The sequence below is a fragment of the Bacteroides galacturonicus genome, assembly GCF_003096855.1.
Lineage (GTDB): Bacteria > Bacillota > Clostridia > Lachnospirales > Lachnospiraceae > Lachnospira > Lachnospira rogosae.
In genome coordinates this window covers 230,686-346,028 of record NZ_QEOA01000002.1, presented here as the reverse complement: position 1 = coordinate 346,028, position 115,343 = coordinate 230,686, and the positions used below count along the sequence as shown (strand labels likewise).

General features: G+C 37.1%; 112 protein-coding genes (2 of these 112 only partly in view). 102 read left to right on the top strand and 10 right to left on the bottom strand.

Going from position 1 to position 115,343, the window contains the following annotated elements:
• The 6 genes from C7390_RS01665 to rpsA form a co-directional block, all read left to right on the top strand.
• On the top strand, positions 1-773 hold the 3' portion of the coding sequence (locus C7390_RS01665; protein ID WP_022502008.1) for a diaminopimelate dehydrogenase. The gene continues 208 nt to the left of window position 1, outside the view; 773 of the gene's 981 nt are visible here — the last part of the coding sequence; the start codon falls outside the window, past its left edge; its stop codon occupies positions 771-773.
• Positions 774-1,025: 252 nt separating this feature from the next.
• Entirely contained in the window at positions 1,026-1,640 is a 615-nt protein-coding gene (locus C7390_RS01660) for a hypothetical protein (protein ID WP_055174525.1), read from the top strand.
• A gap of 20 nt (positions 1,641-1,660) precedes the next feature.
• Positions 1,661-3,079 (top strand): BaiN/RdsA family NAD(P)/FAD-dependent oxidoreductase, encoded by a 1,419-nt coding sequence (locus C7390_RS01655; RefSeq protein ID WP_318295485.1) that lies wholly within the window; start codon positions 1,661-1,663, stop codon positions 3,077-3,079.
• Positions 3,080-3,124: 45 nt separating this feature from the next.
• Complete coding sequence (cmk, locus tag C7390_RS01650) at positions 3,125-3,790, top strand: (d)CMP kinase (protein WP_090140646.1); 666 nt, start codon at positions 3,125-3,127, stop codon at positions 3,788-3,790.
• Positions 3,791-3,805: 15 nt separating this feature from the next.
• Positions 3,806-4,672 carry a 4-hydroxy-3-methylbut-2-enyl diphosphate reductase gene (gene ispH / locus C7390_RS01645; RefSeq protein WP_090140644.1) on the top strand — a complete coding sequence of 289 codons (867 nt, stop codon included), beginning with the start codon at positions 3,806-3,808 and terminating at the stop codon, positions 4,670-4,672.
• On the top strand, positions 4,641-5,726 hold the full coding sequence (gene rpsA, locus C7390_RS01640; protein ID WP_022502003.1) for a 30S ribosomal protein S1: 1,086 nt from the start codon (positions 4,641-4,643) through the stop codon (positions 5,724-5,726). The genes ispH and rpsA overlap by 32 nt, the downstream gene beginning before the upstream one ends.
• A 206-nt stretch (positions 5,727-5,932) precedes the next feature.
• Here the strand turns inward: rpsA and C7390_RS01635 are convergent, their stop codons facing one another.
• Positions 5,933-6,688, bottom strand: coding sequence for a YlmH/Sll1252 family protein (locus tag C7390_RS01635; protein WP_022502002.1), 756 nt, complete (start codon positions 6,686-6,688; stop codon positions 5,933-5,935).
• Positions 6,689-7,047: 359 nt separating this feature from the next.
• On the opposite strand from C7390_RS01635, the gene C7390_RS01630 reads away from it, so the two are divergent.
• Positions 7,048-7,827 carry a CheR family methyltransferase gene (locus C7390_RS01630; protein WP_022502001.1) on the top strand — a complete coding sequence of 260 codons (780 nt, stop codon included), beginning with the start codon at positions 7,048-7,050 and terminating at the stop codon, positions 7,825-7,827.
• Here the strand turns inward: C7390_RS01630 and C7390_RS01625 are convergent.
• The gene (locus C7390_RS01625) at positions 7,796-8,950 is read right to left on the bottom strand and encodes a ribonuclease H-like domain-containing protein (RefSeq protein WP_055306553.1); all 1,155 of its coding nucleotides are present in this window, start codon (positions 8,948-8,950) and stop codon (positions 7,796-7,798) included. The genes C7390_RS01630 and C7390_RS01625 overlap by 32 nt on opposite strands.
• 252 nt (positions 8,951-9,202) lie before the next feature.
• Here C7390_RS01625 and rsxC point away from each other — a divergent pair, with 252 nt between their 5' ends.
• The 61 genes from rsxC (at position 9,203) to C7390_RS01325 (ending at position 70,591) form a co-directional block, all read left to right on the top strand.
• The gene (gene rsxC / locus C7390_RS01620; RefSeq protein ID WP_022501999.1) at positions 9,203-10,522 is read left to right on the top strand and encodes an electron transport complex subunit RsxC; all 1,320 of its coding nucleotides are present in this window, start codon (positions 9,203-9,205) and stop codon (positions 10,520-10,522) included.
• A gap of 13 nt (positions 10,523-10,535) precedes the next feature.
• Entirely contained in the window at positions 10,536-11,507 is a 972-nt protein-coding gene (locus C7390_RS01615) for an RnfABCDGE type electron transport complex subunit D (protein WP_055174533.1), read from the top strand.
• Position 11,508: 1 nt separating this feature from the next.
• Entirely contained in the window at positions 11,509-12,171 is a 663-nt protein-coding gene (locus tag C7390_RS01610; RefSeq protein WP_022501997.1) for an RnfABCDGE type electron transport complex subunit G, read from the top strand.
• Complete coding sequence (gene rsxE, locus C7390_RS01605; RefSeq protein ID WP_022203742.1) at positions 12,164-12,829, top strand: electron transport complex subunit RsxE; 666 nt, start codon at positions 12,164-12,166, stop codon at positions 12,827-12,829. Before C7390_RS01610 ends, rsxE begins: the two co-directional genes overlap by 8 nt.
• A gap of 16 nt (positions 12,830-12,845) precedes the next feature.
• Positions 12,846-13,418: an electron transport complex subunit RsxA gene (gene rsxA / locus C7390_RS01600; RefSeq protein WP_022203743.1), complete on the top strand. Its 573-nt coding sequence runs from the start codon at positions 12,846-12,848 to the stop codon at positions 13,416-13,418.
• A gap of 15 nt (positions 13,419-13,433) precedes the next feature.
• A complete protein-coding gene (locus C7390_RS01595) occupies positions 13,434-14,228 on the top strand; it encodes an RnfABCDGE type electron transport complex subunit B (RefSeq protein ID WP_022203744.1) in 795 nt (264 codons plus the stop codon).
• A 403-nt stretch (positions 14,229-14,631) separates the two neighbouring features.
• Positions 14,632-15,579 (top strand): HNH endonuclease, encoded by a 948-nt coding sequence (locus C7390_RS01590; protein WP_116443490.1) that lies wholly within the window; start codon positions 14,632-14,634, stop codon positions 15,577-15,579.
• A 313-nt stretch (positions 15,580-15,892) separates the two neighbouring features.
• Entirely contained in the window at positions 15,893-17,419 is a 1,527-nt protein-coding gene (locus tag C7390_RS01585; protein WP_318295483.1) for an McrB family protein, read from the top strand.
• Positions 17,416-18,753, top strand: coding sequence for an McrC family protein (locus tag C7390_RS01580; RefSeq protein ID WP_318295481.1), 1,338 nt, complete (start codon positions 17,416-17,418; stop codon positions 18,751-18,753). The genes C7390_RS01585 and C7390_RS01580 overlap by 4 nt, the downstream gene beginning before the upstream one ends.
• A gap of 272 nt (positions 18,754-19,025) precedes the next feature.
• Positions 19,026-19,247 carry a Lar family restriction alleviation protein gene (locus C7390_RS01575; RefSeq protein ID WP_022501655.1) on the top strand — a complete coding sequence of 74 codons (222 nt, stop codon included), beginning with the start codon at positions 19,026-19,028 and terminating at the stop codon, positions 19,245-19,247.
• Between the two features lie 127 nt (positions 19,248-19,374).
• A complete protein-coding gene (locus C7390_RS01570; protein WP_022203749.1) occupies positions 19,375-19,584 on the top strand; it encodes a hypothetical protein in 210 nt (69 codons plus the stop codon).
• Positions 19,585-19,646: 62 nt separating this feature from the next.
• The gene (locus C7390_RS01565) at positions 19,647-20,147 is read left to right on the top strand and encodes a pyridoxamine 5'-phosphate oxidase family protein (protein WP_055306557.1); all 501 of its coding nucleotides are present in this window, start codon (positions 19,647-19,649) and stop codon (positions 20,145-20,147) included.
• 30 nt (positions 20,148-20,177) lie between these two features.
• A complete protein-coding gene (locus tag C7390_RS13535) occupies positions 20,178-20,396 on the top strand; it encodes a hypothetical protein (RefSeq protein ID WP_318295478.1) in 219 nt (72 codons plus the stop codon).
• Entirely contained in the window at positions 20,297-20,620 is a 324-nt protein-coding gene (locus tag C7390_RS01560) for an alpha/beta hydrolase family protein (RefSeq protein WP_456362870.1), read from the top strand. Before C7390_RS13535 ends, C7390_RS01560 begins: the two co-directional genes overlap by 100 nt.
• An 83-nt stretch (positions 20,621-20,703) precedes the next feature.
• Positions 20,704-21,435: an AlkZ-related protein gene (locus C7390_RS01555; protein WP_116443488.1), complete on the top strand. Its 732-nt coding sequence runs from the start codon at positions 20,704-20,706 to the stop codon at positions 21,433-21,435.
• 206 nt (positions 21,436-21,641) lie between these two features.
• Positions 21,642-22,181, top strand: a complete 540-nt coding sequence (locus C7390_RS01550; RefSeq protein WP_055306560.1) for a nitroreductase family protein — start codon at positions 21,642-21,644, stop codon at positions 22,179-22,181.
• Positions 22,182-22,225: 44 nt separating this feature from the next.
• The gene (locus C7390_RS01545) at positions 22,226-22,444 is read left to right on the top strand and encodes a hypothetical protein (protein ID WP_055306670.1); all 219 of its coding nucleotides are present in this window, start codon (positions 22,226-22,228) and stop codon (positions 22,442-22,444) included.
• Positions 22,445-22,476: 32 nt separating this feature from the next.
• Positions 22,477-22,884 (top strand): peptide deformylase, encoded by a 408-nt coding sequence (locus C7390_RS01540; RefSeq protein ID WP_116443487.1) that lies wholly within the window; start codon positions 22,477-22,479, stop codon positions 22,882-22,884.
• A 332-nt stretch (positions 22,885-23,216) separates the two neighbouring features.
• Complete coding sequence (locus C7390_RS01530) at positions 23,217-23,378, top strand: adenine phosphoribosyltransferase (RefSeq protein WP_116443485.1); 162 nt, start codon at positions 23,217-23,219, stop codon at positions 23,376-23,378.
• A 40-nt stretch (positions 23,379-23,418) separates the two neighbouring features.
• Positions 23,419-24,339 (top strand): ParM/StbA family protein, encoded by a 921-nt coding sequence (locus C7390_RS01525; RefSeq protein WP_318295474.1) that lies wholly within the window; start codon positions 23,419-23,421, stop codon positions 24,337-24,339.
• 11 nt (positions 24,340-24,350) lie between these two features.
• The gene (locus tag C7390_RS01520; protein ID WP_116443484.1) at positions 24,351-24,791 is read left to right on the top strand and encodes an ATP-binding protein; all 441 of its coding nucleotides are present in this window, start codon (positions 24,351-24,353) and stop codon (positions 24,789-24,791) included.
• A gap of 5 nt (positions 24,792-24,796) precedes the next feature.
• On the top strand, positions 24,797-24,970 hold the full coding sequence (locus C7390_RS13530; RefSeq protein ID WP_318295472.1) for a hypothetical protein: 174 nt from the start codon (positions 24,797-24,799) through the stop codon (positions 24,968-24,970).
• Between the two features lie 235 nt (positions 24,971-25,205).
• Positions 25,206-25,991, top strand: coding sequence for a hypothetical protein (locus C7390_RS01515; protein ID WP_116443483.1), 786 nt, complete (start codon positions 25,206-25,208; stop codon positions 25,989-25,991).
• A gap of 91 nt (positions 25,992-26,082) precedes the next feature.
• Positions 26,083-31,461 (top strand): SpaA isopeptide-forming pilin-related protein, encoded by a 5,379-nt coding sequence (locus C7390_RS01510; RefSeq protein ID WP_116443482.1) that lies wholly within the window; start codon positions 26,083-26,085, stop codon positions 31,459-31,461.
• Between the two features lie 78 nt (positions 31,462-31,539).
• A complete protein-coding gene (locus C7390_RS01505; RefSeq protein ID WP_116443481.1) occupies positions 31,540-32,538 on the top strand; it encodes a DUF5688 family protein in 999 nt (332 codons plus the stop codon).
• 9 nt (positions 32,539-32,547) lie between these two features.
• Positions 32,548-32,676, top strand: coding sequence for a hypothetical protein (locus tag C7390_RS13525; RefSeq protein ID WP_318295471.1), 129 nt, complete (start codon positions 32,548-32,550; stop codon positions 32,674-32,676).
• Positions 32,648-33,187 carry a JAB domain-containing protein gene (locus C7390_RS01500; protein ID WP_116443480.1) on the top strand — a complete coding sequence of 180 codons (540 nt, stop codon included), beginning with the start codon at positions 32,648-32,650 and terminating at the stop codon, positions 33,185-33,187. The genes C7390_RS13525 and C7390_RS01500 overlap by 29 nt, the downstream gene beginning before the upstream one ends.
• A gap of 4 nt (positions 33,188-33,191) precedes the next feature.
• A complete protein-coding gene (locus tag C7390_RS01495) occupies positions 33,192-34,175 on the top strand; it encodes a DUF3991 and TOPRIM domain-containing protein (protein WP_116443479.1) in 984 nt (327 codons plus the stop codon).
• Positions 34,176-34,545: 370 nt separating this feature from the next.
• The gene (locus C7390_RS01485) at positions 34,546-35,076 is read left to right on the top strand and encodes a multidrug transporter (protein WP_116443477.1); all 531 of its coding nucleotides are present in this window, start codon (positions 34,546-34,548) and stop codon (positions 35,074-35,076) included.
• Between the two features lie 4 nt (positions 35,077-35,080).
• Entirely contained in the window at positions 35,081-35,413 is a 333-nt protein-coding gene (locus C7390_RS01480) for a plasmid mobilization protein (RefSeq protein ID WP_116443476.1), read from the top strand.
• Positions 35,400-36,848 (top strand): relaxase/mobilization nuclease domain-containing protein, encoded by a 1,449-nt coding sequence (locus C7390_RS01475; protein ID WP_318295470.1) that lies wholly within the window; start codon positions 35,400-35,402, stop codon positions 36,846-36,848. The genes C7390_RS01480 and C7390_RS01475 overlap by 14 nt, the downstream gene beginning before the upstream one ends.
• Before the next feature lie 30 nt (positions 36,849-36,878).
• Positions 36,879-38,075 (top strand): hypothetical protein, encoded by a 1,197-nt coding sequence (locus tag C7390_RS01470; RefSeq protein WP_116443475.1) that lies wholly within the window; start codon positions 36,879-36,881, stop codon positions 38,073-38,075.
• A 9-nt stretch (positions 38,076-38,084) separates the two neighbouring features.
• Complete coding sequence (locus tag C7390_RS01465) at positions 38,085-38,489, top strand: hypothetical protein (protein ID WP_116443474.1); 405 nt, start codon at positions 38,085-38,087, stop codon at positions 38,487-38,489.
• Positions 38,489-39,607, top strand: a complete 1,119-nt coding sequence (locus C7390_RS01460; protein ID WP_116443473.1) for a PcfB family protein — start codon at positions 38,489-38,491, stop codon at positions 39,605-39,607. Before C7390_RS01465 ends, C7390_RS01460 begins: the two co-directional genes overlap by 1 nt.
• A 6-nt stretch (positions 39,608-39,613) precedes the next feature.
• Complete coding sequence (locus C7390_RS01455) at positions 39,614-41,791, top strand: VirD4-like conjugal transfer protein, CD1115 family (protein WP_116443472.1); 2,178 nt, start codon at positions 39,614-39,616, stop codon at positions 41,789-41,791.
• A gap of 95 nt (positions 41,792-41,886) precedes the next feature.
• On the top strand, positions 41,887-42,804 hold the full coding sequence (locus C7390_RS01450) for a DUF4062 domain-containing protein (RefSeq protein WP_116443471.1): 918 nt from the start codon (positions 41,887-41,889) through the stop codon (positions 42,802-42,804).
• Positions 42,805-42,896: 92 nt separating this feature from the next.
• Positions 42,897-43,637 carry a hypothetical protein gene (locus C7390_RS01445; RefSeq protein WP_116443470.1) on the top strand — a complete coding sequence of 247 codons (741 nt, stop codon included), beginning with the start codon at positions 42,897-42,899 and terminating at the stop codon, positions 43,635-43,637.
• Positions 43,638-43,866: 229 nt separating this feature from the next.
• The gene (locus C7390_RS01440; protein ID WP_116443469.1) at positions 43,867-44,244 is read left to right on the top strand and encodes an electron transporter RnfA; all 378 of its coding nucleotides are present in this window, start codon (positions 43,867-43,869) and stop codon (positions 44,242-44,244) included.
• Positions 44,245-44,259: 15 nt separating this feature from the next.
• Positions 44,260-44,832 carry an MT-A70 family methyltransferase gene (locus C7390_RS01435; RefSeq protein ID WP_116443468.1) on the top strand — a complete coding sequence of 191 codons (573 nt, stop codon included), beginning with the start codon at positions 44,260-44,262 and terminating at the stop codon, positions 44,830-44,832.
• A gap of 5 nt (positions 44,833-44,837) precedes the next feature.
• On the top strand, positions 44,838-45,680 hold the full coding sequence (locus C7390_RS01430) for a hypothetical protein (RefSeq protein ID WP_116443467.1): 843 nt from the start codon (positions 44,838-44,840) through the stop codon (positions 45,678-45,680).
• A gap of 12 nt (positions 45,681-45,692) precedes the next feature.
• Entirely contained in the window at positions 45,693-46,103 is a 411-nt protein-coding gene (locus tag C7390_RS01425; protein WP_116443466.1) for a DUF4313 domain-containing protein, read from the top strand.
• A gap of 13 nt (positions 46,104-46,116) precedes the next feature.
• Positions 46,117-46,629, top strand: coding sequence for a PrgI family protein (locus C7390_RS01420; protein ID WP_116443465.1), 513 nt, complete (start codon positions 46,117-46,119; stop codon positions 46,627-46,629).
• Between the two features lie 96 nt (positions 46,630-46,725).
• Positions 46,726-49,104 carry a VirB4-like conjugal transfer ATPase, CD1110 family gene (locus C7390_RS01415; RefSeq protein WP_116443464.1) on the top strand — a complete coding sequence of 793 codons (2,379 nt, stop codon included), beginning with the start codon at positions 46,726-46,728 and terminating at the stop codon, positions 49,102-49,104.
• A gap of 55 nt (positions 49,105-49,159) precedes the next feature.
• Positions 49,160-49,351: a hypothetical protein gene (locus tag C7390_RS01410; protein ID WP_116443463.1), complete on the top strand. Its 192-nt coding sequence runs from the start codon at positions 49,160-49,162 to the stop codon at positions 49,349-49,351.
• An 88-nt stretch (positions 49,352-49,439) separates the two neighbouring features.
• Positions 49,440-51,350, top strand: coding sequence for a C40 family peptidase (locus tag C7390_RS01405; protein WP_318295469.1), 1,911 nt, complete (start codon positions 49,440-49,442; stop codon positions 51,348-51,350).
• A 43-nt stretch (positions 51,351-51,393) separates the two neighbouring features.
• Positions 51,394-52,293, top strand: a complete 900-nt coding sequence (locus tag C7390_RS01400) for a hypothetical protein (protein ID WP_116443462.1) — start codon at positions 51,394-51,396, stop codon at positions 52,291-52,293.
• Positions 52,294-52,314: 21 nt separating this feature from the next.
• Positions 52,315-52,533, top strand: coding sequence for a DpnD/PcfM family protein (locus C7390_RS01395; protein WP_116443461.1), 219 nt, complete (start codon positions 52,315-52,317; stop codon positions 52,531-52,533).
• Positions 52,530-52,898: a hypothetical protein gene (locus C7390_RS01390; protein ID WP_116443460.1), complete on the top strand. Its 369-nt coding sequence runs from the start codon at positions 52,530-52,532 to the stop codon at positions 52,896-52,898. The genes C7390_RS01395 and C7390_RS01390 overlap by 4 nt, the downstream gene beginning before the upstream one ends.
• 13 nt (positions 52,899-52,911) lie before the next feature.
• Complete coding sequence (locus C7390_RS01385; RefSeq protein WP_116443459.1) at positions 52,912-53,472, top strand: MT-A70 family methyltransferase; 561 nt, start codon at positions 52,912-52,914, stop codon at positions 53,470-53,472.
• A 3-nt stretch (positions 53,473-53,475) separates the two neighbouring features.
• Entirely contained in the window at positions 53,476-60,918 is a 7,443-nt protein-coding gene (locus C7390_RS01380) for a helicase-related protein (RefSeq protein ID WP_116443458.1), read from the top strand.
• Positions 60,919-60,930: 12 nt separating this feature from the next.
• Positions 60,931-61,545 carry a class D sortase gene (locus C7390_RS01375; protein ID WP_116443457.1) on the top strand — a complete coding sequence of 205 codons (615 nt, stop codon included), beginning with the start codon at positions 60,931-60,933 and terminating at the stop codon, positions 61,543-61,545.
• Positions 61,538-61,924, top strand: coding sequence for a hypothetical protein (locus tag C7390_RS01370; protein ID WP_116443456.1), 387 nt, complete (start codon positions 61,538-61,540; stop codon positions 61,922-61,924). The genes C7390_RS01375 and C7390_RS01370 overlap by 8 nt, the downstream gene beginning before the upstream one ends.
• Before the next feature lie 18 nt (positions 61,925-61,942).
• On the top strand, positions 61,943-62,626 hold the full coding sequence (locus C7390_RS01365) for a SpoVG family protein (protein ID WP_116443455.1): 684 nt from the start codon (positions 61,943-61,945) through the stop codon (positions 62,624-62,626).
• Between the two features lie 51 nt (positions 62,627-62,677).
• A complete protein-coding gene (locus C7390_RS01360) occupies positions 62,678-63,583 on the top strand; it encodes a DUF6674 family protein (protein WP_116443454.1) in 906 nt (301 codons plus the stop codon).
• A 306-nt stretch (positions 63,584-63,889) separates the two neighbouring features.
• Entirely contained in the window at positions 63,890-65,026 is a 1,137-nt protein-coding gene (locus C7390_RS01355) for an aminoacyl--tRNA ligase-related protein (protein WP_116443453.1), read from the top strand.
• A 78-nt stretch (positions 65,027-65,104) separates the two neighbouring features.
• On the top strand, positions 65,105-65,359 hold the full coding sequence (locus tag C7390_RS01350; RefSeq protein ID WP_116443452.1) for an acyl carrier protein: 255 nt from the start codon (positions 65,105-65,107) through the stop codon (positions 65,357-65,359).
• Between the two features lie 16 nt (positions 65,360-65,375).
• Complete coding sequence (locus tag C7390_RS01345; protein WP_318295464.1) at positions 65,376-65,933, top strand: CYTH domain-containing protein; 558 nt, start codon at positions 65,376-65,378, stop codon at positions 65,931-65,933.
• Positions 65,934-65,969: 36 nt separating this feature from the next.
• The gene (gene aroB / locus C7390_RS01340) at positions 65,970-67,100 is read left to right on the top strand and encodes a 3-dehydroquinate synthase (protein WP_116443450.1); all 1,131 of its coding nucleotides are present in this window, start codon (positions 65,970-65,972) and stop codon (positions 67,098-67,100) included.
• Between the two features lie 27 nt (positions 67,101-67,127).
• Positions 67,128-68,318 (top strand): aminotransferase class V-fold PLP-dependent enzyme, encoded by a 1,191-nt coding sequence (locus C7390_RS01335; RefSeq protein ID WP_116443449.1) that lies wholly within the window; start codon positions 67,128-67,130, stop codon positions 68,316-68,318.
• Between the two features lie 240 nt (positions 68,319-68,558).
• On the top strand, positions 68,559-69,467 hold the full coding sequence (locus C7390_RS01330) for an iron-sulfur cluster assembly scaffold protein (protein ID WP_116443448.1): 909 nt from the start codon (positions 68,559-68,561) through the stop codon (positions 69,465-69,467).
• A 38-nt stretch (positions 69,468-69,505) separates the two neighbouring features.
• Positions 69,506-70,591, top strand: coding sequence for an ABC transporter ATP-binding protein (locus C7390_RS01325; RefSeq protein WP_116443447.1), 1,086 nt, complete (start codon positions 69,506-69,508; stop codon positions 70,589-70,591).
• Positions 70,592-70,628: 37 nt separating this feature from the next.
• On the opposite strand, the gene C7390_RS01320 is transcribed toward C7390_RS01325, so the two are convergent.
• Positions 70,629-70,829 carry a helix-turn-helix transcriptional regulator gene (locus C7390_RS01320; protein WP_116443446.1) on the bottom strand — a complete coding sequence of 67 codons (201 nt, stop codon included), beginning with the start codon at positions 70,827-70,829 and terminating at the stop codon, positions 70,629-70,631.
• Between the two features lie 23 nt (positions 70,830-70,852).
• Positions 70,853-71,599, bottom strand: coding sequence for an XRE family transcriptional regulator (locus C7390_RS01315; protein WP_116443445.1), 747 nt, complete (start codon positions 71,597-71,599; stop codon positions 70,853-70,855).
• Between the two features lie 436 nt (positions 71,600-72,035).
• Here C7390_RS01315 and C7390_RS01310 point away from each other — a divergent pair, with 436 nt between their 5' ends.
• From C7390_RS01310 to C7390_RS01230, 19 genes are all read left to right on the top strand, one after another.
• Entirely contained in the window at positions 72,036-72,248 is a 213-nt protein-coding gene (locus C7390_RS01310) for a hypothetical protein (RefSeq protein WP_318295463.1), read from the top strand.
• 588 nt (positions 72,249-72,836) lie between these two features.
• Complete coding sequence (locus C7390_RS01305; protein WP_116443444.1) at positions 72,837-73,193, top strand: helix-turn-helix domain-containing protein; 357 nt, start codon at positions 72,837-72,839, stop codon at positions 73,191-73,193.
• Positions 73,194-73,817: 624 nt separating this feature from the next.
• Complete coding sequence (locus C7390_RS01300; protein ID WP_116443443.1) at positions 73,818-74,240, top strand: hypothetical protein; 423 nt, start codon at positions 73,818-73,820, stop codon at positions 74,238-74,240.
• Positions 74,241-74,248: 8 nt separating this feature from the next.
• On the top strand, positions 74,249-74,566 hold the full coding sequence (locus C7390_RS01295; protein ID WP_116443442.1) for a polysaccharide deacetylase: 318 nt from the start codon (positions 74,249-74,251) through the stop codon (positions 74,564-74,566).
• On the top strand, positions 74,559-74,717 hold the full coding sequence (locus tag C7390_RS13520; RefSeq protein ID WP_318295462.1) for a hypothetical protein: 159 nt from the start codon (positions 74,559-74,561) through the stop codon (positions 74,715-74,717). The genes C7390_RS01295 and C7390_RS13520 overlap by 8 nt, the downstream gene beginning before the upstream one ends.
• Before the next feature lies 1 nt (position 74,718).
• On the top strand, positions 74,719-75,084 hold the full coding sequence (locus C7390_RS01290) for a type II toxin-antitoxin system PemK/MazF family toxin (RefSeq protein ID WP_318295461.1): 366 nt from the start codon (positions 74,719-74,721) through the stop codon (positions 75,082-75,084).
• 99 nt (positions 75,085-75,183) lie between these two features.
• Positions 75,184-75,432 carry a DUF6870 family protein gene (locus C7390_RS01285; RefSeq protein WP_116443441.1) on the top strand — a complete coding sequence of 83 codons (249 nt, stop codon included), beginning with the start codon at positions 75,184-75,186 and terminating at the stop codon, positions 75,430-75,432.
• Between the two features lie 114 nt (positions 75,433-75,546).
• Positions 75,547-77,232: a recombinase family protein gene (locus C7390_RS01280; RefSeq protein ID WP_116443440.1), complete on the top strand. Its 1,686-nt coding sequence runs from the start codon at positions 75,547-75,549 to the stop codon at positions 77,230-77,232.
• Between the two features lies 1 nt (position 77,233).
• Positions 77,234-78,952 carry a recombinase family protein gene (locus tag C7390_RS01275; protein ID WP_116443439.1) on the top strand — a complete coding sequence of 573 codons (1,719 nt, stop codon included), beginning with the start codon at positions 77,234-77,236 and terminating at the stop codon, positions 78,950-78,952.
• Positions 78,942-80,489, top strand: a complete 1,548-nt coding sequence (locus tag C7390_RS01270; RefSeq protein ID WP_116443438.1) for a recombinase family protein — start codon at positions 78,942-78,944, stop codon at positions 80,487-80,489. The genes C7390_RS01275 and C7390_RS01270 overlap by 11 nt, the downstream gene beginning before the upstream one ends.
• A gap of 291 nt (positions 80,490-80,780) precedes the next feature.
• Positions 80,781-80,942, top strand: a complete 162-nt coding sequence (locus tag C7390_RS13845) for a helix-turn-helix domain-containing protein (protein ID WP_116443561.1) — start codon at positions 80,781-80,783, stop codon at positions 80,940-80,942.
• A gap of 282 nt (positions 80,943-81,224) precedes the next feature.
• On the top strand, positions 81,225-81,722 hold the full coding sequence (locus C7390_RS01260; RefSeq protein WP_022501647.1) for a class I SAM-dependent methyltransferase: 498 nt from the start codon (positions 81,225-81,227) through the stop codon (positions 81,720-81,722).
• Between the two features lie 12 nt (positions 81,723-81,734).
• Positions 81,735-82,370, top strand: coding sequence for a class I SAM-dependent methyltransferase (locus tag C7390_RS01255; protein WP_318295459.1), 636 nt, complete (start codon positions 81,735-81,737; stop codon positions 82,368-82,370).
• A complete protein-coding gene (locus tag C7390_RS13515) occupies positions 82,345-82,530 on the top strand; it encodes a hypothetical protein (RefSeq protein ID WP_318295458.1) in 186 nt (61 codons plus the stop codon). The genes C7390_RS01255 and C7390_RS13515 overlap by 26 nt, the downstream gene beginning before the upstream one ends.
• A gap of 69 nt (positions 82,531-82,599) precedes the next feature.
• Positions 82,600-83,583, top strand: coding sequence for a DUF3878 family protein (locus C7390_RS01250; protein ID WP_116443437.1), 984 nt, complete (start codon positions 82,600-82,602; stop codon positions 83,581-83,583).
• A 249-nt stretch (positions 83,584-83,832) separates the two neighbouring features.
• Positions 83,833-87,705, top strand: coding sequence for an alpha-amylase family glycosyl hydrolase (locus C7390_RS01245; protein ID WP_318295457.1), 3,873 nt, complete (start codon positions 83,833-83,835; stop codon positions 87,703-87,705).
• Between the two features lie 382 nt (positions 87,706-88,087).
• Positions 88,088-89,155 (top strand): mannonate dehydratase, encoded by a 1,068-nt coding sequence (uxuA, locus tag C7390_RS01240; RefSeq protein WP_022501642.1) that lies wholly within the window; start codon positions 88,088-88,090, stop codon positions 89,153-89,155.
• A 58-nt stretch (positions 89,156-89,213) separates the two neighbouring features.
• Positions 89,214-90,821, top strand: a complete 1,608-nt coding sequence (locus C7390_RS01235; RefSeq protein ID WP_022501641.1) for a mannitol dehydrogenase family protein — start codon at positions 89,214-89,216, stop codon at positions 90,819-90,821.
• A gap of 192 nt (positions 90,822-91,013) precedes the next feature.
• Positions 91,014-91,676, top strand: coding sequence for a GntR family transcriptional regulator (locus C7390_RS01230; RefSeq protein ID WP_116443436.1), 663 nt, complete (start codon positions 91,014-91,016; stop codon positions 91,674-91,676).
• Between the two features lie 114 nt (positions 91,677-91,790).
• On the opposite strand, the gene C7390_RS01225 is transcribed toward C7390_RS01230, so the two are convergent.
• A complete protein-coding gene (locus C7390_RS01225; protein ID WP_055174609.1) occupies positions 91,791-93,011 on the bottom strand; it encodes an AraC family transcriptional regulator in 1,221 nt (406 codons plus the stop codon).
• Between the two features lie 454 nt (positions 93,012-93,465).
• Between C7390_RS01225 and C7390_RS01220 the strand changes: the two genes are divergently transcribed.
• The 9 genes from C7390_RS01220 (at position 93,466) to C7390_RS01180 (ending at position 101,866) form a co-directional block, all read left to right on the top strand.
• Positions 93,466-94,860 (top strand): MFS transporter, encoded by a 1,395-nt coding sequence (locus C7390_RS01220; protein ID WP_022502166.1) that lies wholly within the window; start codon positions 93,466-93,468, stop codon positions 94,858-94,860.
• A 114-nt stretch (positions 94,861-94,974) separates the two neighbouring features.
• Positions 94,975-96,807 carry a beta-glucuronidase gene (gene uidA, locus C7390_RS01215; protein WP_022502167.1) on the top strand — a complete coding sequence of 611 codons (1,833 nt, stop codon included), beginning with the start codon at positions 94,975-94,977 and terminating at the stop codon, positions 96,805-96,807.
• A 234-nt stretch (positions 96,808-97,041) separates the two neighbouring features.
• Positions 97,042-97,722 (top strand): hydrogenase nickel incorporation protein HypB, encoded by a 681-nt coding sequence (hypB, locus tag C7390_RS01210; protein WP_055174613.1) that lies wholly within the window; start codon positions 97,042-97,044, stop codon positions 97,720-97,722.
• 174 nt (positions 97,723-97,896) lie between these two features.
• The gene (locus C7390_RS01205) at positions 97,897-98,556 is read left to right on the top strand and encodes a WG repeat-containing protein (RefSeq protein WP_055306566.1); all 660 of its coding nucleotides are present in this window, start codon (positions 97,897-97,899) and stop codon (positions 98,554-98,556) included.
• 18 nt (positions 98,557-98,574) lie between these two features.
• The gene (locus C7390_RS01200; protein ID WP_055306567.1) at positions 98,575-98,820 is read left to right on the top strand and encodes a hypothetical protein; all 246 of its coding nucleotides are present in this window, start codon (positions 98,575-98,577) and stop codon (positions 98,818-98,820) included.
• 55 nt (positions 98,821-98,875) lie between these two features.
• On the top strand, positions 98,876-100,228 hold the full coding sequence (locus tag C7390_RS01195) for an MATE family efflux transporter (protein WP_116443435.1): 1,353 nt from the start codon (positions 98,876-98,878) through the stop codon (positions 100,226-100,228).
• Positions 100,229-100,274: 46 nt separating this feature from the next.
• A complete protein-coding gene (locus tag C7390_RS01190) occupies positions 100,275-100,796 on the top strand; it encodes a DNA-deoxyinosine glycosylase (RefSeq protein ID WP_116443434.1) in 522 nt (173 codons plus the stop codon).
• Positions 100,772-101,215 carry a NusG domain II-containing protein gene (locus C7390_RS01185; RefSeq protein ID WP_082437116.1) on the top strand — a complete coding sequence of 148 codons (444 nt, stop codon included), beginning with the start codon at positions 100,772-100,774 and terminating at the stop codon, positions 101,213-101,215. Before C7390_RS01190 ends, C7390_RS01185 begins: the two co-directional genes overlap by 25 nt.
• 111 nt (positions 101,216-101,326) lie before the next feature.
• Positions 101,327-101,866 (top strand): Gx transporter family protein, encoded by a 540-nt coding sequence (locus C7390_RS01180; RefSeq protein ID WP_022502174.1) that lies wholly within the window; start codon positions 101,327-101,329, stop codon positions 101,864-101,866.
• A gap of 218 nt (positions 101,867-102,084) precedes the next feature.
• Here the strand turns inward: C7390_RS01180 and bilR are convergent, their stop codons facing one another.
• Genes bilR through C7390_RS01165 form a run of 3 tightly spaced genes read right to left on the bottom strand, consistent with a single transcriptional unit; the run spans position 102,085 to position 106,205 of the window.
• Positions 102,085-104,019, bottom strand: a complete 1,935-nt coding sequence (bilR, locus tag C7390_RS01175) for a bilirubin reductase, long form (protein ID WP_116443433.1) — start codon at positions 104,017-104,019, stop codon at positions 102,085-102,087.
• 29 nt (positions 104,020-104,048) lie between these two features.
• On the bottom strand, positions 104,049-104,801 hold the full coding sequence (locus C7390_RS01170; RefSeq protein ID WP_055174630.1) for an alpha/beta hydrolase: 753 nt from the start codon (positions 104,799-104,801) through the stop codon (positions 104,049-104,051).
• Positions 104,802-104,825: 24 nt separating this feature from the next.
• Positions 104,826-106,205: an MFS transporter gene (locus tag C7390_RS01165; protein WP_055174632.1), complete on the bottom strand. Its 1,380-nt coding sequence runs from the start codon at positions 106,203-106,205 to the stop codon at positions 104,826-104,828.
• Between the two features lie 192 nt (positions 106,206-106,397).
• Between C7390_RS01165 and C7390_RS01160 the strand changes: the two genes are divergently transcribed.
• On the top strand, positions 106,398-107,219 hold the full coding sequence (locus C7390_RS01160) for a helix-turn-helix domain-containing protein (protein ID WP_318256001.1): 822 nt from the start codon (positions 106,398-106,400) through the stop codon (positions 107,217-107,219).
• Positions 107,220-107,331: 112 nt separating this feature from the next.
• On the opposite strand, the gene C7390_RS13510 is transcribed toward C7390_RS01160, so the two are convergent.
• Together C7390_RS13510 and C7390_RS01150 are read right to left on the bottom strand one after the other, a co-directional pair.
• The gene (locus C7390_RS13510) at positions 107,332-107,607 is read right to left on the bottom strand and encodes a hypothetical protein (RefSeq protein ID WP_318295456.1); all 276 of its coding nucleotides are present in this window, start codon (positions 107,605-107,607) and stop codon (positions 107,332-107,334) included.
• A gap of 393 nt (positions 107,608-108,000) precedes the next feature.
• A complete protein-coding gene (locus C7390_RS01150; RefSeq protein ID WP_022501836.1) occupies positions 108,001-109,296 on the bottom strand; it encodes a glycosyltransferase family 2 protein in 1,296 nt (431 codons plus the stop codon).
• A 215-nt stretch (positions 109,297-109,511) separates the two neighbouring features.
• On the opposite strand from C7390_RS01150, the gene C7390_RS01145 reads away from it, so the two are divergent.
• The 5 genes from C7390_RS01145 to C7390_RS01125 form a co-directional block, all read left to right on the top strand.
• Positions 109,512-110,819: an ATP-binding protein gene (locus C7390_RS01145; RefSeq protein ID WP_022501835.1), complete on the top strand. Its 1,308-nt coding sequence runs from the start codon at positions 109,512-109,514 to the stop codon at positions 110,817-110,819.
• A gap of 212 nt (positions 110,820-111,031) precedes the next feature.
• Complete coding sequence (gene ruvA / locus C7390_RS01140; protein ID WP_116443432.1) at positions 111,032-111,655, top strand: Holliday junction branch migration protein RuvA; 624 nt, start codon at positions 111,032-111,034, stop codon at positions 111,653-111,655.
• Between the two features lie 98 nt (positions 111,656-111,753).
• Positions 111,754-112,752 (top strand): Holliday junction branch migration DNA helicase RuvB, encoded by a 999-nt coding sequence (gene ruvB / locus C7390_RS01135; RefSeq protein ID WP_055174640.1) that lies wholly within the window; start codon positions 111,754-111,756, stop codon positions 112,750-112,752.
• A 50-nt stretch (positions 112,753-112,802) separates the two neighbouring features.
• A complete protein-coding gene (locus tag C7390_RS01130) occupies positions 112,803-113,210 on the top strand; it encodes a cell division protein ZapA (protein ID WP_022501832.1) in 408 nt (135 codons plus the stop codon).
• 83 nt (positions 113,211-113,293) lie between these two features.
• On the top strand, positions 113,294-115,343 hold the 5' portion of the coding sequence (locus C7390_RS01125) for a peptidase U32 family protein (RefSeq protein ID WP_116443431.1). 473 nt of this gene lie beyond the right edge of the window; 2,050 of the gene's 2,523 nt are visible here — the first part of the coding sequence; the start codon lies at positions 113,294-113,296; its stop codon lies beyond the right edge, outside the window.

The following is a 115,343-nucleotide window of genomic DNA, read 5'->3' as shown; positions in this document are numbered from 1 at the left end:
GTGCTACAGATTTACCAGTACAGACACCAAAGTTTGCAGAGATGTTTAACGTAGTTGACAGCTTTGATACACACGCAAGAATTCCAGAACATTTTGAAAATGTTGATTCTGCGGCTAAGAAGAGCGGACACGTTGGAATTATATCAGTAGGCTGGGATCCAGGTATGTTCTCTTTAAACCGTATGTATGCCAATGCTATTTTACCAGAAGGCAAAGATTATACATTCTGGGGTAAGGGCGTAAGTCAGGGACATTCAGACGCTATCAGAAGAGTTGAGGGCGTCAAGGATGGCAAGCAGTATACAATTCCAGTTGAGGCAGCCTTAGAAGCTGTAAGAAATGGCGAGAATCCAGAGCTTACAACAAGACAGAAGCATACAAGAGAATGTTTTGTAGTATTAGAGGAAGGTGCTGATGCTGCAAAGGTAGAAGAAACAATCAAGAATATGCCTAACTATTTCGCTGATTACGATACAACAGTACATTTTATCAGTGAAGAAGAATTAAAGAAAAACCACAGTGGAATTCCTCACGGAGGATTTGTTATCCGTACAGGAAAGACAGGCTGGAACAAAGAGAACAATCACGTTATAGAATACAGCTTAAAGCTTGATTCTAACCCAGAATTCACATCTTGCGTTATCGTAGCATATGCAAGAGCAGCTTATCGTCTTTATAAGGAAGGTCAGAGCGGTTGTAAGACAGTATTTGATATTGCACCTGCATATCTTAGTGCTAAGGATGGAGCAGAATTACGCAAGAGCCTTCTTTAATTAATATTGTGTTATTAATATTATATTGCAGGAATTGATAATGTAATTATTGTAAGAATTAATTACATAAATATTATGAACTAAAATAAGATTGACCTTTGGAGGTATATTATGGCTTCTAAAGGTCAATTTTATTATTTTAAGTCAACTATATACTTTGCACTAATAATAGTGTAATATAAATATGTATGCGTTATTTATAATAATGTCACAATATACGTTACTAATAAACACAGAAAGGTATTTGAATAGATGATTAAGCTTGAAAGATTTGAAGTTATGAATTTTGAAAATGCTATGAGAGGAGCGAGAAATCCGCTTAATAGCTGGGCTAGAATGGATAGTAAGACAGAAAATGGAGTATTCACATTTGGACCTAATGATTTAGATTTAGCGAAAAGGCTTTGCAAGGCTGGTTCAGACCATAGAAAGTTTATAAGACAGATATTTGTAACAGTAGATATAACAGCACCAATCTACTGGTGGAAGGAATACGATACATATAAGGTTGGAACAGTTGCCAATTCAACAAGTACAATGCATAAAATCCACAGCAAGTCATTTGAAATGGAAGATTTCAGCGTTGACCATTGTACTTCTGAGGCGTTAGATATGATGCAGAAGAATATAGATTTTCTTGAAACAATACGCCAGAAGTTCATAGAAACTAAGGATAAAGACCTTTGGTATAGTATGATTCAGTTGCTTCCAGAAAGCTATAATCAGATGCGTACCTGCACATTTAATTATGAAAATCTTGCAGGAATGTATTATTCAAGAAGAAACCATAAGCTTGCAGAATGGCATACATTCTGTGACTGGGCACTTGAGTTACCATATTTCAAAGAACTTTTGGTTCAGGAATAAAGAGGATAGAGAGGTTTCCTATGGGTAAAGTTGTAGTTATTGGAGGCGGGGCGGCAGGTATGATGGCTTCTATTATAGCCGCCAGAAATGGACACACAGTAACTCTTATAGAAAAGAATGATAAGCTTGGAAAGAAGCTTTTTATAACAGGAAAAGGCCGCTGTAATTTTACTAATGCTGGTGATGAGGACGACATTAAAAATAGTGTTGTAACCAACCCTAAATTTATGTACAGTTCATTTAAAGGCTTTTCTAATTATGATGTAATGGGATTCTTTGATGAACTTGGACTTAAGTTTAAAATAGAACGAGGTAACCGCTGTTTTCCAGAGTCAGACCATTCATCAGATGTAATCGGCACATTGGCAAGAGAATTAAGAAAATGCAAAGTGGATATTATGCTTAGCACAGAGGTTGTTGATGTTACAGCCAGGGAATTATCAGAGAATGTAGTATCAGAAAATGCAGTGTCAGGGAAAATAGTATCTTGCAATGCAGTATCAGAGAGTATAGCAAATGATAGTGTAAAACTTGAAAAAAAGTATAAATCCAAGAAAAAAGAACCTAAATCTAAGAAAAAAGAGCCAGAATATATATCGCAGTTTGTAAGTGTTGAAGTTAAGGAGTTATCTACTGGCAGAAAGCAGGTTATAAAAGCTGATTCCTGTATTATAGCAACAGGTGGTAATTCTTATTCAAGCACCGGTTCAACAGGCGATGGCTATAGATTTGCAAAGGCACTTTCACATAATGTTACACCTATTATACCGGCATTAGTTCCTCTCACAGTAAGAGAAGAATGGGCTTCAGAGCTTATGGGACTGAGCCTTAAGAATATAGCAATAAGCATATATGACAGTATGGGTGACAGTCGTAAAGAGCTGTATAGTGACTTTGGTGAAATGCTATTTACGCATTTTGGTGTGAGCGGGCCAGTTATTCTTAGTGCGAGCAGTTATACAACAGCAATATTAAGAAAAAGACCGCTTAAGCTTGTGATAGATTTAAAGCCAGCTTTATCAGAGGAACAGCTTGATGAGAGAGTTCTTAGGGATTTCTCAGAGGAAAAGAATAAAACCTTCCGTAATTCACTTGATAAGCTGCTTCCTAAGAAACTTATCCCTGTTATAGTAAGGCTCAGTGATATCAATAAAGATAAACAGGTTAATGAGATAACAAGGGAAGAAAGATTAAGGCTTGTACATCTGTTAAAGCATTTTGAAATGACAATAACCGGTACAAGAGGCTTTAATGAAGCTATAATTACACAGGGCGGTGTTGATGTTAAAGAAATCAATCCGACAACTATGGAGTCAAAGTTAGTTAAAAATGTGTATTTTGCAGGAGAGGTGCTTGATGTAGATGCGGTTACAGGCGGTTTTAACTTGCAGGTAGCGTGGTCGAGTGCGTATGCTGCAGCAATGCATTTGAATAATTAAATAATGCCAGCGTGTTTTATAACACAGGCAGAAAAGAGGATTATTATGTCTTATTCAGTAGCAATTGATGGACCGGCAGGAGCTGGCAAGAGTACAATAGCAAAGCTTATATCTAAGCAGATGGGTTATATATATGTAGATACCGGTGCTATGTACAGGGCAATGGCAGTATATTTTAACCAGAATAATATTGACCCCGCAGATGAAGCTGCGATTAATGCGGCAGTCGATAATGTAAAGATAACAATAGAATATAAAGACGGCGAACAGCAGGTTATCCTTAACGGCGAGAATGTAACCAGTCTTTTAAGAACTGAGGCAACAGGCAATATGGCTTCAAAGACATCTAAGTATAAGGCTGTAAGAAGCAAGCTTGTTGATTTGCAAAGAGAGCTTGCGGCAGCAGAAAATGTTGTTATGGATGGACGTGATATTGGCACAACAGTTCTTCCAGATGCCAATGTAAAGATATATCTTACTGCAAGTTCTGATGCCAGAGCCAGAAGAAGATATGACGAACTTAAGGCAAAGGGTGAAGAATGTGATTTACAGAAGATAAAAGATGATATTGAACAGAGAGATTATCAGGATATGCACAGGGATATTTCACCATTAAAGCAGGCAGATGATGCAGTTCTTGTAGACAGTTCTGATATGGGAATTGATGAGGTGGTGGAAGCCATCAAGACAGTTATTAATAAAGCAAAGTAGTGATTTGGAGGATATATGAAAGAGGCAGAAGTTATACTTGCCAGGTCTGCTGGTTTCTGCTTTGGAGTTCACCGTGCAGTGGATACAGTGTATGAAAGAACAGGAATGGAAAATGTATACACATACGGACCTATCATACATAACGATGAAGTTGTAAAGGACCTTGAAAGCAAAGGGGTCAAGGCAATATCAGATGTAGTACAGCTTGACGGTATTGATAATGCTACTGTCATAATAAGGTCGCATGGTGTATCTAAAAATGTGTATGAGAGCATAAAGACAAAGAATTATGAAGTTGTAGATGCAACCTGTCCATTTGTTCTTAAAATACACAGAATAGTTGAGCAGGAGAGCAAGGCAGGAAAGCAGATTGTAATAATAGGCAATGAGAAACACCCGGAAGTTGAGGGCATTAAAGGGTGGTCAGTAAGTCCTGTATATATAGTGGATTCTATCGAAAAAGCACAAAATCTTGAGCTTGACAGGGCAAAAGAAGTGGTTGTTGTATCCCAAACGACATTTAATTACAATAAATTTCAAGAATTAGTTGAAATTATCAACAAAAAGAGTTACAATATTACCATTAAAAATACTATTTGTAATGCCACGGAAGAACGTCAGACAGAGGCAAGAGATATTGCACGGAAAGTTAGTGCGATGATTGTCATTGGTGACAAGAGTAGTTCCAATACGAGAAAACTGTATGAGATTTGTAAAGGCGAATGTGAGGATACATTTTACATTCAAACTCTAAGAGATCTTAATCTTAACGATTTAAGATTCATAGACAGCATAGGTATTACAGCTGGGGCATCGACCCCGAACAATATCATTGAGGAGGTTTATACTAATGTCAGAGAATTTTGCAGAGATGTTAGCTAACGAAGAGTGGAAGGAAATTCATACAGGAGAAGTTGTTGATGGCACTGTAATAGCAGTTAAAGAAGACCATATCGTTCTTAACATAGGCTATAAGCACGATGGAATTATCACAAGAAGTGAATATTCATCAACACCAGGTATCGATTTAACAACAGTTGTTTCTGTTGGAGATGAGATGAAGGCAAAGGTGCTTAAGCTTAATGATGGAGAAGGACAGGTTCTTCTTACATATAGAAAGCTTGTTGCAGAGAGTGGAAGCAAGAGACTTGAAGAAGCATTTAATAACAAAGAAGCTATAACAGCTAATGTATCAAGAGTTATTAAGGGTGGTCTTGAAGTTGTTGTTGATGAGACAAGAATCTTCATTCCAGCAAGCCTTGTATCAGATTCTTATGTTAAGGATTTCTCAGAATACAATGGTAAGGAGATTACATTTGTATTAACAGAATATGATCCAAAGAACAGAAAGGTGATTGGTGACTGCAAGCAGCTTATCGTAGCTAAGAAGAAGGCAGCTCAGGAAGAACTTCTTTCTAAGATTAAAGAAGGAGATACAATCGAAGGTACAGTTAAGAATGTAACAGATTTTGGTGCATTCATTGACCTTGGTGGTGTAGACGGACTTCTTCATATTTCAGAGATGTCTTGGGGAAGAACAGAGAACCCTAAGAAGGTATATAAGGTTGGCGATTCAGTTAAGTGCTTCATCAAGGAAATCAATGGTGACAAGATTGCACTTTCAGTTAAATATCCAGACCAGAACCCTTGGAATGATGCTTCAACAAAGTATGCTGTAGGTAATGTTGTTACTGGTAAGGTAGCAAGAATGACTGACTTTGGTGCTTTTGTTCAGCTTGAAGACGGCATTGATGCTTTACTTCACGTATCACAGATTTCTAAGGAACATATTAACAAGCCAGAAGATGTATTAAAGATTGGTCAGGAAATTGAAGCTAAGGTTGTAGACCTTAACGAAGCTGACAAGAAGATCAGCCTTAGTATGAAAGCATTATTAGATGATGCAGAACCACAGGAAGAGGCTACAGAAGAATAATTTAATAATTAATTGTCAGATGTTCTGATGATTGGCTGTAACTTAATATTTGATAATATAAGAGCTGTACACCTTAGTGTGATATATACTTTCTATGCTGGGTAGAACCGGTAGAAAGTATATATACAATGTTGGTGTACAGCTCTTGTTAAATTTCCTTAAGCTTTCTGTCAAAATCTGGGGTGCGAATTATATTAGAAGAATAATTACTTATATTGCATAAGTGTCAGATAGCTTCGTCCTTTGCGGGTTTCGGCTTCATCACCTATAAAGATATACTTTCCATGTCCACGGATTACAAGTACATCATCTTTCTTTAAGTTCTGGCTTTTATTCTCGGTACATATTCCATTGAGGAATATTTTCTTTGACGTAAATAGCTCATTGGAATTACTGCGTGATAATCTGGTGAGGGAAGCAACAACTGCATCAATCCGCTTAGAAGCAGCAATTATTCGTATCTCTTCAAGTTCTGGTTTGATTGCTTCAATCTCATCAGTGCATATTGTACATCTTATGTGTGTGTGTTTAATAGAGTCCAGATTATCACATATATAATCAGCTATGTGCGAAAGGCAGTATACATAAGCATCAGGCACTTTAATTATAATGTCACCGACTAGTTCGCGTTCAATTCCAAGGTTCATAATTGCACCAAGGTAATCACGGTGGTTAAGCTGTTCAGCAAATTTGACGGATAATGGGCTTATTCGGATAGTTGAGATAGGGTAACCGGCATCATAGCCATAGAGTTCCTCAGAGCCGAAACGTATTATTTTGCGTTCACATACAGGATTGCCACCCCATTCATCATATGGTATAAATGATAATTCATTGCTCATTTTGTTGACAGACGACAGTTCATTTATACTTAAAAAATTAGTGTAAGTATATATATTGTGGTTGAAAGCCTGATTGGCAGTATCTATTATTTTTCTTTTTAAAAGCTGTTCTTCGTTCATTGTGTTAATTCCTTCTATTTTATAAATTGGTGATATGTGCTTATTGTGCTTAGATTAAATTGATATAGTAAATTAATGTTTATTATAATGTAATTAATTATATATGTCTAATACGATGTTTAATATATTGGCAAATTCAATATTGGCAGAATGAGTTGTAAAATCCAGAATATTGTAAAATTGAATATAATGGTAAGCTTAATCGGATATGGTAATTAGATATTTTATGTAATGTTTTTATATTTTTTATATAATGATAAAATTTTGACACAATTAATATTGTGTGATAAAATCCATATAAAGCTAAGGGATTGCAACAACTGCGGAATATGTTACAGGAAAGAACAGAGGATATCAATATGGTTAAAGATTATGAAGATTTTAAGAAATTTGTGTTAGGACTTACAGGAATTGACCTTAATGCTTATAAAGAAAAGCAGATGAAGAGAAGAATAGATACACTTATAGCAAGGAATAAGCATACAGGTTATGACAGTTATTGCAATGCGATAAAGAATGATGCCCAGATGCTTGATGAATTCGTTAATTATCTTACAATTAATGTGTCAGAATTCTATAGAAATCCAGCGTTATGGAAGAAGCTTGATGAGATTATCCTTCCAGACCTGATTAAGAAGTTTGGACCAAGACTTAAGATATGGAGTGCTGCTTGTTCAACAGGTGATGAGCCATATTCACTTGCAATGGTGCTTGCAAAGAAAGTCCCACTTAAAGATATAAAGATATATGCTACCGATATAGATGACCAGGTTCTTGAAAAGGCCAAAGATGGCGTGTATTCAGCCAACAGCTTAAAGGGACTTCCTGATGAGTATAAGAATAAATATTTTGAAAAAATGGGAGATAAGTACTATAAGATTTCAGATGAGATTAAGAAGTGCGTTGAGTTCAAGAAGTCTAATCTTTTAAAAGACTCATATCCTCAGAGCTGTCATCTTATAGTTTGCCGAAATGTACTTATCTATTTTACAGAAGATGCCAAGTTAGAGATATATAAGAAGTTCAATGATTCATTAGTTAAGGGCGGCTGTTTATTTGTTGGTAATACAGAGCAGATTATCAATTATAAAGACCTTGGTTATGAATCTAGTGAGTTGTTTTTCTACAGAAAAAAGTAATCAGTATATGTACTGCCTGAAGAATTATGTCTTCAGGCAGTTCTTTTTTATCGTATAAAAGGTATATATTAGCATCATTATACTCATATCTGAATATATATTCAGAAGTCTGGAGACTGTCTGTATTGTAACAAGGCAGTTTGATAAACGAAGCGAATTTTTTAGTGTATGCTGTTTCTCTGGTTGCTTTCACTTTACATTCAGCATCAACATAAGCAGCTACACTTTTGTGAATGGCAGTATCTTCGTATGGAAGATAGTAGTAATTCTTATAATCACTATAATATAATCTGAGATTATCAGTTATTAATGGCAGTTTGATTTTCATAGTATTGCCATTGATTCTTATGGCATATCCATTATTATCAAGATGAATAACGGGTATGGGAACTGCACAGGGCAGGGTATAGTTAATTATTAAATCTCCATTTTTATTAGTATCATCGGAATATTCAACAGAATATCCGGTATAGGTTACATTTTCTTCTAATACAGCATTGTAGGCAGTTATAGATGAAAGCTGGATTAGTCCGTATACATCATCATAATTATGAAGCAGAAGCAGTTCTTCGTAAGAAGCTTCGCCAGTCTTAACATAGTCGTTGTATACCTTGATAAGCTCGCCGCCAGAGAATTCATCATCACGGCTTATGTTAAGGAATTGCTCAACAGACTTCTGGTTACAACTTTCAAGCTTTAGTAATGTCTTTAATGGACGTACACATTTGTATAAATCATAGCTTAAGAGCTTATCAAGTGTGTACGGAATGTTAAGGTGTGCGGCTCTGTCTTTAATAAATGGAATGTCAAAATTGTCTCCATTAAAATGCACCAGTGTATCAAATGAAGCGGCAGCATTAAGAAAGCTTGCTATTACCTGCACTTCGTCAGCCTTGGACTGGGCAAGCCACTGTATTATGGTAAGTATGGAATTCTTTATATAAGCAGTGCCGATTAAATAACAGAAGCTTGTCTTGTGCGAAAAGCCGGTTGTTTCAATATCAAAAAATATTGTATGCTCGCTGCAGAGAGAATTATTGATAAAATTATCAGCAGTATTATTAGTATTGCTGTCGTTGTTGTGTATATCGTTTAGATTAAATGTTTTAGTTATAGTCTTCATTAATTATAAATCCTTTGATTACAAAAAGTATACGTTAAAAAAATGTCAGTTTTTGTTTATTATATACGAATATATACACAAAAAAAAGTAGATTTTTAATGATAAATGATATATTATATTAATATATTAATTATCGTTCATAATTATTATAAATCAGATACACAATCATTAAGCTTGGGTTTTATGGTTGTCTATCTGTTTTTGCATTGCTTTGGATGATAACATATATTATTTTATAAGGAGAAATATGTCATGGGAAAGTGTACATTTAAAGGTGGAATACATCCATATGACGGCAAGGAATTATCAAAGGATAAGCCTATAAAAGAGTTGTTCCCTGCTGTAGGAGAGATGGTTTTCCCACTTTCACAGCACATCGGTGCGCCGGCAGTTCCAGTAGTTGCCAAAGGTGATTACGTCCTTGCTGGACAGTTGATTGCTGAGGCTGGTGGATTCGTATCAGCTAATATCCATTCATCTGTTTCTGGTACAGTTAAGGCTATAGAGCCAAGAACGCTAGCCACAGGTGGAAAGTGCAATTCAATCATCATTGAGAATGATGGAGAATTTAAGGAAGTTGAGTATACTCCTAAGAAGTTAGAAGAACTTTCTAAAGAAGAAGTATTACAAAGAATTAAGGATGCAGGTGTAGTAGGTATGGGTGGTGCAGGCTTCCCTACTAACGTAAAGTTAAGCCCTAAGAATCCAGAAGGAATTGATTATATTATAGTAAATGGTGCTGAATGTGAACCATACCTTACATCCGATTACAGAAGACTTCTTGAAGAGTCAGACAAGATTGTACTCGGCTTAAAGGTTGCATTAAGCATCTTTGATCACGCTAAGGGTATTATTGGTATTGAAGATAATAAGCCTGAAGCCATTAAAGTTATGCAGGCAGCAGTTGCATCTGAGCCAGATATCGAGGTTAAGGTTTTAAAGACTAAATATCCTCAGGGTGGTGAGCGTAGTCTTATCTATGCTACAACAGGCAGAAGCATCAACTCAACTATGCTTCCAGCAGATGCAGGATGTATTGTACATAACGTAGATACAATATACAGCATATATATGGCTGTTATTGAAGGAAAGCCACTTACTAAGAGAATCGTTACTGTTACAGGTGATGGTGTTAAAGAACCAGGCAACTTCTATGTATGGCTTGGTATGAACTACAGACAGCTTCTTGAAGCAGTCGGCGGAGTGGTTGGCGAACCAGAGAAGTACATATCAGGTGGTCCTATGATGGGATTTGCTATGTACAGTCTTGATGTACCAGTTATAAAGGGAAGCTCATCACTTCTTGTATTCCAGAATGATGTTGTATCTAAGCTTGAAGAGACAGCATGTATCCGTTGTGGAAGATGTGGTGAAGGATGTCCAAGTCATTTACTTCCAGCTAAGCTTGCTTCATTTGCAGCTAAGAACGATGAAGCTGGTTTCGTTAAGTTTGATGGTATGGAGTGTGTAATGTGCGGAAGCTGTTCATATGTCTGTCCAGCTAAGAGACCATTAACACAGCAGATTAAGGCTATGAGAAGTATCGTTCTGGCTAACAGAAGAAAGAAATAAGGGAGGATTAAAAGTGAGCGAGATTTTTAACGTATCAACTAATCCACATGTACGTAGCAAGGATACTACTCAGACTATTATGAGAGACGTACTTATAGCGTTAGCCCCTGCTAGTATATTTGGTATTTATAACTTCGGAGTCCAGGCACTTATTCGTATCATAGTTGGTATTGCAGTGTGTATGGCTTCTGAAGCAGTATATGAGTATTTTATGCATAAGAAGATAACAGTTATGGACCTTAGTGCCGCTGTTACAGGTCTTCTTATTGCACTTAACATTCCATCAACTCTCAACATTGGTTTTGAGATTGTTGGCTGTGTATTTGCAATTATTATTGTTAAGCAGTTGTTTGGCGGAATTGGTCAGAACTTTATGAACCCTGCACTTGCAGCAAGATGTTTCCTTCTTATTGCATATACAGGTCCAATGACTAACTTCGTATGTGATGCATATTCCGGAGCTACACCTCTTGCTATATTAAAGCCAGGTTCAGAGGTTGTAGGACAGACAGCTCCTACACTTCTTACTATGTTTATTGGTAAGACAAGCGGTGTTATCGGTGAGACATCAGTTATATGTCTTCTTATTGGTGCTATATATCTTGTTGTAAGAAAGATTATTTCTTTAAGAATTCCACTTTCTTACATTGGAACATTTGCAGTGCTTATATTCCTTTTCGCACCAGGACATCAGTTTGATGCTATGTATATGTTACAGGAAATCTGTGGTGGTGGTCTTATTCTTGGTGCTTTCTTTATGGCAACTGATTATGTTACATCACCTATCACACCTAATGGTAAGTTAGTATTCGGTGTCTGCTTAGGTTTACTTACATTCATATTCAGAATGTTTGGTGGTTCAGCAGAAGGCGTTTCATACGCAATCATCTTCTGTAACCTCTTAGTACCTCTTATCGAAAGAGTTACAGTACCTAAGTCATTTGGCAAGAAAAAGCCGGAAAAAAAGGCAAAGGAGGCTGCATAAGATGAAGAATATAATAAAAGACGCATGTATATTATTCGCAATTACACTTGTTGCAGGTATCCTTCTTGGTCTTGTATATAATGTAACTAAAGACCCTATCGCACAGCAGAACGAGAAGGCTAAGCAGAAGGCTTACCAGGAGGTTATTGCTGATGCTGATAAGTTTGAAGCACTTGATGGAAGTTATGCTTCTGATAAGGTAGCAGAAACAGCTAAGGCAGTACTTTCAGCTTCTGCAACAGATTTCTCTAAGGATGATGTATCAGAGGTAGTTGCTGGTATTAAGAATGGTAAGATTATAGGTTTCGTAGTAACAGTTGTTGCACATGATGGTTACGGCGGAGATATCAAGTTCTCTGTTGGACTTTCAACAGATGGAACATATCTTGGAACATCTATTCTTACAATAAGTGAAACAGCAGGTCTTGGTATGAGAGCTAAGCAGGATCCTTCATTCTTAGCACAGTTTAACGGAACTAAGACTTCAGAATATAAGGTAGTAACAGATGGAACAGGTTCATCATCAGACAGCTCTATTGATGCAATCGGTGGTTCTACAGTTACATCTAAGGCTATAACAAAGGGTGTTAATGCAGCATTAGCTGTATATGCAGACCTTGCTAAGGCTAATGTTAAGACAGTAGGAGGTGTTTCAGTTGAATAAATGTGTTGAAAGACTTTATAATGGTATTATCAAAGAGAATCCTACTCTGGTTTTAACACTTGGTATGTGTCCTACACTTGCGGTTACTACATCAGCAATCAATGGTATCGGAATGGGACTTTCTACAACAGCAGTTCTTATGCTTTCTAACCTTTTCATTTCATTACTTAGAAAGGTTATTCCAGACAGCGTAAGAATGCCAGCTTATATCGTGATCGTTGCATCATTTGTTACAATAATACAGTTCTTATTACAGGGCTTTGTGCCATCTATATATGATGCACTTGGTATCTATATACCACTTATCGTTGTTAACTGTATTATCTTAGGACGTGCAGAGTCATATGCTTCTAAGAACCCAGCACTTCCATCAATGTTTGATGGTATCGGAATGGGACTTGGTTTCACATGTGCTATCACAATCCTTGGTGCAATCAGAGAGTTACTTGGTGGCGGAACAATCCTTTCAACAGGTAGTTCAGCACTTGTAGATCTTTCTAACTTTGGTTATACACCAGCTAGTATATTTATCCTTGCACCTGGTGCATTCTTCGTACTTGCTATGTGTGTAGCTGTTATGAACAGAGTAAAGAGAAAGCATGGAATGAAGCCTGCTGAGGTTCCAGACTATGTTTCAGATGAAGAAAAAGAGAACTAAGGGAGGAGAGTAAAAGATGAATTTATTAGTTATCGCTATAAGCACAGCGCTTGTTAACAACGTTGTATTAAGCCAGTTCTTAGGTCTGTGTCCTTTCCTTGGTGTATCAAAGAAAATAAACACAGCTGCCGGAATGGGTGGCGCTGTTATTGGTGTTATCTCTATATCATCAATCATATGCAGCCTTATATATGATTTTATATTAACACCACTTAACCTTACATACCTGAATACTGTAGTATTCATTCTTGTAATAGCAACATTAGTTCAGTTTGTTGAAATGGTACTTAAGAAGTGTATGCCACCTTTATATGAGGCACTTGGTGTATACCTTCCACTTATCACAACTAACTGTGCCGTACTTGGTATCGCTTTAACAAATGTACAGAATTCATACAACTTAATCGAATCATTTGTAAGTGGTCTTGGTACAGCTGTTGGTTTTACAATAGCTATCGTAATAATGGCTGGTGTACGTGAGCGTACAGAGGACAATGATGTTCCAGAAAGTTTTAAGGGAATGCCTATCGTTCTTTTAACAGCAGGACTTATGTCAATTGCATTTTTCGGATTTTCAGGAATAATCTAAGGAGGATATTGAATAATGACAGGTATTATTATTGCGGCTTGTGCCGTAGGTGTAACAGGTCTTCTTCTTGGACTCTTCCTTGGATTTATGGGAAAGAAGTTTGCAGTTGAGGTTGACCAGAAGGAAATAGATGTAAGAGCAGAGCTTCCAGGTAACAACTGTGGTGGTTGTGGATACGCAGGTTGTGATGCACTTGCAAAGGCTATCGCAGCAGGTGAAGCTGATTGTGGTGCATGTCCAGTTGGTGGTGCTCCGGTAGCAGCAAAGATAGCAGCTATTATGGGTGCTGAGGCAGGAAGCCAGGAGCGTATGACAGCATTCGTTAAGTGTGGCGGAGACTGTGATAAGGCTAAGAATAACTATGTATATTCTGGTGTACAGGATTGTACTATGATGAACATAGCACCTAATGGTGGTCCTAAGGGATGTACATACGGATGTATGGGTTATGGCTCATGCGTTAAGGCTTGTCCATTCGATGCTATCCATGTAGTTAATGGTGTAGCTGTAGTAGATAAGGAAAAATGTAAAGCCTGTGGCAAGTGTGTTGCTACATGTCCAAGACACCTTATCGAACTTATTCCATACAAGGCATCTTACGCAGTTAATTGTTCTTCACAGAACAAGGGTAAGGATGTTATGCAGGTATGTTCAGTTGGATGTATCGGCTGTATGTTATGTACAAAGCAGTGTGAGTATGGTGCTATCACTGTAGAGAACAATATCGCACACATTGACCAGTCTAAGTGCGTTGGCTGTGGTAAGTGTGCTGAGAAGTGTCCTAAGAAGATTATTCATAAGCAGAATTAATTATTAATAGGCTGTGGGATAGTCAGATTTGAATTGAAATTATAAAACCGCTGGTGGAAATGTTTGAAATTTCTGCTGGCGGTTTTTTATGTAGAGGTTGAAAAGAATGGAAAACTCTACTTGACAAACTATCATTTGATAGTAAAAATATATTTGAGGAGGTATTACAATGGAAAATAGTATATTAATTAGAAAAATTCATATGTCTTGTTCGTTGTGTGACAAGATACATAATTTTACTATTAATTATTGTATATTTAAATTAGCTATATTAGTTGATTTAACAAATAATTGTTTTATATGTTAAGATAGTTTTAAACAATTATAATAATTCAGATATTATTATAACAGTAAAATTATTAGTAATAGATAGTGTATTTGATGTCTTAAAGGAGATTGATTGATGAAAATTTTATATTGTAGAGTTGGCTGGATGGAATCATATAAGGGAAGTGCAACGGAAGGACCACAAGCGGGAGGAAAGTATAATCAAGAAAATATAGGGTATGAAGTATATAATTATCTTGGATATGAAGGAGAATATTATGGTTTTGTTGAACCAGGAGTTAATAATACTATTCATGTTGAACGATTATGCGGAGATAAGAAAGCTGAGTTAGCAGAAGATGTTTTAATTATTTGGGTTGCTAAAAAAAGTAGTGGTGGTCAATACATAGTTGGATGGTATAGAAATGCAATGGTATATCGTACATTACAAGATGTTCCAATTGAAGCGATGTCGATAAGAAAATCAAAAAAACATAATGTTTATAATATATATTCTAAGAATGTATATCTTTTAGGATTAAATGATAGAAAGTTTTTAATAAAAGGTATGGGACATAGTAATATATGGTATGGAAATTCAGAAATTGACTGTCAGGTTTTAGAATATATACAAGATTATGAAAAACAGTATAATAATAGAATTGGTAAGTTGGAAGAAAAATTATCAGATATAACAGGAGGTGAAAGAGAAGCTATTGTTAAAATCAGAATAAATCAGGATAAATTTAGAGACAGTTTAATTAAGAAATATAATGGAAAGTGCTGTTTATGTGGTGTGGATTATTTATCAATGTTAGTTGCTAGTCATATAAAACCTTGGGTGAAAAGTGATAAGTATGAAAAACTTGATATAGAAAATGGGTTATTATTATGTCCTAATCACGATAAGTTATTTGATTCAGGACTTATTTCATTTGATTCTAAAGGGAAAATTATGATTTCAAGTAAATTAGATAAAAACAATCAAATATTTTTGAATGTAAATAATGATTATGAAATAAAAATGACAGATGAAAATGCAAGTTATATTAAATATCATAGAGATAATATTTTTGTTGAATAAAAAATTTTATATAATAGCAAATGAAGTTTATAAAGACAGAGTAATAATTATAAATGAGAAACTACAATTAACAATAAGGGTACAAAAACTTTACTAAGAATAAAAAATATTGAAGAAACTATAAAAAACTTATTAAAATATGTAATATGCACTAAAACTGCTAAAAAGATACATATTACAAGACTGAAATATTGATCGTAGATTGAAGGTGTGAAAAAGTATTAGTGATATGTAAGTAATGTGGGAATAGATGACTATGTAGTTTATTTGTAAGCTGAATTGATAAATTGTAAATATACGGAGGTATATGTAATTGTATTCATTTGAAAATATAAAGTTAAAACTTGATAATATAGGTATAATGCATAGAATGATTGCTTCTAATAAAGAGCAATTGGGTGGTAAAGGGGATAAGGGTACAACGATTTATTGTCCAAAAGGAAAGCCTTATATATTATTTGCAACAGAAGAAGATTATCAAGATATAAAAAATTATAGTTGGAAAGATGGAGAAGTTGAAATAATAGATGTTCATAAAAAAAATAAAAATGAATGTCAAGAAATATTAAATGGTAGTAATAAGAATGGAATGGTAATTTTACTTTCTGGGAATTGGAAAATATTTAGTGATTCACCCAAATATCAACCACATATAATATATATTTATTCGGATAAAATAATAGATATAGTTTTGAGTGTTTTATCAGAGAAAGAAAAATATAAAATAAAAGAATATTCAAGTAAAGCTGCTAAAAATATAATAAGTCAAGGGAAATATAATATGATAAATAAGCAAAAAAGAAAAGATTTAAATATGATTTTATATGGACCACCGGGAACTGGAAAAACGTATAATTCGGTTATTTATGCAGTTGCTATATGTGAGGAAAAATCTGTACAGGAAATTGCTAATGAAGCGTATAAGGATATAAAGATACGTTATGACAAATTGAAATCGGCTGGAAGAATATCATTTACTACATTTCATCAGTCATATGGATACGAAGAATTTATAGAGGGGATTAAACCAATTATTGATGAAAATAAGCAGGACATTGGATATACAATAGAACCGGGAGTGTTTAAGAAGTTTTGTGACAATGCGAAAAGTATTACTCGTACAAGTACAGGTATAGAAAGCACGGTAATTGAAGAGAATACAGAGCCATATGTATTTATTATTGATGAAATTAATAGAGGAAATATATCAAAAATATTTGGTGAATTGATTACATTAATTGAAAGTACAAAGAGAGCAGGGATGCCTGAAGCAGCATCAGCTATACTGCCGTATTCGGGTGATGAATTTAGTGTGCCATCTAATGTATATATTTTAGGAACAATGAATACAGCCGATAGATCTATTGCGTTGATGGATACAGCTCTTCGGAGAAGATTTCAGTTTGTTGAGATGATGCCGGACTCTGATGTACTTAGAAAAATTCATGCAGATAAGGTAGAGGATTTAGATGTGGCAGCAATGCTTGATAAAATTAATGAAAGAATCGAGTACTTATATGACAGGGAGCACACTATTGGACACGCTTTCTTTACTGACCTCAAAGATGATGCAACACTTGTAAAGTTACAGTCTATTTTTGAAAAGTCTGTAATTCCATTATTGCAGGAATATTTCTATGAAGATTATCAGAAGATACAGCTTGTCCTGGGGGATAATGCAAAGAGCGATGACAGCTTGAAATTTATTATTGATGAAAAAGTTATAGCAAAGAATATTTTTAAAGGAAATGTGGAAGATGTTATCGATCTTCCGGAAAAGAAATATTCAATCAATTCTAAAGCATTTGAAAATATTAATAGTTATAAAGAAATTTTGTGAAGTGTGGTGATAACGTGGATAAACCATTTGAGGTGAAAGAATTTGATACTATTATTTGTAATGAGGATTATAAAGATGATGAAAAATACAAGTATCTGAATCAGAAGGAGTTTGATAATCTGGTAGCGTTTATCCATGAATTTACTGGAGATGCGGATAGTGCAGATGCACTTGATTTTATGAAAATTGGTTACAGGCGTAATGTCGGAGAAGTCGTTACTATAAAAAATTACGTTGGGTTAATTCAGCTTAAGAATGGTTTTCAAATTCAAGTGCTTCCTAAGATAGCTTTTGGAGAGGAAGATGAAGCAAATGTGAAAACAAAGAAAGTATTTCTTAAGATGCTTTGCAGTATGAAAGATTTTCCTTGTAAAGTGTTCAATGAATCTTCTTTAAATGTAGCTCAGATGAATTTGTATGAACTGTTTATTAATATGTATCTACAGGAAGTAAGACAACTGGTAAAGCGGGGGATAAAGTTGAATTATGTTGAACAGGAAGATAACTTACGTTATTATAAGGGAAAATTACTTGTAAGCGAGAATGTGAGAGTAAATTTAGCACATAAAGAGCGTTTTTACGTTTCCTATGAAGAATTTCATCCAAATCGTGCAGAAAACCGTCTTGTAAAGGCTACACTCGCAAAGTTGCAGAGATTAACAATAAGTGCAGAAAATTCAAAAGAAATAAGACAGTTACTAACAGCATTTGAAATGGTAGATGCTTCTGTCAATTATACAAAGGATTTCTCACAGGTTGTAATTAACAGAAATACAAAGGACTACGAAGTGCTAATGCAGTGGTCAAAAGTGTTTTTGATGAATAAAAGTTTTACAACATTTTCAGGAAGTACAACATCAAGAGCATTGTTATTCCCGATGGAATCAATATATGAGAGTTATGTTGCACAGCAAATGAAGAAAGTAATGAGCCCAGAAGGCTGGGATGTTTCATATCAGGATAGGGGACAATATCTTTTCGTGGAACCGAGGAGGCAGTTTGCCCTTAGACCAGATATTGTAATGAAAAAAGGTGAACGCATAGTAATTTTAGATACTAAATGGAAAAGCTTGATTAATAATGAAAAAAATAATTATGGCATTTCACAACAAGATATGTATCAGATGTATGCTTATTCTAAGAAATATGGTACTTCTGAGATATGGCTTTTATATCCAGTAAATGATGAAATGAGAAATCATAAGCCTATCCGGTTTGAAAGTGGAGATGGAACTACAGTAAATTTATATTTTATAGATGTTGATAAAATAGAGGATAGTTTGCAGGAGTTAAGGGATACATTAGAAGTAGGTGAAAAAGGGGATTTTAGATGAAAAATAATAATTTGCGTTGATTTTTTAATTAAGTTGAGTATATTTCCACGTTGTTATGGATATCTTAACTGGGTATCGATGCTGATAACCAGCATAAAACTCTTTTTATTAAAAGTAATTCTTAAGGAGTGTGGTTTAAGTATCGCACTCCTTTTTACGAATGATTAAGTTTATAATAAAGATAGCCTTTAAAAATTACCCAATATCATATATAATGTTATTTACTGAGCTTAAATCAAGTATAACAGAACAGCTAAGAGAGGTATTATAAAATGGAAATTTATGAAATGATAGATCTACAGGATTGTCCAAGATGTTTAGGACCTTCGTTATTAGAGGAAGTAGACCATGGTTTTTATGTAACTTGCCTGGATTGTGGATGTCAGTCAGCAACATTCAGATATAATAATGATGAAGACAAGCTTGAAGCTGCGAAGAAGACAGCTGAGTTATGGAATACTGGCAAGGTAATCTATACAGGTTATGGAGATTAATAATATATGTATGTATAGTTTTGAAGTATGACATATATGTTTGTGTACAATGTTATTATAATTAATGTATAGATGGGAATGTGTATAATAATCCCGAATGTGATATATAAGATAGGAGAATTAAACGATGAAGAGTCAGGAAGAACTTTTTAATATGACAGTTATGGAATTAAGAGAGTATATGAATTCACTTTCTAATGAAGAAATAAAGCAGGCGGCTGAGATGTTTGAATATGATGAGCACGAAAGAGATCCACTTACACTTCTTTCAGCACCTAAGCTTTTTGAGTATATGAAATATGCAAATGGAGCAGTAGATATTGATTTTGGTGAATAATGCTATAATGAGGGAGTGTGATTAATAGTCACGCTCTTTTATTTATGTTGGGAGGCATTTTTATGACACACGAACAATTTGAAAAGGCGGCTGATTACTGGAAGAATAAGGGAATTACAGCAATGCCCAAAGAAGAGCTTAAAAAAGCGGTTGAAGAATATATAGCTGCTAACAATACCTGTGCGCTTGCAACAGGAACTGGCGATTATGTAAGATGTACGCCGATTGAGTACAGTTATCATAATGATAAGTTCTGGATGTTTTCAGAAGGTGGAGAGAAATTTATAGGTCTTGAGAAGAATGAAAATGTATGTTTGGCTATTTTCGATAAATATGATGGATTTGGCAGGCTTAAGAGCATACAGGTTATGGGAAAAGCCGAACTGATAGAACCATTTTCTGATAAATATAATGAACACGCAAAAATTAAGAAAATACCGATAGAGGCGTTAAAGAAAATGGAGTCGCCGCTTAATCTCATCTGTGTAACACCAGTGAAAATGGATGTATTATTTTCTGATTTTAAGAAAGAGGGATATAGCAGCAGACAGATTTTAGAGTGAATTTAAAAGAAAAAAGAGGTAATATAACTTATGGAAGTAAAAGAGTGGTCATATAAAGAATACCATTCTTTTGATAAGCCAGTAGACGGAGTTACAAGAATTCCTACAAGCGGAGATGAGAAGGGAACTTATATATATTCAAATGTGGAATATGCGCATATAAATGGTACGACACTGCATTTGCAGATTGTCACACCACAGACAAGAATCCTGAGTTATGCAGAGCTATGTCGGTTGAGTGTAATATAAGTGAAAATGTTTCATTGCCACCAATATTAATGTTTCACGGAACAAAAGACCGTACAATAAATCCAAAGGTCAGTGTTGTTGTATATGAGGCTTTAAAGAAATATAATAAAGATGTGAAGTTATATTTGCTTGAGGGAGCTGACCACGGTGGAAGTGAATTCTTTAGTGATAATGTGTTGGATATTATTGAAGAATTTTTGCAAAAGATTATATCAGCTAGTTAGAATGATAAGTTGTTTTAAAATGTGTAATAAAATGAATTTTTACACTGACATCATAAATATGAAAATACTGGGCGGTAAAATATATGGGAAATGAATCTGGAGAATGGATTATGCACGGACTTGAGTGGGACAATCCAGCGTGTATACATACAGTTGAGAAAGCAATCGAACACATTAATGATGTAGGTTTTCTGCCTTTATTTAAGAATGAAATAGAAGGATTTTCACTGGAAGAATGGACAGCACCTGAGTACTGGTGGTGTGATGATGAATTATATGACCCGTGGCTGTGGCGTGCGGTTATAGCAAGACAGCACGATATAATCTATGGAAAGTTTTTCGGAAAGAAGGCAGGTTTTGTATCAAGAAAATGGGTTCCTGCATTTGCAAATTACAGGCGTGACGGATACGATTTTGATGCGTTATATGAGGATGGAAAAGCACCGCTTAAATATAAAAAGATTATGAAGCATTTTATGGAAGAAAATGCAGATAACGAAATATTTTCTAATGAGTTAAAGAAACAGGCTGGCTACGGCAAAGATGGTGAAAAAGGATTTGATGGCGCAGTTGCTAATCTTATGATGCAGATGTATATATGTAACTGCGATTTTAGGAAGCGTATTAATAAAAGTGGTGAAGAATATGGCTGGGATGTGGCTGTTTATTCATCAATAGAGCATATCTATGGTTATGATTATGTTACCTCTGATTATAAGGAAAAGCCGGAAGCTTCGTGGCAGAAAATAGTTTCACATATGAACATATTGTATTCGTCTGTGACTGAAAAGCAGATTAAGAAGATATTGAAGTAAAATTATCAAAAAATATTTGAAATAAATCATAGTTTATTGTTTTTGCTGTTTTATCAGCAGTATACACTTGATACAAAATTTTATTAAAAATGGCGTATAAAAGAGAATTGGTGTGAAAATAGATTTTTCACACGTGAGATTTATGTGTGTGTGCACTTGACACAAACTCGTTATGTACAAAAATATGCGTAGAAATGAGGATTATTATGGAATTACAGGAAGTATTGAATAGCAGAAGAAGTATGAGAAGTTACGATGCTGAAAAGAAAGTTACAAAAGAGCAGCTTGAAACTATTATAAATGCGGCCATATTAGCACCTTCGTGGAAGAATTTGCAGACATCTAGATATTACTGCATATTATCAGACGACAAAATTGAAGAATTCAGACATAAGTGTCTGCCAGAATTCAATCAGAACAATTCAGAGGGAGCAGCTCTTGTTGTAACAACATTTGTAAAGAACTGCGTTGGATTTGACAGATTATCAGGTGAGCCAGTTAATGAATGTGCCAACGGCTGGGGCTATTATGACCTTGGACTGCAAAACGAGAATTTCGTTCTTAAAGCTAAAGAATTAGGACTTGATACACTGATTATGGGAATTCGTGATGGTGAGGCAATAAGAGAGTTCTTTAATCTGCCAGAAAATGAGCAGGCAGTTTCAGTTATTGCAGTTGGATATGGAACAAAGGATGCGCAGATGCCTAAGAGAAAGAGTGTTTCGGATATAGCGAAATTTTATTAAAATAGTAAGCAAAAAATATATAGAGAATGTGAGTGATAAATCATATGGGTTTGTTTAAAAAGAAGGAAAAAGTGTATTCATATGATAAAGAGCATATGAAACCGGTAATTAAAACCAGCATATGTACGGGTGAACAGGTGGCTGGATTTAAGGATATTCATACTGGCAAAATAGAAGATATTATGCTTGTAAAAACGTCAGCAGATATCGAAAAATTTAAAGAAATGTATGGAATAGAAGGCAATATTGACAAAGAATATTAGGATTAAAATGTCGGTGGAAGAAGGATATAATTATGGTTAAGAAAATTGTAAAAGGAAAGCAGATATTTGCAAGAAAGGCACAGCCTGCGACAGAAGCAGACAGGCAGGTTGTGACAGATTTGATAGATACGTTAAGAGCAAATAGGGAAATATGTGTTGGAATGGCTGCCAATATGATAGGTGTGAATAAGTCAATAATAGTTGTGGCATCAGGTCCATTTCAGTTTGCAATGATTAATCCTGTTATAACTAAAAAGTCAGGTGAATATAAGACGGAGGAGGGCTGTTTATCATTAGATGGTGTCAGACCCTGCATAAGATATGAGGAGATAGAGGTTGACTATCTTGACAGTAATTTTAAGCCACAACACGGGAAGTATAGCGGGTTTACGGCACAAGTGATACAGCACGATGAATGCGATATAATAGGGACAAGTTAGAAGAAAACCTTGAAAACAAGGGGTTCACGCTGATTTAGTCCCTATTTTTTATACCATTTAATCGGTAGATAAGGCAGTGCTGTTATTTAAAATCCGAAATTTATGAGAATACATAGTTGCTTCAGAATATAAATTCTGAATGTAATTTGTGTACCCAAGAGAGGTGAAAATTGAATAGTAATAATTTTAGGTAGGACTAAATTAGCTTTGCACTGAAAAGTGTATTCGGCTGTGTGTCCTGCCTTTTTTATTGGAAAGGAGCAGGAGATGGCAGAAAAGAAGCTGATTTGGTCTGAATATAAGTCATCTCACAAAAAGAGAGGTGGCTGTATATGAAAGTATTTATAGTAGTAGCAGTAATTATTGTAACAATCTGTTTGTTTTGTCTTATGAAAGCAAAAGCAGAAGGTGATCGAATATACGATGAAATCGCTGGCAGATATTTCAGAGACAAGGAAAATAGGATAGAAACACAAACCGAAAGGTATGGGTAGCTGTATGAATAAAAATTGTAAAATTTGGAGGAACAGAAAAATGAATAACAAGTTAGAAGTGATAGGAATTGACCACGGCTGGTCGATGATGAAAACCGTAACTCAGGTATTTGTCACAGGAGTAAAGGAGATTACAACTACTCCGGCACTTTTTGGAGATGTTCTTGAGTATGACGGCAAGTATTACAAGATTGGAACAGTAAGACAGGAAGTAAAAGACACAAAGGTTGAGGATGACAGCTTTTATCTTCTGACATTGGCAGCAGTCGCAAAGGAATTGAAGAAAAGAGGATTATTCGATGCAAGGGTATTTCTTGCAGTAGGACTTCCACTTACCAGATTTGGAGCAGAAAGAAATAACTTTATCAAATACCTTACAAAGAATAAGCGTGTTGATTTCCGATATGAGAACGAAGCATATCATATTGAGATTGACGATGTGGCGGTATTTCCACAGTGCTATGCGGCTGTGGTTGATAAGATACCGACTATGGCAAAGAAAACACTGGTAGTTGATATTGGTAGCTGGACAATAGATATTATGCCTGTGATTAACAAGTCACCGGATGAATCAAAGTGTGTGACGATTCCAAAAGGTCTTATTACCTGTATGCGTTCTATCAATGAGCAGTGTGTAAGACAGCTTAACGGAGAGGTAGACGAGTTAGAGATACAGAACATCATGCGATATGGCAGGTCAGATATTGATGATGAATACTTTACCATTATCAAGGCAGAGATAGAGAATTTTGTTGATAAGGTATATAACTCAATCCGTGAGTTTGGGTATAACCTTAAAACCACACCGATTGTATTTGTAGGTGGCGGAGCAGTGGTAATGAAGAATTTCAGCAATCACGATGCAAAAAATATTTCTTATATCCTTGATGTAAAGGCAAATGCCAGAGGTTATGAGCAGCTTGCCATTATGGGGCTGAAATCTGCTAAAAGACTTGCATAGGAGGTGGTCATATGGCACGAAGGCACATTATGGAGAGCACATTCCGACTGAACCTGCTCAATCCGCAACACGCTAAAATCAATGAGGTCATAAAGGGGCTTAATCCAAAGATTTATAAGTCAAAGAACCAGTTTTTGATTGAAGCCTGTGAGTTTTATATTGACCACTATGGAGAGGACGATATTCCGTCCAAAGAAGAAAAGCGATATGAGCAGTTTGTAACGAGGGACGAGATAGAACAGATAAAAAAAGAAATTGAGTATTCTGCAATGACTGAGGCAAGAAAAGAGGTCATATCCTTACTGGGCGGAGCATTGGCTGGAGTAAAGAACAGCCAGCCTGTAATGGTTGCAAGTCCACAGGAAGATATGGAAGAACAGCCGGAAGATGATGTTATGAATGACGCAGATGTTGCAGGATTGGCAATGGGGTGGATGTCGAAAGGAGATTGATTATTATGAGAAGAATTGCAGGAGCCGTAGGAACCGCTATTTTACAGATACTCAAGTGGATACTTAAAATTGTTCTTGGAGCATTAAAGCTGTTCTTAGGACTTATCAGGTTAATTCTTCTTCTATTCTGTATGGTAGCAAGAGTATTTCTTTCATTCGTGAGAATGGGAACATTTTGAGGGGAGGTGAGAGTATGAAGATAAAGGGCTTCTTTCCTGCTTACAGGAAAAACAGAAGACTCGTGAAGTATTTCTTTAAATTTAAGAAACTGGTATAATCAAGGAGGTTAAAATGCACAGAATACGGGACAGACCGAAGTGTCCCGTGCATTACAAATAGATAGTTCACTGTAAGAGTGGACGGGCACGGTACACAAAGCCTATCCCTCTTACGGAGAAGGGATAGGTGGAATTTATGAAGAAGATAAATATTATCTTTTTATCCGTAATACTGGCTTTGGCTATGACAGCCTGTAATGGCGGCAAAGACAATGCCAGTAATCAGACAGAGAAACAGACGGAAAGTATAAAGGCAACTGAGGAGGCAACAAAGGCTACGGAAGCAGTTACCAAGACAGAGGCAGAGGCTACACAGGAAGCTGTAAGTGAAGCGGAATCTGAGTCAGAAGTACAGACTACTGAGCCGGAAGAAAATCGTATGCAGGAGCAGGTTGTAGAGAAAGAGGAGCCAGCTTCACAGAATAATAATAATTCCAGCCCGAAAGAAGAACCGGAACAGAAAAATGACACTGATTTTGGGAATGGTGGCGGAAGTTCTGACAGTAATGAAGGTCAGAGCGAAAAGGAAGAAAGCGGTAATTCCAATGAGGAGTCCGGCTTTGCGGCATACAATCCGCAGAATGTAGTTTCGCTTGCAACTGCAAAATGTCAGGCAGGCGGAATGATTACCACACAGCAGAACTTGGATAATCTTCTTGCGGCAGGGAAGATAACGCAGGAAGAATACAATGAGTATTATCCTTATGACGGTATGGAACAGTCTTATTACAGTGTGTTTGTTGAAACAGACCTTAATACCGCAAGCACCCTGTCAGGGAAACGATTACCGACAGAAGATGCGATTGCAGAGTATATCGCTGGTATGCTGTTACTGGAAAATGATCCGGTATTCTATATCAGTTATGAGGGAATATACACAACAGGAGGCACAGACTTTTACGAGTTTCGATGTCACAGATAGTAAAACAGAATAGAAGCAGAGAGAAGAAAGATGTAAGCCAAAAACTTATGTCTTTCTTTTTTTATGCGTAAAATAAGGAGGCAAAGAGAATATGAAACAGAAAATAAAACGAATAACTGCTTGGATAATGGCATTTTTATCTGTTGTTACATCGTTATGTTCTAATGGTGTAATTAAAGTATTTGCAGCTAGTCCACAGGCGAATATGGCGTTTTGGAATGCTTCAGTATGCAATTCAGGCATTGTAAGTGAATTGCATCCCAGCTTTAATAATGGGAAAATATTATATTCTGTGTTGGATGGAAATGCAGCATATTGTATGAATTTTGGATTGAGAGCTGATGGTGGTCAGTTGATGAATAGTTATGATAATCCTAGCACAGAAATGTCCAGTGAACAGCAGAAACTGCTTAGCTATTGCCTGTATTACGGGTATGGAACAAATGAAGCTGCAGCACCTACTAATGACCAAAGTGATGAGTATATTGCTACACAGTCAATGGTATGGATTATTATGGCAGATATATTTGGAACTGATGATGCTGATTCAGCGGCGAAAAAATTGTGTAATACAGCGCCTAATCCTGAGTCTTCATATGAATATTATGAAAGATTAAGAGATAACATTTATAATTCATATAATGCAATATTGCCAAGTTTTGCTTCAAAAAGACCAAGTGGAGCAGATACTTATGAACTGAAATGGAATGAAGCAAACCAGAGATTTGAAAAGACATTATCAGACAACAACGGTGTGTTATCAGATTTTGATTTCAGCATTGATGGATACTCTGTAGATAAGAATGGCAACAGTATCACAATCTCATCAAAGAGTGTGAATACCACAGCTACAACAGGAACATTCACATCAAACAGCGGAAAGGTAGATACAACTTCAAGCTGCGTATTCTGGCTTACAGGAAAGAACGGCTATCAGGAGTTTATTTCGGAAAAGCCTACCGCTGATCCGGTCAGAGCATATATCAAGGTTAAGACAGAAAATATCGGATATGGCGAACTTACAAAGACAGACGAGTCAAGCGGAGTGAAACTTTCCGGTGCTGTTTATGGTATTTACTCTGACAGCAGTTGTAACAATCTGGTACAGACAATGACAACAGATGGCAACGGATATGCGAAGTCAGCAGCACTTGTTGCAGGCACTTATTATGTAAAAGAGATTACTGCACCAAAGGGATATGTCCTTTCCGGTAAGGTTCATACACTTACTGTAAAAGCAGGACAGACAACAGGAATCTCTGCAACGGATAAGGAACAGCTTGGAGCAATCACAATCTATAAAGAGGGTGAAGTGTTAAGCTCTTGGAACGGAAGCAATTTCACTTATGAGAAAAAGAAACTTCCGGGAGCGACATTTAAGGTGACTGCCGGAGCAGATATTTACAAGGCAGACGGTACAAAGGTTTACAATGCAGGAGATGTAGTGGCAGAAAGCCTTACAACGGGAACTGACGGACAGGTGGTATTATCAGACCTTCATCTTGGAACTTATGTGGTAACTGAGATTAAGAGCATTGACGGATATACAATCAATACTACACCTCAGACTGTAACGGTTGAATATAAGGACCAGACAGTTACCGTCCAGTATGAATCAACTACGATTGAGAATACAAGACAGAAGGCGGAAGTATCTGTTGTAAAGAAAGACTCTGATACAGAGAACCCTCTTGATGGCGGCAAATATACACTTTATGCCGGAAATGACATTAAGAATTATGCCGGACAGGTTATCGTAACAAAGGGCACAGCTCTTGAGACAGTAACTACAGGTGAGGACGGAAAGGCAAGCTACAGCGTGGATCTGCCAATCTCTAACGGATATTATATCCAAGAGACACAGGCTCCATATGCGTATATCAGAAACAGCAAAGATGTGTACAGCTTCAACTTCAATGTATTACCGGAGACACAGGCAAAGGCAACATTCAGCCACACATTTAATAATGATAGAACTACAGCAAAAATTCATATCTACAAGGTAGATAAGGAAACAGGAAAGGCAGTTCCACAGGGAGACGCAAGCCTTTCAGGAGCAGTATATGGTCTTTATGCAAGGGAAGTAATCAACCACCCGGACGGAGCAACAGGCGTTATGTTCAATGCCGGAGACCTTGTGGCAACACTTACTACAGACGAGAAGGGCGAAGCTGAGGTAAACAACCTTTATCTTGGCAAGTATTATGTAAAGGAAATCACACCTTCTGAGGGCTACCTTTTAGACGAGGAGGAGCACGATGTGGTATGTGATTACGAAGGAGACCTTGTTGCAGAGGTATCAAGAAGCACAACATCGGCAGAGCAGGTTATCAAGCAGCCATTCCAGCTTATCAAGGTATCTGACAATGGCGATGATACAGAAGCAGGATTACTTGCAGGTGCAGAGTTCACAGCATACTTAAAATCTTCTTTATCCGTAAAGGCAGATGGAAATTATGACTTTGATAAGGCTACTCCTGTGGTAATCGGGGAAAACGGAGCAACAACAATCACATCAGACAGTAAGGGACACGCAGTATCCATTGCAATTCCTTATGGAACTTATGTGGTAGTAGAGTCAAAGACTCCGCACAATATGAAAACAATCAAGCCATTTGAGGTAAAGATTACAGAGAACCACCCAACAGAGCCTCAGATTTGGAGAGTATTCCTTGACAGGGAATTTACTGCAAAACTCCGTGTTATTAAGAAAGATTCCGATACAAAGCAGACGGTACTTGTTCCTAATGCAGAGTTCAAAATCTTCAATATTGATAAGAATGAATATGTAAAGCAGTACACAACTTATCCTTCAAAGGTAGAGCATACTTCATTCTTTACTGATGAGGACGGAGATTTAATCTTACCGGAAGCACTTAAAATCGGTAATTACCGTATTGAGGAAGTGTCTGCACCATTTGGATATGTGGTAAACAATAAGTATGTCAACATTTCTGTTGATACTGACACAGCATTTGAGACAGACGGGGATACCAATGACGCAATCATTACCGTGGAATATTCCGATGCCCCTGCGGTTGGAGAACTTACCGTAGAAAAGAAGGGAGAGATACTTGATGGCTTCAAGGGCGGACTTCTTGCAAGCTCATATGAGAAAGAGTTTATTTATAAGGAAGGCTCACTTGCCGGAGCAAAATTTGAGGTGTACGCTGCGGAGGATATTTACACAGCAGATAACCAGAAAGATGCAGACGGCAACCGCATTAAGTATTACAGCAAGGGAGACCTTGTGACAACACTTGTAATAGGAGAGGACGGAAAGGCAGTAGCAAAAAATCTTCCTCTTGGACAGTACAGGGTTGTAGAAGTGGAAGCACCATACGGATATGTATTAAATCCGAATGAGCAGAAAGTGACATTCACTTATGTTGATGATAAGACTCCGGTTATCAAGGAAAGCCTGACATTTTCTAATGACAGACAGAAACTTGCTATGTCGGTTACGAAGCTGGACGCAGAAGATAATACACCAATCGCTGGTGCGGTATTTGGTCTTTATGCAGATGAGGATATTAAAAATGCAGATGGCAAGGTTATCATTGAGAAGGGTACACTTCTTGAAAAGGCAGTTTCCGATGAGAATGGAATGATTGCTTTTGTTAAGGATTATCCATTTGCCAAATATGTTGCAAAGGAAATTGAAAAGCCGGCAGGATATGTGACAAATAATGAAGTGGTGAAGTTTGATACAGAGTATCAGGGACAGAAGGTAAAGACTGCTGTTTATAACAGTGAGTATAAAAATACTCCTACAACCTTTGAGTTTACAAAGACTGACATCACAAGCGGGGCAGAGCTTACAGGGGCAACACTTACCGTGCTTGATAAGGACGGAAATGTGATCGACACTTGGACATCTGACGCAAAGGAACCTCATATCATCAAAAAGCTGGTTGTTGGGGAGACTTATACACTCAGAGAGGAATTTGCTCCATACGGATACCTCAAGGCAACAGATATCCAGTTTACAGTAGAGGATACCGGAAAAGTACAGAAAGTGGAAATGAAGGACGAAGTGCCTACAGGTTCTATCGTTATCAATAAGGACGGGGAATTTGTGACAGATACCACTCTTATGAAGGGGTACTGGTATGACTTTATTTTCAACTTCTTCAAGGACAGCCTTGCAGGAGTAACCTTTGATGTATATGCAAAAGAGGACATCGTAAGTGCTGATGGACTTAATACTGTATATCATAAGGCAGGAGACAAGGTGGCGACTATTGTGACAAATGAGAAGGGTGTCGCAAGAATTGATGACCTTCCACTTGGAAAGTATTACCTTGTGGAAACAAAGACATTTGAGGGATTTGTACTGGATGATACACCGATTGACGCTGACCTTTCCTATATCGACCAGAATACAAAGGTTGTTTTCGCAGGAATGGATGTGACAAATGAGCGTCAGAGAGTTCAGATTACTGTAACCAAGACAGACTCAGAAACTAAGGAAGCCCTTGAAGGTGCTGTATTTGGCTTATTTGCGAAAGAGGACATCGTAAACAAGGACGGTAAGGTAATCGTAAAGGCAGATACACAGATTGAAAGAGCAGTAACAGGCAAGGACGGAAAAGTAACATTTACTTCTGAGCTTCCGCTTGGACAGTATTATATCAAAGAGCTTCAGGCTCCGGCAGGCTATGTGAAGTCTGATAAGATTTTTGATGTGGACGCTTCTTATCAGGGAGATAAGGTCAAGGTAATCGAGATTGAGGCAGCATTTGAAAATGCACCGGTTAAGGTGGAGATTTCAAAGACTGATATTACCGGAGAGAAAGAATTGCCGGGTGCAAAACTTTCCGTGATTGATGAGAATGGAAAGCTGGTTGAAAGCTGGACATCTGAGGCAGGAAAAACTCATATGATTGAAAGACTTCCAGCCGGAAAGTACACACTCCGTGAGGAGAGTGCTCCATATGGATATAAGGTGGCTAGTGATGTAACCTTTGAAGTAAAGGAAACAGCAGAAATCCAGAAGGTATCTATGAAGGACGAGCAGACAGTCGGAAAAATTGTCATTGAGAAAACAGACAAAGTAACCGGAAAGCCGATTGAGGGCGTTGTATTTGAAGTAAGGGACAAGGACGGAAATGTACTTGATACACTCACAACTGACAAGAACGGTCACGCAGAGAGCAAGGAACTTCCAATCTGTACTTACAATGAGGACGGCTCATTCAAGGAAGATATCCATTATACAGTGGTTGAGGTAAAGGCTGCTGACGGATATATCCTTGATGAAACAGCTCACGATGTAACACTTCGATATGATGACAATGCACCGGATGTTGTAGTAACAACACTTTCACTTGTCAATGTACCGACAGAACCAAAACTTCCACAGACAGGCGATAATGCAAATCCACTTCTTTATCTTGGAATTGGTGTACTTGCACTTATCACAGGAATCGGAGCAGGACTTCGTGGAAGAAAGAAAAAGAGAAAATAAAGAATAATCAACCTTGCGGGGGAATGTAAGCCAATGACTTATGTTCCCCCGCTTTTTTTATTTGGAGGATAAGCAGATATGATGAATTATGAGATTTTTAAGGAAGTAGTAAAAGAGAAGTTTATGGACTATATGCCGGATAACTTCAAAGGTATGGAGCTTGTAGTTATGCCTGTGGAAAAGGTAAATATGACTTATGACGGTATCAGTATCAGAGGCAAAGATACTAATATTTCTCCTACTATTTATATCAATGATATGTATAAGAAATACCAGAATTGTGGTGATCTTGAGGAAACACTGATGGCGGCAGGTGACCTTATGATAAGAGCATTAGCCCAGAAACCACCTGTTGTTGATGCTGACAGCTTATACAGGGACGCCAATGAAAAGGTAGTATTCCAGCTTGTCAATACGGAACAGAACAGGTCATTTCTGGAGCAGGTGCCACACAGGGAGTTTCAGGACCTTTCAATTATCTATAAAGTTGTGGTAAATGTCGATGACAGAGGCATTCAGAGTACAAATGTCACGAACAGCCTTGCAAAAAGACTGGGTATGAATGAGGAGCAGCTTTTTAAGTGTGCGGCTGAGAACACAAGAAGAATTTTCCCGCCAAAGATAAGAAGTATGAATGATGTTATGAAAGATATGTTTTTAAGGGACGGAATGCCGGAGGAAATAGCAGAGATGATGATTAGTGAAGTTCCACCGGAGCAGACTCTCTGGGTAATTTCCAATGACAGGGGAATTAACGGAGCTGTGACAATGCTTTATGAGAATGAGCTTCACGAACTGGCAGAAAACCTTGAAAGTGACCTGTATATCCTGCCTTCAAGTGTGCACGAAGTTCTTGCGGTGTCTACTGAACTGACTGAACCGGAGGAGCTTGCACAGATGGTGGCAGAGGTGAATATGCAGGAGGTGGCATTGGAAGAAAGACTTTCCAATCAGGTATATCACTATGATAAAGATTTAAGGAAACTCACACTTGCAACGGATACACCGAACAAGAGACTGGACGGTATCGTGGCAGAGCCGCAGCTTGTATATGACGCAAAGGAAAAGGCGAGATAGGAGGCAGTTATGGAGCAGGAACTTACCATAGAAGAACTGATTGCTCTTGTAAACAGCCAGAAAGGTGACTTTATTATCCGTATTGAGTTTGGAGAGGAGGCGGATTTCTGTGACAGAGAAGAACGACTTCAAACTTGATGTTGTATCCATAAGGCTTGTAAAGGAGGCTCCGATTTATTCGGAGCAGTCCTTTAATAAGCCGGAAGAAGTAGCTGCCGTAATGGGAGACTGTATGTGCCAGTTCGACAGGGAAGTGGTGTGTGTTGTAAATCTCAGCTCCGACTTAAAGCCTATCAATGTGCATTTTGCAAGTGTCGGTTCGCTGAATGAAGTGATGGCACACCCAAGAGAATTATTTAAGGCAAGTATTTTAAGTAATGCTGCCAGTATGATGTTAATCCACTGCCACCCGTCAGGAAATATATTTCCCAGCAAGGCAGACACGATGATGACAGACCGTATGAATAAGCTGTGTGAGCTTATCGGAATTCCTCTTTTGGATCATATCATCGTAGGAGGGGATAATCGTGCCTTCTTTAGTTTTAAGGAAAAGGGAATGATTGATAATCCAAGAATTACACTCAGTACGGATTACAGGAACCTTGATATTAAGTCACCGCTTGTGGCAGAGCAGGGAAAGGCAAGGTGAGAGTATGGAAGGAAGATTTACAGAGGAGGAACTTGCCATAGCAAAGAGCGTAGACCTCTGTGCTGTTGCAGAAAGTCTGGGTTATACCGTAAAAAGGATTGGAAAATACCACACCTTAAAGGAAATGGACTCAATCCGTATCTATGACAGAAGTCATTGGTACAGGTGGTCAAGGCAGTTTGATAAGGGAAACAATGGCGGCTCACAGATAGATTTCCTGCGTGTATTTGGCGGAATGAGTGTAAAAGAAGCAGTATTCTGGCTCTTGGATTTTGCCGGATACCGGAGAATTGAAAGCACTGCAAAGCAGCCGCTTGTTCATCAGGTCACAAAGAAACAGCCACAGGAAAGAAAGCCTTTTGTGCTTCCACAGCCAGCAGGGGATAATTCCTACCTGATATCCTACCTTAACAATGAGCGTGGAATCAGTAAGGCAGTGATAGAACTGTTTTTAAAGGAAAATCTCATATACGAAAGCAGGCATTATCACAATATTGTCTTTAAAGGAAATGACAAGAATGGCGTAACCAGATTTGCAAGTATGCGTGGTGTATTTGACAAGCAGGGAAAGCCATTCAAGTGTGATGTTGAGGGAAATAATAAGAACTATGGATTTAATGTGGTGAATGTAAACAGCACAGAGCTTGTTGTATTTGAAGCAGCAATCGACCTTATGAGCTATGTGGATATATTTGCCGATTATGAGTCAAACAAGCTGGCACTTGGAATGCTGGCGGACGCTCCACTGGAAACCTTTCTAGGGGAACACCCGCAGATTTCTTTTATCCGTTTCTGCCTTGACGGTGACTCACCGGGCAGGAAAGCAGCCGCAGAACTTATGGAGAAATACTATGGACTGGGCTATGAGGTTGAGGACTGTCCTCCGCCAGCAGGATACAAGGATTACAATGAATGGCTTGTTGCTACAAAACTTAATCTCGCAGATGAGAAAAAGGAGCAGATGATAAGAGCCGGACAGTGCCTTTAAAAAGTGGTGGTAAAAAGCAGTGGTTTTTACGGAAAGTGGTGGCACAATGCGGTGGTTTTTTCAAAAAGTGATAGAACAAAGTACCACCACTTTCCGATGATGTTTTTTCCTATGAATATAAATTATAAAAAGTGGTGGCATAAAGCGGTGGTTTTTACCGGAAATGGTGGTAAAAAGCGGTGGTTTTATTCAAAAGTGGTGGAACAAAGTGCCACCACTCTATATTTTGCAGGGGTATTAGGGGAATGTTCCCCTAACTAGATGGCATTAGGACAGAGATGTCTCTAATGCGTATCTAGCAGTCGCCGGGGACTTACCGGTGACTGGAGCCATAGTGAATATCTACGAAACACGGATAAGGAGGTGCAAGGTGGCAGAGAACAGGGAAATAACACTTTTTTCAGAACCGGAGGAATTGATTGCCTGGGCAGAAGCATATGATAAGCAAATCAACCCTTCGCTAGAAGATGCTGCACTTCTTCTTAATTATATGGAAGGACACGATTATGCAATCGGAACGGATGCAGAGGGGAAGATGTACAGACAGGATATGGCAGAGGAAAATGGTGAGATAGAGCCATATCCGATAGATGATGTGATTGATAAGGTTTATGAATGGAATTATGATTTGATACTTCACGCAGAGGCAAAGAAAGATGATCCGAAGGATTTTCAGGAATACTGTGAATTTCAGAAAAAGTATGACAGCTTAAAAGCAGACGAGAGGGTGTTAGACCGATTATTTGAGAAAACCCGTCACGCTAAAGAGATTGATGAGGTTGCGACAGCACTGGTGGAGGCATTTATCAGTAATCTGGAGGGCAAGGGCAATCTGGATAAGGCGGCAGCCACAATAGCTGAGGGAATAAAGGATTACAGTACAGATAAGAGGGGAAGGTGAGCGTATGGCAGATAAAATCCATTGTATCAGAAAAACGCTCCGCCTTATGCCGCAGGAGGCAGAAATGCTTGCGAAAAAGGCAGGGGAGAGCGGAATGTGTGAAGCAGATTATTTAAGACTGCTCATCAGCCAGAAACCCAATGATTACCCGGAAGTGAGGAAACTTTTAAAAGAGCTTATCAATGAAGTGAACCGTATTGGAATCAATATCAATCAGATTGTATTCAATAACAATGCGGGACTTTATTCCAAAGAGGATAAGACACAGCTTGTTGCCTATATGCGTAAACTCAATCAGAAAGTAAATGAGGCGGTGGTGCAGATTGGCAATCAGTAAAATCCTTAATATGAAAGACTGTGGCGGACATTTTCACGGAAAGCACTTAAAGAGGGCACTTGATTATGTGATGAACCCGGAGAAAACGCAGGACGGCAGACTGGTGGGTGCAATAAACTGTCAGATCGATACTGCATTTGAGCAGATGAAGGAAACCAAGCGTAAATTTGGCAAGATTGATAAGCGACAGGGGTATCATATCATACTTTCCTTTAAGGAAAATGAGGTAAACCCGGATACTGCATTTGAGATTACACAGAAATTTGTGCAGGAATATCTTGGCAGGTCATACGAAGCGGTGTTTGTGGTACACGATAATACAGCCCACGTTCATTCCCATATCGTATTTAACAGCGTGAGCTTTGTGGACGGTAAAAAGTACCGCTACGAAAAAGGGGACTGGGCAAAGTATATCCAGCCTATCACGAACAGGCTGTGTCAGGAATACGGACTCTCCATTATTGATGTAGATGATGAGAAGAAGGAAAGGCAGCACGAAGGCTATAAGGACTGGAGTGATTACAGGGAGGGCAATTTTGTATGGTCAGATATGATAAAAAGAGACTTGGATGCCTGTATTTTGCAGGCGAAAGACTATGAGGAATTTCTCGAACTGCTGTCTGAAAAGGGATACCAGATGAAGCAGGGAAAATATCTGGCAATCAAGCCACAGGGTATGACAAGGTTCAGAAGGTGCAAATCTCTTGGGGATATGTACTGTGAGGAAACAATCCGGGACAGGATTGTAAAAGAGGATATTGCATTTTATAAGAGTAAACAGGAGATACCAAAGGTTTCCATTGTAAAGTGCAAAGTCAGAAGATACCGCAGGGCAGGCTTGTCAGGACTTCAGAAAAAGTATTATGCGAAGCTGTACCGTGTGGGGAAACTTAAAAAAAGACCATACAGTCAGGTATGGAAGTACAGGGAGGATATCCGTAAAATGCACAAGCTGCAGGAGCAGTATTTGTTCCTTGCAAGGCATAATATCCATTCAGCGGAAGAACTTGTGGGGACGATAGATTCTCTTACGGATAAGAAAAAAGAGACATCGGCAGAAAAGAGCCGGGTTTATAAAGCAAGGGAAAGGAGCAGGGAACTTTTTGCTGCGGCTGATGAGATGGAGACTCTAAAGCCAGCAGAACAGTCCTACAGGCTTGGGGATACCTTCTTTGAAGATGAGCATAGAAAGTGGGTGGCATTGGAACAGGAATTACAGGCACAGGGGTATTCACTTGAGGAAGTGGAGGCTTTAAGAAAGCACTATAAGAATGAGTATTCGCAGGTGTGTGCGAAAGATAAGGTTGTATTCCGGGAACTGAATACGGGTAAGGCAATATTAAACAGCATTATTCCGGACAGTATTTCTGATGGAAAAAAGACAGAATACAACAGGGAGATTATAAGAGACAGAAAGGAGCAGCCGATACGATAGGCTGTTTTTTTATGCAGTTAGGAGGAGCATATGGAACAAAATCTGAATGACAAGCCATTAAGCAATATGCAGATTACCAGATATATTGAGTCATTGAAAAAGGAAATGAATTTCGATGATGAGGTGTACGGGCTTGTAAAAAGCGACCTTGAGGACGGACTTACACAGGAGCAGACGGAAAAGTATCTGGATAAGAATTTTAACATCGGACAGATGAAAGTATTATCGGAAGGGCTGCATAAGGGTATTCCGGAGGAACTTTTTAATATTCTTCACAACAATAAGCTCTCCGGCAATCAGATGAAGGTATCACTGGAATTTTATGAAAAGGGAGTTCCGGTTGAAACCATACAGGAAGCTGTGGCAAGGGGAGAAAAGCCCGTTGTGATGAGAAGATTGTATGAGGAAGTTTTGGGGCAGTTATCAAAGGCAAAAGAGCAGTATCCGCAGGACTCGGAGTATGTGAAAGAGCTGATTGCACAGATGGAAATGATAGTGAAGAAAATCAACTATCAGGAGGAAAGGTACGATGCCCTGAATAAAAAATTATCTGATGTTGAGGTATTAAAGGAAGATAAGGAAATTACGGAGAGGCTCGTAAAGGAAAATGAGGACAAGGACGGCATTATCAGCCACCAGCAGGACGAACTTAATAAGGCAAGCAGCACGATTGCCCGATTAAGGGATAACATTGAGCATAAGGAAAAGGAGATGGAGCGTATGAGAGACAGGATAGAATCTCTTGAGGATAAGATTATGAGTGTGGCTTCACAACAACAGAAAGCCACGGAAACAGAGGAAAATACAGAACCGTCAGAGGCGGTGGAAGCCAATGATGATAAGGAGACAGCAAAAACACTGGCAGATACGCAGCCTATACCTTCTCCTGTGTACAATGGAATACCCGTGTATTATCAGATACCTGTTACGGACTCTGCCGGGCGTGTAATCCAGCACCTTCCGGTTGAGCGTACAGAAAGAAAATCCAATGGCGGCATTGCGGCACTTTTTGCCAGACTTTCATTCAAAAAGAAGTCAAGAGCTGACATTGTAAAGCTGGTTGCAAGCGGTGATCTTGTGCCTGCACAGCTTGTCCAGATAAAGAGTGCCATAGAAAAGGGACTTACGGAAGGGCAGCTTGTGGAACTTATCAATAATAATGTTTCAGCGGAAAAGATGAAAGAGATTATTGAGATTGCCGTGCTTGAAAATAGTATGACAGATTAGGAGGTGCTTATGAATTTAGCAGTAGTCAATGAGGCAGTAACAGGGATGAACGGTGTGGAACACGAGTTCACGGAGGAAGAAAAGAACTTTGTAGTGCAGTTTGCTTTCCGAAGCGGAAACAAGGAAGATACGATTTCCCTGATTGAAGCTCTGGCACATTCCACAGACAAGGCACAGTCTGATGAGATTATGGTCACATACAGGTCAAAGTATGATATGAAGCCTGCGTGGGTGGAACAGGCTGAAAACCTTCTTGTGGCACTTGAGATGTACCGCATAGAGGAGGAAAAAGCAATCATTCATCTGTCTGATATTTTAACTGCGTATGGCATTGATGTATCAGCAGAGGAAATCCGCAATACAAAGCCGGAAGAAATAAGAACAACAATAAGAGAGAAAGCGGAGGTGCGATAATGGCAGAGGAAATTCAGGAAGCGGTACAGATTATCCGTGTCGCATATGACGGAATAGAGATTGCTATGAAAGTAGGCAGTGGCGGTATTGCCGCTATGCAGAAGGCAATCGACTTTTTAAAGGGAATGCTTGACTATGAGAAGTCACTGGGAAAGACATCTATGAGAAAGCTGCTCTTAAAAGGCGGTGATTTGCAGGTGTTACAGTTTAAAACGGAAGATATGAGAAAAGTTGAGAAAATGGCAAAGAAGTATGGAATTTTATATTCGGTTCTTCCGGACTGTAATAAGGCAGATGGTATGAGTGAGGTTATCTTTCATACAGAAGCAGTTCCCCGTGTGAATATGATGATACAGAAGCTGAAATTTGGCAGGATTGCCACATTTGATGATTATCTGAAGAATGGAGATGAAAAGTCCCTCGGAAAGCTGATGGATTTTTTAAGGAAACAGCAGGGAAACGAGAAAAGCCACACGGTAGAAGGGGATAAGGTCAATTCCGCCATAGACGGACTCATTGAAAAAGTGGGAATGTTTGCTATGGAAAAACAGGCTATCAGTGTGGATCAGGTCAAGGAGAATTTCAATATCAATGGTGAGCAGGCAGAAAATGTAATAAAACAGCTTGAGACAATCGGGGTGCTTGGCAGTAAGAGCGAGGACGGTACTCATAAGGTAATGATGGATAAGGAGGCTTTCATCAACCGTATCAGAGGGTATCAGAGCCTTGCGGACAGAATGAGGGCAATATCCGCTTCAAAGAATACGAACCTGTCAGATGTCACAATCAGCAAGACACTTATTGCAGAAGAAAATGACCACGCAGTAAAGACCAGAGTTCCGGGTACTTGGGGCAAGGATGTCAGATATGTGTGGCTGCGTAAGGAGAACATTATGGATATCCATAATGGAAAGACAATGCTCACATTCCTTGATACCAGCAAGGATTACAAGCTCTATGATGAGCAGAACCGTGTAGTAACTACAAAAAAGGGAGACGAACTTTATACGCATTATGATAAGGTGGAAACATCTGTCAGGGAGCGATATGAAAAGGTTCAGAAGGAACAGAAAAATACCACAAAGAAGAAAACGGTTACTACCAGAAAAGCGAGGTAGCAGCCTATGCAGACAACGAAGAAGAAACCGTCACTGATATTTATTTTGGTGGGTGCAGTGTTATCCGGGTATCTTGGTTATCTGATAAATGGTGCGTGGACGGAAGGGATAGCCTTCAATGACTTTATGAACAGGTTCAATGAAGTGTGTGCAGTTCCTTTTGCCAACTATTACAATTCAAATACAGTAAAAGCAGTAGCCATTGCATTAGGTATTTATGCAATGGCTATTCTTATGTATTACACGAGCCAGAGAAACTATATGCCCGGCAAAGAATATGGTACAGCAAGATTTGAAAACCCAAAGCAGGTCAATAAGATACTGGCTGATAAAGACGAGAATTTCAACCGGATACTCAGCCAGAATGTGAAGATGTCGCTGGATTTCAGAAGGCTGAAGCTCAATGGAAATATTCTTATCTGTGGCGGTTCCGGAGCAGGAAAGACATTTTATGAAGTAAAACCGAATCTTATGCAGATGCCTCATAGCTGTTCGTTTATCTGTACCGATCCGAAGGGCGAGATATTAAGAAGCTGTGGGCAGATGTTAAAGGATAACGGGTACAATGTAAAAGTCATAAATCTTTTGGAAATGGATAAATCAGATTGTTACAATCCGTTTTCCTATATCAGAGAGGAAACCGATGTGGTAAAGCTGATTACCAATCTTATCAGTAATACCACACCAAAAGGCTCAACACCGAGTGATCCGTTCTGGGAGAAAGCGGAAGGGTTGTTCTTACAGGCAATATTCTATTATGTGTGGCTGGAGGTGCAGCCTGCAAAGAGAAACTTTGAGACAGTTTTGAAGCTGCTTGGAGAAGCAGAGGTCAAGGAACCGGGAAAGGCTTCAAAGCTGGATGTCCGTATGAAGTTTTTAGAGGAGAGTTCGCCGCTTGGAGCAAACCACCCTGCGGTCAAACAGTATAACAAATGTATGAGAGGTGCGGGCGATACAGTTCGTTCTATTATTATCAGTGCAAACTCAAGACTTGCATTTCTTGAGAATAAGCAGGTTTTACGCCTGCTCTCCAAAGATGAACTGAACCTGTCTGATATCGGTATTGGAGTCAATGGGGATGGGGAGACAAAGACGGCACTGTTTTGTGTAATTCCGGACAGTGATAAATCCTATAACTTCATTATCGGTATGTTATACACACAGATATTTCAGGAATTGTACTATCAGGCAGACTTTAACTGCGGTGGCAGACTGCCAATCCACGTTACCTTTATGTTAGACGAATTTGCGAATGTCGCATTGCCCGATGACTTCTGTTCGTTGTTATCGACAATGCGAAGCAGGGAGATTTCAAGTATTATCATCATTCAGAACTTTGCCCAGTTAAAGGCACTTTTTAAAGATACTTGGGAGACAATCCCCGGCAATTGCGATACTTTCATTTATCTTGGCGGAAATGAGCAGAGTACGCACAAGTATGTTTCGGATCTTTTGGGTAAAGGCACGATTGATAAAAAATCAAGCGGAGAGACAAAGGGCAGACAGGGAAGCTCATCAAGGAATTATGATGTTTTAGGCAGGGAACTGTTTACACCCGATGAGGTCAGAAAGCTTGATAATAAGAAATGCATTATTTTTATCCGTGGTTTTGATCCGATAATGGATAATAAGTATATTCCATTCCGACACCCGATGTTTAATCAGACAGCGGACGGAAAGGGAAAAGCCTATGTCCATAAGATGCAGGGAACTGACCGTATCATCGGACTGCCATTTGAGATTTTATCGGAAAAAGCTGTTAAGCATTATGAAAAAATGAAGGATAAGGGAGAAAATGTGTATATTGATACACTGACCTATGAAGAGTTTATGCTGCTTGGGGATAAGGAATTAAGCAGGAGATTTTCAATGCAGGATGAGGCAGAGCAGAAAGCGAAAATCGACAGAGAGCAGGCAAATGAGCTTGAGTATGCTGATGAGTCGCAGAAGGCGGAGGACGCCGACAGCACCAGTGGAGGAGAGAAGCCTGTAAGAAATCCTGGAAGGGATAAGCCGAAGTGGGAGGATACAATCACAAACCGAATGATGCACTGGTCATACACAGCGGAGCAGAAAGAGGAAGTGAAGAAAGCACTTGCGGCAGGTGTTCCAAAAGCAACGATACTAACATATTTCTATCCGGAAGTGACCGTGGAGAAGATGAGTTCGTATCGAAAGCAGTAATAATTGTTATCGCATAGGCACAGGTACTATGGTATAATGTGCCTATGCGGAATGAAAATGTATAATTTGAAAAGTAGGAAAGGAAGAACAGGGATATGGCATTTAAACCTCGTATATTTATAAGTTCCACTTTTAGTGATAATAAAAAAGTGAGGGATAGTATTAAAAAACATTTTATTGAATTGGGAGCAGAACCTCTTTTATATGAAAGTAATCTTACGCCATCTACAAAACCAATGACATATCGTAAAGATATACTAGAAGCAGATTTTGTGATTTTAATAATGAAAGATAATTATGGAACGGAAACAGATTGGGGAATATCAGGAACACATGAAGAATATAGAATTGCCAAAGAGAATAGAATTCCTATTCATGTTTACTTAAAGCCAAGTAAATCACAAGATAATAAACTTATAAAGGAATTGTTAGCAGATCAAGTTTCTTTTTATTATTTTAAAACAGATGTAGAATTGATGAACCGATTAAAAGAGACAACATTTATTATAGCTGAAGAAATAATTTTGAAAAACCTTGAACAGAAAAGACTTTCTCATCTAAAAGTTTGTCAACTTTCATATAATTCAGATTACCAGCGGGCGATGGATATAATCCGTTCTGTTGAGCAGATGAAAAAATATAGTACACAATTTGGGTTTGACTATTTAACAACTAATATTTTTACAAGTTTTATGGAACCAATAATAGACTATTTTAATCATCAAGAACATATATTCATTAATTGGAAGTTAGATGATGCATTGGAGAATTTCGTTTTAATAGCTAATAAATTTATTAGTAATCATGTATTAGATTATACAACCATTCCTAATACATTTACAGAGTTGACAGATGAAACATTTACAGAAGTTTTGGTAAGTAGAGTTTCTTATTACCAAAATACAGATTTAAATAATGAAGATTATCAAAAAATGTTAAAAGACTTTTTTGAAAAATATGAAGAATTCAAAAATATAGTAAAAGAACTCAGGTTTCTTGCTGATATAAATTGATATGTATATGCGCGACATAAAAAGTTGTTTAACTAAAAATAATAAAACTCGAAGTTTAGATGTTTAAAATCATAAAAATAGGAAGAAATAAAATGAAAGAAGAAATTTGGGATGGAGAAATGGATTATGGTTGGGAAGATTTAGCTGAAAAAGTTAGAATTGTAAGTAATAATTTTGCAGATGTTATGCTTGAAACCGTGTCATTTTCACCAATAAAAGAAGCTGTAGATTTGATTTCAAAAGAAAGTTTGCAGCGGTTATGTTTATTAGCAGATCAACTGGCAAGTCAAATAAAAGATGGATATTATTATCAAACCGAAGATGCAGAAAATAATATTCAAAATGCATCAAAATTAACAAGTTGGATAATACTAGGTTCTTTAACGGAAACTGTATTGCAAATGTTTCTTGCTTTCTATATTGAGGATTATAAAAAAACTCAATGGCAACAGTGGGTAGATTTCCCAGCAGCGACAGTAAAGGAAAGGATTAATGTTACGATTTCACAGTTAGTTGAAGATGGAGTTATAGAAAGTAATCAGGGAAAATCTTTGAAAGAAGCGATTAAAGATAATATAAAAAGACATTGTGTTGAACATCCTGTACAAAGAGTTATGCTTGACGAAATCATACAATTTTATATAGCACAAGAACTATTAGATGAAGATGAAATACAATATTTAAGAATAATTCAATCAAATAGAAATGGAATTCATTCATTTGAAAGTCGAACGATAGGTACTTGGAGCGATTTGCAATATGCAACAAGATTTTGGTGTTATTTATTAGAATGGATATTAAATAGGTTACCAGATATTCCAGATTGCGAATAGTTGATAAGTTTCGTTTAATTAAGATATAGTTACATAAAAGCACTTTAGCCAATTATGGTTAAGGTGCTTTTTTTGTGCCTTGAAAGGAGGTGGTCACAGCAAAACATATCGGGGAAAGCCCGGTTTTATCATTACAACAGGCTATGCCTGATTAGATAGAGTAACTTTTAACAGCCAGTTAGGGATTGTCCCTGCTGGCTTTTTTTTTATCGAAAAGGAGACAACCAATATGAGAAAAGAACAGATTATTATGACAACCAACAATAATCAGATGGAGGAGAAGGGTATGAAGAAAAGATTACTTCACTTTAAGAAAAAGTTTGTTCCGGCATTGTCCGGAGCAGTTATGGGGGTAATGCTTATGAGCACTACCTGTTTTGCGGCAGGCGATACTTCGGCAGTAACACAGCCGCTTGAGAACTTAAAAACACTTGTGATTGCAGTTATCGGTGCAGTCGGTGTCATTATCCTTGCAAAGAATGTAATGGAATTTGCACAGGCATATCAGCAGCAGGATTCTTCTACTATGAACTCTGCATTAAAGGGTGTTGTAGCAGGCGTTATTATGGCAGGTATTTCTACTGTTTTGACATTCCTCGGTTTTTAGAAGGGAGTGGATTGGATGGAGAAAAGATACAACATTATCTATGCCGATCCTCCGTGGAAATATGACAGGCAGAAAGGAGAAGGGGTTGCCGCAGACATATATCAGACGATGTCCCTTGCTGAAATAGAGAGTATTCCGGTAAATGAGATAGCGGCGGATGATGCGGTGCTGTTTTTATGGGTAACTTTTCCGAAGCTTAAGGAAGGTCTTTCGGTTATTGAAAGCTGGGGATTTAAGTATAAGACCTGTGCTTTTAACTGGATAAAACAAAATCCCAAGTCAGACTCGTTCTTTGTCGGACTTGGATTCTGGACAAGGAGTTGTTCAGAAATCTGTCTGCTAGCGACTAAAGGGCATCCTCACAGGGTATCACCGAATGTAAGGCAGTTATGTATTGCACATCGTATGCAGCATAGTAAAAAGCCGGATGAAATAAGAAACAGGATTGTTGAACTCTGCGGAGATTTGCCACGAATAGAGCTATTTGCAAGAGAAAAAAGTGAAGGCTGGGATTGTCTCGGAAATGAGATTGACGGAAGGGATATCAGAGAGGCAGTTGGAGCACTACTGCAGGAGAGAGGTGAATAACAGGTATGGATATTTTTAAGCTGGGAGACAAAATACTTGCTCTCCTTGAAGCGGTGTTTGGCTTTTGGAATAACCAGATATCGTTGGTTTTTGCAATGCTTGGACAATCGCCCGTTAGTTTTAAGGGCGGTGGTCCGTGGGCAGTCATTGAGGGAATAGAGCCGGTCTTTGTAGCAGTCGGTTCTTCCCTTGTGGTGCTGTTCTTTGTTATCGGTTTCTGTTCGGAAAGCATAGATGTGAAAGAGGAGATGAGGTTTGAATCAATCCTTCGTATGCTTATCCGATTAGGGCTTGCAGAGTGGTTCGTTGCAAATAATGTCACGATTATGAAAGCATTTTTTACTTCCATAGGAAATCTGGTAGGACTTATTTCGGCAGGAACGACAACGCAGCTTGCCATAGACAGTACACAGGCAGATGTCATCAAGGAACTTGGATTTGGAGAAAGCCTTGTAATGCTGATACTTACGGCATTGCTCGCAATCATCATTATTATCTGTGGTTTCTTTATCATTTACACCGTGTATTTCAGATTTTTAAAAATACTGATCATCGTTCCGCTTGGAGCAATCGCCTGTTCCACAATGGCAGGAAATAGAATGGTAAGTCATACGATGTCAACCTACTGTAAGTATTTCTTATCCTGTGTGTTTGAAGCGGTAACAATGGCACTGGCGATTGTGGTTTGCAACGCATTTATCAATGCAGGGCTTCCGTCCTTTACGGGAAGTTATGCAGACTGGGCACAGACACTTATTTATCTGTGTGAAATGACATTTACCATAGCGATGACGGTTGGAAGCGTGAAGGGAGCACAGACACTTACAAGCAAGGCATTTGGATTGTAGAAGGAGGCATTTATGGATAACGAAAAGAAAGCGGTAACTTATAATTCCAGTTTAACCGGGGAGACACAGGTAACTCTCGATATTCAGCAGTATATGAATAACAAGTCAATGTATATCGGTCTTATGTGCAGGGAAGATGGCTATGATGAGCCATTCGGTGATGTGACCGTGAATTTATCTTTTGAAGCACCGGATTACTGCGGGTATCTGAATGTAAATGATATGCCGGATATTGAGCAGTTTATCACAGACAATGAGCTTGGGGAGTTTACAGGATTTACACAGAGGAGTGGTTATTGTGAATATCCTCTTTATATGTTCAATGTCGATAAGCTGAGAGAACTGTGTCCGGACGGAATGGAAATGTATGAGGCAAATATCGGTATGGAAAGAAAATCGGAGACAAAGGAATTATCAAGATAGGAGGCAGAGGACAGTGGTTATTGAAATAAACAAAGACATTGACCGTTATCAGGAATCGGTGGCAATGGGACTTACGGCAAAACAGCTCATATTTTCTATTGCCAGCGTAATCGTTGGTGGCGGTATTGTATTACTTCTTTATAAGTATATTGGTCTTACTGGTTCTGCTTATGTGGCAATTCCCTGTGTAGCCCCGATAGCACTTGGAGGATTTTATTCTTTTAATGGAATGAATTTCTATGAGTATATGGGAAAGAAGCTGCACTTTATGTTTGGGAACAGGACACTCACCTATGTATCAACAGAGGGAGAGTTGGCAGTTAAGGAGTTTGAGCAGGGACAGACAGGACAGGTAAAGAAGAAAGGCAAAAAGGCTGAAACAGAGATTACAACATCTGAGTCGGCAGTAAAGAAGCAGGAGAAATTTGAAGAAATGAAGAAAAAGACCAGAAATATGCTGCTTGGACTTGCAGCCGTGTTTGTGCTGGTTATAGCGGGTGCGGCTGCTTATAAGGCAATGCACTAGCAATAAAATAATGTATCTGACCGTAAGGTCGGGAACAAGCCCGTTGGGTGATGTTCCCGGCGGGCTTTCACAGATAAGAAAGCGAGGTTAGAGACAATGGGTTTATTTACAGACGGATTTAAGCTCTTGAAAAAAGCAAGTGAGCCTTTGTACAAGACACCGAAATCCATTCAGGAAACCATAGAGATTATGGCGGTGGCTGAAAACGGTATTTTTGAAGTAAGCAGGAATAAGTATTCCAAGTGTTACCGCTTTCAGGACATCAATTACACAACAGCAACAGAGGACGAGCAGATTGGCATATTTGAAAGATACTGCAGGTTCTTAAATTCGCTGGACTGTAATTATAAGATTACGATTAACAATAAGAACAAGAATATGGAAGAACTCCGTGACAAGGTTCTTATTGCAGAAAGAAATGATGGCTTCAATAATTACCGCAGAATCTACAATGAGATTATTGAGGAGAAGATTATTGAGGGCAGACAGGGGATTGAACAGGAAAGATACCTGACGATCACGATTGAGAGAAAGAACTTCGAGGAGGCAAAGGCACAATTTGCCACACTTGAGGCAACGATACACAAGGCTTTCATTGAGCTGGGTGCAGAGATTGTGCCGCTTAACGGCAATGAAAGACTGAAAGTGCTCTATGACTATTATCATCTTGGTGATGAGGGCAGTTTTGATTTTGACATCAAAGCAGCTAAGAAGGTCGGAGCTGATTTTAAGAATGATTTATGTAATGGTATGGTGAAATATTTCCCAGACCATTTTGAGGACGAGAGTAAATACTGCAAGGCACTTTTTATCAAAAAGTATCCCAGCAGTTTATCTGACAGATTTATCAATGAGATTACTTCCCTTCCTGTCCACTCCATTACCAGTATTGATGTAGTGCCTGTGCCAAAGGATTTGACTACAAAGGTGTTGCAGAAGAAATATCTTGGCATTGAGTCGGATATCATCAAGCAGCAGAGAGTCCGTAATAAGAATAATGACTTCTCCACAGAAATCTCTTATGCAAAGAGAACGGAGAAAAAAGAGATTGAGGCGATTATGGACGATGTCCGTGAGAATGACCAGTGTCTTTTCTTTGTGGGAGTCACCATTATTCTTATGGCAGAGAGTAAGAAGGAGCTTGAGAGTGTCTGCGAAACAGTGGAAACAATCGGAAAGCGAAATAGCTGCACGATTGATACCCACTACTTAAAGCAGAGGGAAGCACTTAATACGGCACTTCCGATTGGCGTAAGACAGGTGGAAACAATGCGTACCCTTCTTACCCAGTCGCTTGCAGTGCTTATGCCATTCAATGTTCAGGAACTTAATGACAGCACAGGAAACTATTATGGTATCAATCAGATTAGCAAGAATGTAAATATCGGCAACAGAAAGAAACTGATTAACGGAAATGGCTTCGTATTCGGAGTACCGGGTTCCGGTAAATCGTTCTTCTGTAAAATGGAAATGGGCAGCGTATTCTTGTCGGGAGATGATGAGATTATTGTTATCGATCCGATGAATGAATATTTTGATATTGCACAGACTTATGGCGGAACCGTGGTAAATATGTCCACATACACGGACAATTATGTAAATCCGCTGGAAATGGACGTGTGGAGCCTTGATCCGAATGATTCAAAGGGAATGGTAAGGGAAAAAGGTGAGTTTATGCTTGGTCTTTGTGAGCAGTGTATCGGAGACAGCTTAAATTCCAGACAGAAGTCAATCATTGACCGCTGTGTGAGAAAGCTGTATATCGACATCGCAAGGAGCAGGGAAAAGTATGTCCCGGTAATGAGCGATTTCTATGATATCCTTATGGAACAGCCGGAGGAGGAAGCAAAGGATATTGCATTGTCTTTGGAGCTTTTTGTAAATGGTTCTCTTAATATCTTTAATCATCAGACAAATGTTGATGTAGATAACCGATTTACAGTATATGGTATCAGGGATTTGGGTACAGAACTCAGTCCTATCACAATGCTTGTTATGATGGAGTCCATTCAGAACAGAATTGTAGAAAACGGACAGAAGGGCAAGGCAACTTGGCTCTATATTGATGAGTTCCACGTTCTGCTTAATTCAGAGTATTCTGCGAAATATTTACAGCAGCTCTGGAAAAAAGTGAGGAAACAGGGCGGATTATGTACGGGTATCACCCAGAATGTCGTGGACCTTTTACAGAATTACACAGCCACTACAATGCTTGCAAATTCAGAGTTTGTTGCACTCTTAAAGCAGGCGAATACAGACAGTTCCAAGATGGCAGAGGTTATCGGTGTATCAGAGGCACAGCTTCGTTTCGTAACCAATACTGCGTCGGGAATGGGACTTATCAAGTGTGGCTCCGTGGTAATTCCGTTTGATAACCAGATCAGTAAGGATACCGACCTTTACAGACTGTATAACACCAATATCCACGAAAAGATTGCGGAGCAGAAGAAAAGGGAGGCAAAATTTGCTGATTAGAATTGCATTTTATGGTTTCGTGTGTTATTTTCAAAAGGAAATGAGGTGATAGGAAATGAAGGAAGCTGTATATCAGAGGAAAAGTTACAATAGCGATGAGTTTGAGCAGTATGGCAATCAATCCGGTTATGAGGAAGGCGATATGCTGAAACAGCTTGAGGGAAAAGACATTATTACACTTGATGATAACAAGGAAATCATTTCTGCTAAGGTGGAAAATGGAAAGGTAGTCAATAAGACAAGATAATATAAAATAATGTGTAAGCCATTTGGATTAAGTTCCGAATGGCTATTTTTTTACCCTTTTTTAAGGATACAGAAAGAAGGTGAGGACTTTGAAGATAAAGAAAGTGGATGACAAGCCTATGGTCATTCACACGAAGGAGAAAGCAAAGATTCACTCCCACGAACCGAAGAAAGCCAAGATTAAGGGCAGTAACATTTACACCGTACAGCGTGGTCCGAAGATTGCCAGTGCAAAGGTAAATGATAATACGGATAAAAAGAAGATTTACCGAAAGAGTACCGTTCATCAGGCAGAGAAAAAGGAGAAGGGACTTTCTAAATTCAAGCGGAATATAAGGGAGTCCAAGACTTCTATCAAAACGAAGAATACCAATCTTCATATAGCAGGAAGAACGGGAGCACTTGCGGCTGGAGCTGTTACGGAACAGGTGGAAGGTGGGCAGGAAGTATCACAGGCAGCATACCTTGCTTATGAAGCAAGCCGCCCGGTTACGGGAACTGCTTCAAGGGGAGCGTCACTTTTCAGAAAGAAAGCGGCAGCCGAAGCCAAGAAGCGTATCAAGAAGGTAGAAGCAGGAAAGAAACTGGCGAAAAAGACAGTAAAGAAAGCTGCCAGTGATACAGCTAAGACAGCAGCCAAAGAGACTGCAAAGACCACGGCAAAAGTAGCTGCCAAAACTACGGCAAAGGCGGCAACCACAGCGGCAGGGACAGCGGTTGCACCGGGAGTCGGAACAGCAGCCGGTATTGCGGCAGGCTATGCCACTGGCGTATCCATTGAGGCAAAGGATGCGAAAATGGCAAACAGGAGCAGGAAGATTAAATTCTTTCTGGATAAGATGAAGGCACAGGAAAATCAGACGGACAGCGTTGCAAAACTGGTAAAAGACCTGATTGTAAGAAAAGCTGTTTTATGGGTAAAGGCGGCAGCTCCGGTTATCGGACTTGTGCTTTTACTGCTCGTTCTTTTGGTGGCAGTTGTTGCAGTTCCGGTGATTGCTGCGATAGCAATTCTTTATAATTCACCATTTGCATTATTTCTTCCGCCACTGGAGTCGGGGGATACGGTACAGACGGTAACAAGTGCCTATGTTCAGGAATTTAATCGTGATGTGAATACCCAAGTGAATGAGCATACCGGATATGAACTCGGAGAGCTGGTGTATGTCGATTATGAGGGAATGGACGAAAATCCAAGTAACTACTATGACATAATGGCGGTCTATATGGTTAAGTATGGTGTCGGAGATACCGCAACCGTTATGAATGATAAGTCAAAGGGCTGGTTGCAGGCGGTAGTAAATGATATGTGTTCCTACACTACAAGCAGCGGAACGAAAGATGTGGAGGAAACAGACGCAGACGGCAATGTGACCACGGTTACAAAATCGGTATTGTATGTAAATGTCACGCTCAAATCATACAGGGATATGATTTCCGTTTATGGTTTTAATTCTGATCAGGTAGAAATGCTTGAGCAGATTATGAGTCCTGAATTTATGGGACAGCTAGGCTACGCAGGAAGCGGCGGAGGCGGTGGAAGTCCCGGAGTAAGTTCAATGACAGAGGAGGAGATAAATGCTGTTTTAAGTAAAATCACAGACAGCAGATTAAAAACAGTCTGCTCATATGCACTGCACAGAGTCGGTTATCCTTACAGTCAGGAAAAGAGAGACAGCGGTAATTATTATGATTGCAGTTCACTTGCATACTATTCGTGGAAAGACGCAGGAGTGGATATCAGCCACGGAGGAGCAACCACAGCAGCGGCAGAAGCACAGGGACTTGATGAAGCAGGAAAGACCGTATCCTATGAGGAAATGCAGCCGGGTGATTTGATTTTCTACAGCTTTACAAGCAACGGAAGATATAAAAACATCAGCCACGTAGCGGTTTATGTGGGAGACGGTAAGGTTGTGGAAGCCTTAAATGAAAATTCCGGTGTTGTTTATCGTGATGTGGCAAGTGTCGGAAAGATTGTAGTGATTGGCAGACCATAAATAACAGAGGGGACATAAGTCCTCTCTGGGACAGGAGGTAAGAATGGATTTAAAAGATATGATTCTTGTAACGGAAAATTATAAGGGAACAGAAAAAAATATGCTTATGACTCTGGAAGATTATAAGAAGTTTGTTTCCATTGAGGATATGTCAGAGCTTGCAGAGCATATGCTGCTTCTTGGAAGAACGCTTGCACAAGGGGAAGGCTTTGCGGAGCATTACAGGGCAGCGAATGTTACAGTTTTTGCAAAGTTCTGTAGTGATGATGTGGAGCTTGGACGCTTCCTGCAAGGATATTATAGCGATTTTCAGGAGTTTCATTTTGATAAGGCGGCAAGTTCGCCGGAGTGCATTGCAAAAATGAAAGAAATCGGAATGACGGATAAAGGCTGGATTGATGATTTTATCCTGCATTATGAAAAAAGAGATAGGACATTTGAGAGAGGACAGACCTTTCATAACTTCAATGACCACGATTATATGGTGCTTGAAGCATTATCCCCACGAAATCTTGTGGTAATGGATATGAAAAGCGGCTCTCTTACAATTGCTCTTGGTGCAACAGAGTATGACAGATACCCGAAGGGTGAGAAGCCGACAAAGGATAACACAACGATAGGGGTATCGTGGGAACACGGGATTTATCTTGGTTCCACGCTTTCACAGACCAACTTCAAGGCATACAAAGCAGAGTATGGAACACCGGAAAGAATGGAAAATCTTTATGATTACAGGGCAATGCTCAAGAGAAAGTATTATTTTCTTGAGGCTTTGTCAAAGGACGATGATATTCCGGATAAAATCCAGAACGCAATTTTAAGCCATATCTATGCGGAATATAAGACGCTGGAGGAGGATACCTTTTTAGACCGCCTTGATGACGGAAAGTACGATGCAGGCTTTGAAAAGGAAAAAGAAAGATTGCAGGAAAAGAGCAGATAAAAAATTTATGCAGGAGGGGTTATGGATAAAGAATTTGATATTGAGATAAAAGAAGTTCTCTCAAGGGTAGAGACAGTAAGGGCAGAGTCGCTTGACGAAGCCATAAATAAGGCAATGGATATGTATTATTCAGAAAAGATAGTCCTCGATTCAGAGGATATGAAGGGAGTTGATTTTTCGCCATACAGCGAAGAACAGCTCCCATCTTCATTAAAGGAAAACGGAGGAATGACACGATGAAAAATGACCAGACAGCAGTAATTAAGAATATGGAATTTTTATTAAAAGAGCTTCATAAGGAATGGGAAAGACCGGGAGAGGTAAAATCCTCTGTCCGTATTCCTTATGAGAAAGTGGAGGCAATAAACAGAAAGCTCAATGGAATTCTCTATGAGACACAGCAGTCATCTGACAGCGATGGACTTACCTTTAAGCAGAGCATAGCAAAGTCAAAGCAGTGTTATGTGCTTTTAAGGATTATGCGTAAGATTGTAAAAGGAAAGGATAAGTGTGAGAGACAGGCGGTTGATGCAGAATTTATGATTGAGCTTGACAGGGAGGAGTCAAAGCTCTTTAAGGAAATGTTTGCAGAATTACTGGAATAGGGAGGTCGCAGGAATGAAATATAATATCATATATGCCGATCCGCCCTGGCAGTTTAAGACCTATTCAAAGCGTGGCAGCTTAAAGAAGTCAGCAGACTGTCATTATTCCTGTATGGACTTGGAGGATATCAAAGCACTTCAAGTGTCAGACATCGCAGCAGAAGATTGTATCTTGTTTTTGTGGGTGACATTTCCCTTGTTAAGAGAGGGGCTTGAAGTAATGAGGGCTTGGGGATTTACCTATAAAACGTGCGGTTTCAACTGGGTAAAAAAGAATAGAAAAGCAGATAGCTGGTTTATGGGACTTGGATACTGGACTCGGTCCAATTCAGAAATCTGTCTGCTTGGAACAAAGGGGCACCCGTCAAGGGTGTCCCGTTCCATTTCACAGATATGTGACGCAAGAATAATGGCACACAGCAAAAAGCCGGATGAAATCCGTGAGCGTATTGTTGAGTTATGTGGAAATCTTCCCAGAATAGAGCTTTTTGCAAGGGAGAGGTGTGAAGGCTGGGTGAGCATTGGTAATGAGATTGACGGAAAAGACATTAGAGAAGCAATATTGGAGGTGTAGAGTATGGGCGTTGATATGAAGGTCAAAGCGATATATGATTCTGAAATCAGCAACATCACCCGTTCTGAAAAGAACTGGAAAGATGTACTAAAGGTCGCAGGTCAGTTATACCGCTATGAATTTGATAATATCGTTATGGTAACAGCTCAGAGATCACCGGAGAAAAGTACCCTTATGGCAGATTATGACACTTGGAAGAAAGTGGGAAGATATGTAAAGCGTGGAGCAAAGGGCTGTGCAATCTTCCCCTCAAGGGCACTTAATCCCCGTATGAGATATATTTTCGATATCAGTGATACGGGCGGAAAGAATGTGAAGCTGACTTGGGATTTGGAAGGGGAAAACCTGAAAAGCTATGCAGACTTTCTGGTATCGGAAGGACAGATGGAGCAGTATGACAGCGATGATGTAGAATCATTAAAAAATACGCTAAAACAGTTTACAGGAACAAATGTTTGGAATATAATAAAAGAGGAGTTCGGGGATAGAATGTCCGAACTTATGCAGCTATCAGGTAGTGTGATAAAGGAATTCAACGAAAAACGCAAGGGCTTACAGCAGGATAGCAATATGGAGCAGTTGGTATATTCCAGTGTTATGTATGCTGTAGGGACGAGATGTGGATTTGACTTATCTGTGCAAGAACAGGATTTCAGTCAGATTGTAAACATCAAAGATGAGGAGATAGTTTACCGTCTTGGTTCCCTTGTATGCGATGTCTCCTGTAGTGTTCTTAGAGAATTTAGCAAGAATTTAAAAACGATTGAGAGCGAAAGGAGAATATCATATGTTAGAAGCGATGAATTACAAGGAAGTGGACGGACTGCTGTATCCGGAGCTGACAATGCCGGACGAGACAGAGGACTTGACGAAGCTGGGCAGATACGGAAGAATGGCAATGAAGTATCTTCTGGAGAACGAACCGGCAAGGTACAAGACACTGATGAGGTTCGGGAAGATGTACGAGAAGATGTCGAAAGTAGAGAAGGAAGCAAACCAGCTTTACGACCAGTTGGAGGAACAGTATCTAATGAAGCACAAGCCACAGAACCCGTCATCGACAATGGAGATGTGGAAGATAAGAGAGCAGGCGAAGATGCAGGCGGAGGAAGTAGTGCTCCACCAGATCGTGATGAAGTTTCATTAGAAACACAGGAAGAATTGAATAGAGAGCTTGATGAGATTAACTCATTGGGTGTCAGTAAGGAAGCCGAATATACACAGGCTTCCTTTTTTTTCGACCAAAATGGGCAGGCAAGTTTTGGTGTGAAGCAGCCGGAGGAAACCAGACACAATGAATTTATGCGTCAGTTCGAGGAGGACAAAAAGGCTGCCCTTGCCGGAAAATATAATTACCTTAATCCAAAGAAAGCAGAGAGTGTACCAAGTGAGTATGTAAAAGAGATACTTATGAGAGGAACTGGCTTTGTTGGTGGAAAAGGCAGGGTGTGTGAAATCTATCAGACAGAGATAGACGCAGGAACCAGAGCAAAGCGTATCAAGGCAGAGTATGGTCAGGGCGGTGCAAGCTGGCCGCTTGACGGTCTGGGCTTGCACGGGTATGACACATTTCACGGTTCGGGACTTCGTATCCAATGGAAAGATGAAGATGGAGAAGTAGAAGGATATGTTTCGTGGAAAAATGTCGAAAAGGAAATCGGTGTGCTTATCCTTACCGGGGAATACCAGCCGGAAAGACCTCGTATTGATGAGCTTGCAATGGACGGACTTCGTGAAGATGATGAAGTCATTGACGCAGAATACAGTGAAGTTGATACGCAGGAGGAAAAATCAGAGATTGATGATTATGCAATTCCTGATGAGCCTGACAGTTATGCCGTAAACAGGGAGGCGGCTGAGTTAAAGTATATCAAGCTGATTGATTATGCAAAGCGTGTGGCAGAAATGGATGAAGATTTGAGAGATGCCATAGAGATACTTGTGTCGGAATGTAGCTGCTACACACCATTCCGTGCTTTCCTTATGGATGTGGTGCAGTCGGATTTTGCATTTATGCCGAATAAGTTGGAGCTTATCAGTGATATAGCTATGGGAAATGTAGAGGGTGAGCGAAAGGCATACTGCAATAATCAGTATGGGCTTACCGAATACACTTTAAGCAGTGTAGATGTGAAAGTAAGCTATAAAAACAGAAATGGAGAGAGAGTAGAGGATACCGTATCGTGGCGTGATGTCTATGAAATCTTATCCTATATGGTAAAACAGCCATTCTACTGTGGAGAGGATCAGAAAGCAATCTATCAGACCATAAAAAATAAGATTGACAGGGAAACAATGAATCCTGTTTACCGCAGGTTCTTTGATATTGAGGACAGTATAAGACAAAACCGTCTTGAGAACAGGGAACGTGCGATTGCAAATGGCTGGAATACCAAGATTGACGCAGACGGTCATATAATTTCTGATGATAAGAAAGTATTAGCCGATATTTCACAGAATGATACCGAACCACAGGAGGCTGCCACTGAAACATCTGTACCGGAAGTATTACCGCCAGTGGAAGGTGAGAGTGGAAAGGAAAAACCACAAAAACAGCCTAAAATCAATTTCCACTATAACCTGTGGGAAACAGAAAAGGGCGGTGCAAAGACCAGATACCAGTGGAACATTGACGCAATCCGTACACTAAAGCAGATTGAAGCAGAAAACAGACTTGCAACACAGGAGGAGCAGGCTGTTTTATCAAAGTTTGTCGGCTGGGGTGGTTTGTCACAGGCATTTGATGAGAATAATGCAGCGTGGAGCAAAGAGTATGCAGAGCTGAAAGAGCTTCTTTCTGATGAGGAATACAGTGCGGCAAGAGCAACTGTAAATAATGCCTTTTATACTTCACCTGAGATTGCAACGTGTATTAACTCCGCACTTGTGCAGTTTGGGTTTAAAGGCGGAAATGTCTTGGAGCCTTCTATGGGTATCGGCAATTTCTTCGGAAGTATGCCAGCACCAATGCAGCAAAGTAAGCTGTACGGAGTGGAGCTGGACAGCATATCGGGAAGGATTGCAAAACAGCTTTACCAGAATGCCAATATCAGCATTACGGGATTTGAAAACACCACATATCCGGATAACTTCTTTGATGTTGTTGTGGGAAATGTGCCGTTTGGAGATTATAAGATATTTGATCCAAAGTACAATAAGTACAACTTCCGTATTCACGATTATTTTCTTGCAAAGGCACTCGATCAGGTAAGACCGGGCGGTATGGTTGCGGTGATTACCACAAAGGGAACACTGGATAAGAGCAATCCGACTATCCGAAAGTATCTGGCTGAGAGGGCAGAGCTTGTGGGAGCAATCCGACTTACGAATACTGCATTTAAGGATAATGCAGGAACAGAAGTGACAGCGGATATCCTGTTTTTACAGAAAAGGGAGCGAAAAATTGATATAGAGCCGGACTGGGTACATCTTGGTGTCACAGACGATGGCATAGCAGTCAATTCCTACTTTGCAGAGCACCCGGAAATGATGCTCGGCACAATGCAGTATGATACAAGAATGTTCGGGCAGGACAGCAGATATACCGTCTGCGTGAATGATGATGAGAACTTTAATCTGTATGAAGCACTCAATAAGGCAATCGGTAACATCAAAGCACAGATGACAGATTTTGAAATACTGGCAGACAATGAGGAGCAGACAGAGGAAGTCATTCCCGCTGATCCGGATGTCAGAAATTATACTTACACATTCTTTGAAGGAAAGCTCTATTACAGGGAAAATTCCGAGATGGTAAGAAAAGAAGTATCACAGACTGCCGAGGAGAGAATCAGAAGTCTTGACGAAATCAGACAGATAACAAGAGAGTTGATTGATATCCAGATGGAGGGCTGTAGTGATGAGGAGCTTGCAGATAAACAGCAGCTTTTGAATGTAAAATATGATAAATTCGTTGGAAAGTATGGAGCAATCACTTCCAAAGCAAACCGTACAGCGTTCAGGGATGACAGCGATTATCCGCTTCTTTGCAGTCTTGAAGAAGTAAATGAGGACGGGGAGGTGAAGAAGGCTGATATGTTTTATAAGCAGACGATTAAGGCAAAGTCCGTGGTTGACAGGGTAGAAACTGCGGTAGAGGCTCTTAATGTATCGGTCAATGAGTTTGGATATGTAAATATCCCTTATATGCTCTCCATTTATGAAGCAGACAGGGATACTCTCATAAAGGAACTCGATGGAATTATTTTCCTTAATCCTGACCGTTACAATGAAAATAACCCGGACGCAGGCTGGGAGACAGCAGACGAATATCTGTCGGGTAATGTAAGGGATAAGCTGCGTGTTGCAAAGGCAATGGCGGCGGATACCGACAATCCGCAGGCAGAAAGATTTGCCGCCAATGCCGCAGCCTTAGAGGAAGTTCAGCCGGAATGGATTGAAGCCTCGGATATTGATGTAAAAATTGGAACAACTTGGATTGAGCCGCTTGATTATGAGCAGTTTATCTATGAGCTGCTTAATACACCAAAGAGGGCAAGGGCAATCAGAACGGAGTATTATAATTCCGGTATTCAGGTACACTTGAATAAAATGAGTATGGAATGGTTCATTGAAAATAAAAGTATGGATAAACATTCCGTGGCGGCAACGAAAACCTATGGTACAAGCAGAATGGATGCTTATTCTATTTTTGAGGAAACCCTGAACTTAAAAACGGTCACTATCAGGGACAGAATTGATGACGGTGATGGCAAGTACCATTATGAAGTCAATAAGAATGAGACAATGCTTGCAAGAGAAAAGCAGAATATGATTAAGGAGAAGTTCAAGGAATGGCTGTTTGCAGAACCGGAACGCAGACAGAAGTATGTGGAATATTATAATGAAACCTTCAATAATATCCGCCTGCGTGAGTATGACGGAAGCCACTTGCAGTTTCCGGGAATGAACCCTGAAATTGAATTAAAGCCGCACCAGAAAAATGCGGTGGCACGAATCCTTATGGGAGGAAATACCCTGCTTGCACACTGTGTCGGTGCCGGAAAGTCCTTTGAAATGATGGCTGCGTGTATGGAACAGAAAAGGCTTGGTCTTGCCAATAAGACAATTATGGTAGTGCCAAAGCCGCTTATCGGACAGACAGCAAGTGAATTTTTAAGGCTTTATCCGTCTGCAAATATCTTGGTTGCAACGGAGCGTGATTTTGAAAAGAGCCGCAGAAAGCAGTTTGTATCAAGGATTGCGACAGGTGATTATGACTGTATTATTATGTCACACTCGCAATTTGAGAAAATCCCAATCTCGCCGGAGAGAAAGGAGAGAATGCTAAATGAGCAGATAGAAGAAATCACTTATGCGATTGATGAAATGAAGGAGAAAAACGGGGAACGCTGGACAGTAAAGCAGATGGAAAGCCAGAAGAAAAAGCTGGATGAACAGCTTAAATCACTGACCGATGAGAGCAGAAAAGATGACCTCATTACCTTTGAGGAGCTGGGAGTTGACTCTATTATGGTAGACGAAGCACACAATTTTAAGAACCTTGCCATTTTTTCAAAGATGAATAATGTGTCAGGAATCAGCAGTTCGGGGGCTAAAAAGTCAACGGATATGCAGCTTAAATGCCAGTATTTATCAGAGATAAATGATGGCAGGGGCATTGTATTTGCTACCGGAACACCGATAAGCAACACGATGTGTGAGATGTATGTTATGCAGCTTTATTTGCAGAAGTCGGCACTTGAGGAAATGGGAATTCATCATTTCGACTCGTGGGCGGCTAACTTCGGAGAAGTAACAACAGCACTGGAGCTTACAGTTGAGGGCAGTGGTTTCCGTTTCAAGAGCAGATTTAATAAATTTACCAATCTGCCGGAGCTTATGAATATCTTTAGAGAGGTAGCAGATGTGCAGACAGCGGATATGCTTGACCTTGATGTGCCAGCACTTCGTGGCGGCAAGCCTATCATCGTGGAGTCGGAGCCGGACTGGTATGTGAAGCAGGTAATGGAAGATTTTGTGGTAAGGGCAGAAAGGATAAGAGGCGGAGGTGTTGATCCAAGCGTTGACAACTTCTTAAAGATTACACACGAAGCAAGACTTCTTGGAACAGACGCAAGACTGATTGATAAGGACGCACCGAACAATCCGGACGGGAAGCTCAATAAGGTAGCGGAAAATGTCTGGAAAGAATATGTAAAAGGAAATGCTGATGGTCATATAGGCTGTCAGCTTATTTTTTCGGATATCGGAACACCGGGACCGGATAAGGACTTTACGATTTATGATTATCTGAAGGAGTCACTTATCAAGTATGGTATTCCTGCAGAGGAGATAGCATTTATCCACGATGCAAAAACAGATGCACAGAGGGACGCACTTTTTAAGGAAATGAGGACAGGTAAGAAAAAAGTCCTTATCGGTTCGACAGACAAGTGCGGAACCGGAGTTAATGTACAGACACACCTTGTTGCAATGCACCACGTCGATTGTCCGTGGAAGCCTTCTTCCATTGAACAGAGAGAGGGCAGAGGTATCCGACAGGGAAATGAAAACGATGAGGTGGCAATCTATAGATATGTTACAAAAGGAACCTTTGATGCGTACAACTGGTCGCTTGTGGAGAATAAGCAGCGTTTCATCAGTCAGGTTATGACAAGCAAGGCAGTGAGCCGAAGCTGTGAGGACATTGATGAGGCAACCCTTTCCTACGCCGAAATTAAGGCGGTTGCTACAGGCAACCCTTTAATCAAGGAAAAGATGGAGGTTGACAATGATGTCCAGAGATTAAAGCTCTTAAAGGCGTCTTATGATAATCAGAGGTATGGATTGCAGGATAACTTTATGATCAAGTATCCGAAACTTATCAAAACTGCGACAGAGAAACTTGCCAATGTCAGGGAAGATATAAAGGCAAGGGATAAGGAGCTGATTGATAATCCGGACTTTGCCATTACCATAGGAAATGCAACTTATACAGAAAGAGTTGATGGTGGAACCACAATGCTTGAGGCAATCAGCAAATGCAAGACAGGCGAAACCACTTCAATCGGTAAGTTTCACGGCTTTGAGCTTCTGGTAGAAAAGAATTTCCTCAGTATCAACTATATGGTGCTTCGTGGAAAGACGGAATACAAGGCAGAGCTTTCCACAAGTCCGGTGGGAAGTATGGTAAAGCTGGAGAATCTGTTCAATGGACTTCACGAAAATGTAGATTTTCTGGAAAAGAAGATTGAACAGTACCAGAATGACCTTGAGGCTTCAAAGGCAGAGTATGATAAGCCGTTTGCACACAGTGCGGAACTGGAAGAAAAACTTGCAAGGCAGTGTGAATTAAATGCCCAGCTTGACCTTGAGAACGCAAAGGCTATGGACGCAGATCTTGGCGGACCGGACGAAGAAAAGTCTGAGGACAGAATAGAAAATGCGGGCATTGTTGCAGAGGATAAGGGAATTTATATGACAGACAGAGACAGGAAAAGATAGGAGTGAAGTTCTATGAGCATAAGGAAAGTGGTCGCAGGACTACTGATTACAGCAGGGATTGCCATTATGGCAGTCCCTTTTTTCTGGCGTACAACCGGAGAGAGAAACACGAACCAGCTCATAAATGAATTTGAGCAGACATTGGAGGAGAAGCAGGATGAAAGGTCAGATGTTGAGAAAGAGCAAACCACCATTAGTAAAGAGGAGGAAGCCATTCTTAAAGAAGGCGGTGTCATCGGTATCATTGAGATACCGAGCATAGATATCAGATACCCGGTAATGGAAGGAACAGGAAGTGAAATCCTTAATGCAGGGATTGGTCATATACCGGAAACAGCGGGAATAGGAGAGGTTGGAAACTGTGTGCTGTGCGGTCATAACGGGAGCAGGTACGGCACATTTTTTACGCCATTAAACCGGATTGCCATAGGCGATGAAGTAAGCATTATGGATAAGAATGGGCAGACACATATCTATGAAGTGACAGGCACAGATGTGGTAAATCCTTATGACAACAGCATAAAGACGCAGGGTATGGAAAAAGAACTCACTCTTTTTACCTGTTATGAACAGGGAACAATGCGTTTTGTTGTCAGATGCAGATATAAGGAGGCGGCAGATGAATAAGAGATACCGACTTGGGGAGATAGAAGAAGCAGTATCGGAAATGGAGGAGTTAATCGACACACCGGACGATATTGCAGAGATTGATGATGACTTTCAGATAGTCGTAAGCGGCTGGTCTGTGTATGTCGAAAGCCTGAACCTGACACTCAGACAGGGCGTTGCCTGTATATGGGATACAGAAGCAGGACTGTTTATGCCTGACTTTGATGTGACTATCGTGTATGAGGGGGACATCGAAACACAGGAGTGGCTCTATTATGAGCAGGACGGAATGACTGTCACACTTGGCAACTGGTTAAATGGCAGATTGTTTTGTGAACAGATAGAACAGCTTTGGTGTGAGCTTATCATACCGGAAAACAACAATTCAGAAGTATAAGAAAGAGAGGAACAGCGTATGAAGTATTCAATTAAAGTAAACGAAGTAAGAGCAAAAGATGGCAGCAACATCAAGGGTTTTGCAACCGTGGTATTTGGTGACTCATTTAAGATTACCAATATCGCAATCCTTGAGAATAAGGAAAAGGGAGAGCTTTTTGTATCAATGCCAAGATACCGTTCCAATGAGCGTGATGAGAGCAACAGCGTGATTTATAAAGATGTCTGCAATCCTATCACGGCAGAGTTTCGTGAGGAACTCTATACCAATATCCTTGAGGCATATGCGAAAATCAGGGAGCCGGAGAAAGCAGAAACACAGACACAGGAAAAAACAAAAGAAATGCCGGAGTTTTCCGTGACGGTAACACCTTATGAAAGGGAAGGCAGTAATATCAAGGGACTTGCCCGCATTTACTTTGAAAACAGCTTCATTGTAAATAATGTAAATATCCTTCAGGGCAAAGAAAAAATCTTTGTGTCAATGCCTTCTTATAAGACAAAGCAGGTGGACGAGAATGGCAAGCCAATCTATCAGGATGTCTGCTATCCGGTCACAAAGGATTTCAGGGAGAAGCTCTATAATGAGATTATTGCAGAGTATGAGAAAGCAAAGGATAAGAGCAACGAAAAAGCAAGGGAGAATGCCGAACAGAACCACGGAAATCCCGACAGGGAGAAAAAGGATACTCCCTTTCGATAATTAAGATTAAGGGGCGGCAGGAGCTGCCCCGTTTATAAGGAGGAAAAGCAGATGGAAGCAGAAAAGACACTTACCAATGAGGAGATCATAAGGGAACTTCTCGACCTGTTAAAAAAGAATGCTATGAAAGAGCCGGCAAATGATGTATTTGAGATATGCAGCTATGTGGACGGTCTGGAGAAAAAGATTGCGACTATGACAGAAGAACTTACAAGTATGCAGAACCAGATTAGAGAAATGCAGGAAGATACCCTTGTCAATAATGCGAAAAAGGCATTGGCAGAAGCACAGGAAAGATTAAATGCCAGATGTGAGCAGATAAAGTCACAGGTATCTGAGGTAAAGGTACAGGTAAAATCTACTGCCAAGAGCATTGTTGATGAAACAAAGGCAAAGGGCAGGGCGGCACTTTACAGGGTTACAGAGTTTGCAGGAATTAAGAAAAGACTTCTTAATGTAAGAACAGCAGTAAAAGATGCGATTGTATCTACAGACAGGGATATTGCAAGGACAGCACTTCTTGCAAAGGGACTCCGTGAAGCCGGACAGACCGTAAACAATGCGTTCCGTACCTTTGCTGATAAGCCGGAGGTGGATTATTCTAAGAAGGAACAGAAACACCCTATCACAAAGGCGGTACTTGCCCCTATGAAAGCAGTGAGAAAGCTGTTTGTATCAATGGAGCTACATCTGGACGCTTCGATTGATAAGCTGGATAATCTTGCTATGAATGTGCAGCTTGACAAGGAAAAGCGTGAGGAGCATACAAAGGATAAGGAGCAGAAAGCAGTGGACATCGAAAGAGCAGAAGGAGAGATCTTCTACTCACCGATGGTAGCCGAACCGCAGGAGTACAAGTATAATGCAGATGCTTTCGAGGCAAGAAAGACATTGGAAGGAAAGCAGGAAGCGGCAGAAAAGGAGCTGCCAAAGGTCAGGGGAGATAAAACTAGATAATGTGTAAAGTTAAAGCGTGGGATAGTTCCACGCTTTTATTATAGAAATATACAGTGATAATACAATTATATAGTGAAGATTAAATTGTTTTTAGGGAGAAATTAAATGAAATATGAATTAAAATATAAAAATAAATATTTGCTAAAAACAATAAAAATGCAAAAAAATAATTAAATTATACAATATATCAGCAATAATCACCGGGAAATTATAAATATTATATAAAAAAATGTTTTATCAATTGGCGTTTTGTGTTATAATACATGATGTTATTTACACAAAATTAGACAAATAGGGGGGAGATATATGAATATAGAAATCAATATAGATGCAGACGTAGATGTAGATGAATTTAGAAAAGTGGTTTCGTTTGTTTCAAAAGATATTTTATCATATCAAATTGTGGATAATATAATGATATTAGAAATTAAAGAGAATAGTGATAAAGAACGAATTGAGTTCTTGCTTACAACTATGTCAAAAAAATATAAGAAAATAATACATGAAGAGGATGTGGAATATTTTAAAAAGAACGAAAGAAAATATTATACAGATGTAATAGAAGATAAACAATTGTTTATGGTAATGGGAGATGGGTTATTGTGCTTAAAAGATAAGGCTATTTGTTTATTTCGCTTTTTTGAACATAGTTTTGCAAAGATGGCGGCAAATATGGGGGCTATTGAAAAAAGTTATCCCGTATTATTACCTGTAGATGAATATATCAAAACAGGATATATTAGCAGGACACCACAATATGCTATATTTTGCAGTGATGTTCATGAATCTATAGATGAATTAAATGACTTATCAAAAGCGATTGAAGAAAATAGAGTATCATCATATTTAAATTCGCCACAACTTGCATTATCACCATCAGCCTGTTTTCATACATATATAGAAATGAAAAATCAAGTGTTGGAAGAAAATAGTATTATTTCATTTACGCAAAATGTATTTAGAAATGAGGGAAGGCTTAATTATGACGAAATAGGTAGACTTAGGGATTATCATGTCAGAGAAGTTGTATTTGTGGGAGATGAAGAGTTTGTATGTAGTTCTCGAAAAAAATTTTTGAATAATATAAAAGAGTTTGTTGTAAACATTGGTTTAGAAGGGAAAGTGCAGGTATCATCGGATTCATTTGTATTGCCCAAAATGCAAAAGTATAGAAAAATACAAATGATAGACAATAGCAAATATGAATTGAGGTTGAATATAAATGAAAAAAAAGATATTGCAGTAGGTTCGTTTAATTTGCATGGAATGGCATTTACAAGCGCATTTAATATTAGAGTGAGAAATTGTAAAAATGCTGTGACAGGTTGTGTGGGCTTTGGAATAGAAAGATGGGTATTAGCTTTCTTATGTCAATATGGAAAGGAAGAAAAAAATTGGCCAGAATGTGTTCGAAAATTTTGTGAAAAATATAGTGACATATAAAAGTACATTTATTGGCTGAAAAATTAAAACAAAGTATAATATAATTTATATTATTAAATATTAAGGAGAAAATAAGAAATGAAAGATGTAAAAGAAATCGTATTAAAGCAACATACTAATTTAATGAATAGTAGGGGGGTTAATAAACAATCTAGTGAAGATATGACATTTGGACGAGATGATGCAATAGATTCATTAGGAATAGTAGAGTTTATTTTAGGTGTAGAAGAAGAATTGGGAATAGAATTGGATGGTTGTTTACAGAAAATTAGATTAAGTAAAACAGTAGGAGAGGTGATTCAAATTATTGAGGAATTCTGCAAAAATTCTTAGTGAATGGGAAAGAAAAATGCTCGAAAAAGAATATAAGTTTTTATTAACTAGAGAACAATATGATGCTTTGAAAGAATATTTTCAGTGGAATAATACTTTTGAACAATTTAATTATTATTACAATGATATGGATAATTACATTTATAATAATAATATTACTGTCAGAATAAGGGAAAGAAATGGCAAATTTAAATTACAAACGAAAATGAATGTGTACAATAATGGGGCTCTAGCAATAAAAGAAGAAAAAGAGTTGGATGTTGATGGCGCATATGCACTAATTCAACCTGAAATTCTAAAAAATATGATAGGTTATATGTGCAGAGATATACATAAAGTTGGAGTTTTAAAAACTTATCGTGATGTATGTACTAAATTTCAAAATGTTGAGATTTGTTTGGATATGAATGAATATTTATCAATAGTTGATTATGAATTAGAAATTGAATATACATCAGAGAACGGAGCAGATAGTATGTTGCGGCAGATGGTCAAAAAATTTGGATTACAATTAGAGAAAAAAACAGAAGGTAAAAATAGCAGATTTTTTCATGAATTGAAACACTTTTGCTAACAAAATAAAATTTTAAATTAAGAAAGAGGAATATACATGCAAACTATAAATGTAAAAATTGAAAAGGTAATAAATAATTCATATGAAATAGAAATAGGTTATGATATGTTTGAAAAACTTGTGGATGATATAAAGCATAAAATTGTGCCTAACGTTTACAGATATGCCATTATTACAGACTCAAATGTAGCTGCATTATATGGCTATCGTCTATTTGAATTAATGAAAAAACAAGGATTTAATGTAGATATATATAGTATACCTGCTGGGGAAAAAAGTAAAACAAGAGAGAACAAAGCTGAAATTGAAGATAAGATGCTAGAGGCAGGTTTTAGAAAAGATAGTTGTATTATTGCATTAGGGGGAGGAGTTGTTACTGATTTAGCAGGATTTCTGGCAGCAACATATTGCAGAGGAATTCCGGTAATAAATTATGCAACTACTTTTTTAGCAGCGGCAGATGCGTCTATAGGTGGTAAAACAGCTGTGGATACACCATTAGCAACAAATATGATAGGACTTATTGTGCAACCCCAAAAAGTATATATTGATTTAAAAACATGGGAGACATTAGATGATGCACAAATTGAAAATGGTCTCTCAGAAACAATTAAACATGCTTGCATTGCAGATGCTGACTTTTTTGAATATTTAAATGCTAATATAGATGTTATTAAAGAAAGAGGAAGAAGTGATAAGAGGTACATAGATATGCTTGAGTATATATGTCGAAAAAATATAGAAATAAAGTATAATGTTGTAACTCAAGATGAGCAGGAAGATGGTTTGAGAGAAGTATTAAATTTGGGACATACAGTAGGAAGAGCAATTGAGGCTGCTAGCAAATATGAAATTTCACATGGAAATGCTGTTTCATTGGGGATGGTAGCACAAGTTCTACTTGGATATAATAGAGGATATGTTACTGATAAACAAAAGGATAGAGTGATAGAAATTTATAATAAAGCAGGTTTGCCTGTAACATTGAATGAAAAAGTCAAAATAGAAAATATATTAGATAAAATGTATGCTGATAAGAAAGTGAGAAAAGGAAAGATAAAATTTGTATTTCAGAAAGGAATTGGGGATATGATGGTATTTGGGGAAAGATTTTCAGATACAGTAGAAAAAAATGAAATAGAAGAGGCTTTAAAGAAAATGATGTAACATTTTGAAAATTAAGAAGAGGTGAAAATGAATAGAATAATTGAGGATTTTTCATATTTAAGAAAAACAAATTGCAAAGGTGTGTATTTAGATAATGCAGCTACTACATTATGTCCTGATGAAGTGATAGATTATATGTCGGAGATGCAAAAATACAATTTTGTAAATATTAATAGGGGAAGTTATAAATTAGCAGAAGAAACATTTGAAAAATATGAATTGGCAAAGAAAAAAATATTGCATTTTTTTGGAGCAGAAAACGATTATTTGTTTATACAAACGACAGGAGCAACGGAAGCTATTAATATTGTTGCGAGATGTTTCTTAGAGGATAATATAAAACAAGGTGATGTGATTCTGATATCAGAGTGTGAGCACCATTCTAATTATTTGCCATGGAGAGTTATATGTGAAAAAAAGGGGGCTGTTTTAAAAAAAATCCCTATGGATGAAAATGGGAATATAGATATCGAAAACGCATTATGTAATGATAATAGTGATATTAAATTGGTTTCAATAACACATGTTTCAAATGTCTTAGGAAAGAAACAAAATGTAGAAAGTATTGTAGAAATATGCAAGAAGAACAATATTCCTGTACTAATAGATGGCTCACAAAGTGTACCTCATTATAAGATAAATTTTACTAACATTGGAATGGATTTCTTTGTTTGTTCGGCACATAAAATGCTGGGTCCATTTGGCGTAGGAGGACTTTTCGTGAAAAAATCCATTTTTTCAACTATGAAACATAATTATGTAGGAGGAGGAATGGTATTAGATGTTGATAAATTATTGTGGAAAGATGGCACGGAAAAATATATGGCAGGTACACCTAATACAGTTGGAATGTTAGGTTGGGGGGCTACAATAGATTATTTGAATAAAATTAATGTCTTTTCCTATAATGAACATATAAAAAAATTAGCGGACTTATTGTATGAATATTTAAAGAATAAGAAAGAAATTAATGTATATACACAAGATAAAGATACTGCATCGGGTATAATTTCATTTAATATAAATAATATTCATCCACATGATGTTAATGAGTTTTTTAGAAATGAAAATATCATGGTTAGGGTAGGGAATCATTGTTCAATTCCAACAATGCGATATTTAGGAATAAAATCATGTATACGTGCTTCAATATATATATATAATAATGAAGATGATATAAAAAAAATAATGAATACTATTGATAAGATTATATATTGAGGGATTACATAAATACGGAATGATTATTACACAGAGTAATAGAAGTGCACAAATTGCTTTACGATAAAAAATTGTTTTTTATTTATAACTGGATGCATGTGATTGTTTATTGACTATTACTTAAATATAAAATTTTTATTGATAATGAAAAATAAGGTCAAAATATAGAATATAAATTACATAAAAATCATTTGAAAGTGTTGAGGATTATAAGAGAATATTTATTAGTGGGGAGAATAAATGGAAAATAGGCAGTTGTTAGAGAAAATATATGGAAAAAATATTGTTAATATGCTTCAAAAAAAATATTTTGAAATCGTTGAGAATCCAGATTTTGTTGTTGAAGGCGCAGGGGACTATTGTGGTGATAGATTAGTTTTTAGGGTACGTTTGATAGAAAAAAGAATCGAAATTGAATATGAAAGTTACTCTTGTGCAATTGTTGAAGCCTCTATGTTTCTTATGTTCGATATGTTAAAAGAAAAAAGTGTTATTGAACAGAGAACAGTATGTGAAAATATATTATCAAAAATAGAAGAGGGAGATGTTTCTATATTTACGGATATATTTAATATTCAAGAAATATTGTATAGAAGAAAGGATTGTCTTATTTTGCCTTGGAAATTAATGAATAAGGTGATAGAAACGGCTATAAAAATTGAGCCGGAGTTTAGAGATCAACCTCAAATAGTACGTGGTAATAGTTTAGATTGTGAAGCTTGTGTTTCCGCAAATTATATTAACACATCAACAGTAAATAAAGAAAATAATAGAAACAGTAATTTGAATGTTTTATTAAGTATAATTGATACACCAGATAAAGATTTAAATTATATAGAAAATAAGTTAAGAAAACAATTGAAATTCGCACCTAGACGATTAGGGAAAATAGTATTGTTGGAAAAAGAAAAAATTGGATTAAAAAAGTTAGTTGAAAATTGGGATGATGATTATGTTATTTTCTTTGCAAGAAATAAGACTGCTAATATATTAGGTAAACATATTATAGAAAATTTTTCGCATGATATACCTTATGATTTGCAGAAACAAATTGAGAAAGAAACAAAAAAGAGAAATGTAATTCAAGATATATTCAGCAAAGTAGAAAAAAGGTTGAGGGAGAATAGTATTGTTTTTTATCCAATATAAGAGATGTATCAAAAAAAATATCTAACAGTAATAGAGATATGACAGAGAAAATGTCTAATTTATTACAAGGTATGGAACAGACTAGGATGTATTCGGCAGGCAAAGAAACAATAGAAGAATTTATTAAAGAAAACGAAAATTTTACAAGGCAAAGCCGAAAAAAATTTTTGTTTATGGCTTTACTTGAAAGTAGCAGTAAAGGATTTGAATTGGTATGTGCACTTGCATTTTTGATTATAGGTATTTATTTTACGAATAATGAATATACAACTTTAGGTTCGCTTACTGCAATTTATTCATTATATGGGGTATTTTCTTTTCAATTTTTACAATTAGGTAAATATTTACCTGAGCTTATAGGTTGTTTGGTTAATGCGCAAAATATCTTTGACTTTATAGGTGAAGATATAGAGCCTAATTGTTGGTATGAAGATATCAAATATGAAGATATAGATAATTATTATGTTAAGAAAAAAATAAAAGCTGAGCAAGAAATTATCATAGATAAAATAGATTTCTCTTATAGAAAAGAGCTAAAACTTCTACATAATTTTTCTATGAATATTAATAAAGGAGAATGTATTGCAATAACAGGTCAATCTGGATGTGGAAAATCAACAATTTCCAAACTTTTACTTGGGTTATATAAAGTAGAAAATGGGATGATATGGATTGATGGACAACCTTATTTAAAAATTAATAATATGGAAATTCGACAAAAGATTGCATATGTACCGCAAGAACCATATTTATTTAATGATTCTATTAAAGAAAATATTCGAATTGGAAAACTTAATGCAACTGATGAGGAAATAGAAAATGCTGCTAAAATAGCACATGCACATGAATTTATAATGAAATTTGAAAATGGTTATGAAACAATGGTAGGTGAACGTGGAAATAAGCTATCAGGTGGTGAACGTCAGCGAATAGCTATAGCACGAGCAATTATTAAAGATGCACCTATAATTCTTCTTGATGAGGCAACATCAGCTCTTGATAATGAATCTGAACAATTTGTTAATGAGTCATTAAAATCTTTGATAAATAAAAAAACAATTATTATGATTGCACATAGACCATCGACAATTGCTTTGGCAGATAGGAAAATAATAATGAAATAATTTTTTATTTTTGTATAATAGATTTCGTTATATAAATTTAGTAATCTAAATCAAATATATCTTCAATCAGTAGGTTAAAATACTTAGACACCCTGAGCATAAACTCGGCAGAAGGGGCACTTTCACCACGCTCTATACGTCCAATGGTTTTTGTGCAGTATCCGGTAGCTTTGGCGAGGTCATTCTGATGAATGCCTCGCTGCTCCCGGATTTCTTTTATATTATTTACAACAGCCATAATAATACCTTCTTTCTATCTGCTTATCTGCTATGTCTGGTGATTTCAGAAGAATCACATTTTCCCAGCACCTTTCCGAATATATCCAAGCGGTCATTTTCCCCAACTCTGATTGGTTCATATTTTTTATTGAGGGAGATAAGGAAAATTCCGTCTTTATCGTCCTTTAACTTCTTGATATAGGCTTCTCCGTTCAAGGCGAAGATACCGATTTCTCCATTGGCAACAGCTTCCTGTTGTAATACCCACGCAATCTGACCATTGTGGAACTCAGGCTCCATACTGTCACCGCTTATGCGGACACCGAAGGTAGTGCCTTCCGGTAAGATGGACTCATCTATGCAGACAGTTTCTCTCGGTCCGTCTACAAGGAAATTTCCTGTTCCGGCAGATACCGCATTTTCAAAGATATCTATGCTGCGGAATGGAATAATCTTTGCAGACTGCTTTTCATACATTCCTGAAGCGTGGAGCAGATTGATATAGTCCATAGCTTTCTCCCTGCCTTCGTTACTGAGTGAGGAGAAAGGATCAGCGGCAGGAGCAACAGGATTTACTCCAAAATATGCCTCATACATATTTGTGATATCAAGGATTTGGCACACTTTATAATATACGCTGACACTTGGTTCTGCCAGATTTCGCTCCCAAGAAGATACGGCTTTGGAAGAAATCTTTATGCCTTCCTTTGCCAGTTCATCAGCCAGATCCTGCTGGTGCAAGCCTTTCTTTTTTCTGTGCGTAGAGATAATTTCGCCTACTGAATACATAGTTACGCCTCTTTTCTGTATAAATGTGTTATGTTTCTACTCCATAGTATATCGCATAAAATGGGATAATTCAAGTTAAAATCTAATGATAATAGAATAAAGGACAGATATGTCTGTTGACAGTCTAATAATATTAGAGTTATACTATTACTTGTAAGAAACAATGCTCATAAGTTTAGACTGACAGGTAAGACAGCAGGGCAGACATAAGGAGGCGGAACAGATGGGAAAATGGGAATATAGTTTATGGAAAGCATTAAGGCATGATATGTCTGTGTAATACGCAGCATATCAGTTGTCTTACGATCAGCATAGCCGGGGAATGTGCATACATTCATCGGAACTCCCGGCAAGTCTTGCAAAGGTGATTTCCCTTTCCTTTACGAGTACAGAATTGTGAAACTGATGATTTTGTATGAATAAGGAGTGAACTGAATTGAAAAGAGAGAATGTTATAGAGATTAGATGTAAACAGTGTAAAAAGAGATTTTTTGACTATATGATAAGCTGCGAGGATGGCAGTGACAATGAGGTGGTTATGAGTGGAATCAGCCTCAAATGTGACCGATGTAACCGTGTTATGATTATGAAGAAATACACGCAGGGGTATTTAGTCAGTCATAGCAGAAACGGAGTATTTAAGATATAAACTGAATTATGGCTCACCTGATAAGGGCGGCATATTTCATAAAAGCTACACAGGGTGTAGTGAAGTATTGTTAAGCACCATGGACGCAGGGAAATAAGGTAACGATGTTACTTTGTTTCTCTGCGTCTTTTTTGTTTTGTTATGTAAGAAATCCGGTGAATTTCAGCCTTTTATTCCATTAGAATAGAAGTGCAGATAAAGTCGAAATCTGTTGACCTTACTGGATAAAAATGGTAAAATATTAACACAATTGAATATTAATCTGTCTAAAATCAAATGAACGAATACTAAACTTAAAAATTGTGATTTGAATAAAAATAGAATGAATATTTGAAGTAGATATAATTGTTTTGATATATGCCGTATGAATAGATAGTAATTGATTGAGTGATAAAGAATTAGGCAAAGTACAGTAAAAGTTTTGATACATATTTGATTTAATTAAGAGAAATTTTAAAGACTTACATAACAGAATTGGAAAATTTTAGAGAGTAGAAATTTAGACTTGAGAAGTTTTTGGTTTTGTTGTGGAGGTCTTTTTTTATTTGCCTCCACGAGAAATTTAGAGTAGAGGAGGTGAAGCAGGGAATGGAAGTCCGAGATGAAATCTTTGATGCAGAACAGATGGGCGAACAGCTAAAAAAGCTGCGAAACTCATTAAGGCTCAGTCAGGAAAAGTTCGCAGAGCGACTGGGAATGAGCAGGGATACAATCTATAACTATGAAAAAGGAAAAACAGCAATTCCACACGATCTGATAAAAAGACTTTGTCAGGAGTTCAATGTCTCTGCTGATTATTTCTACTTTAACCAAGACAAGCCTCTTATAGAGGAAACTACGATAACAGATTCATTTACAAAGGTATTGCAGGATTGCACTGATTTTGAAAAACAACAGCTTATGGATATGCTGAATATTATACGAAGAAAACCAGTTGCCGTATAAATTGCGTAAAATCTTACGAAAGAATATTGGCATTTCGGAAGGACGCTCCGTTTTTGGAAGCGTCTTTTTTTTATACAATTTAGTCATAGCAAATGACCAAGCGATAAGAGGTCAGAAGCTATGACTGAACTATGAAAATTAAATAGGACACGCATATCCCACGAGCTTATATCGCCTTGTTTATGACAGGGTGGCAGAATCCCATTTCGTGCGATGACTATCCTCGGAGCTGTAGCCGATTATGAGAAACGTAACAGCAGGAGCCTTTAAGGATAAGAGCAGAGGGTTGTGCCTACCGGGTTAGCAGCCGGAGGTAATGAGATAATAAGTGCACCTGAATTTCAGCGAAACGCATTTTCAGAGAGTGGCTACTTTCGTAAGTCCGGATGGGCAGGAAACTACGAAGTGTTTGTGGCTGGCAAAGGATATGTTACCCGATACGGGGAAGGTTGAGAAACCGGGAAGATATTATTTTATCTTCCCACACAAACTGATTTGCAGTCACCAGCAGACAACAACAGGGGCTTATAAGTGCGGAGAGCATTGGCAAGTCAGTTTATGTGAGGAGATAAAGTGTGCACAGAATATCAAATCAAAATAAAACAAGAATGGAGATTTTAAACTATGAATAGAGCAGTTATATATTTTGGAGCAACAGGAAACGCAGCAGCAGATCAGATGGTTATGCAGGTTCTTGAGGAGTATTGTTCCTTGAATGACTATGATGTAGTCGCAGTTGTTTCAGAGAACGCAAGACCGGAGGGAATGTCATTTCCTATGAAGTTTGCTTTTGTCGGTATGGCAGAGGTAGAAGATGTTGATGTGGTTGTTACTCTTATGAGTGATATGGTTGGTGATTGTGAAGAAACAATTATGGATAACATCATTATGCTTGGAGAGTACGGTATTACAGTTGAGACAGTAAATGATGATATGGCTGGATATTATCAGAAGATGGAGCAGGCAGGAGACAAGGAAGAAGGCGGCATTGTTTCACTTACCGATTTTATATCAGTATTTTTCAAGCGTCTCAGAGCTGACAGATAGGAGGCTCTATGAGTAAGTGTTGTGTTATCTGCGTAGGCAGAAATGCCGACAGAGCCGCAGACAGGATAGAAGCATATGCGAAGAAAGCGGACTTTGAGATTGTAGAAACAATCTTTAAGGATACAAAGTCCGTGGAAAGATTAAGGTATTATATCGAAAGAGATTCCATTATCAGTATTCTTGTAAGCAGTATCTATGATATTTCATCGGACAAAGATGTGTTAAAGGGTATTATGGAGCTAGCAGCGGAGCACGGTATCAGTATCAATGACGAGAGCAGGGGCTATGAAACTGCTCTTATCTCTTTTGAGGAGGACAATGCCTGACAGAAAGAAATTAAGCCTAGTGACCTTCTCATCAGAAACCGTGGTGTTTGATGAGAAAGGAAACAGAGTTGTAGCCTGCCCTACGGAACAGGAAGCGGTTGAATATATCCGTGGGCAGGAAATGCCAGTTGACAGACAAGGAAGTGAATAGAATGAGTGAAATAAGACGAGGCGATATCTGGATGGTTGATTTTGGAGCACCGGAAGATGAGTATGACCACAAGCTCCACGGTATCAGACCAGTAGTAATCGTGAGTAATGACAGTGCAAACAGACATAGCACAGTATTCCACGCAGTACCTCTTACAAGTAAGGTTCACAAAAAGACATACCTGCCAACACATATTTTTATCAGTTCTTATAAGGCAGTAGGGTTAAGGACGAACAGTATCGCTCAGTGTGAGCAGTTATGTGATGTGAATGATACCGACTTGATAGAAAAAATCGGTGAAGTGAGCAAAAAGCAGTTACAACAGATAACAAAAGGTATGCAGATACAGTTAGGAATGAGTAAGTAAACATAATAATCCAATCGCATAAATTCCAGCCGGGGCGAAAGCTCCGGTGTTACATAGCCGTCAGAATATCTGGCGGCTTAATTTGATTGGAGGGATAGGATGACAGCACAGGAATATCGAAAGATGTTAGAGGTGGATTTTAGTGATACAAATATTTCTGAAATGCCCGATCTTGCAAAAGTAAAAATAAATCCTGACAAGAGCCAGATAGAACGTCAGAAGGAATACTTAAAAAAGGTAGGTAATCCATATATGGTGCGTGTTGGCAATATGAAAATCAAGGTGAGATTTGTCAATAATGGGATCTCTTTTAATCAGGCATTTGAAAATTTATTATTAAATATCTAAAAAAGTGAAAATTGAGATAGAAATTAAGGGGACTATGTGCTAATATATACACGGACTAATTAGCGTGGTCCCCTATATTTTTCTTCTACGAACAAATATAGGAGGTAAGCCACAATGAAAACAATCAATAAAATTTATCACGCCGCCATTTATGTTCGTTTATCGAAGGAAGATGGTGATGTCTCAAATACTGCGAAAACAGAAAGTAACAGTATTTCAAACCAGAAATCTCTGGTAAGGGAATTCCTAAAAAATCATAAAGATATAGTAATAGAAAAAGAATATGTTGATGACGGGTATTCAGGCTCTAATTTTGAAAGACCAGCTTTTCAGATGATGTTGGAGGACATTAAGAAAGGTATCATAGATTGTGTATGCACGAAAGATTTAAGTCGTTTTGGACGAGAATATATTGATTCGGGTATGTACATCGAAAGAGTGTTCCCAGCGTTAGGAGTTAGATTTATTGCAGTTAATGACCATTACGATAGTTTGGATAGCAGCAATAAATCAGACGAAATAGTCATTCCTTTTAAAAATTTGCTGAATGATGCGTATTGTAGAGATATTTCTGTGAAGATTAGAAGCCACTTGGAAATTAAAAGAAAGCAAGGGCAGTACATTGGGAATTATGTTTCTTATGGATATAGGAAATGTGATGATGATAAGCATAAAATAGAGATTGATACTTATGCAGCAAATGTAGTAAAAGATATTTTTAGAATGAAATTACAGGGAATGAGTCAGGATGCCATAGCGTGTAAACTGAACGAAAATGGTATTCTCTGCCCTGCTGATTATAAAAAAAGCGAAGGCAGTAATTATCAGACAAGTTTTAAAATCAAAGATAAGTCTGGTTGGTCATCTACTACAGTCAGACGAATTTTAACAAATGAAATTTATATAGGAAATCTTGTGCAGGGTAAGCATACAACACCTAATCATAAAGTGAAGAAAATGTATGTTAAAGACGAGAGTGAATGGGTACGAATTGAAAAAAATCACGAGGCAATCGTTTCGGAACGTGATTTTGAGTTAGTGCAAAGATTACTTGCGATGGATACAAGAACAGCACCGGGGAATAATGAGGTCTATAATCTGTCAGGTTTGGTTATCTGTGCAGATTGTGGAGTACCTATGGTGAGAAAGAACAGTATATCTGGAGGCAGACATTATAGTTATTATATGTGTGCAACGAACAAATATAGTAAAAATTGCAGCTCACACAGGATTTCTGTAAATGAATTGGATAACGCAGTTTTAGAGTTATTGAAGGTTCATATTTCAAATATATTAGAGATTGATAAAATAATTGAATTGATTGGTATTATTCCATTCCAGCAGATAGATATGAAAAAGTTAGAGGAACGAAAGAAAGTTCTTGAAGTTGAAGTCGAAAGATGTACGGAATTACGTTCTATGCTTTATTCAGATATGAAAGAGGGTGTTATCTCAAAAAGTGATTATATTGAGTTACACGCTGCATATGAAAATAAAAGAAAAGATGCCCAAATCGCAATTCATAAAATTGAATTGGAAATGGAATCTATTCTGGAAAAAAATAATGATAGCTTTAAATGGCTGGAGTATTTTAAGGAAAACAGAAACATCAAGGAATTAACAAGAAGTATTGCAGTTTCTTTGATTAGAGAAATTAAGGTATATGATAAGAAAAATATTGAAGTGACATTTGATTTTGATAATCCATACAAAACTTGCTTAAAGAATATAGAAAATATGGGTTACAAAATAGATGTAGATTTATCTGGAAAATTGAATATTGAAAAGGAGGCTGTATAGTATGGCAAGAAAAAGCAGAAAAAGTTTTTCACAGGCTAATTCTTCATATAATATGACATCGTTGGCAGCCTCTGAAATAATAAAAAAACCTAGATATTATAAAGTTGGTATATATGCGAGACTTTCTTTTGAATCAGAAATGAATAAGGAGAGAGATACCGTAGATACACAGATTAGTTTCATAAAGGATTATATAGCAAGACAGGACGATATGGAAATCTATGATGTGTATGCAGATATATCATTAACCGGAACGAATTTTAACAGACCTGAGTTTAATAGAATGATTGAGGATATTAAATCAGGGAAGATAAATACAATAATTACAAAAGATTTAAGCCGTCTTGGAAGAAATTATATTGAGTCGGGGACATACATTGAGAGAATATTTCCTATGTTTAATGTTAGATATATAGCGATTACAGACGATTTTGACTCGATAAGACCAGATGCAGATATTACAATGCCTTTGAAGAATATTGTTAATGAGTATTACTCTAAAGACTTATCAGATAAAGTCTGGACAGCATTTCGTTCTATATGGAAAAGTGGTTTATATGTGTGTGGAAGACCTCCATATGGATATAAGAAAAACAGAGAAAAGAAGTGTTTGGAGATAGATGAATATGCAGCACAGGTTGTAAAGCGTATTTTTTCAATGTATCTCAATGGAATGAAATTGGCTGAAATTGCTAGGACACTTAAAAATGAAGGGATTCTTTCACCAAGTCAATATAGATATTTCAATATAGGTGATAAAGAAAAGTTTGATAAAGCAAAAGACTGGTATTATGTACAGGTAAAAGATATATTAAAGGATCAGCAGTATGTTGGTGACTCTGTACACGGTAAGTCGGGAGGAAAGTTAGGTGAGCATAGAACCAAAAGAAGAAATGATAAGGCAGATTGGATTATAATTCCTGATACACACGAAGCTATTGTTTCCAGAGAAGAATTTGCCATAGTGCAGAAAATGATTAGTGATAGTACAAAGCAGTTCAATGATGCGATAAACAGAGGAAGGCAAAAATCACCAGTACCAAAGAATAAATTTGTTGGAAAGTGTACTTGTGGGCAATGTGGTTCCAGAGTTTTTATCAAGCGTAAGGATACAGGAAAAAGTGAGTTCTATTATTATTGTGCAGGAGAGAAAAGCAGCGTTTTGTGCAGGGACAGGCATGTCAAAATTCCATATGAGGATTTAGATAGGAGCGTTTTTAGTGTAATAAAAAAACATATGCAGATATGTATAGAAAAAATATCCCTGATACAAAAATTGAATGCTACGGACTCTGCAAATATTCAGTATAAGGTTTTAAATAGACAACTTGATAAGCTGAGAAATGAAAGAAAGCGTATTATTTCAAGGGGAAAAGGCTTATATGAAGATTATAAGGATAAATTTATTACAGCAGAGGAGTATGTACAATTTCAAAAGGAATATAAGAAACAAATCGAAGATATAGACAGGCAGATTACGGAATATGAAAATCACATTAATAAGTATAGGAGGGATTTTCATTTAGATGAATCGTGGGAAAGTATTATAGCAAAGTTTCAAGGGAAACGAATATTGACTCAGGAGATTGTAGACGCTTTTGTATCTGAGATAAAGATATATCCGGACAAGAATATAGAAGTGAAGTTGTACTATGATGATATGCTGGATCAGTTAGTATCTATAGCAGATGTAAGGGAGGCAGAGTGTAATGGCAGATAATGTAATTGCAATATATCTTCGCCTTTCTTGTGAAGATACAGATATTAATAGCAAAGATGAAAGTAATAGTATTACCAACCAGAGAAATCTTATTATGGAATATATCAAATCTGACGCAGTTCTTTCAACTTATACTGTTAGAGAATATATTGATGATGGTATAAGCGGAACAAGGTTTGATAGAGAAGCATTTGAAGAAATGATGACACAGGTCAAAGAGGGCAATATACAAGTTATTATTACAAAAGATTACAGCCGTCTGGGTAGAGATTATCTGGAAGTTGGAAGATATCTGGAGTTTGTATTTCCGGTGCTTAAAGTAAGGTATATATCAGTAAATGATAATTATGACAGTAATAATTTTACAGGAGCAACAGGAGGAATGGAGGTTGCGGTAAAAAATGTTATAAATATGATGTATAGCAGAGACGCATCAAAAAAGGTACGAAGTGCAAGAACAACATTAGCAAAGGCTGGTAAGTTTATAGGACCGCAGGCTCCATATGGTTATAAGAGGTCTGAAAGTGATAAACAAAAGCTTGTTATTGATGAAGAACCTGCACAGGTGGTTAGACTTATATTTGAGATGGCTATTGAAGGGAAAAAGTATAAGCAAATTGCCAGATATTTGAATGCTAATAACATTGATACCCGTGTACAATATAAAGAAAGGCACGGTAAAAAGTGGAATCACCCAAGAAATTATGAAATAAAACAATGGAGTGCTTCAGCAGTTATGAATATATTGTTTAATGAGATTTATACGGGAACAATTATTTATGGAAAGACAGCGTGTAATGCTCAAACGGGTTATAAGTCAAAGAAAATGAATCCTGATAGTTGGATTATAGTGGAAAATTGTCACGAGCCGATAGTGTCAAAACAAACATTTGAGGAAGCACATAAAGTGATTAATAAGACAACCTGTAATCGAACCAAAAAGCAAGGTTCATATAAAAAAGCTATAATAATATGTGGTTGTTGTGGTAAAGGACTTGCAAATTCTTATGGGTATTATAAGTGTAGCTGCAATTATGATCCTAGTAAATATAACTGTCGCAATGTCAGAATGAAAACGGAAGAATTTGAGGCAGGTGTTATGCAATATATTAAGACAACAGCAGCAGGTATGCTTGAACATTTGCAGGCATATAAAAGACAAAGGAGTAGTTGTGTTGAGTTGCAAAAAGAAATTGATAAGCTGCAACAAATGAAAAGTAAGGCTGAAACTCAAAAGTTCCAGTTGTATGACGATTATACGAAAGGAATTGTCCAAAGAGATATTATGATATCTGAAAGGACGAGGCTTACTGAGCATATTGGTGAAATTGAGATAGAGCTTCACGAACTTGAGTCTAAAATACAGTTGGAACAATGTATTGATAAAGCTGGTGAGGAAGAAACAATAGAGTTGTTATCCAAAATGGAGACATTTGACTTGGATCTTATTCGTCAGGTTGTAAAGCGTATCACAATGTATGATGACGGCAACATTCAATTTGAGTGGAATGTGGATGACTTTATACAGGTTAAATGATATACTTCATATAAGACTATTTTCAAGAACTATCGGTTTTTGATGGTTCTTGAAAATAAATTTTTTTGGTCTTTACTTGACACAAGCAGAGATAGACCATTGTTGTGGGGTGGTAATATAATTAAGAATAAGTTATAAAAGATTGTTTTTCATGCAGTGTTCACCTCCATAAGGAAGTGTAACAATACACCTAAAAATATAAAATAAGAATGTAGGTTTTCTGACATTTTTATATGCCATATTTCCTACATTCTTATATTAGCATTTGCAACTGGGTAGCCAACGCATAAAATCTTACGGAAATTTCTTATCAGTATATGTCCCGCACAATATAAAAAATCTGCTGAACAGCTATTTGTATCATCTCAGGCATTAAGCAAAGTTATTAAGAAAATTGAAAATGAATTAGATATATTACTTTTTACAAGAACAAGTCAGGGACTTATGCACTAAAGAAGTTTATCTGATATCAAAAAAGGAATAACTAAATCAAAAGAAAGCATATGTTTTTTTAGTTATTTATCAGAATGGTTATTGACGGAGCAACATTTTTCAGAGCATTGTTATATTGAAAATATCCCTCAAATAGAGTATTATAAAATAAAGTTAGATACAACTAACAAATGCAGCGTGAAAAGGAGTGAAGTATATGAACATTGCAGTTATAATTACAGAACGCAGGATTAATTAAACATAAATTAATAATGACATTTGTTTAAATGAGGAGGGCTGAATATGACTAACGAAGAATATAAGAAGCTGTCAATTGATGAATTTACAAAAGTGGCAGAAAGATATCCAGACCGCCATTACACAGGACTTGATTTAACACCGGCGATGATAGAACAGGCAAGGAAGAAGAATATTCCTAATGCAGAATTTGTTGTTGGTGATTGTGAGAATTTTCCTTTTGATGAAAATGCTTTTGACGTAATAATATGTTCCAACAGTTTCCACCATTATCCTAATCCGCAGGCATTTTTTGACAGCGTGAAAAGATGTCTTCGTCCGGGAGGAAGATTAATACTTAGAGATGTGACAAGTGATAACAGGCTGCTTTTGTGGTTTATGGATAATATAGAGCTTCCTATTGCTAATATGCTGGGGCATGGCGATGTAAGGGCTGCCAGAAGAAAAACAGTTATGGAGTGCTGCAAAAAGGCAGGTCTTAAGGTGGAAAAGTTCGAGATACGTAAAGGTATGAGAATGCACTGCGTTATAAGAAAAGCTTAAGGAGTATATGGTATGAAAGAGAAAGTAAAGATAACCGGTGTTCCTGAAACAATGATTCAGACATTATATGCAAGGGCGAAGGAAACCCAAAAGAATAATGCCAAAATCAAAGATGACATAGCTGTAGAGATAGTGGAAAAGCTTGATTACGATTTTTCCAAAGCAGATAATGATAAGACTATGGCTAGTGGTGTGATTGCAAGAACTATTGTACTTGATGAGATGGTAGGGGAATATCTGGATACTCATTCTGATACGGTTGTTGTCAATATTGGCTGTGGAATGGACACAAGATGTTATCGTATGCAGGGAAAATATAAGTGCTGGTACAATATTGATTTGCCAGAAACAATTGAGATAAGAAAGTGTTTTCTGACAGAAAATTGTCCTGTATACCAGATTGCCAAGTCTGCAATGGACATTTCATATACAGATGATATTGAATATAATAAAGAAAATGTGCTTGTAATCATAGAAGGTTTGTCAATGTATTTACACGAGAATGACATAAGACAGATATTTTCGATTATAGAAAAAGCCTTTAATAAGTCAACAGTAATGATCGAAACTATGTCACCATTTTTTGTAAAGCATATGAAGGAAAAATCGATAGAAGGAAGTAATGCCAAGTTTAGCTGGGGGGGTTAAAAATGGAAAAGATCTACAGCAGATTGTGCCAGCATTTAACTGGAAGCGTGATGTAAGTCTGGTCGAGGGTATGAAAGAGATTATGCCTGTTTATAATGTGCTTGGAATAATTCCCGCAGTGTGCGGTATGTCTAATAAAATAGTGGTTATGGAAAGATAGTTGATTTTTTTGAATAAATCAGACATAATTAATATGACAAATATGTAAATAACAGGTGTAAGATTAATAATGATTGATAACATAGAATATTATATGGAATATCTTGACGGGCTGACTAAGGATATGCCAGAGGAGTTTGTAAAGCTTGCACAGGTATTTGAACTTAGTGTGTTCGAGCCTGTTTATATGGAAGGCGAAGATGATATATACGCAGCTTATCTTATGAATGATTCAGTCGAAAGTTATTTTGTTTTTGAGAACTCTATAATGACAGGAGAATATAAGAATATTGACTGCGAACAGGTAGCTGGAATAGAAACACTTAGCGACGGATATATGCTTATAGTTAATCAGGGCGGCGAGAATATATTTACAATAAGATTTAATAAGCTAGGTATTAAGACTACATATTTTAATTATGGCAGTATGGGACATTTTTGGGTTAAGGGATATGAGTATTTAAGACAACTGGAGTATCAGCTTGCAGATGTCAGGGATAAATACAGATATCTTGGAAGCTCGTCTTGTACCAGTAAGGAGCTTATATTTATGCAGCTTGCAGATTTTCCACCTATTAAGAAGTATAAATCAGTGCCAGAAGCTTATTATGTGCCATATCCCGATGCAGTTTATTCTGAGGCAGTGAATTATCTTATAGATATGGCAGTGAGTGTTGGCGATAAACGTATGGCAGGTATGCTTAAATGCTATTTGAATAAACCGGACATAATTAAGTGTAATATTATTGCGGCTATGTTTCATAGAAAGGCACATAGCAGATTTATAGATAAGCTTATTATGGATGTGCGGAACGAAGCTGACAATTATGTCAAAAGGACGTTTAACAGTGACGAGGAAGCACAGTATAAGATAGTTCATAATAAGGCTCTTAAGGCACTGGATAGATACAAAGAAGCAGGATATGAGTGTCTGTTATACAGGGAAGAACCATTTATGTATTCCAAGGACTCAATTACATATAAAGAACACATATTAGTGTTTAGAAACGGTCGTATTAATAGAAAATGTGATATATATACATATGAAGCATAGTATATAAATATAATATATAAGTAAAATTTATACTGTTCCACAACATATTTTAATAAAATTTACTGCATATATAATGAATATTGAGAAAAATATGTCATTCGCGCAAGAAAAATGTCATTTCGCGCAGATGGCATTTTTTTTGTGTTTTTTTATTGTATAATAATGCCAACATATAAAGCTTTCGTAATATTTTTAAAGACTGCATACGTTTTTATTGCAGGGAAAGTACGATAAGAGAAAGGAGAGTTTATGAAATATTTGAAAAAAATAATAGCAGTGGTATTAGCTGCAGGTATGATTATCTCCAATGCACCTGTGGCAGGTTCGGCTGCAAACCAGAACAGCAGGGCATCTAAGAGAACTTATAATTGGTATGATAAGTGTGCTGACGATATTGATGAGAATTATACTTATGAAGGTTCAGACCTTGGGATAGAGGCTACTGAAGATTATACAACTTTTAAAATATGGGCACCAAGTGCAACGTATATAAAAGTTAATATTTACAGAAAAGGTGTGAATGATGACGATGAGTCATCTAAAGTTGGATCATTTACATTGGAAAAAATGTTCGCTAATGGAAATAGAGATGTGTGGACAGGTGTATGGACATTAACACTTATAGGAGACTGGAGAGGATTCTATTACAATTATACAATTTCTACGACAAACATAACTGGTGCACACGATACAAAATATCAGGTTGCAGACCCATACTCAGTGGCTGTAAGTGCAGATGGCAAGCGTTCTTATATTACAGATCCGGATATGGTATCTCCTGATGGATGGGAGAATGATAAGCATATATATGTAGATACAGCCAAAGCTAATAATGTATACAAAGTAAGTATTAAAGATTTTTCAACAGATACATCATCAGGTACGACATCAAATGGCAAATACAGTGCATTTACAGAAAAAGGTGCAACTGTAAATAATGCAGGTGAATTGTCATCAGGTATTGATTATCTTAAAGAATTAGGTGTTACAACCGTACAACTTGCACCATTTTCAGATTATGCTTCTGATGATGAATATGTAGTTGCGAATTTTAATGCACCGGAGCCGGATTATGCTTCTGATGCATCAAATAGTGAAGCAATAATAAAAGAATGTAAAGCAATGATTCAGGCACTTCATAACGCGGGAATTTCAGTTGTAATGGAAATGTCATATACGCATACGGTTACACCAACAGAGTCTGTATTTGAAAAAGTAGTTCCTGGTTATTATTACAGACATAATACGAATGGAACTTATTACACTACAACTGATTATGACAATGAGTGTGCCACGGAGCGTGCAATGTATCGTAAATATGTTGAAAATTCCATGAAATACTGGGCAGAGGTATATCATATAGATGGATTTTCAATAGATTTAGTTGACTGCTTTGACACAAAAGCATATCATTCAAGACTGGATAAATGGTTAGATGAAGTAAAAGAAAATGTTGCAAAGACAGATCCCAGACTTGTTATATGGGGCGATAATTATACCAAGACAGATAGACAGAATAAGACATCTATATATGATAATATAATTAGTTCTATTAATGGAAGCACATATGGAGCAAGAAATGAAAAAGCAATAAAAATGTATAAACAGCAGGCTGCAATGAAATATGCAACACCAGGAATATTATATATGGATGCAGGAGAAGAAATGTGCAGTAGTGTTGAAGGAACAACACAGCAGGACAAGTCAGTGCTTGAATGGCAGAAATGTATAGATTATACAGATGTAGTATCTTATTATAGAGGTCTTATGGATATTAGAAAAGCCTTTTCACCACTTGCCGATAGTCAGAATATTAGTAATAATAAAGAAGCTTATGTACTGACTAATACAACAGAAGGTGAATGGAGCACTATGGCAGTATTGAATAATGATACAGCTGATGATAAAGAGATTGCAATTCCAGCTTCAAGAGAGGCCGCAGACTGGGTGATTATTGCTAATGGGGAAAGTGCCGGTTTAGTATCACTTGGTGAAGTCAGTGGTTCGACTGTAAAAGTGCCGGCGTATACGACAATGATTCTTGTAGACAAGGAGAGTTCATTGCAGGTATCAGTGCCAGAAGAAAAAGGAAGAGTAATTATTGATTATCTGAGGACAGATGGTTATGGTAATAGCAGTTTTGAGACACCATTAAGAGAGTCGATTACGCTATATGGTACAGTAGGAACAGGGTTTGTTGTGCCACAGAATCTTAATATTTCATCTTATTATGATCTTATTAATGCGGAATATGGCAAAAAGGGTATATTTGAATCAGGTACAATCAGGCTGCGATATTATTATAGTGCTAAATATAAGCCAGATCGTTTGGTAGATGGAATTATTAATGATGGTCATTATTGTGAAGAAGTACGATTCAAAGTAACTGATCCGGCTTATACAGAGGTAAGAGTTGATGATAAGAAGCTGACACCAGATAGTAATGGTTATTATACTGTCTCATATGCTGATAAAGAACAGACTATTAAATTAATAGATAATAATGGCTGTAATGTGCAGCTTTATATAAAGGTACTGGAAAATCATATACCTAACAATAACGATTGTACTAAAGATTCTGTTTGTACTATCTGTGGCAAGGTATTTCCTGCACAGACAAGTCATAAGTACAGTGATAGCTGGTCAAAAGATGATACTTACCATTGGAAAGTATGTGAGAATGATGGCTGTGAAGTAACAAGTACTAAGACAGAGCATAGTGGTACAGACGATGGAGATTGTACAACACCTGTAATATGTGAATGTGGACAGATTGTTACAGCGGCTAAAGCAGAACATACTTATGGTGAGTGGAAGTCTAATGGTGATGGCACACATACAAGAAAGTGTACAATACAGGGCTGTACAGCAGAAGAAACTAAGGATTGTGAAGGCGGAGAAGCAACATGTACTAAAAAAGCTGTATGTACATATTGTAATTCAGAATATGGTGCGTTAAATCCATCTAACCACAGTGGAAGTGTTGAATGGGTGCAGACGGAGGGTACACACCAGAAGAAATATGAATGTTGTGGTGCTGAATATGAAGCTGTTGAAAGTCATAAGTGGGAAAATGGACATTGCAGTGTATGTGGATATGGCTGTGAACATACAGGTGGAGAGGCAACCTGTACAGAAAAAGCAGTCTGTGCTATTTGTAAGCTTCCTTATGGAAAAGTAGATGCCAATAATCATACTGGAACGGAGGAATATATTAAGACATCAACAACACACGAGAAGAAATATACCTGCTGTGGTAAAGTAACATTAGTTAAAGAAAATCATAAGTGGAAAGACGGTGTATGCGAAATCTGTGATTATAAATGTGTACATACAGGAGGGGAAGCTAATTGTACAAGTGGTGCAATATGTGAAAACTGTGGTATGGAATACACAGATAAAGAGCCTTCAAAGCATACAGGAAATCCAGAGTGGGTGCAGACCGAAGATACACACAAGAAAGCCTATGATTGTTGTGGCTTAGAGGTATCAGCAAGAGAGGAACATATCTGGGAGGCAGGAGTATGCAAGATATGTGCTTATCATTGTCAGCATACAGGTGGAGAGGCAACCTGTATACAGAAAGCACAGTGTGTAATCTGTAATGAGGAATATGGAACATATAATCTTGGTGTGCATAAAAGTTTAAAGTTGGTAGAAGGAAAGGCGGCAACTAAGGCAGAAGAAGGTAATATTGAATACTGGCATTGTGAAGATTGTGACAGATATTATGTAGAAGACAATGGCTATGTCGAGATACAGAAAGCAGATACAGTAATTGCCAAGATAGCTGATAATAATAATTCAAATGGAGCAGGCTCAGGTGATGCAGGTTCGAATGATACCGGAGCAGGTTCAGGTGATGTGGGTTCGAATGATACCGGAGCAGGTTCAGGTGATGCAGGTTCGAATGGTACCGGAGCAGGTTCAGGTGATGTGGGTTCGAATGATACCGGAGCAGATTCAGGCAGTGATGGCGTTAATGATACCGCTACAGAAGTGAAAGAAACCCCGGATACAGCTGACAATAACAGTATATTTGTATGGCTTCTTATGTTATCTGTTGGAGGAATGACAGTATGTATGGCTATCAGCAGTAAGAAAAGGAGAACTAACGGATAATAATAAAAAATAACAGAAAGAAAAGCTGACAAATAATATCAAACAGAATATTATGATTGGCAGAATATATTCAGAGGCAGTATATTCAGGTGTTTATAATAATATAGTTTTAATGGCGTGTGGAAAATAGAAATTTTTCACACGTCTTTTTTATATTATAAGGTATAGTATATGAGTGAGAATATAAGAATATAAAATAAATTAAAAAAATTGATTGACATGTCAGCACTAACATGTTAGTATGATGACATCAAAGTAATTATGCAGCATAATATTTATAGATAATTGGTGTACGAATTAATTAATAATACGAAGTACATCTATAATAAAGTGATTTTTTGATATTATTTATTATATTTTAATTTAAGGAGGATTTAGCATTATGGATATGACATTAAGATGGTATGGACCAGGTTATGACAGTGTAACACTTAAACAGATAAGACAGATACCTGGAGTTAAGAATGTTATTACAACACTATTTGGAAAGCAGGCGGGAGAGTTATGGCTGCCTGAGGAGATAGCTGAACTTAAGAAGGTAGTATGTGATGCTGGTCTTGGAATAGCCGGTATTGAGTCTGTTAATGTATCAGATGATATTAAGATAGGTACAGCTAAGAGAGATGAACATATTGATAATTATATTAAGACATTACAGGCTCTTGGCGAAGCTGACATCCATATGGTATGTTACAACTTTATGCCAGTGTTTGACTGGACACGTTCTGAGCTTGCAAGAGTAAGGGAAGATGGTTCAACAGTTCTTGCTTATAATCAGGATACTGTAGATATGATTGATCCTGAACATATGAAAGAGTCAGTTGAGAAGATGTCTAATGGTTTTGTTATGCCGGGATGGGAGCCGGAAAGACTTGACAGATTAAAAGAACTTTTTGAAATGTATAGTGATGTGGATGCAGAAAAGCTGTTTAATAATCTTGTATATTTCCTTGAAGCAATCGGACCTGTATGTGAAAAATATGATATAAAGATGGGTATTCATCCAGATGACCCAGCATGGCCAATATTCGGATTGCCAAGAATTATGACAGGTAAGGACTCAGTTACAAGACTTCTTGATGCTGTTGATAAGCCTTATAATGGAATTACGTTGTGTACAGGTTCATTTGGTTCTAACCAGAACAATGATTTATGTGAGATTATTAAGGCCTGCAGAGGCAGAATTCCATTTGCACATGTAAGAAATCTTAAGTACAACTCTCCAAGAGATTTTGAAGAGGCAGCACATTTATCATCTGATGGATCTATAGATATGTATAAGATTATGAAGACTTTATATGATACAGGCTTTGACGGAGTCATAAGACCAGACCATGGAAGAATGATATGGGATGAGGTTGCTATGCCAGGATATGGTCTTTATGACAGAGCATTAGGTGCCACATATCTTAATGGTCTGTGGGAGGCTATAGATAAGTCAGCCAAATAAATTTTGTATGGGAATATGGTTTTATATATGAATATGTATATAGGAATGGAGGATTAGCATGAAACTTTCAATACAAGGTATTAAAGATAAAGAAGCATGGGAGAAGGCTGGAATAAAGCTTCCATCATATGATGTTGAAAAAGTTGCAACAGCTACAAAGGAAGCACCTGTATGGGTTCATTTCGGAATAGGCAACATTTTCAGAATATTTATAGGTGGAATAGCAGACTCATTATTAGAGCAGGGATTGTCAGATAAAGGAATTACATGTGTTGAAACATTTGATTATGATGTAGTTGATAAGATATACAAGCCATTCGACAATCTTGTTATGGCAGTTACATTAAAGGAAGATGGAAGCACTGATAAGAAAGTATTAGGTTCACTTACAGAGGCTGTTAAGGCACAGTCATCAGTAGATGCTGAGTGGTCAAGATTGAAGAAAATATTTGCAAGTCCACAGCTTCAGATGGTTTCATTTACAATAACAGAAAAAGGATATGCACTTCGAGATGCAAAGGGAGAGTATTTTCCATTTATCAGAAGTGATATAGATAATGGTCCTGATAAGGCATCATCAGCTATGGCAGTTGTGTCAGCACTTTTATATGAAAGATTTAATACATGTAAGGCACCTTTAGCAGTTGTGTCTATGGATAACTGCTCACATAATGGTGAAAAGTTAAGAAATTCAATAACAGATATGGTAGGCGAATGGCAGAAAAAAGGTTTTGTTAGCGAAGATTTTGTACAATATGTCAATGATGAAAATACAATATCTTTCCCATGGTCTATGATAGATAAGATTACTCCAAGACCAGCAGATACTGTGGCTGAGTCGTTAAAAGAAGCCGGGGTTGAAGATATGGACCCTGTTATTACATCAAAGAGAACTTATATAGCTCCATTTGTTAATGCAGAAGGACCACAGTATCTTGTTATAGAGGATAGATTTCCGAATGGAAGACCACAGCTTGAAAAGGCAGGAGTATATATGACGGACAGGGATACAGTTAACAAGGTGGAGAGAATGAAGGTTACAACCTGTCTTAATCCATTGCATACAGCACTTGCAGTATATGGCTGCGTATTAGGCTATGACCTTATAGCTGATGAGATGAAGGATAAGGAACTTTCAGAGCTTGTAAAAAGAATAGGGCTTGTTGAGGGTATGCCTGTTGTTACTAATCCTGGTATTATAGACCCAGAGAAGTTTGCAGATGAAGTTATAAATGTGCGTATACCTAATCCATTTATGCCTGATACACCACAAAGAATTGCAACAGATACATCTCAGAAGGTTGGCATAAGATATGGTGAAACTATAAAGTCATATGTTGCCAAGGATGGAAGTGCCAGAGCACTAACTGCCATTCCGCTTGCGATTGCAGGCTGGTGCAGGTATCTTCTTGGCATTGATGATAATGGTGAAGCTTTTGAATTATCCCCAGACCCTATGGCTGATGAATTGAAATGTCAGCTTGATGGTATCGTATGGGGTGAGTCATCATCTTACACGGGTCAGCTTAAGAACTTATTGTCAAATGCTAATATATTTGGTATAAATTTATATGAAGCAGGAATTGGTGATAAGATTGAAGAAATGTTTGTCGAAGAAATATCAGGAAAAGGTGCTATAAGAGAAACGCTTAAGAAATACCTTTAATGTGATGCAGATGTTATAATATACGTTTGACATGCTTATCTTATATATAATATAAACATATTGTGCCGTTCAGAGCTGTAGAGATTATGCAGGATATTGGTTCTGGACGGCTTTTGCTATTTATTTTATTAATTGTTTTATATTTTTATATTAATGGCAGATTGCTGTTATATATAGAAAGGCTGTAATTTTATGGAAAAATCATTAAATGAAGAAACATATGAAAAATTAAAATACGATATAATGAATTTTGAAGTTTTGCCAGGAGATTCTATAAGTGCCCAGAAGATTGCATTAAGATATAATGTATCAAGGACACCTGCAAGAGAGGCAATAGTTAATCTTGAGAAAGAAGGACTTTTAAAGGTTATACCTCAGTCTGGAACGTATGTAGCCTGTATTAATTGTAAGCGTTCAGAGCAGGAATGGTTTGTCAGAAAGAGTCTTGAGATTGGGATGATTGATGCAATTTTTAAAAATGCAAGTGCTGATATGCTTGATAAGATGGCAGAGCTTAATAATCGACTTATTAATTATGACGAAGAAACAGAAAGTATTCCAAGAATAGAGATAGATAATGAATTTCATCAATTAATATATGAATGTTCCGGCGAACAGCTTGCGAAGAATATAATAAAGACACAGATGAGCCATTACAACAGAATTAGATATCTTGCAGAGTTAAATAAAAACATAAGCGTAAAGACTAATGATGAGCATAATATGCTTATTGATGCGATAAGGAATAAAGATAAGAGAATGTATCTTCGCGTTATAAAAGCACATATAAGCAGAATATTTAATGAACTTGATAAGCTTAAGGGAATATATCCGGAATATTTTGAAAAAAATTGAAGTAGATGAAAGAAATTCCCCTTATATCCGCATATTTTTGTATCATTATATTAAAAAGATAAAAATGACTGACGTAATATACTATCATTACGTCAGCCTTTTTTAATTTATAGCTTATTTGTGTTGTATCATTTCGCGGTATTGCGTAGGAGTCATATTTTTAAGCTTTTTAAAAAGCTTGGTAAAGTAGTTCACATCGTTAATGCCACATTGTGCGGCAATATCCTGAATAGCAGACTGTGTTGTGTTGAGCAGATATATTGCATGCTCTATTCTTTTATTGTTGACGAAGTTCGTAAGAGTCACTCCGGTTTCTTTTTTAAAGAGCGTTGATAAATAACTGCTGTTTAACATAAACTCTTCTGATAAAGCGTTAAGGCTTAAATCAGCTGTGAGATTGAAGGATATATAGTTGATTATATTCTGTATAGGCTTGCTATATGTCCGTAATGAGTGTGACTGGACAAGAAGACAGTATTTTCTTGTTATTTCATTTTCTAATACTTCAAGCTGTGCGATTGATGTGCAGTCTTCAATTTTAATTGCAAATTTGCGCGATATTTCATCAAGATGTACCGGATGTATATATGCAGTCTGTGCAGCTTTACGGCAGATTGTATTTAATATAATCATAAAGTTCTTTCTGTCACGTATAGAGTCAGATAAGCGTGGCTTTATATCAGAAGAGTTAAGACGCTCCATATTTTCAATAGACTTATAATCTCCATGTGCTATACATTCCATAAGAAATGCTTCATTTTTATAGCGGATTTCCAGAGCTTCGACAGATTTTTTTGTAGGCTCAGGTGCTTCTTCTTTATACATATACTGGGTTAAATTCTTATTAAGTATATGTTTTTTTTCAATAGTATAATTATTACCCCAAAGCTTGCTGCAAAGACAGCTTATAATAGCTGTAATACATCGTTCATCAGCAAATACTGGAAGAGCAGAGTAGTACAGCTGCATAAACTCATTATACTGCACAGGAACTGAATTGTAAGAACATAAGTCAAGTATTCTCTGGTTAGTGAATCGTTCATATGAGAATGGACCTGCTATGAATATTCTTGTGCTGTCCGGAAGCTTAATATGTATATATTCACATGAAAAGCTGTCATGTATAAATAATGCAGTATTATCCCTGTTATAGGAGCTGATGAACTGGCTGAAGTTTTCTTGATTATTCATATAAGTATTCTGGGTGAAAATGTTATTTCTAAGTCCACCATCAATTTGATTATCCCATGTGTAAGGAGCGTCAATAATATAGGATGGAATTTTTATTTGCGATAAAAGTTCGATTGTATAATCTAAATATATTTTGTATTCCATATATATTCCCCCCAAAGCTATATTTTTACATTATATTTACATATTATAGCATAAGTTGTATAAAATATTATCTATTAATTATTATTTTTAAAATAATTTTTAAAATTATGATATGTGCATAAAACAAAAATTTATATCTGTAACAATTATAAACTTTAAAACTAGCATGTCTCAAATGTAATCACTAACATGTTAATATGAGCACAACTGACATGTTAGTACAATTTAATTATACAATAGTATAATTTTTAGTGTGAAAATTGTACAGGTAAAAATTATACTATAAAGACTAAATTTAGTAATAACTGTTAATAATTAAAAAGGGTATTATAAAACCATAGAAAACAACAGCACAACGAAGTGCAGAACAATATTTAAGGACGTCTTTAAAGAAACTATTTAACAATTAATGATGAATACAAAATATATTTCGCATAAGAATGGAGGATATACAATGAAAGAAACTAATGGAAAGGTAAAGCCTTTCGGTATAAAAGATAAGCTGGGCTATATGTTTGGCGATTTTGGTAATGATTTTACATTTTTGTTATCAGCAATGTTTTTACTTAAGTTCTATACAGATGTTATGGGAGTTTCAGCAGCACTTGTAGGACTTATGATGATGGCAGCAAGATTCGTCGATGCCATAACAGATGTAACAATGGGACAGATAGTAGACAGAAGCAGACCTGGTAAGAAAGGTAAGTTCGCTCCTTGGATAAGACGTATGTGTGGTCCGGTTGCTGTAGCTTCATTTCTGATGTATGCAACATATTTTAAGGGAATGCCAATGGGATTTAAGATATTCTGGATGTTCTTCACATATCTCCTCTGGGGAAGCGTATGTTACACAGGAGTTAATATTCCTTATGGTTCAATGGCATCTGCAATTTCAGATAACCCAACAGACAGAACATCACTTTCTAACTGGAGAACAATTGGTGCAACACTTGCACAGACAGCTATAGGTGTTATATTACCACTTGTAGTATATTATACAGATGCAGCCGGTAATTCAGTATTATCTGGTGAAAAGATGATGATTGGAGCATTAATCTGTTCAATAGGCGCAGTTATATGTTATATGCTCTGCTATCATATGACAACAGAAAGAGTTAAGGTAGAACAGAATACACAGAAGTTCTCATTTAAGGAACTTATTAAGCAGCTTGTTCATAATAAGTCATTAATAGGAATTATAGTATGTGCATTAGTATTCTTACTTGCACAGTTATCATTAAGTAACATGAATGCTTATGTATATCCTAATTACTTTGGTAATATAAAGGCTATGTCTATAGCAAGTCTTGCAGGAACAGTTGTTATACTTGCACTTTCAACATTTATAGTAAAGCTTGCTTCAAAGATAGGTAAAAAAGAATTATCAATGATAGGATGCTTTATAAGTGCAGCTTCCTTCATACTATTATTCATAATTCATACACACAATGTATTGGTATGGGTAGGATTAATAATCGTAGCTACAATAGGAACTTCAATGTTCAATATGGTTATATGGGCTATGATTACAGATGTAATTGATGAGTCAGAGGTTCAGACTGGAGTCCGTCAGGATGGAACAATTTATTCAGTATATTCATTTGCAAGAAAGCTTGGACAGGCTTGTTCATCAGGTTTATCAGGAGTGCTTCTTTCAATAATAGGATATACTTCAGTAACAGCCTTTGATCCAAAGGTAGTAGATGGAATATATAATATTACCTGCCTTGTACCAGCGGGAGGAATGATATTACTTTTACTTGCTTTATGGTTCTTATATCCTCTTAATAAGAAGAGAGTTGAAGAGAATGCAGAAAAGCTTAGAATTAAGAGAAATGAAAATGCGTAGTGCAAAACAATATGTAGGTATAAAGTCGGGGCATCTGACCCCGGCATCATCTGAAAAATAAAATTATTATACAAATTATTATACAAAATTTTAAAATTACAGGAGGAATCAATTATGTTATATCCAATTTTAACAGAATCAAGATTATTAAGTGACTTAAGTGGAGTATGGGATTTTAAGTTAGACAATGGCAATGGCTTTGATGAGAAATGGTATGAAGCACCATTAAAGGATGCAGATACTATGCCAGTTCCAGCTTCATACAACGATTTAAAGGAAGGAGCTGATTTCAGGGATCATTACGGATGGGTATTCTATCAGAGAAACATTTCAGTTCCATCATATGTAAAGAGCCAGAGAATTGTATTAAGATGTGCAGCAGTAACACATTATGCAAAGATTTATCTTAATGGTAATTTAATATGTGAGCATAAGGGTGGCTTCCTTCCATTTGAAGTTGAGTTAAATGATGTATTAGAGGATGGTGATAATCTTCTTACAATCGCAGTCAATAATGTTATAGATTACACAACTCTTCCAGTTGGTGGAAAGGCTAACATGATGAGCGGTCTGATGGGCGGAATGGGTGCAGGAGCATCTGAAAAGCCTCAGAATAATCCTAACTTTGACTTCTTTAACTACTGCGGTATCACAAGACCAGTTAAGATATACACAACACCTAAAACTTATATCAATGATATTACAGTAACATCAGATATTGACTTTGGAAAGGAAACACCATCAGCAGTACTTAACTATGCTGTTGATATTGAGGGTGTGGATAAGGATAGCACGGCTTGTAAGGTTGAGGTGTTTGATGCTGAGGGTAACAAGGTTGCAGAGGCAGCAGGAACACAGGGAAAGCTTGAGCTTGAGAATGTAAAGCTATGGCAGCCATTAAATTCTTATCTTTACCAGATAAAGGTTACAGCAGGAGAAGATGTATATACTCTTCCATATGGTGTAAGAAGCGTAAGAGTAGATGGAGTTAAGTTCCTTATTAATGAAAAACCATTTTACTTTAAGGGCTATGGAAAGCATGAGGATACATTCCCTAATGGACGAGGAATTAATCTTCCTATGAACACAAAGGATATATCTATTATGAAGTGGCAGCATGCTAACAGCTTCAGAACAAGCCATTATCCATACAGTGAAGAGATGATGAGATTATGTGACGAGGAAGGTATCGTTGTTATTGATGAAACAACAGCAGTAGGTGTTAACCTTCAGTTTGGTGGCGGTGCTAACTTTGGCGGAGAAAGAATCGGTACATTTGATAAAGAACACGGAGTTCAGACACAGGAGCATCATAAGGATGTTGTAAGAGACCTTATTTCAAGAGATAAGAACCATGCCTGTGTTGTTATGTGGAGTATTGCCAATGAGCCTGACTCAGCAGCAGAGGGAGCATATGATTACTTTAAACCATTGTTTGACCTTGCAAAGGAAATCGATCCACAGAAACGTCCTTGCACATTAGTAAGTGTTCAGGGAACAACTGCTGATACTGATTGTTCTTCTAAATTAAGCGATGTTATATGCCTTAACCGTTATTATGGCTGGTATTTTGGTGGACCAGACCTTGAAATCTCTGAAAAAGGACTTCGCAAGGAACTTTCAGACTGGGGCAAGCTTGGAAAGCCAGTAATGTTTACAGAATATGGTGCAGATACTGTCAGCGGACTTCACGATACAACATCTGTTATGTATACAGAGGAATATCAGGTTGAGTATTATGAGATGAACAATAAGGTATTTGATGAATTCGAATTCGTAGTTGGTGAGCAGGCATGGAACTTTGCAGATTTTGCTACAAGCCAGAGCTTACTCAGAGTACAGGGTAACAAGAAAGGCTTATTCACAAGGGATAGAAAGCCTAAGATGGTAGCTCATTACTTCCGTAACAGATGGAGCAATATTCCAGAATTTGGATATAAGAAGTAATATACAAATAAACAATCAGGTAAATATAATAAGTGATTCACATTAAAACTTTCTCAATTTTATAGTAACAATAAAAAGGGGTGTCGCATTAAGAAATTAGTGCGGCGCCTCTTTCTATACATCAAAAACAATTATATGAAATGTAGTTAATGAAAGAGACTGATATTGACAAAGATAGTGAAAAACTATTAGACTATAACTATATTAAATAGTAGTTTGGAAATGGAGATTAAGATGGCAGAAGTCAGAGTTATTAAATTAAATGAAAGTGTGTATTCTAAGAATGATAATCAGGCGGATATGACACGCCGTATGTTAAATGATAAGAAGGTGTTTTTCGTTAATATTATGTCATCACCGGGAAGTGGTAAGACTACTATGCTGTCAAGACTTATCAATATGCTTAAAGATGATTACCGCATAGGTGAGATGGACGTTGATATTGAGTCTGATATAGATGCAAGAAGAGTAGCAGAGTCAACTGGTGTAAAGACAATGCAGATACATAACGGAGGTTTGTGTCATATAGATGCCAAGATGACGGCAGATGCAATAAGCGAGTATGGTGTAGATGACCTTGATATACTATTTCTTGAAAATATAGGTAATCTTGTGTGCCCTGCTGAGTTCGATACAGGGGCACACCGTAATGTTATGATACTGTCAGTTCCTGAGGGTGATGATAAGCCGCTTAAGTATCCGCTTATGTTCTCAGTATGTAATGTTGTACTTGTTAATAAGATAGATACTCTGAAAGCATTTGATTTTGATATGCAGAAGTTTACTAATCATGTTAAAGAACTTAATCCAAATGCTATAATTATGCCAATAAGTGCAAAGACAGGTGAAGGTATGGAACAGTTTGTAACATGGCTTGCAGATGAACGTAAAAAGTTAACTGAGAAATATTCATAAGTTCTGGCATAGTTAGCTTTATCCGGATTTTGGAACAGGTCGATAAACATACCAGCAACGGCTTCAGCATAGAAATTACACAGGAATATCCTGAAGTTTTAGGATATAATAACGTTGAGTTTTTCGGCATATAATTGCAAATGTGGTTAATTGTAATTAATAGGAGATATTTATATGAAAAAGACAAATAAAAAATATATTGTTATATGCGTAGCTGTTATTTTGATTATAGCAATAATGGTTATATATGAAATAACAGGCAACAAAAATAATAGTTCGCAGACTGATAAATCAGAATATTCAGTGTCAACAACAGATAATGAAAAGAATAATGCAGATAATTTTATATCAGATAATAAAGAAACACAGATAAGGGATGATTATGCAGAGATTTATGATTATGAATATCAGGGTAATTATGCTAGAGTAAAGTTTAAAGATGGTTATTGGGGAATTGTTAATAAAAATGGAAAAGTTATATTTGATGGGGCTGATTATATCGAAAAACTGCCAACAGTTACAGCATTATGCAGCGCTGTAAAAAATGGACACGCAATTATATTTTATTTAGATATCGATAGTGACAGCGTTCAGGTGATTAAGTCATTTGATGAATATGTTAATATTTCAGAAGTGTATTTTGAATGTTTTGCAATTGTTCAAGATATAGATGGATATTACGGAGTAATAAATGCAGATGGTGATGAAGTTATTCCTGTAAAATATAAAGAAGTTAATTATAAAGTGCTTGAAAGTGATAATTGGTTTGGTTCACATATTCTTTTTAGATTAAATAGTGAAAATGGTGAAGAATTCAAAGAAATAAATTTTTGAATAAATCAGACATAACAAATGCTTGACCAGAAGGAACACCCTGTTATGATACTTATTCCGGGTAATGAGGTTACAGATCGTGAGGGTGATAAGGATTATAGCGAGATTGGAAAGTATAAGGTGGAACAGCAGGGAGAAAATGTTGCGATACTTGCACTTGGTGATTTTTATCAGATGGGTGAAAGTCTGGCAGCAGCTATAAAACTTGAAAAAAATTCTATGACCGTTATAATCCAGCAGAGCTTCTTAAAGAGCTTGGTATGACCAATGAGACTATGGTTGAAGAGATAAGAAATAAGATGGTTTGAGGAAGAATAATATGATTAATAATTTAGGTGAGGGCAGTATACCTAAGCTTATGGCAAAGCTTGCAATTCCAGCGGTTGTAGCTCAGGTAGTGAATTTGCTCTATAATATAGTTGACAGGATATATATAGGACATATACCACAGATAGGTGCAGATGCACTTACGGGTGTTGGTTTATTTACGCCAGTTCTTATGCTTCTTAATGCATTTGCAATGCTTGCAGGCTCGGGCGGAGCACCAAGGGCGGCTATTTATATGGGTAAGAAAGATAATGCTACAGCAGAGAAAATTGTCGGGAACTGTTTTACATTTTTAGTGATATGTGCAGTCGTGCTTACAGCAGGATTTTATGGGACATTGCCAGTGCTTCTTAAATGGTTCGGTGCAAGCAGTGTTACAATGCCATATGCTCTTTCATATTCAAGGATATATGTGCTTGGAAGCATATTTGTGCTTATTGTGTTAGGAATGAATTTGTTTATTACAACGCAGGGTTTTGCGAAGATTAGTATGATGACGACAGTTATCGGGGCAGTTATTAATATTATATTAGACCCAATATTTATATTTGTATTTAATATGGGTGTTCAGGGAGCAGCACTTGCAACAGTGCTTAGTCAGGCAGTTGGTGCAGTATGGATACTGCATTTTCTTACAGGAGATAAGACCATTTTAAGACTTAGAAAATGTAATCTGAAGCTTAAAAGCACTATAATAATGCCCTGCCTTGCACTTGGAATATCAAGCTTTGTAATGCTTTCAACAGAGAGCATATTATCTGTAAGCTTTACATCAAGTCTGTCACGTTATGGCGGTGATCTGGCGGTTGGTGCTATGACAATTATAACAAGCACTAACCAGCTTGTTCTTATGCCATTGCAGGGAATATGTCAGGGTGGACAGCCTATTATGAGTTACAATTATGGTGCTAAGAATTATGACAGGGTTAAGAAGGCATTTTTTACACAGTTTAAGGTATGTATTATATTTACAATTGCAAGCTGGGCAGTTATGATGCTTGTGCCTCAGGTATTTGCCGGAATGTTTACAAACAATGCAGAACTTAAGCAGTATACAGTGTGGACGTTAAGGGTATATATGGCAGGAATGTTTTCACTGGGCTTTCAGATATGCTGTCAGCAGAGTTTTATGGCACTGGGACAGGCAAAGGTCAGCCTTATTATGGCTTGCCTTAGAAAGCTGATACTGCTTATACCACTTATATTCATATTTCCAGTATTTATGAGCAATAAAGTGTTAGCGGTATTTCTTGCTGAACCTGTAAGTGACATTATAGCGGCAGTGGTTACCACAAGTGTATTTATGGTTAAATTTAAGAAACTGCTGGTAGAGGATAATAGCTGACAGTATAAATAGAAAATATTATAAATATATCAGGAGATAACAACTAATGAAGTCACAGTATGAGCATATTATTCATCCATTTCCTCCGCTTTATGACAATAACTCTAAGATACTTATTCTTGGAAGTCTGCCATCAGTTAAATCGAGAGAGCAGATGTTTTTCTATGGACATCCGGGCAACAGGTTCTGGAAGGTTATAACGGCAGTCATTAATAACAGTGGAATGAATGATAAGAATATTGAAGTCCCAGTTACAATAGAGGAGAAGAAGATGATGCTTCATAATAATCATATAGCTTTATGGGATACTATATATAGCTGCGATATAATTGGTTCAAGTGACAGCAGTATTAAAAATGTTGTGCCAACGGATTTAGGACAGATTATAAGCAATTCCCGGATTGAACGTGTATACTGTAATGGTGCAGCTTCAGGTAATTATTACAAAAAGTACCAGCAGAAGGTGTTGGGTATTGAAGCTGTTGTTCTTCCGTCCACAAGCCCTGCTAATGCGGCATATTCACTGGACAGGCTCATTGGAATATGGAGTGGAACAATAAATATATAAGTAATATGGAAAGTAAGGACAGATATTTGGATAATAATAATCATAAATATAAAAAAGATATAATATTAATTGCAGCATTTGTAATCATAGCAGTTATTGCATTTGTTGTGATTAATCATTTTGTTAAGAAAGATGGTGCATTTGTGCAGATAAAGGTTGACGGACAGGTGGTAAATACAATACCTGTCAATCAGAATGAAACACTGACTATAGAAGGATATCAGGGTGGAAGCAATATTGTCACAATAGAAAATGGTGGTGTGACAATGACAGATGCTGATTGCCCTGACAAGTTATGTGTTAAGACAGGAAGGATAAGCAAGACAGGTGAAACAATAGTCTGTCTTCCACACCGTGTGGTTGTAGAGATTATAGGAGCGGCGGCTGATGATAGCGGGGTCGATTCAATAGTAAGATAGTAATATAAGTAAGGCAGTTGGAAAAAAGTGCAATAGTGTGTTTGTAAATGCAGAATAGGATGAAAAGAAAATTATTATATAATAGTTGAAGGAGTAAATACATTAAAGAATATGACAAAAGAACATAAAAAGAACAACAGCACATATAACATTGCTATGTGCGGGGTGCTTACGGCACTGGCTATGATATTCAGCTATATTGAGAGTATTATACCAGTTCCAATACCAGTTCCTGGAATTAAGCTTGGAGTTGCCAATATAGCAGTTATCACAATTCTTTATACATTGGGAATTAAGGAAGCGGTTATAATTAATATTTTAAGAATATCACTGACTGCAATGCTTTTTGGTAATCTTAACAGCTTTTTGTTTAGTATTGCGGGAGCAGTGCTTAGTATGGTAACGATGATTGTTCTAAAAAAAATAGACAGTTTTTCGTATATCGGTGTGAGTGTAAGTGGAGCAATTATGCATAATGTCGGACAGATAATCGCGGCAATATTTATAATGGGAAGCAGTGCTATAATATATTATCTGCCAGTGCTTATAATAGCTGGTGTAATAACAGGTATTATTATAGGAATTGTGTCAGGAATAGTAGTTAAATATGTAAAAAAAGGGGCTGTTGCTTTAACGATTGAAAATCGTTAAGGTACCAGCCTCTTTTTCCTATAAAAATACGATTTTTAAGTTACTATTTATTAAAATGAATGGGATGTTCCAAAAATTGGCGTACTTTAATAAACCTATACGGGTTTTAAAGATTTTTATTTTGATATTTCTAAATTCAGGCACTTTTTAAAAAGAAGGGGCATCGCACTAATTTCTTAGTGCGACAGCCCCTTTGTGGTAATAGGGTAATTAATAATTTATATTTCACATGCTACATCATATGCTGATTTAATAGCATGCTCAATATTACTTGGACGTTCTCCAGCACAATCACCAATATAGTGAAGTGGAAGAGGACAATCAGAAAGCTCTGGAAGGTTCTTTCTTGCACCAACAGCCATTACAACAAAGTCTGAAGCAATTTCTTCTGTTGATGTATTGTCGTCTACTGTTTTTTCAACAACTACAGAATCATCTTTAATTTCTGATAATTTTGCAGATGTTACTATTTGAACATTATAATGCTCTAATTCCCTCATTAGAGTAGGTAAAATAGTGTTACTTTCTTCTTTTGCAATCTGATCCATCATTTCAATAATTGTAACCTTACATCCGCGTGAAGCCAGATATTCAGCGGTTTCAACACCTACAAGACCACCACCGATTACAGAAACATTACCGAATACGATTTCTTTCTTGGCAAGTACATCCCATGCACTTGCTACAGTTGGAAGATCTTTGCCAGGAACAGGGATTATTGCATTGTTTGCTCCTGTTGCCACAATTACTTCATCGAATGAATTATAATCTTGGGATGTGAATTCCTGACCAAGCCTGAATGTTACATCCAATTCAGGAAGTACATTTGTATAATAATTAATGCTTCTCATCATTTCTTCTTTTCTTGGAGGTACACTAGCAATAAGTAACTGACCACCAATCTGAAGTGATTTCTCAAAAATGGTTACACTATGACCTCTTAATGCAGCAACACGTGCAGCTTCAAGTCCAGCGATACCAGCACCAATAATAGCTATTTTCTTTGATGATGCTGCAGGAGTTATATGTCGTGTTGCTTCGTAACCGTTTTCAGCATTAAGTACACAACTTAAGAAAGCACGATTCTGAATATTATCTGTACATCCCTTATTGCACATCATACATGTTCTGACATTACAGCAATGTCCATCTGCGCATTTGTTTGCAAAGTCAGGGTCTGCGAGAAGAGAACGACCTAATCCAATGATATCAGCAGAACCATTTGCAATAACTGCTTCGGCAGCTTCTGGTGTAACGATACGGCCTACTACAGATACAGGAATAGATACAAGCTCTTTTATTTTTTTAGAATAAGAAACCATAAATCCGTATGGCTGTGTTCCCATGGCAGGGATTGTATCACCCATATTTCCAGTATGGTTAGCCTGTGCAACATGTAATGTGTCAACACCGCAAGCTTCTAATTCTTTAGCAAAAATGCAAGCTTCATCAAGTGGAAGACCACCTTTTCCTCTAAAACTATTTTCTCCAAGAGGAGTAACTATAGGAAGCTTGTAGTCGATAACCATGTCAGGTACAATTGTTTTTAATCTTTTTACGAGTGTTAATGCAAAACGTGTACGATTAGCCAGGTCACCGCCATATTCATCAGTTCTATGATTTAAAATAGGAGAGCAAAGAGAACCAACAAGACGGTCTCCATGTACTTCAATACAATCAACACCAGCTTCGTGTGCTAAGATAGCACAGTTTTCCATATGCTTTATTATTTCATCAAGTTCTTCTGCAGTTACTTCATTTACAAAGTGTTGCATATCATGGTGAAGTTTAGCTCTTGCTTCCTGCATTTTGCCCTGATGAAACATATCGTTTAAAGCTTTAACATTGTAGTCAGGATGGAATAACTGAATTCCAAGCTTTGCACCATTTTCATGACATACGTCAGCAAGTTTTTTGAAGCTTTGAACCTGCTCAGGTGAATAAAGCTTTGGTGTAGGAGAGAATGTTGGAAGTGGTGCAACATCTCCAATTACTATATATCCGACACCGCCTTTTGCGAGACGCTCGTAAAAACGAAAACTTTGTTCTCCAATTGAACCATCTTTTTCCTCATATCCTGTTGTAAGTGGTGGGAACATAATACGGTTTTTAAACTCAATATTTCCAACTTTTATAGACTCTAATAATTTCATTGTTCATACTTCCTTTCAAATTGAATATACTATTTAAGTGGTGTTAAAAACTCTAACATTAATTTGTCTAATTCTGCTCTTGCAAAAGCACTGGCAAAATTGTGATTAGCGCCTTCAATTGTTTTATAATTGCATTTTCCATTGTAAAGTGACTCATATCTATGGCATGTTGCATCATCTACCAAATCATCTGCAGTTCCTCTTATAAGGAGGACTGGTCCGTTGTATCCTTCTGCTGACGAGAATGGCTCATAATTAAATAAATCATGATTAAAAGATGTTGGGAAAGTGAGTCCTTCAATATCGGCCTTGGTGATCCCCTTAGCTTCCATGGCTTCAGCACGATCCTTACATCCAAACCACATTCCAGCACCTGGACACATAAGTATGAGAGCATAAGGATTAACAATAGGAGCGGCAGTAGCAGCTGCGTATCCTCCCATACTCTGACCAGATAAGATAATCTTATCTGGATTGGCAAAATCTTGTGTTTTAGTCCAGTTTATAATATCCTCGATATCGTGTAGGATACCTGTAAAGGTCATGTCCTCGAATTCACCATCACTTTCACCATTTCCGTATAAATCAAAACGGACACTGGCAAATCCATGTTCAGCTAATAATCTGGCTGTGTGCGTATAAATACTTTTGTAACCGCTTTTATTCCCTGTAAAGCCATGTACATTTACAATAGCAGGAAATCTTGTGCCATCTTCTGGAATGTTAACTATTCCGCGTAAGATGTGTCCATCACGGTTTGTGATTTCTACTTGTTTTGTCAATTTAAAATACCTCCATTTCTAATTTTATTCTGCAGTTGTAGCATTTCGCTTGTCAGCTAAATCCTGTAACATTTCAGCTGTTTTCTCTTTTGTAAGAGGATAGATAAATTTTAATACCAGAACAGCTAATAAATATCCTACAACATATAAACCTGTATATGTTTTCCAAAGATGTCCTGAGAATGCTTCATTCTGGACAGCTTCATTAACCTGGAATCCAGCAATTGCAAGTGCAAAACTACTCATACTTCCTGATACAGCATTAGCAAGTTTACGGAAGAATGTATATGCCGAATATACAATTCCTTCATTACGTTTTCCTGTCTGAAGTTCTTGATAATCAATTGCATCATTTACAAGTGCCCAAACTAATACTTGGAAACCACTTACTCCAAGATAGCAGATTCCGTTGATGATAATAAAGAGCAAAGGATTTTCAAGTGGGAAGAAGAATAAAATAGCATAAACAACAACTGAGAAAGTTGCACTGTACATAATCCATTCTTTCTTTCCAAATTTCTTAGCAACAAATTTTGTGCCTACGAATGCAATAAGTGACCAGAGTACACTTAGCATACCTGAAACTGCCATGATGGCAACATTTCCAAAATAATCGCGGAATAAATAAGTATTTAATCCGTTAACCATACCTGCTCCAACAATACCGATAAAGCTTGATAACATAACTCCGAGTAATGCTTTGTTTTTAGTAATATCTTTAATTACCTGGAAGTAGTTAAACTTTTCTTTTTTCTCAACAACTGGTTCTGTAATAATACGCTCTTTACACCAATGAGATGTAAACATAAGACAGATTAATCCAATAACTGCACAGATTGCTGACATAATAAGGAAATGGCTAGGTACTGGCTGGTTATCTTTATATAAGAATAATGGTCCAGCAATAACGATAACTGTCATAAAAATTGTACCGCCAAGACTTCTGAAACGAGAAAGGTCAGTACGTTGGTTAACATCATCAGTCATTACACTTGAAAGACTACCAAATGGAACGTTGACACATGTGTACATAATTTCGTAAACAATATATGTAATGAACATATAAGCAATACGTGCACCATAAGCGAAATTGCTTACGTTAACAAATCCTAATATACAGAGTACTGCAGTTGGAAAAGCAAAGAATTTAATCCAAGGAATAAATTTTCCTTTTCCTTTGTTTTTGTGGCTATCAACAAGTGCACCAATTAAAGGGTCATTTATAGCATCCCAAAACTTTGTAACAAGCATAAGGATTCCTACGTGTACTGGATTAACTTTTAATACCAGTGTATAAAAAATAGCAAGATACATGGCACGGAACTGCTCAGTACAGCAACATCCCAAATCGCCAAGAGTGTAACCAATTTTGTCCTTCATGGAAAAAGGTCTTGTTTCTTTCATGATAATTTACCTCCAAACATTTATATTGTTTTAGTAGCTACAATCTTATTATATTGGGGTTATGCTGATATCCATATACAAATATTGCTTGCAAACTACGAAAAATTGATATATTGTATATTTTGACGAAATGAACAAAAAATATAATAGGAAAGTGTACAAAATAGACATATGAAAAAGCAAGGCTACAAAATGGAATATTTGAAAATATTGGATAGTGCCCAGCGAAGCTTTGGGCAAAAGGAGAGCTATACAATTGTATTTATAGCTGGTGGGATAGGGTATATGCACCAGGAGGACGATAATATTGTATGTACTATGGAGGATTTGATATTTATTAAGCCAGGTAATAAAGTAAAGCTTGAATATCGTAAAAATAAGTATCCTCTTGAAGTTTATGTTCTTTATATAGGTGGAGAACTTTTAAGGAAATTGTCAGATGAAGAAACAAGACTTGATGAAGCGTTTGATTTTGTTCCGTATCAAGTTAAGATTGTTCATTCTGAGACTGAATCGGCTATGCTTATAAAGAATATATCAAAAAAGCTCTATTCGATGAATAATGAGCTGCCTAAATTTGCCCACTCATTATACGAGAAAAGCCTATTAACTATGATTCTTGTACTTGCACTTCGCTCATCTGTTCAGGATGATGTACAGATCAAGAAGAAGAAGAAAAAACACGTTGTAATGGATGATATTTTTATTTATATCAGAGAACATTTGACAGAAGATATCTCGTTGGAGCGCTTGGAAAATGAATTTTATATAAGCCGTTATCATATAGTAAGAGAGTTTAAAAAATTGACAGGTGAGACACCTCATTCATACATTGTAAAGAGCAAACTTGATTTATGCCGCCATTATATAGAGCAGGGGAAAAGTATTCATGAGGTATATGAGCTTGGTGGATTTGGAGGGTATAATCATTTTTTTAGAGCATTTAAGAAAGAATATGGTGTTACTCCAATGCAATATTACAAAGATTTAAAGATTGACAGGAATGAAAAGTAATGATTGTGTTTGTAGAATAAAGCAAATAAGGGGCTGTCGCTTTAACGATTGAAAATCGTTAGGGTACCAGCCTCTTTTTCCTATAAAAATACGATTTTTAAGTTACTATTTATTATTGAGTGTATTCTTTAAGTTTAGAAAGAGTTTCTTCTAATGCTTCAATACTTTTTTGTAATGGTGTTTTTCTTTTGCCTATACCATGCACGAATGTGATATTTCCAGCATTTTTGAGAGCATACAGCTTCTTGCGTAGTCTCTTTAAATGTTTGATTTTTATTACATTTCCATAAACTATTTTTATGTCATAGAGTTGTTCACATTCAGCTACAAAATCAGCTAATTTAATTAACAGTTTTGCCTGATTTTTTGTAACGGCTTTTTTCCACACGAAAGTATATTTATTGGCATTTGCCTCAATCTTGAAACTTCTGCGAGAATACGCTTAGAACAAGGGGCAAAATGAATGCTTCTGAATCGTGCAAGTGTTGCATGGTCAGGTGCAGAATGCCCTTCTAGAAGAAATATGAAATTGATATCTCTTTTGCAGTTTTCGAGTGGAAGTTTTAGTTGATATCCACTCTGATTTAAAGTATAATCTTTTTGTAATTTATTATGTAATAGCATACTAATATTTTACTATAAATCCCAGGTTTTTCGAAGCCTGGGATTTATTTTTTTAGATTATATACCGCCTTAACATAAAAGAAGGGGCATCGCACTAATTTCTTAGTGCGACAGCCCCTTTTTTTATATCATTATTTAGTTTAAATTTTTAATAGAATTACTGCTTATACTGTGTCATTGATAAATCATCAATAGTCTTAACAACAGTATGAGGAATTGGCTTCCATTCAACCTTCTTAAATAACGCTACAATTGAGATTGGAATATATGTAGCTATAAAGAGAGGAAAAGAGAAAAGATACATAATCTTCTTTCTTGCAGGTGCAAGAATCTTCTTCCACTCAGTTATTAAAGTTATAAGTCCTATTACTAAAAGCATCATATAGAAATTAAAGAAACCAAGTAAAATAGCCTGAACAGTTGGACCAGCAATCTGCTTGAATAATGTAGGATTAAGACCACCACATAATAATATTATTACATTAAGAAGTATTGTTCCAAGTGTAAATAAAGTAGCAGGTGCAAGTGTCATTATCATATCATAGCAGGATACGAACATTCTCTTTTCCTTGAACATTGTCCTGAATAAGTCTCTGCCATACTTAAATAATACCTGATAGAAGCCTTTTGTCCAACGCATACGCTGATTCCAAGACTGTTTAAATGTTGTTGGCTGTTCATCATAGAACATAGCATCTTCGCAATAACCAACCTTTTCGCCATCAAGAATATTAGTTACAGTAAATTCAATATCCTCTGTTAAAAGATTGCATTTCCAGCCGTGGTTCTTCTTGATAATAGAGCTGTCTACAAGATAGCCAGTTCCGGATACAGCACAGCTTGTCTTAATCATCATTCGTGGGTTGTTAAGATATTTAGCTTCTCTTATAAACCATAAAGAATAACCGGCTGTAATCCAGTTAGTGTCATAATTCTTAGAGTTACGATAGCTTGTGACAACTTTGTACCCACTGTCGAATACTTTGTTCATCTCTCTGACGTAATTGACATCGATAATATTATCTGCATCGAATACGAAATAACCGTCATAACAAGTGTAATCACCGCGTTCTTCACATATCTTATTAAAGACATAGTCCATAGCATAGCCTTTACCAATAAGTATATTGTTGAAACGCTCATAAACAATGGCACCGTGTTGTCTTGAAATCTCCGCAGTATTATCAGTACAGTTATCAGCTACTACGATAACATCAATAAGCTCTGAAGGATAATTCTGGTTCTTAATACTGTCAATTAAATTGCCGATAACGGCATTTTCATTACGTGCGGCAATAATAAATGCGTATTTGTGAAGTGTCTTAGCTTCGGTGTTGTAATTCTTTTTTTTCTTTTTACCAAGCAATGCGATAATAACGTATATTCCCTGATAACAATAGAAGATGGTCAATACAATATACACAAATGCGTTGATATCTGATACGATTTTCATTTGAAATCCTCACTAATCATTAAAAAATAAAAGCCTGTTAAAACTTTTACAAACTTTTGCAAAGTTCTTTACAGATTATATCATTAGTTCGTTAGCTGTCAATAGTTAATCGAACTAATATTTCTAAAAAAAGTGACAAAATTCGCTCTCAATGTGATATTATATGTGTTATTATATAAAAGTTACATATACACATTGGCGAAAGGAATACTAAAATGTATAAAGAAATATCTCAATTAATTATGTATGGAAATCTCGATAACAGTTCTATTTTATCATCAATGGCAGATATATTCAATCGTTTTGATAACAAATTATCATCAAAAGAAGAGCTGGTTACAGATATATATACTCAGGTAAAAAGAATTTTAGAAGTTGCAACAGATTATGGTTTCGATAAGAATTTATGGCAGAATTATCTTACATATTTTCTTATTACTAATGAGAATCCATTCAGCATTACCTGTGAAAAGGTAGGAGCTAATGACGGAAGTGTTAATGTATTTGCAAAGAATGACTTTAAAGTATTCTACAATCTTTTCCATTATGATTTTTCATTTATAGAGAAAGAACTCGGCATTGACTGTTTCTCTATAATCTCTGATTATAAGGCAATCGTTAAGAAGGAGCTGATGTATAATAAAAATGTAAGTGAAAAGGTTCAGGCATTAAGCGAAAAGCTTGCCAAAGCTGCTAATGCAGATGAATTCTTTGATATAGTTACAGAATTCTATAAAGCATATGGCGTAGGTATGTTCGGACTTAACAAGGCGTTCAGAATATCTGCAACAGAGAATGGAAAGCTTACATTTAACCCTATTAATAATATGGATAAGGTTGTATTAGATGATCTTATTGGATATGAGATACAAAAAAAGAAGCTTGTTGAGAATACAGAGAACTTTGTTCAGGGCAGAAAAGCCAATAATGCTCTTTTATTTGGTGACAGCGGAACTGGTAAGTCTACAAGTATCAAGGCTATCGTTAATGAATATTATGACCAGGGCTTAAGAATGATAGAGATATATAAGCATCAGTTTAAGGATTTATCAAATGTAATAGCGGCCATTAAGAACAGAAACTACAAGTTCATTATATATATGGATGATTTATCATTTGAAGAATTTGAGATTGAGTACAAGTTCTTAAAGGCAGTCATTGAGGGTGGCGTTGAAACTAAGCCTGACAATATTCTTATATATGCGACATCTAACAGAAGACATCTTATCAAAGAAACATGGAACGACAGAAATGATATGGAATCTTCTAACGGACTTCACAGATCAGATACGATTGAAGAAAAGATGTCGCTTGTTAATAGATTTGGGTGTCAGATAAGCTATTCTAAACCATCTAATAAGGAATATTATAATATTGTAATAGGACTTGCCAAGAAAAATGGACTTGATATGTCAGAAGAAGAACTTATGGCTGAGGCTAATAAGTGGGAATTAAGCCACGGAGGCATATCAGGAAGAACCGCACAGCAGTTTATTAACCATTGTCTTGGAATGCGGAAGTAATATTTATTTGTAAAAATTATGATATAATATGACTACTTCGTAGTCACTTAGAAGTTTCTTCGAAACTTCGGATGCGTGGAAAAGCAATGCAGGGCATATGACATAATGAGCACAAAAGTAATGATATTATAAAACAGCATTTTGAAAAATAGGATAAAAACAACAAAATAGAATCATAAATAGTATTTTAAATATAAGAGCGGAGAGTAATAATGTATTCATATATAATAGGTGAATTTGTTGAGATGACACCAGAAGGGATAGTTATAGAGAATAATGGGATTGGCTATGACATTAGGACATCGTCCCTTACAGCTGAAAATATCCCTAAATCAGGTGAATTTGTAAAGGTGTATACATATCTGCACGTAAGAGAAGACGATATGAGCCTGTATGGATTTCTTACAAGAGATGAACTTAACGTATTTAAATTATTAATAAATGTCAACGGAATAGGTCCTAAGGGGGCACTTGGAATATTATCAGCAATCAGCACAGATGATTTAAGATTTGCAGTACTGTCAGATGATGTTAATCTTATAAAGAGCTGTCCGGGTGTTGGTGCTAAGACAGCACAGAGGCTTATTATTGAACTTAAGGATAAGTTAAAGGTTGAGGAAGCCTTTGAGATGGCACTTAATAACAGAAATAAGGCAAATGCGGCAGCAGAGCAGGATAATTCTATTATTGTTATGAATGATGCTGTTGAGGCACTTGTATCACTTGGCTATAGCAGTAAGGATGCGATTAAGGCTGTCAAGAAGGTTGATGATATTGATAAGAAGAATTCAGAGGCAATACTTAAGGAGGCTCTTAAAAGCCTTGCAACTTTATAGGTAAAATAAAAGAATATTTGAATATAAGAGAGCATTTGATTATAAAATAGTGCTTAGTTATAAAAAGGGTATTTAATTATGAGGAGGTGAAATACAACGTGGAAAAAAGAATAATATCCACAGAAATCCTTACGGAAGATGCAAAGATAGAGAATTCGTTAAGACCATTAAAGCTTGATGATTATGTAGGACAGGAAAAGGTTAAAAGAAACCTTAAAGTATATATAAAGGCAGCAAAGGAGAGAGGAGATTCGCTAGACCATGTCTTATTTTATGGACCTCCTGGACTTGGTAAGACAACACTTGCTGGAATTATAGCTAATGAAATGGGAGTTAATATAAAGGTAACTTCTGGTCCGGCTATAGAGAAACCTGGAGAAATGGCAGCAATACTCAATAATCTTAGTGAGGGAGATATATTGTTCGTTGATGAGATACACAGACTTAACAGACAGGTTGAGGAAGTACTGTATCCAGCAATGGAAGATTATGAGATTGATATAATGATTGGAAAAGGTGCTACTGCAAGGTCGATAAGACTTGACCTTCCGCATTTTACTCTTGTTGGTGCAACGACAAGAGCAGGACTTTTATCTGCACCTTTAAGAGATAGATTTGGAGTTGTTAATCATCTTGAATTCTATAATTGTGATGAATTAAAGAAGATTATAGTAAGGTCAGCAGAGGTTCTTGGTGTTGATATTGATGATGATGGTGCATATGAGCTTGCAAGAAGATCAAGGGGAACACCACGACTTGCCAACAGATTATTAAAGAGGGTAAGGGATTTTGCACAGGTAAAATATGACGGTAATATAACTAAAGATGTTGCTGATTATGCACTTGACCTTTTAGATGTTGACAGGGACGGACTTGATAGGAATGACAGGCTTATTCTTTCTACAATTGTAGAGAAATTTGACGGAGGACCTGTTGGAATAGAGACACTTGCGGCTTCTATTGGTGAAGATTCGGGAACGCTTGAAGATGTATATGAGCCATATCTTATACAGAATGATTATATTAACAGGACACCTAGAGGAAGAGTTGCAACAAAGAAAGCATATGATAATCTTGGTATTGAACTAAGAGAGTAGATATTGTATACTTACTATATATTATTGTTAAGCAGGTCAGGAGGATGCAGATGTCATCAAAGAATACAACAGAGGTAATCATAGGTGGAAAAGTATTTACTTTGGGAGGATATGAAAGTGAAGAATATCTTCAGAAGATAGCATCATATATTAATAATAAACTTGCTGAGTTCGGTAAAGACGAGAATTTTAGAAAGCAGTCAGCAGAGATAAGAGCTAATCTTATGTATCTTAATGTTGCCGATGATTATTTTAAGGCAAAGAAGCTTGGTGATGGTTTATCTTTAGAGATTGAGAATAAAGATAAGGAAATCTATGACCTTAAGCACGAACTTATTGCAGCACAGATAAAGTCTGAGTCTGCTGATAAGCAGATTGAGGAATTGAAGGGTAACATAGAGAAGCTTCAAAATACCATTGTAAAGCTTGAAACAGAACTTAATGATTCAAAGAAATAATTATATTTAGCGGGGCTGGGGACAATGTGCTACAGTCCCGATTTGATTAATAAGTATTATAGAATGAGGATAAATGATATATTATGGAATTAACACATGGTAACAACTACAACAGAATAGAAGTTCTTGCACCAGCAGGTTCTCTTGAAATATGTAAGGCTGTTATTAATGCAGGGGCAGATGCGGTGTATCTTGGAGGAGATATGTTCGGTGCAAGGGCATACGCAGGCAATCTTAATAATGAAGAGATGCTTGAAGCACTTGACTATGCACATAGAGCTGGGTGCAGAATATATCTTACAGTTAATACACTTCTTAAGCACAAAGAGATAGAAGGACAATTGATTTCATATATAAGACCATTTTATGAACACGGACTTGATGCGGTTATTGTTCAGGATTTAGGAGTTATGCGGCTTATAAAGAAGCATTTTCCAGATATGGACATACACGCAAGCACACAGATGACACAGACAGGCAGTCTTGGTGCTAAGCTTCTGTGGGATATGGGTGCAGAGCGTGTTGTCACTTCAAGAGAGATGACATTAACTGAGATTGCACAGCTTCATAAAGATTGTCCGGATATGGAGATTGAAAGCTTTGTTCATGGTGCTATGTGTTATTGTTACTCGGGACAATGTCTTATGAGCAGTTTCAGAGGTGGAAGAAGCGGCAACAGGGGAAGATGTGCACAGCCCTGCAGGCTTTCTTATAAAGTATATGATAATGACTGTCAGATTAACGACAAAGATAATTCCTTTGCATTAAGTCCTAAAGATATGTGTGCCCTGCCTATACTTCCAGATATAATAGAAGCTGGTGTGTATTCGTTAAAGATAGAAGGAAGAATGAAAAATGTGACCTATGCCGCATATGTTACTTCTATATATAGGCATTATGTTGACGAGTACATTAAATATGGAAGAAAAGGCTATAAAATAACTAAGAAAGATATAGATAATCTATGTGATATATATAACCGAGGCTCTTTTACGACAGGGTTTTATAACAGCAAGAAGGGTAAGGAGATGATGTCGTATGAACGTCCTAATCATAGGGGGAGCGAAGCATTAAAGGTTGTTAGCAATGATAAGGGAAGAGTTACATTTAAAGCATTAAAGGATATCAATCCACAGGATGTATTCGAGATTGACAAGGAACACAGCTTTGAGAGTGGCTCGTTTGTTAAGGCGGGTAATACTTTAGTGGTCAATCTTCCAAGAAAATATAATCTGTACAAGGACAGAATTATTAACAGAATGAAGAATTCTTCTCTTGAAAGACTTGTAAAAGAAAAGTATGTGCAGACAAGCTTTGAAAGAGATATTGATATGTATATGGAGGCTGTGAAAGGCTCACCATTAAGTCTTACCGCTGTGACTGGTCAATTCAGTGCAAGCATATCAGGCAGTGAGGTGACTAAAGCTTTAAAACAGCCAGCCGATTACGAAGATGTTAAGAGCAAGCTTATAATGACAGGTAACACCGGATATAAAGTGTCTGGCATAGAACTTCATATGGATAATGATGTGTTCTTATCGGTTGGAGAATTAAAGAAGCTAAGAAGAGAAGTTATAGCACAGCTTGATAATAATATATTAAGTTCATATTGCAGGACATATAAAGAGCCGGACGATAGTATAATAAATCCCTGCTGTATGACATATAACGAGCAGGATAATAGCATATTAAGTTCGGATTGTGATGCACATAATGAGTATCACAATAATTGCACAGGTATTGAAAGCCAATATAATGATGTGTCAGATAATGCTGGCAAGATGTTATGTACAGTATATTGTCATTCCTTTGATATTGTCAGCTCGGTGATTGATATAGTCAACAGTCCTGATAATAAGCTTGATATTGTAGTTGGAAGAATATATCTTGATTTTGGAATGTATTACAGCGACCGGCAGAGATTTATTAAAGCGTGTGAAAAAATTAACAAAATGAGAATTAAGCTGTTTATAGCACTTCCTTATATTCTTGAACAGAGCAGGGCAAGACAGCTTTCGGCTATGCTTGATGATATAGAACATAATACTGGAATAATAGATGGCTATCTTGTAAGAAATATTGAAGAAATCGGACTTATAGGAAGCAGAAAGTCTAAAGTTAAAGATATAATTA

Coding starts and splice junctions, on each gene's coding strand:
- C7390_RS01495 (WP_116443479.1), top strand. CDS start 33,192: ATGGAAGGAAGATTTACAGAGGAGGAACTTGCCATAGCAAAGAGCGTA.
- C7390_RS01445 (WP_116443470.1), top strand. CDS start 42,897: ATGAAAGAAGAAATTTGGGATGGAGAAATGGATTATGGTTGGGAAGAT.
- C7390_RS01335 (WP_116443449.1), top strand. CDS start 67,128: ATGAATAGAATAATTGAGGATTTTTCATATTTAAGAAAAACAAATTGC.
- C7390_RS01430 (WP_116443467.1), top strand. CDS start 44,838: ATGGATATTTTTAAGCTGGGAGACAAAATACTTGCTCTCCTTGAAGCG.
- rsxA (WP_022203743.1), top strand. CDS start 12,846: ATGAATTTATTAGTTATCGCTATAAGCACAGCGCTTGTTAACAACGTT.
- C7390_RS01245 (WP_318295457.1), top strand. CDS start 83,833: ATGAAATATTTGAAAAAAATAATAGCAGTGGTATTAGCTGCAGGTATG.
- C7390_RS01460 (WP_116443473.1), top strand. CDS start 38,489: ATGGCAGAGGAAATTCAGGAAGCGGTACAGATTATCCGTGTCGCATAT.
- C7390_RS01205 (WP_055306566.1), top strand. CDS start 97,897: ATGAAAAAGACAAATAAAAAATATATTGTTATATGCGTAGCTGTTATT.
- C7390_RS01390 (WP_116443460.1), top strand. CDS start 52,530: ATGAAAAATGACCAGACAGCAGTAATTAAGAATATGGAATTTTTATTA.
- C7390_RS01165 (WP_055174632.1), bottom strand. CDS start 106,205: ATGAAAGAAACAAGACCTTTTTCCATGAAGGACAAAATTGGTTACACT.
- C7390_RS01370 (WP_116443456.1), top strand. CDS start 61,538: ATGAATAAGAGATACCGACTTGGGGAGATAGAAGAAGCAGTATCGGAA.
- C7390_RS01255 (WP_318295459.1), top strand. CDS start 81,735: ATGAAAGAGAAAGTAAAGATAACCGGTGTTCCTGAAACAATGATTCAG.
- C7390_RS01590 (WP_116443490.1), top strand. CDS start 14,632: ATGAAAATTTTATATTGTAGAGTTGGCTGGATGGAATCATATAAGGGA.
- C7390_RS01330 (WP_116443448.1), top strand. CDS start 68,559: ATGGAAAATAGGCAGTTGTTAGAGAAAATATATGGAAAAAATATTGTT.
- uxuA (WP_022501642.1), top strand. CDS start 88,088: ATGGATATGACATTAAGATGGTATGGACCAGGTTATGACAGTGTAACA.
- C7390_RS01130 (WP_022501832.1), top strand. CDS start 112,803: ATGTCATCAAAGAATACAACAGAGGTAATCATAGGTGGAAAAGTATTT.
- C7390_RS01230 (WP_116443436.1), top strand. CDS start 91,014: ATGGAAAAATCATTAAATGAAGAAACATATGAAAAATTAAAATACGAT.
- C7390_RS01180 (WP_022502174.1), top strand. CDS start 101,327: ATGACAAAAGAACATAAAAAGAACAACAGCACATATAACATTGCTATG.
- C7390_RS01345 (WP_318295464.1), top strand. CDS start 65,376: ATGCTCGAAAAAGAATATAAGTTTTTATTAACTAGAGAACAATATGAT.
- C7390_RS01375 (WP_116443457.1), top strand. CDS start 60,931: ATGAGCATAAGGAAAGTGGTCGCAGGACTACTGATTACAGCAGGGATT.
- C7390_RS01145 (WP_022501835.1), top strand. CDS start 109,512: ATGTATAAAGAAATATCTCAATTAATTATGTATGGAAATCTCGATAAC.
- C7390_RS01305 (WP_116443444.1), top strand. CDS start 72,837: ATGGAAGTCCGAGATGAAATCTTTGATGCAGAACAGATGGGCGAACAG.
- C7390_RS01525 (WP_318295474.1), top strand. CDS start 23,419: ATGAATAACAAGTTAGAAGTGATAGGAATTGACCACGGCTGGTCGATG.
- C7390_RS01625 (WP_055306553.1), bottom strand. CDS start 8,950: ATGAAGACTATAACTAAAACATTTAATCTAAACGATATACACAACAAC.
- C7390_RS01515 (WP_116443483.1), top strand. CDS start 25,206: ATGAAGAAGATAAATATTATCTTTTTATCCGTAATACTGGCTTTGGCT.
- C7390_RS01220 (WP_022502166.1), top strand. CDS start 93,466: ATGAAAGAAACTAATGGAAAGGTAAAGCCTTTCGGTATAAAAGATAAG.
- C7390_RS01410 (WP_116443463.1), top strand. CDS start 49,160: ATGAAGGAAGCTGTATATCAGAGGAAAAGTTACAATAGCGATGAGTTT.
- C7390_RS01660 (WP_055174525.1), top strand. CDS start 1,026: ATGATTAAGCTTGAAAGATTTGAAGTTATGAATTTTGAAAATGCTATG.
- C7390_RS01425 (WP_116443466.1), top strand. CDS start 45,693: ATGGATAACGAAAAGAAAGCGGTAACTTATAATTCCAGTTTAACCGGG.
- C7390_RS01635 (WP_022502002.1), bottom strand. CDS start 6,688: ATGAACGAAGAACAGCTTTTAAAAAGAAAAATAATAGATACTGCCAAT.
- hypB (WP_055174613.1), top strand. CDS start 97,042: ATGGCAGAAGTCAGAGTTATTAAATTAAATGAAAGTGTGTATTCTAAG.
- C7390_RS01610 (WP_022501997.1), top strand. CDS start 11,509: ATGAAGAATATAATAAAAGACGCATGTATATTATTCGCAATTACACTT.
- C7390_RS13530 (WP_318295472.1), top strand. CDS start 24,797: ATGAGAAGAATTGCAGGAGCCGTAGGAACCGCTATTTTACAGATACTC.
- ispH (WP_090140644.1), top strand. CDS start 3,806: ATGAAAGAGGCAGAAGTTATACTTGCCAGGTCTGCTGGTTTCTGCTTT.
- C7390_RS01355 (WP_116443453.1), top strand. CDS start 63,890: ATGAATATAGAAATCAATATAGATGCAGACGTAGATGTAGATGAATTT.
- C7390_RS01480 (WP_116443476.1), top strand. CDS start 35,081: ATGGCAGATAAAATCCATTGTATCAGAAAAACGCTCCGCCTTATGCCG.
- C7390_RS01380 (WP_116443458.1), top strand. CDS start 53,476: ATGGGCGTTGATATGAAGGTCAAAGCGATATATGATTCTGAAATCAGC.
- C7390_RS01450 (WP_116443471.1), top strand. CDS start 41,887: ATGGCATTTAAACCTCGTATATTTATAAGTTCCACTTTTAGTGATAAT.
- C7390_RS01565 (WP_055306557.1), top strand. CDS start 19,647: ATGACACACGAACAATTTGAAAAGGCGGCTGATTACTGGAAGAATAAG.
- C7390_RS01225 (WP_055174609.1), bottom strand. CDS start 93,011: ATGGAATACAAAATATATTTAGATTATACAATCGAACTTTTATCGCAA.
- C7390_RS01465 (WP_116443474.1), top strand. CDS start 38,085: ATGAATTTAGCAGTAGTCAATGAGGCAGTAACAGGGATGAACGGTGTG.
- C7390_RS01570 (WP_022203749.1), top strand. CDS start 19,375: ATGAAGAGTCAGGAAGAACTTTTTAATATGACAGTTATGGAATTAAGA.
- C7390_RS01365 (WP_116443455.1), top strand. CDS start 61,943: ATGAAGTATTCAATTAAAGTAAACGAAGTAAGAGCAAAAGATGGCAGC.
- C7390_RS01270 (WP_116443438.1), top strand. CDS start 78,942: ATGGCAGATAATGTAATTGCAATATATCTTCGCCTTTCTTGTGAAGAT.
- C7390_RS13520 (WP_318295462.1), top strand. CDS start 74,559: ATGCCTGACAGAAAGAAATTAAGCCTAGTGACCTTCTCATCAGAAACC.
- C7390_RS01250 (WP_116443437.1), top strand. CDS start 82,600: ATGATTGATAACATAGAATATTATATGGAATATCTTGACGGGCTGACT.
- C7390_RS01545 (WP_055306670.1), top strand. CDS start 22,226: ATGGGTTTGTTTAAAAAGAAGGAAAAAGTGTATTCATATGATAAAGAG.
- C7390_RS13515 (WP_318295458.1), top strand. CDS start 82,345: ATGCCAAGTTTAGCTGGGGGGGTTAAAAATGGAAAAGATCTACAGCAG.
- C7390_RS01315 (WP_116443445.1), bottom strand. CDS start 71,599: ATGTATTCAGTAGGCGAAATTATCTCTACGCACAGAAAAAAGAAAGGC.
- C7390_RS01200 (WP_055306567.1), top strand. CDS start 98,575: ATGCTTGACCAGAAGGAACACCCTGTTATGATACTTATTCCGGGTAAT.
- rsxC (WP_022501999.1), top strand. CDS start 9,203: ATGGGAAAGTGTACATTTAAAGGTGGAATACATCCATATGACGGCAAG.
- C7390_RS01555 (WP_116443488.1), top strand. CDS start 20,704: ATGGGAAATGAATCTGGAGAATGGATTATGCACGGACTTGAGTGGGAC.
- C7390_RS01160 (WP_318256001.1), top strand. CDS start 106,398: ATGGAATATTTGAAAATATTGGATAGTGCCCAGCGAAGCTTTGGGCAA.
- C7390_RS01505 (WP_116443481.1), top strand. CDS start 31,540: ATGATGAATTATGAGATTTTTAAGGAAGTAGTAAAAGAGAAGTTTATG.
- C7390_RS01185 (WP_082437116.1), top strand. CDS start 100,772: ATGGAGTGGAACAATAAATATATAAGTAATATGGAAAGTAAGGACAGA.
- cmk (WP_090140646.1), top strand. CDS start 3,125: ATGTCTTATTCAGTAGCAATTGATGGACCGGCAGGAGCTGGCAAGAGT.
- C7390_RS01190 (WP_116443434.1), top strand. CDS start 100,275: ATGAAGTCACAGTATGAGCATATTATTCATCCATTTCCTCCGCTTTAT.
- C7390_RS01295 (WP_116443442.1), top strand. CDS start 74,249: ATGAGTAAGTGTTGTGTTATCTGCGTAGGCAGAAATGCCGACAGAGCC.
- C7390_RS01195 (WP_116443435.1), top strand. CDS start 98,876: ATGATTAATAATTTAGGTGAGGGCAGTATACCTAAGCTTATGGCAAAG.
- C7390_RS01435 (WP_116443468.1), top strand. CDS start 44,260: ATGGAGAAAAGATACAACATTATCTATGCCGATCCTCCGTGGAAATAT.
- C7390_RS01325 (WP_116443447.1), top strand. CDS start 69,506: ATGACAGAGAAAATGTCTAATTTATTACAAGGTATGGAACAGACTAGG.
- C7390_RS01655 (WP_318295485.1), top strand. CDS start 1,661: ATGGGTAAAGTTGTAGTTATTGGAGGCGGGGCGGCAGGTATGATGGCT.
- C7390_RS01530 (WP_116443485.1), top strand. CDS start 23,217: ATGAAAGTATTTATAGTAGTAGCAGTAATTATTGTAACAATCTGTTTG.
- C7390_RS01415 (WP_116443464.1), top strand. CDS start 46,726: ATGGGTTTATTTACAGACGGATTTAAGCTCTTGAAAAAAGCAAGTGAG.
- C7390_RS01280 (WP_116443440.1), top strand. CDS start 75,547: ATGAAAACAATCAATAAAATTTATCACGCCGCCATTTATGTTCGTTTA.
- C7390_RS01260 (WP_022501647.1), top strand. CDS start 81,225: ATGACTAACGAAGAATATAAGAAGCTGTCAATTGATGAATTTACAAAA.
- C7390_RS01540 (WP_116443487.1), top strand. CDS start 22,477: ATGGTTAAGAAAATTGTAAAAGGAAAGCAGATATTTGCAAGAAAGGCA.
- C7390_RS01320 (WP_116443446.1), bottom strand. CDS start 70,829: ATGGCTGTTGTAAATAATATAAAAGAAATCCGGGAGCAGCGAGGCATT.
- C7390_RS01595 (WP_022203744.1), top strand. CDS start 13,434: ATGACAGGTATTATTATTGCGGCTTGTGCCGTAGGTGTAACAGGTCTT.
- rpsA (WP_022502003.1), top strand. CDS start 4,641: ATGTCAGAGAATTTTGCAGAGATGTTAGCTAACGAAGAGTGGAAGGAA.
- bilR (WP_116443433.1), bottom strand. CDS start 104,019: ATGAAATTATTAGAGTCTATAAAAGTTGGAAATATTGAGTTTAAAAAC.
- C7390_RS13525 (WP_318295471.1), top strand. CDS start 32,548: ATGGAGCAGGAACTTACCATAGAAGAACTGATTGCTCTTGTAAACAGC.
- C7390_RS01235 (WP_022501641.1), top strand. CDS start 89,214: ATGAAACTTTCAATACAAGGTATTAAAGATAAAGAAGCATGGGAGAAG.
- C7390_RS01630 (WP_022502001.1), top strand. CDS start 7,048: ATGGTTAAAGATTATGAAGATTTTAAGAAATTTGTGTTAGGACTTACA.
- C7390_RS01360 (WP_116443454.1), top strand. CDS start 62,678: ATGGAAGCAGAAAAGACACTTACCAATGAGGAGATCATAAGGGAACTT.
- C7390_RS01275 (WP_116443439.1), top strand. CDS start 77,234: ATGGCAAGAAAAAGCAGAAAAAGTTTTTCACAGGCTAATTCTTCATAT.
- C7390_RS01455 (WP_116443472.1), top strand. CDS start 39,614: ATGCAGACAACGAAGAAGAAACCGTCACTGATATTTATTTTGGTGGGT.
- ruvA (WP_116443432.1), top strand. CDS start 111,032: ATGTATTCATATATAATAGGTGAATTTGTTGAGATGACACCAGAAGGG.
- C7390_RS13535 (WP_318295478.1), top strand. CDS start 20,178: ATGGAAGTAAAAGAGTGGTCATATAAAGAATACCATTCTTTTGATAAG.
- C7390_RS01400 (WP_116443462.1), top strand. CDS start 51,394: ATGGATTTAAAAGATATGATTCTTGTAACGGAAAATTATAAGGGAACA.
- C7390_RS01150 (WP_022501836.1), bottom strand. CDS start 109,296: ATGAAAATCGTATCAGATATCAACGCATTTGTGTATATTGTATTGACC.
- C7390_RS01520 (WP_116443484.1), top strand. CDS start 24,351: ATGGCACGAAGGCACATTATGGAGAGCACATTCCGACTGAACCTGCTC.
- C7390_RS01550 (WP_055306560.1), top strand. CDS start 21,642: ATGGAATTACAGGAAGTATTGAATAGCAGAAGAAGTATGAGAAGTTAC.
- C7390_RS01440 (WP_116443469.1), top strand. CDS start 43,867: ATGAGAAAAGAACAGATTATTATGACAACCAACAATAATCAGATGGAG.
- C7390_RS01285 (WP_116443441.1), top strand. CDS start 75,184: ATGACAGCACAGGAATATCGAAAGATGTTAGAGGTGGATTTTAGTGAT.
- C7390_RS01350 (WP_116443452.1), top strand. CDS start 65,105: ATGAAAGATGTAAAAGAAATCGTATTAAAGCAACATACTAATTTAATG.
- C7390_RS01395 (WP_116443461.1), top strand. CDS start 52,315: ATGGATAAAGAATTTGATATTGAGATAAAAGAAGTTCTCTCAAGGGTA.
- C7390_RS01385 (WP_116443459.1), top strand. CDS start 52,912: ATGAAATATAATATCATATATGCCGATCCGCCCTGGCAGTTTAAGACC.
- C7390_RS01510 (WP_116443482.1), top strand. CDS start 26,083: ATGAAACAGAAAATAAAACGAATAACTGCTTGGATAATGGCATTTTTA.
- C7390_RS01470 (WP_116443475.1), top strand. CDS start 36,879: ATGGAACAAAATCTGAATGACAAGCCATTAAGCAATATGCAGATTACC.
- uidA (WP_022502167.1), top strand. CDS start 94,975: ATGTTATATCCAATTTTAACAGAATCAAGATTATTAAGTGACTTAAGT.
- C7390_RS01300 (WP_116443443.1), top strand. CDS start 73,818: ATGAATAGAGCAGTTATATATTTTGGAGCAACAGGAAACGCAGCAGCA.
- C7390_RS01290 (WP_318295461.1), top strand. CDS start 74,719: ATGAGTGAAATAAGACGAGGCGATATCTGGATGGTTGATTTTGGAGCA.
- aroB (WP_116443450.1), top strand. CDS start 65,970: ATGCAAACTATAAATGTAAAAATTGAAAAGGTAATAAATAATTCATAT.
- C7390_RS01575 (WP_022501655.1), top strand. CDS start 19,026: ATGGAAATTTATGAAATGATAGATCTACAGGATTGTCCAAGATGTTTA.